General features: G+C 47.4%; 108 protein-coding genes and 4 tRNA genes (2 of these 112 running past the window's edge). 28 read left to right on the top strand and 84 right to left on the bottom strand.

The genetic code is table 11. The annotated features are described in order from the left end of the window. Positions 1 to 373: the start of a phenylacetic acid degradation protein PaaN gene (gene paaN / locus KO512_RS14385; RefSeq protein WP_215953043.1), read on the bottom strand. Its footprint begins 1,307 nt before the window's first position; only the first 373 of its 1,680 coding nucleotides appear in the window; the start codon lies at positions 371 to 373; its stop codon lies beyond the left edge, outside the window. Positions 374 to 839: 466 nt separating this feature from the next. Between paaN and paaF the strand changes: the two genes are divergently transcribed. The 4 genes from paaF to paaI are packed head-to-tail and all read left to right on the top strand — an operon-like array spanning position 840 to position 4,394. Next, on the top strand, positions 840 to 1,619 hold the full coding sequence (paaF, locus tag KO512_RS14380; protein WP_215953042.1) for a 2,3-dehydroadipyl-CoA hydratase PaaF: 780 nt from the start codon (positions 840 to 842) through the stop codon (positions 1,617 to 1,619). A 4-nt stretch (positions 1,620 to 1,623) separates the two neighbouring features. After that, positions 1,624 to 2,415 carry a 2-(1,2-epoxy-1,2-dihydrophenyl)acetyl-CoA isomerase PaaG gene (gene paaG / locus KO512_RS14375; protein ID WP_215953041.1) on the top strand — a complete coding sequence of 264 codons (792 nt, stop codon included), beginning with the start codon at positions 1,624 to 1,626 and terminating at the stop codon, positions 2,413 to 2,415. Between the two features lie 21 nt (positions 2,416 to 2,436). Beyond that, on the top strand, positions 2,437 to 3,954 hold the full coding sequence (gene paaH / locus KO512_RS14370) for a 3-hydroxyacyl-CoA dehydrogenase PaaH (RefSeq protein ID WP_215953040.1): 1,518 nt from the start codon (positions 2,437 to 2,439) through the stop codon (positions 3,952 to 3,954). Continuing rightward, positions 3,951 to 4,394 carry a hydroxyphenylacetyl-CoA thioesterase PaaI gene (gene paaI, locus KO512_RS14365; protein ID WP_215953039.1) on the top strand — a complete coding sequence of 148 codons (444 nt, stop codon included), beginning with the start codon at positions 3,951 to 3,953 and terminating at the stop codon, positions 4,392 to 4,394. Before paaH ends, paaI begins: the two co-directional genes overlap by 4 nt. Before the next feature lie 132 nt (positions 4,395 to 4,526). On the opposite strand, the gene rraA is transcribed toward paaI, so the two are convergent. Both rraA and KO512_RS14355 read right to left on the bottom strand, forming a co-directional pair. After that, entirely contained in the window at positions 4,527 to 5,024 is a 498-nt protein-coding gene (rraA, locus tag KO512_RS14360) for a ribonuclease E activity regulator RraA (protein ID WP_215953038.1), read from the bottom strand. Between the two features lie 102 nt (positions 5,025 to 5,126). Then, on the bottom strand, positions 5,127 to 5,687 hold the full coding sequence (locus tag KO512_RS14355) for a class I SAM-dependent methyltransferase (protein ID WP_215953037.1): 561 nt from the start codon (positions 5,685 to 5,687) through the stop codon (positions 5,127 to 5,129). A gap of 109 nt (positions 5,688 to 5,796) precedes the next feature. Between KO512_RS14355 and KO512_RS14350 the strand changes: the two genes are divergently transcribed. Further along, positions 5,797 to 6,027, top strand: coding sequence for a hypothetical protein (locus KO512_RS14350; RefSeq protein ID WP_252735028.1), 231 nt, complete (start codon positions 5,797 to 5,799; stop codon positions 6,025 to 6,027). 42 nt (positions 6,028 to 6,069) lie between these two features. On the opposite strand, the gene ydiJ is transcribed toward KO512_RS14350, so the two are convergent. After that, positions 6,070 to 9,129, bottom strand: a complete 3,060-nt coding sequence (gene ydiJ, locus KO512_RS14345; protein ID WP_215953036.1) for a D-2-hydroxyglutarate dehydrogenase YdiJ — start codon at positions 9,127 to 9,129, stop codon at positions 6,070 to 6,072. A gap of 106 nt (positions 9,130 to 9,235) precedes the next feature. On the opposite strand from ydiJ, the gene KO512_RS14340 reads away from it, so the two are divergent. Beyond that, on the top strand, positions 9,236 to 10,213 hold the full coding sequence (locus tag KO512_RS14340) for a LysR family transcriptional regulator (protein ID WP_215953035.1): 978 nt from the start codon (positions 9,236 to 9,238) through the stop codon (positions 10,211 to 10,213). Here KO512_RS14340 and KO512_RS14335 read toward each other — a convergent pair whose 3' ends face one another. The 7 genes from KO512_RS14335 to KO512_RS14305 all read right to left on the bottom strand — a co-directional run bounded on the left by KO512_RS14335 (position 10,214) and on the right by KO512_RS14305 (position 16,451). Beyond that, positions 10,214 to 10,774 carry an acyl-CoA thioesterase gene (locus KO512_RS14335; RefSeq protein WP_215953034.1) on the bottom strand — a complete coding sequence of 187 codons (561 nt, stop codon included), beginning with the start codon at positions 10,772 to 10,774 and terminating at the stop codon, positions 10,214 to 10,216. 71 nt (positions 10,775 to 10,845) lie between these two features. Then, positions 10,846 to 12,660: an SLC13 family permease gene (locus tag KO512_RS20515; protein ID WP_215953033.1), complete on the bottom strand. Its 1,815-nt coding sequence runs from the start codon at positions 12,658 to 12,660 to the stop codon at positions 10,846 to 10,848. A gap of 69 nt (positions 12,661 to 12,729) precedes the next feature. Further along, positions 12,730 to 13,617 (bottom strand): DMT family transporter, encoded by an 888-nt coding sequence (locus tag KO512_RS14325; RefSeq protein ID WP_215953032.1) that lies wholly within the window; start codon positions 13,615 to 13,617, stop codon positions 12,730 to 12,732. A gap of 86 nt (positions 13,618 to 13,703) precedes the next feature. After that, a complete protein-coding gene (locus KO512_RS14320; RefSeq protein ID WP_215953031.1) occupies positions 13,704 to 14,111 on the bottom strand; it encodes a GNAT family N-acetyltransferase in 408 nt (135 codons plus the stop codon). 29 nt (positions 14,112 to 14,140) lie between these two features. Continuing rightward, a complete protein-coding gene (locus tag KO512_RS14315; protein WP_215953030.1) occupies positions 14,141 to 15,010 on the bottom strand; it encodes an AraC family transcriptional regulator in 870 nt (289 codons plus the stop codon). A 174-nt stretch (positions 15,011 to 15,184) separates the two neighbouring features. Further along, on the bottom strand, positions 15,185 to 15,505 hold the full coding sequence (locus tag KO512_RS14310; RefSeq protein WP_215953029.1) for a chaperone modulator CbpM: 321 nt from the start codon (positions 15,503 to 15,505) through the stop codon (positions 15,185 to 15,187). Then, entirely contained in the window at positions 15,498 to 16,451 is a 954-nt protein-coding gene (locus KO512_RS14305; protein WP_215953028.1) for a DnaJ C-terminal domain-containing protein, read from the bottom strand. Before KO512_RS14305 ends, KO512_RS14310 begins: the two co-directional genes overlap by 8 nt. Before the next feature lie 547 nt (positions 16,452 to 16,998). Between KO512_RS14305 and KO512_RS14300 the strand changes: the two genes are divergently transcribed. Then, a complete protein-coding gene (locus tag KO512_RS14300) occupies positions 16,999 to 18,135 on the top strand; it encodes a PLP-dependent aminotransferase family protein (RefSeq protein ID WP_215953027.1) in 1,137 nt (378 codons plus the stop codon). A gap of 225 nt (positions 18,136 to 18,360) precedes the next feature. On the opposite strand, the gene KO512_RS14295 is transcribed toward KO512_RS14300, so the two are convergent. The 5 genes from KO512_RS14295 to KO512_RS14275 form a co-directional block, all read right to left on the bottom strand. Beyond that, on the bottom strand, positions 18,361 to 20,907 hold the full coding sequence (locus KO512_RS14295; protein ID WP_215953026.1) for an MFS transporter: 2,547 nt from the start codon (positions 20,905 to 20,907) through the stop codon (positions 18,361 to 18,363). Between the two features lie 157 nt (positions 20,908 to 21,064). Beyond that, a complete protein-coding gene (locus tag KO512_RS14290) occupies positions 21,065 to 21,484 on the bottom strand; it encodes a hotdog fold thioesterase (RefSeq protein WP_215953025.1) in 420 nt (139 codons plus the stop codon). A gap of 101 nt (positions 21,485 to 21,585) precedes the next feature. Then, on the bottom strand, positions 21,586 to 22,368 hold the full coding sequence (locus KO512_RS14285) for a TSUP family transporter (protein WP_215953024.1): 783 nt from the start codon (positions 22,366 to 22,368) through the stop codon (positions 21,586 to 21,588). A gap of 150 nt (positions 22,369 to 22,518) precedes the next feature. Then, positions 22,519 to 23,031 carry a M48 metallopeptidase family protein gene (locus KO512_RS14280; RefSeq protein ID WP_215953023.1) on the bottom strand — a complete coding sequence of 171 codons (513 nt, stop codon included), beginning with the start codon at positions 23,029 to 23,031 and terminating at the stop codon, positions 22,519 to 22,521. Then, complete coding sequence (locus KO512_RS14275) at positions 23,028 to 23,486, bottom strand: DUF1499 domain-containing protein (protein WP_215953022.1); 459 nt, start codon at positions 23,484 to 23,486, stop codon at positions 23,028 to 23,030. Before KO512_RS14275 ends, KO512_RS14280 begins: the two co-directional genes overlap by 4 nt. Positions 23,487 to 23,701: 215 nt before the next feature. Here KO512_RS14275 and KO512_RS20510 point away from each other — a divergent pair, with 215 nt between their 5' ends. Further along, positions 23,702 to 24,586 (top strand): DMT family transporter, encoded by an 885-nt coding sequence (locus KO512_RS20510; protein WP_303492327.1) that lies wholly within the window; start codon positions 23,702 to 23,704, stop codon positions 24,584 to 24,586. On the opposite strand, the gene KO512_RS14265 is transcribed toward KO512_RS20510, so the two are convergent. Then, positions 24,539 to 25,093, bottom strand: a complete 555-nt coding sequence (locus KO512_RS14265; protein WP_215953021.1) for a GNAT family N-acetyltransferase — start codon at positions 25,091 to 25,093, stop codon at positions 24,539 to 24,541. The two genes, KO512_RS20510 and KO512_RS14265, sit on opposite strands and share 48 nt — an antisense overlap. Positions 25,094 to 25,301: 208 nt before the next feature. On the opposite strand from KO512_RS14265, the gene KO512_RS14260 reads away from it, so the two are divergent. The 3 genes from KO512_RS14260 (at position 25,302) to rrtA (ending at position 28,981) form a co-directional block, all read left to right on the top strand. After that, positions 25,302 to 26,036 carry an XRE family transcriptional regulator gene (locus tag KO512_RS14260; RefSeq protein WP_215953020.1) on the top strand — a complete coding sequence of 245 codons (735 nt, stop codon included), beginning with the start codon at positions 25,302 to 25,304 and terminating at the stop codon, positions 26,034 to 26,036. Positions 26,037 to 26,208: 172 nt separating this feature from the next. Then, complete coding sequence (locus tag KO512_RS14255; protein WP_215953019.1) at positions 26,209 to 28,335, top strand: VIT and vWA domain-containing protein; 2,127 nt, start codon at positions 26,209 to 26,211, stop codon at positions 28,333 to 28,335. A 7-nt stretch (positions 28,336 to 28,342) separates the two neighbouring features. Next, positions 28,343 to 28,981: a rhombosortase gene (gene rrtA / locus KO512_RS14250; RefSeq protein WP_215953018.1), complete on the top strand. Its 639-nt coding sequence runs from the start codon at positions 28,343 to 28,345 to the stop codon at positions 28,979 to 28,981. A 179-nt stretch (positions 28,982 to 29,160) separates the two neighbouring features. On the opposite strand, the gene KO512_RS14245 is transcribed toward rrtA, so the two are convergent. Further along, positions 29,161 to 29,850, bottom strand: a complete 690-nt coding sequence (locus KO512_RS14245; RefSeq protein WP_215953017.1) for a 16S rRNA pseudouridine(516) synthase — start codon at positions 29,848 to 29,850, stop codon at positions 29,161 to 29,163. 54 nt (positions 29,851 to 29,904) lie between these two features. Then, entirely contained in the window at positions 29,905 to 32,280 is a 2,376-nt protein-coding gene (gene ppsA, locus KO512_RS14240; RefSeq protein ID WP_215953016.1) for a phosphoenolpyruvate synthase, read from the bottom strand. Between the two features lie 176 nt (positions 32,281 to 32,456). On the opposite strand from ppsA, the gene ppsR reads away from it, so the two are divergent. Continuing rightward, the gene (gene ppsR / locus KO512_RS14235) at positions 32,457 to 33,275 is read left to right on the top strand and encodes a posphoenolpyruvate synthetase regulatory kinase/phosphorylase PpsR (protein ID WP_215953015.1); all 819 of its coding nucleotides are present in this window, start codon (positions 32,457 to 32,459) and stop codon (positions 33,273 to 33,275) included. 56 nt (positions 33,276 to 33,331) lie between these two features. On the opposite strand, the gene KO512_RS14230 is transcribed toward ppsR, so the two are convergent. Continuing rightward, complete coding sequence (locus KO512_RS14230; RefSeq protein WP_215953014.1) at positions 33,332 to 34,759, bottom strand: MFS transporter; 1,428 nt, start codon at positions 34,757 to 34,759, stop codon at positions 33,332 to 33,334. 293 nt (positions 34,760 to 35,052) lie between these two features. Between KO512_RS14230 and KO512_RS14225 the strand changes: the two genes are divergently transcribed. Continuing rightward, positions 35,053 to 36,156, top strand: coding sequence for a phosphoribosylaminoimidazolesuccinocarboxamide synthase (locus KO512_RS14225; RefSeq protein ID WP_215953013.1), 1,104 nt, complete (start codon positions 35,053 to 35,055; stop codon positions 36,154 to 36,156). A 78-nt stretch (positions 36,157 to 36,234) separates the two neighbouring features. Here the strand turns inward: KO512_RS14225 and KO512_RS14220 are convergent, their stop codons facing one another. Beyond that, the gene (locus KO512_RS14220) at positions 36,235 to 36,426 is read right to left on the bottom strand and encodes a CPXCG motif-containing cysteine-rich protein (RefSeq protein WP_215953012.1); all 192 of its coding nucleotides are present in this window, start codon (positions 36,424 to 36,426) and stop codon (positions 36,235 to 36,237) included. Positions 36,427 to 36,636: 210 nt separating this feature from the next. On the opposite strand from KO512_RS14220, the gene KO512_RS14215 reads away from it, so the two are divergent. Continuing rightward, the gene (locus tag KO512_RS14215) at positions 36,637 to 37,248 is read left to right on the top strand and encodes a LysE family translocator (protein ID WP_215953011.1); all 612 of its coding nucleotides are present in this window, start codon (positions 36,637 to 36,639) and stop codon (positions 37,246 to 37,248) included. Between the two features lie 346 nt (positions 37,249 to 37,594). Here the strand turns inward: KO512_RS14215 and KO512_RS14210 are convergent, their stop codons facing one another. From KO512_RS14210 to KO512_RS14160, 11 genes are all read right to left on the bottom strand, one after another. Beyond that, positions 37,595 to 38,833, bottom strand: a complete 1,239-nt coding sequence (locus KO512_RS14210; RefSeq protein WP_215953010.1) for a DUF711 family protein — start codon at positions 38,831 to 38,833, stop codon at positions 37,595 to 37,597. Positions 38,834 to 38,943: 110 nt separating this feature from the next. Further along, positions 38,944 to 39,351: a GFA family protein gene (locus KO512_RS14205; protein WP_252735027.1), complete on the bottom strand. Its 408-nt coding sequence runs from the start codon at positions 39,349 to 39,351 to the stop codon at positions 38,944 to 38,946. Positions 39,352 to 39,409: 58 nt separating this feature from the next. Beyond that, positions 39,410 to 39,814 carry a GFA family protein gene (locus KO512_RS14200; protein WP_215953009.1) on the bottom strand — a complete coding sequence of 135 codons (405 nt, stop codon included), beginning with the start codon at positions 39,812 to 39,814 and terminating at the stop codon, positions 39,410 to 39,412. A 474-nt stretch (positions 39,815 to 40,288) separates the two neighbouring features. Next, the gene (locus KO512_RS14195; protein WP_215953008.1) at positions 40,289 to 41,014 is read right to left on the bottom strand and encodes a YebC/PmpR family DNA-binding transcriptional regulator; all 726 of its coding nucleotides are present in this window, start codon (positions 41,012 to 41,014) and stop codon (positions 40,289 to 40,291) included. Positions 41,015 to 41,181: 167 nt separating this feature from the next. Then, positions 41,182 to 42,477 (bottom strand): ATP-dependent protease ATP-binding subunit ClpX, encoded by a 1,296-nt coding sequence (gene clpX, locus KO512_RS14190; RefSeq protein WP_215953007.1) that lies wholly within the window; start codon positions 42,475 to 42,477, stop codon positions 41,182 to 41,184. Between the two features lie 142 nt (positions 42,478 to 42,619). Next, positions 42,620 to 43,240: an ATP-dependent Clp endopeptidase proteolytic subunit ClpP gene (gene clpP / locus KO512_RS14185; RefSeq protein WP_215953006.1), complete on the bottom strand. Its 621-nt coding sequence runs from the start codon at positions 43,238 to 43,240 to the stop codon at positions 42,620 to 42,622. 115 nt (positions 43,241 to 43,355) lie between these two features. After that, a complete protein-coding gene (gene tig, locus KO512_RS14180) occupies positions 43,356 to 44,693 on the bottom strand; it encodes a trigger factor (protein ID WP_215953005.1) in 1,338 nt (445 codons plus the stop codon). 244 nt (positions 44,694 to 44,937) lie between these two features. Then, positions 44,938 to 45,013 (bottom strand) — tRNA-His (locus KO512_RS14175). 29 nt (positions 45,014 to 45,042) lie between these two features. Continuing rightward, a tRNA-Leu gene (locus KO512_RS14170) sits at positions 45,043 to 45,127 on the bottom strand. Between the two features lie 68 nt (positions 45,128 to 45,195). Next, positions 45,196 to 45,271 (bottom strand) — tRNA-His (locus KO512_RS14165). A 36-nt stretch (positions 45,272 to 45,307) separates the two neighbouring features. Beyond that, positions 45,308 to 45,383: transfer RNA gene (locus tag KO512_RS14160), tRNA-Arg, on the bottom strand. A gap of 459 nt (positions 45,384 to 45,842) precedes the next feature. On the opposite strand from KO512_RS14160, the gene folD reads away from it, so the two are divergent. Both folD and KO512_RS14150 read left to right on the top strand, forming a co-directional pair. Beyond that, a complete protein-coding gene (folD, locus tag KO512_RS14155; protein WP_215953004.1) occupies positions 45,843 to 46,694 on the top strand; it encodes a bifunctional methylenetetrahydrofolate dehydrogenase/methenyltetrahydrofolate cyclohydrolase FolD in 852 nt (283 codons plus the stop codon). Positions 46,695 to 46,918: 224 nt separating this feature from the next. Continuing rightward, positions 46,919 to 49,054, top strand: coding sequence for an FAD-dependent oxidoreductase (locus KO512_RS14150; protein WP_215953003.1), 2,136 nt, complete (start codon positions 46,919 to 46,921; stop codon positions 49,052 to 49,054). Between the two features lie 304 nt (positions 49,055 to 49,358). Here KO512_RS14150 and KO512_RS14145 read toward each other — a convergent pair whose 3' ends face one another. Continuing rightward, complete coding sequence (locus KO512_RS14145; protein ID WP_215953002.1) at positions 49,359 to 50,204, bottom strand: mechanosensitive ion channel family protein; 846 nt, start codon at positions 50,202 to 50,204, stop codon at positions 49,359 to 49,361. Between the two features lie 365 nt (positions 50,205 to 50,569). Between KO512_RS14145 and KO512_RS14140 the strand changes: the two genes are divergently transcribed. Then, a complete protein-coding gene (locus KO512_RS14140) occupies positions 50,570 to 51,637 on the top strand; it encodes an FUSC family protein (protein ID WP_252735026.1) in 1,068 nt (355 codons plus the stop codon). A gap of 106 nt (positions 51,638 to 51,743) precedes the next feature. On the opposite strand, the gene KO512_RS14135 is transcribed toward KO512_RS14140, so the two are convergent. Further along, entirely contained in the window at positions 51,744 to 53,177 is a 1,434-nt protein-coding gene (locus KO512_RS14135) for an aldehyde dehydrogenase family protein (protein WP_215953001.1), read from the bottom strand. A gap of 367 nt (positions 53,178 to 53,544) precedes the next feature. Here KO512_RS14135 and nhaD point away from each other — a divergent pair, with 367 nt between their 5' ends. Beyond that, entirely contained in the window at positions 53,545 to 54,780 is a 1,236-nt protein-coding gene (gene nhaD, locus KO512_RS14130; RefSeq protein WP_215953000.1) for a sodium:proton antiporter NhaD, read from the top strand. A 120-nt stretch (positions 54,781 to 54,900) separates the two neighbouring features. Here nhaD and KO512_RS14125 read toward each other — a convergent pair whose 3' ends face one another. After that, complete coding sequence (locus KO512_RS14125; RefSeq protein WP_215952999.1) at positions 54,901 to 57,093, bottom strand: OsmC domain/YcaO domain-containing protein; 2,193 nt, start codon at positions 57,091 to 57,093, stop codon at positions 54,901 to 54,903. A 171-nt stretch (positions 57,094 to 57,264) separates the two neighbouring features. Then, on the bottom strand, positions 57,265 to 58,095 hold the full coding sequence (locus KO512_RS14120) for an AraC family transcriptional regulator (RefSeq protein WP_303492353.1): 831 nt from the start codon (positions 58,093 to 58,095) through the stop codon (positions 57,265 to 57,267). A 123-nt stretch (positions 58,096 to 58,218) separates the two neighbouring features. Here KO512_RS14120 and KO512_RS14115 point away from each other — a divergent pair, with 123 nt between their 5' ends. Next, positions 58,219 to 59,460, top strand: a complete 1,242-nt coding sequence (locus KO512_RS14115; RefSeq protein WP_215952998.1) for a YbfB/YjiJ family MFS transporter — start codon at positions 58,219 to 58,221, stop codon at positions 59,458 to 59,460. A gap of 74 nt (positions 59,461 to 59,534) precedes the next feature. On the opposite strand, the gene KO512_RS14110 is transcribed toward KO512_RS14115, so the two are convergent. The 5 genes from KO512_RS14110 to KO512_RS14090 all read right to left on the bottom strand — a co-directional run bounded on the left by KO512_RS14110 (position 59,535) and on the right by KO512_RS14090 (position 64,320). Continuing rightward, positions 59,535 to 60,632 carry a cobalamin-independent methionine synthase II family protein gene (locus KO512_RS14110; protein WP_215952997.1) on the bottom strand — a complete coding sequence of 366 codons (1,098 nt, stop codon included), beginning with the start codon at positions 60,630 to 60,632 and terminating at the stop codon, positions 59,535 to 59,537. Between the two features lie 702 nt (positions 60,633 to 61,334). Then, complete coding sequence (locus KO512_RS14105; protein ID WP_252735025.1) at positions 61,335 to 62,273, bottom strand: TRAP transporter substrate-binding protein; 939 nt, start codon at positions 62,271 to 62,273, stop codon at positions 61,335 to 61,337. A gap of 164 nt (positions 62,274 to 62,437) precedes the next feature. Then, on the bottom strand, positions 62,438 to 63,388 hold the full coding sequence (trxB, locus tag KO512_RS14100) for a thioredoxin-disulfide reductase (RefSeq protein WP_215952995.1): 951 nt from the start codon (positions 63,386 to 63,388) through the stop codon (positions 62,438 to 62,440). Then, positions 63,381 to 63,719, bottom strand: a complete 339-nt coding sequence (locus KO512_RS14095; protein WP_215952994.1) for a thioredoxin family protein — start codon at positions 63,717 to 63,719, stop codon at positions 63,381 to 63,383. The genes trxB and KO512_RS14095 overlap by 8 nt, the downstream gene beginning before the upstream one ends. A 10-nt stretch (positions 63,720 to 63,729) precedes the next feature. Further along, a complete protein-coding gene (locus tag KO512_RS14090) occupies positions 63,730 to 64,320 on the bottom strand; it encodes a carboxymuconolactone decarboxylase family protein (protein ID WP_215952993.1) in 591 nt (196 codons plus the stop codon). Between the two features lie 137 nt (positions 64,321 to 64,457). Between KO512_RS14090 and KO512_RS14085 the strand changes: the two genes are divergently transcribed. After that, positions 64,458 to 65,237, top strand: a complete 780-nt coding sequence (locus KO512_RS14085) for a helix-turn-helix transcriptional regulator (RefSeq protein ID WP_215952992.1) — start codon at positions 64,458 to 64,460, stop codon at positions 65,235 to 65,237. 139 nt (positions 65,238 to 65,376) lie between these two features. On the opposite strand, the gene KO512_RS14080 is transcribed toward KO512_RS14085, so the two are convergent. From KO512_RS14080 to ylqF, 18 genes are all read right to left on the bottom strand, one after another. Next, the gene (locus KO512_RS14080) at positions 65,377 to 66,402 is read right to left on the bottom strand and encodes a histone deacetylase family protein (protein ID WP_215952991.1); all 1,026 of its coding nucleotides are present in this window, start codon (positions 66,400 to 66,402) and stop codon (positions 65,377 to 65,379) included. Between the two features lie 34 nt (positions 66,403 to 66,436). Next, positions 66,437 to 67,693, bottom strand: coding sequence for a M20 family metallo-hydrolase (locus tag KO512_RS14075; RefSeq protein WP_215952990.1), 1,257 nt, complete (start codon positions 67,691 to 67,693; stop codon positions 66,437 to 66,439). Positions 67,694 to 67,706: 13 nt separating this feature from the next. Continuing rightward, positions 67,707 to 68,609 carry a 2-hydroxyacid dehydrogenase gene (locus KO512_RS14070; protein ID WP_215952989.1) on the bottom strand — a complete coding sequence of 301 codons (903 nt, stop codon included), beginning with the start codon at positions 68,607 to 68,609 and terminating at the stop codon, positions 67,707 to 67,709. Positions 68,610 to 68,644: 35 nt separating this feature from the next. Next, complete coding sequence (locus tag KO512_RS14065) at positions 68,645 to 70,297, bottom strand: ABC transporter ATP-binding protein (protein WP_215952988.1); 1,653 nt, start codon at positions 70,295 to 70,297, stop codon at positions 68,645 to 68,647. A gap of 1 nt (position 70,298) precedes the next feature. Then, the gene (locus KO512_RS14060; protein WP_215952987.1) at positions 70,299 to 71,138 is read right to left on the bottom strand and encodes an ABC transporter permease; all 840 of its coding nucleotides are present in this window, start codon (positions 71,136 to 71,138) and stop codon (positions 70,299 to 70,301) included. Further along, complete coding sequence (locus tag KO512_RS14055) at positions 71,135 to 72,118, bottom strand: ABC transporter permease (RefSeq protein WP_215952986.1); 984 nt, start codon at positions 72,116 to 72,118, stop codon at positions 71,135 to 71,137. The genes KO512_RS14060 and KO512_RS14055 overlap by 4 nt, the downstream gene beginning before the upstream one ends. A gap of 54 nt (positions 72,119 to 72,172) precedes the next feature. Further along, a complete protein-coding gene (locus tag KO512_RS14050; RefSeq protein WP_215952985.1) occupies positions 72,173 to 73,729 on the bottom strand; it encodes an ABC transporter substrate-binding protein in 1,557 nt (518 codons plus the stop codon). Between the two features lie 45 nt (positions 73,730 to 73,774). Next, on the bottom strand, positions 73,775 to 74,566 hold the full coding sequence (locus KO512_RS14045) for a class II aldolase/adducin family protein (protein ID WP_215952984.1): 792 nt from the start codon (positions 74,564 to 74,566) through the stop codon (positions 73,775 to 73,777). A 394-nt stretch (positions 74,567 to 74,960) separates the two neighbouring features. Then, positions 74,961 to 75,881 (bottom strand): LysR substrate-binding domain-containing protein, encoded by a 921-nt coding sequence (locus KO512_RS14040; protein ID WP_215952983.1) that lies wholly within the window; start codon positions 75,879 to 75,881, stop codon positions 74,961 to 74,963. Positions 75,882 to 76,184: 303 nt separating this feature from the next. Then, complete coding sequence (locus KO512_RS14035; RefSeq protein ID WP_215952982.1) at positions 76,185 to 76,682, bottom strand: hypothetical protein; 498 nt, start codon at positions 76,680 to 76,682, stop codon at positions 76,185 to 76,187. Between the two features lie 364 nt (positions 76,683 to 77,046). Beyond that, positions 77,047 to 77,487 carry a hypothetical protein gene (locus tag KO512_RS14030; protein ID WP_215952981.1) on the bottom strand — a complete coding sequence of 147 codons (441 nt, stop codon included), beginning with the start codon at positions 77,485 to 77,487 and terminating at the stop codon, positions 77,047 to 77,049. Between the two features lie 84 nt (positions 77,488 to 77,571). Beyond that, positions 77,572 to 78,333: a hypothetical protein gene (locus KO512_RS14025; RefSeq protein WP_215952980.1), complete on the bottom strand. Its 762-nt coding sequence runs from the start codon at positions 78,331 to 78,333 to the stop codon at positions 77,572 to 77,574. Between the two features lie 93 nt (positions 78,334 to 78,426). After that, positions 78,427 to 78,903 (bottom strand): GNAT family N-acetyltransferase, encoded by a 477-nt coding sequence (locus KO512_RS14020; protein WP_215952979.1) that lies wholly within the window; start codon positions 78,901 to 78,903, stop codon positions 78,427 to 78,429. Positions 78,904 to 79,303: 400 nt separating this feature from the next. Further along, the gene (locus tag KO512_RS14015) at positions 79,304 to 79,645 is read right to left on the bottom strand and encodes a hypothetical protein (protein ID WP_215952978.1); all 342 of its coding nucleotides are present in this window, start codon (positions 79,643 to 79,645) and stop codon (positions 79,304 to 79,306) included. A 396-nt stretch (positions 79,646 to 80,041) separates the two neighbouring features. Continuing rightward, positions 80,042 to 81,220 (bottom strand): NAD(P)/FAD-dependent oxidoreductase, encoded by a 1,179-nt coding sequence (locus KO512_RS14010; RefSeq protein ID WP_215952977.1) that lies wholly within the window; start codon positions 81,218 to 81,220, stop codon positions 80,042 to 80,044. 63 nt (positions 81,221 to 81,283) lie between these two features. Beyond that, positions 81,284 to 81,532 carry a CDGSH iron-sulfur domain-containing protein gene (locus KO512_RS14005; RefSeq protein WP_215952976.1) on the bottom strand — a complete coding sequence of 83 codons (249 nt, stop codon included), beginning with the start codon at positions 81,530 to 81,532 and terminating at the stop codon, positions 81,284 to 81,286. Between the two features lie 86 nt (positions 81,533 to 81,618). After that, positions 81,619 to 81,894, bottom strand: a complete 276-nt coding sequence (locus KO512_RS14000) for a hypothetical protein (protein ID WP_215952975.1) — start codon at positions 81,892 to 81,894, stop codon at positions 81,619 to 81,621. Between the two features lie 5 nt (positions 81,895 to 81,899). Continuing rightward, on the bottom strand, positions 81,900 to 82,853 hold the full coding sequence (ylqF, locus tag KO512_RS13995; protein ID WP_215952974.1) for a ribosome biogenesis GTPase YlqF: 954 nt from the start codon (positions 82,851 to 82,853) through the stop codon (positions 81,900 to 81,902). A gap of 176 nt (positions 82,854 to 83,029) precedes the next feature. Between ylqF and KO512_RS13990 the strand changes: the two genes are divergently transcribed. After that, positions 83,030 to 84,253, top strand: coding sequence for an EAL and HDOD domain-containing protein (locus KO512_RS13990; protein WP_215952973.1), 1,224 nt, complete (start codon positions 83,030 to 83,032; stop codon positions 84,251 to 84,253). Positions 84,254 to 84,345: 92 nt separating this feature from the next. Here KO512_RS13990 and maiA read toward each other — a convergent pair whose 3' ends face one another. The 6 genes from maiA to KO512_RS13960 all read right to left on the bottom strand — a co-directional run bounded on the left by maiA (position 84,346) and on the right by KO512_RS13960 (position 89,729). Next, the gene (gene maiA, locus KO512_RS13985; RefSeq protein ID WP_215952972.1) at positions 84,346 to 84,978 is read right to left on the bottom strand and encodes a maleylacetoacetate isomerase; all 633 of its coding nucleotides are present in this window, start codon (positions 84,976 to 84,978) and stop codon (positions 84,346 to 84,348) included. A 212-nt stretch (positions 84,979 to 85,190) separates the two neighbouring features. Further along, on the bottom strand, positions 85,191 to 86,102 hold the full coding sequence (locus tag KO512_RS13980; RefSeq protein WP_215952971.1) for a LysR family transcriptional regulator: 912 nt from the start codon (positions 86,100 to 86,102) through the stop codon (positions 85,191 to 85,193). A 161-nt stretch (positions 86,103 to 86,263) separates the two neighbouring features. Continuing rightward, positions 86,264 to 86,746, bottom strand: coding sequence for a universal stress protein (locus KO512_RS13975; protein WP_215952970.1), 483 nt, complete (start codon positions 86,744 to 86,746; stop codon positions 86,264 to 86,266). Positions 86,747 to 86,800: 54 nt separating this feature from the next. Further along, positions 86,801 to 88,129: a TRAP transporter large permease gene (locus KO512_RS13970; protein WP_215952969.1), complete on the bottom strand. Its 1,329-nt coding sequence runs from the start codon at positions 88,127 to 88,129 to the stop codon at positions 86,801 to 86,803. 51 nt (positions 88,130 to 88,180) lie between these two features. Further along, positions 88,181 to 88,696, bottom strand: coding sequence for a TRAP transporter small permease (locus KO512_RS13965; RefSeq protein WP_215952968.1), 516 nt, complete (start codon positions 88,694 to 88,696; stop codon positions 88,181 to 88,183). 10 nt (positions 88,697 to 88,706) lie between these two features. After that, on the bottom strand, positions 88,707 to 89,729 hold the full coding sequence (locus KO512_RS13960; protein WP_215952967.1) for a TRAP transporter substrate-binding protein: 1,023 nt from the start codon (positions 89,727 to 89,729) through the stop codon (positions 88,707 to 88,709). 799 nt (positions 89,730 to 90,528) lie between these two features. On the opposite strand from KO512_RS13960, the gene paaX reads away from it, so the two are divergent. Both paaX and KO512_RS13950 read left to right on the top strand, forming a co-directional pair. After that, positions 90,529 to 91,449 carry a phenylacetic acid degradation operon negative regulatory protein PaaX gene (paaX, locus tag KO512_RS13955; protein ID WP_215952966.1) on the top strand — a complete coding sequence of 307 codons (921 nt, stop codon included), beginning with the start codon at positions 90,529 to 90,531 and terminating at the stop codon, positions 91,447 to 91,449. Between the two features lie 114 nt (positions 91,450 to 91,563). Continuing rightward, the gene (locus tag KO512_RS13950) at positions 91,564 to 92,142 is read left to right on the top strand and encodes a DUF2889 domain-containing protein (RefSeq protein WP_215952965.1); all 579 of its coding nucleotides are present in this window, start codon (positions 91,564 to 91,566) and stop codon (positions 92,140 to 92,142) included. Here KO512_RS13950 and KO512_RS13945 read toward each other — a convergent pair. The 5 genes from KO512_RS13945 to rluC all read right to left on the bottom strand — a co-directional run bounded on the left by KO512_RS13945 (position 92,126) and on the right by rluC (position 96,716). Further along, a complete protein-coding gene (locus KO512_RS13945) occupies positions 92,126 to 92,302 on the bottom strand; it encodes a hypothetical protein (protein ID WP_303492455.1) in 177 nt (58 codons plus the stop codon). The two genes, KO512_RS13950 and KO512_RS13945, sit on opposite strands and share 17 nt — an antisense overlap. 165 nt (positions 92,303 to 92,467) lie before the next feature. Then, entirely contained in the window at positions 92,468 to 93,415 is a 948-nt protein-coding gene (locus KO512_RS13940) for an RluA family pseudouridine synthase (RefSeq protein ID WP_215952963.1), read from the bottom strand. Positions 93,416 to 93,484: 69 nt separating this feature from the next. Further along, complete coding sequence (cysB, locus tag KO512_RS13935; RefSeq protein ID WP_215952962.1) at positions 93,485 to 94,459, bottom strand: HTH-type transcriptional regulator CysB; 975 nt, start codon at positions 94,457 to 94,459, stop codon at positions 93,485 to 93,487. Between the two features lie 159 nt (positions 94,460 to 94,618). Next, positions 94,619 to 95,725, bottom strand: coding sequence for a hypothetical protein (locus KO512_RS13930; RefSeq protein ID WP_215952961.1), 1,107 nt, complete (start codon positions 95,723 to 95,725; stop codon positions 94,619 to 94,621). A gap of 22 nt (positions 95,726 to 95,747) precedes the next feature. Then, entirely contained in the window at positions 95,748 to 96,716 is a 969-nt protein-coding gene (rluC, locus tag KO512_RS13925; protein ID WP_215952960.1) for a 23S rRNA pseudouridine(955/2504/2580) synthase RluC, read from the bottom strand. 502 nt (positions 96,717 to 97,218) lie between these two features. Between rluC and rne the strand changes: the two genes are divergently transcribed. Continuing rightward, entirely contained in the window at positions 97,219 to 100,428 is a 3,210-nt protein-coding gene (gene rne, locus KO512_RS13920; RefSeq protein WP_215952959.1) for a ribonuclease E, read from the top strand. A gap of 308 nt (positions 100,429 to 100,736) precedes the next feature. Here the strand turns inward: rne and murB are convergent, their stop codons facing one another. Genes murB through KO512_RS13880 form a run of 8 tightly spaced genes read right to left on the bottom strand, consistent with a single transcriptional unit; the run spans position 100,737 to position 107,677 of the window. Beyond that, positions 100,737 to 101,762: a UDP-N-acetylmuramate dehydrogenase gene (gene murB, locus KO512_RS13915; protein WP_215952958.1), complete on the bottom strand. Its 1,026-nt coding sequence runs from the start codon at positions 101,760 to 101,762 to the stop codon at positions 100,737 to 100,739. Continuing rightward, on the bottom strand, positions 101,759 to 102,232 hold the full coding sequence (locus KO512_RS13910) for a low molecular weight protein-tyrosine-phosphatase (protein ID WP_215952957.1): 474 nt from the start codon (positions 102,230 to 102,232) through the stop codon (positions 101,759 to 101,761). Before KO512_RS13910 ends, murB begins: the two co-directional genes overlap by 4 nt. Before the next feature lie 25 nt (positions 102,233 to 102,257). Beyond that, entirely contained in the window at positions 102,258 to 103,016 is a 759-nt protein-coding gene (gene kdsB, locus KO512_RS13905) for a 3-deoxy-manno-octulosonate cytidylyltransferase (RefSeq protein WP_215952956.1), read from the bottom strand. 5 nt (positions 103,017 to 103,021) lie between these two features. Further along, the gene (locus tag KO512_RS13900; protein ID WP_215952955.1) at positions 103,022 to 103,207 is read right to left on the bottom strand and encodes a Trm112 family protein; all 186 of its coding nucleotides are present in this window, start codon (positions 103,205 to 103,207) and stop codon (positions 103,022 to 103,024) included. 25 nt (positions 103,208 to 103,232) lie between these two features. Further along, positions 103,233 to 104,267 carry a tetraacyldisaccharide 4'-kinase gene (gene lpxK, locus KO512_RS13895; RefSeq protein WP_215952954.1) on the bottom strand — a complete coding sequence of 345 codons (1,035 nt, stop codon included), beginning with the start codon at positions 104,265 to 104,267 and terminating at the stop codon, positions 103,233 to 103,235. Next, the gene (locus tag KO512_RS13890) at positions 104,267 to 104,686 is read right to left on the bottom strand and encodes an ExbD/TolR family protein (protein ID WP_215953131.1); all 420 of its coding nucleotides are present in this window, start codon (positions 104,684 to 104,686) and stop codon (positions 104,267 to 104,269) included. The genes lpxK and KO512_RS13890 overlap by 1 nt, the downstream gene beginning before the upstream one ends. Before the next feature lie 12 nt (positions 104,687 to 104,698). Continuing rightward, complete coding sequence (locus KO512_RS13885) at positions 104,699 to 105,319, bottom strand: MotA/TolQ/ExbB proton channel family protein (protein WP_215952953.1); 621 nt, start codon at positions 105,317 to 105,319, stop codon at positions 104,699 to 104,701. A gap of 60 nt (positions 105,320 to 105,379) precedes the next feature. Further along, a complete protein-coding gene (locus tag KO512_RS13880) occupies positions 105,380 to 107,677 on the bottom strand; it encodes a DNA internalization-related competence protein ComEC/Rec2 (RefSeq protein WP_215952952.1) in 2,298 nt (765 codons plus the stop codon). Positions 107,678 to 107,756: 79 nt separating this feature from the next. Between KO512_RS13880 and KO512_RS13875 the strand changes: the two genes are divergently transcribed. Further along, positions 107,757 to 108,404 carry a DUF2062 domain-containing protein gene (locus KO512_RS13875; RefSeq protein ID WP_215952951.1) on the top strand — a complete coding sequence of 216 codons (648 nt, stop codon included), beginning with the start codon at positions 107,757 to 107,759 and terminating at the stop codon, positions 108,402 to 108,404. A gap of 43 nt (positions 108,405 to 108,447) precedes the next feature. Here KO512_RS13875 and lolD read toward each other — a convergent pair whose 3' ends face one another. Together lolD and KO512_RS13865 are read right to left on the bottom strand one after the other, a co-directional pair. Next, positions 108,448 to 109,134, bottom strand: coding sequence for a lipoprotein-releasing ABC transporter ATP-binding protein LolD (gene lolD / locus KO512_RS13870; RefSeq protein WP_215952950.1), 687 nt, complete (start codon positions 109,132 to 109,134; stop codon positions 108,448 to 108,450). Then, the gene (locus KO512_RS13865; RefSeq protein WP_215952949.1) at positions 109,127 to 110,371 is read right to left on the bottom strand and encodes a lipoprotein-releasing ABC transporter permease subunit; all 1,245 of its coding nucleotides are present in this window, start codon (positions 110,369 to 110,371) and stop codon (positions 109,127 to 109,129) included. Before KO512_RS13865 ends, lolD begins: the two co-directional genes overlap by 8 nt. Before the next feature lie 99 nt (positions 110,372 to 110,470). Here KO512_RS13865 and KO512_RS13860 point away from each other — a divergent pair, with 99 nt between their 5' ends. Genes KO512_RS13860 through KO512_RS13850 form a run of 3 tightly spaced genes read left to right on the top strand, consistent with a single transcriptional unit; the run spans position 110,471 to position 112,225 of the window. Beyond that, positions 110,471 to 111,043: a PilZ domain-containing protein gene (locus KO512_RS13860; RefSeq protein WP_215952948.1), complete on the top strand. Its 573-nt coding sequence runs from the start codon at positions 110,471 to 110,473 to the stop codon at positions 111,041 to 111,043. Continuing rightward, positions 111,030 to 111,875: a DNA replication terminus site-binding protein gene (locus tag KO512_RS13855; RefSeq protein WP_215952947.1), complete on the top strand. Its 846-nt coding sequence runs from the start codon at positions 111,030 to 111,032 to the stop codon at positions 111,873 to 111,875. The genes KO512_RS13860 and KO512_RS13855 overlap by 14 nt, the downstream gene beginning before the upstream one ends. An 8-nt stretch (positions 111,876 to 111,883) precedes the next feature. Beyond that, a complete protein-coding gene (locus tag KO512_RS13850; RefSeq protein WP_215952946.1) occupies positions 111,884 to 112,225 on the top strand; it encodes a hypothetical protein in 342 nt (113 codons plus the stop codon). 72 nt (positions 112,226 to 112,297) lie between these two features. Here KO512_RS13850 and sthA read toward each other — a convergent pair whose 3' ends face one another. From sthA to nqrF, 4 genes are all read right to left on the bottom strand, one after another. After that, positions 112,298 to 113,698, bottom strand: a complete 1,401-nt coding sequence (gene sthA / locus KO512_RS13845) for a Si-specific NAD(P)(+) transhydrogenase (protein WP_215952945.1) — start codon at positions 113,696 to 113,698, stop codon at positions 112,298 to 112,300. A 144-nt stretch (positions 113,699 to 113,842) separates the two neighbouring features. Next, positions 113,843 to 114,082, bottom strand: coding sequence for a (Na+)-NQR maturation NqrM (nqrM, locus tag KO512_RS13840; RefSeq protein ID WP_215952944.1), 240 nt, complete (start codon positions 114,080 to 114,082; stop codon positions 113,843 to 113,845). Positions 114,083 to 114,091: 9 nt separating this feature from the next. Further along, positions 114,092 to 115,126, bottom strand: coding sequence for an FAD:protein FMN transferase (locus KO512_RS13835; protein WP_215952943.1), 1,035 nt, complete (start codon positions 115,124 to 115,126; stop codon positions 114,092 to 114,094). A gap of 7 nt (positions 115,127 to 115,133) precedes the next feature. Then, positions 115,134 to 115,343, bottom strand: partial view of an NADH:ubiquinone reductase (Na(+)-transporting) subunit F gene (gene nqrF, locus KO512_RS13830; protein ID WP_215952942.1) — the 3' portion only. 1,017 nt of this gene lie beyond the right edge of the window; 210 of the gene's 1,227 nt are visible here — the last part of the coding sequence; the start codon falls outside the window, past its right edge; the stop codon is at positions 115,134 to 115,136.

Raw genomic sequence — 115,343 nt, 5'->3', positions numbered from 1 at the left:
GCTGGTTAATGCGCTTAAGAATTTCAAGGCAGATGCCGGTACGTGCATCAACACCAATATCGCGCCAAGCTTTACGGGCTTCATTCATCGCCGGCAACAACACATCAATATCAACGGTGGGATACTTAATACCCAGATCAAAGCCATAAGGAGAGACTTCACTGCCCGCTTCGCCAGTGATTCCCGGCATATCCAATTTAAATGACGTATTTAGATGCGCTTTAAAGGCCCCTTGGCCATCTTTATCAGCCGTTTCCCCGTATTTACGTGGGCTAGGACTTTCTGGGTAAGCGCTATAATAATCGCGGGTACGGATAGCATTCAGTGCGGCATCAAGTTTCGCTTTGTGCAACTCAAACAGGGTATGGCTCATACAAGGTCTCTTTATTTTGTTCAGCCCGCAGGCGTTATCTCTGTGCAGAACGCTACATCCTAAGCACTACACTTATTCAGCAGCGTTCTGCCTGCTTACTGTGTTTCAAACAGTTTAGAATATAGGTTTCATTTAAGCATTATTTACTCAAACCTGATCTAAACTGCCTAACGAATATCGATTTAGGTTAAAAGATACACTAAAGAAAGTGATACGAAAAGATAATTTATTGATAATATATTTGTATCCCTTTGCGCTTTTACGGTAACCTTTGCTGATACTGATTTGAAGCAGACCGTCAGGCTGAATACTGAAGAGCACAACAATATAACGAGAATGGTCAGCCTTTACCGGTCACGCCTAAGCGGTAACCCTAAAGACTGATACAATTGAACAATAATAAACGGTAGCGAGTCTGTACTGGCTGTATTAGCCCATGTCGATACCAATAATGCTGAGATAAGCCATGTCCGATTATCAAGATATTCTGGTCAGCGAACCAGAGTCCGGTGTAATGACCATTACCCTCAACCGCCCTGCCGCGCGAAATGCGCTGTGCAATAATCTATTAAAAGAACTTGCCGATACACTCGATGCCTCTATTAGCGATGACCGTATTAAAGCGGTGGTCATTACCGGTGGCGAAAAAGTATTTGCCGCTGGCGCTGATATCAAAGAGATGGCCGAGCTGGACACCGTTGGCGTCATGAATGATATTCGCCCCACTTACTGGCGTCGTATTGCCCAATATCCCAAACCGATTATAGGCGCAGTGAACGGCTTTGCACTCGGTGGTGGCTGCGAACTGATGATGCATTGCGATATCGTTATTGCCGGTGACAATGCCCAGTTTGGCCAGCCTGAGATAAACCTCGGTATTATTCCTGGCGCCGGTGGCACCCAACGACTATTGCGCACGGTGGGTAAATCAATGGCGATGCAGTTGGTGCTGTCCGGGGAGTTTATCTCCGCCGAACAAGCTCGCGACTTTGGTTTAGTCAGCGAAGTTACCATTCCTGAAATGAGCTATAACCGAGCATTAAAACTCGCTAAAACGATCGCCAAAAAACCACCATTAGCGGTTCGTTTAGCAAAAGAATCACTGCTAAAAGCCTATGAAACGACATTAGAAACCGGTCTCAATTTGGAGCGCAAAGCATTCACTCTGCTTGCGGCCACAGATGACCGACGTGAAGGCATTGCTGCTTTCATGGAAAAACGCCGACCAGAATTTAAGGGGAAATAATCCAATGGCTTACCAACATATTGAATTTGAGATTACTGAAGGCGTTGCCGTTCTGACACTTAATCGTCCAGACAGTCTGAATAGTTTTAACGGTCAGATGCACACAGAAGTCCGTGATGCGCTAAAACAAACCAAAACTAATGCCGCTGTACGCTGCCTGCTGATTACCGGTAACGGGCGTGGTTTCTGTGCAGGACAAGACCTTAGCGATCGCGCAGTTGATCCTGATGCCGAGGTACCGAACCTAGGTGAGTCAATTGAAAAGAACTACAACCCGATGATTCGTACGCTAACATCATTGGAGATGCCCGTCATCTGTGCCGTCAACGGCGTGGCTGCTGGTGCAGGTGCGAATATCGCGCTGGCCTGCGACATTGTGTTGGCCTCGAAGAACGCCAGCTTTATTCAGGCGTTCTGTAAAATCGGCCTAATTCCGGATTCCGGCGGCACCTGGACACTTCCTCGCGCAGTAGGTTTACCCCGTGCGATGGCGCTTTCACTGTTGGGCGATAAGATCTCTGCCGAACAGGCTGAGCAATGGGGCATGATCTGGAAAACCTATGAAGCGGATGAGTTGAAAGACGCGGCACTTGCCATGGCAAAACAACTAGCCACCCAGCCAACTAAAGGTCTGGCATTGATCAAGCGCTCGCTACACGCCTCGGCCAACAACAGCTTTGATGAGCAGTTAGACCTTGAACGCGACCTGCAAACGCTGGCCGGACAAACAGAAGACTACCGTGAAGGTGTTAGTGCTTTTATGGCAAAACGAACACCCAGCTTTCAAGGTAAGTAAGCGAATATTGGAGATTTTCACATGAGTCGTTTTAATACGGATTCTATTATTGCCGTTATCGGTGCGGGTACCATGGGTGCCGGTATTGCACAGGTAGCAGCGAGTGCCGGTCATCCGGTGTTGCTCTTTGATACGGCAGAGGGTGCTTCACAACGGGGCATAGATAACACCGCCAAGGGACTCTCCCGCCAAGTTAGCCGCGGTAAGATGAGCCAGCAGGCAGCCGATGATTTAGTTGCGCGTATCACCCCGGTCACTGAATTAACCGCGCTTGCACCTGCAGCTTTAATCATCGAAGCGATTGTCGAACGCCTAGATATTAAACAACAAGTATTTGGTCAACTCGAAGAGATCTGCTCCACCGATACGGTGATAGCAACCAATACCTCGTCCATTTCGGTCACCGCCATCGGCGCCACCTTGAAGCGCCCACAAAATTTAGTGGGGATGCACTTTTTCAATCCCGCTCCGGTCATGAAACTGGTGGAAGTCATCAGTGGTTTGGACACCGATCCCAGCATTGCTAACGATATTTATCAGTTATCCGCCCGTTGGGGTAAGCAGCCGGTTATGGCAAAGTCGACTCCCGGCTTTATCGTTAACCGTGTTGCGCGTCCGTTCTATGCCGAAGGTCTACGTATCACACAGGAAGGTGCTGCCGATATCGCCACCATCGATGCGCTGATGCGTGAGTGTGGCGGTTTTCGCATGGGGCCTTTCGAACTGATGGACTTGATTGGTCACGATGTTAACTACGCCGTCACCTGCTCTGTGTTTGAAGCTTTTTATAATGACCAACGTTTTCTCCCCTCGCTGATTCAAAAAGAGTTGGTCGATGCCGGACACCTAGGGCGTAAAACAGGCCGTGGCTTTTACGATTACAGCGAAGGTGCGCTAAAGCCTGAAGCCAAAACCGCTGCGCCATGCCCCGCTCCCAAGTCAATCATCGTTGAAGGTGAACTAGGGGTCGCAGAACCCTTATTAGCACTGTTTGAACAAGCGGGCATTCAGGTTGAACGCACCGATAATGATGAAGTGGAAGGGATGATCACTATTGGGGATGCCACCCTGATGTTATCCAATGGTCAATTCACCACTATGCGGGCCAGTGAAACCATGCGCCCGAATCTGATCAATTTCGATCTCGCGCTGGATTACAGCCGTTCAACACGTATCGCCTTAGCACCGGCGGATCAAGCCTCGGACGAAGCCCTGCAAGCAGCTATTGGTTTATTCCAAGCGATTGGCAAGTCGGTTAGCGTTATTGACGATATTCCCGGCATGGTGGTCATGCGAACCGTTTGCATGTTGGCAAATGAAGGCTTTGATGCCGTGAATCAACAGGTATGCGATGAAGCTGCGGTTGATATCGCCATGAAGGGCGGCGTGAACTACCCCTGTGGCCCAATCGAGTGGGTTAACAACTTAGAGCTTAGCTATGCATTGGATGTACTCGATAATCTAATGGATGCTTATGGTGAAGATCGCTACCGCGCATCCCCACTCTTATTACGTAAAGTTGCAGGAGGCGCAGCATGAAGCCTAGCGAAATGACGCCACAACAGTTGGCAGAAGCCTCCAGTGCCGCCATGCACCTCAATGATCACACCGCTCAGGGAATGGGCATGAACATTGAAGAAGTCGGCCCTGGCTATGCCAAACTGACCATGGTCGTACGTAAAGATATGCTCAATGGTCATGCGACCTGTCATGGTGGAATGATGTTCGCGCTGTGCGATACCGCCTTTGCTCATGCTTGCAATAGCTATAATCGTGCAACCGTTGCTAGCGGTTGTAACATTGAGTTTATCGCCCCCGGGTTTGAAGGCAACACACTGACAGCGATAGCACAAGAACGCTCACGTAGCGGTCGAACCGGCGTATATGATGTAACACTCAGTAACCAAGACGGTGTAGAACTGGCCTTCTTCCTAGGCAAAGCTTATCAAATCAAAGGTACTTTGATTGCTGAAGAATAAAGCATCAAGCAAAACGCTTTAACCGGAAAGTACTAAAAGCAAGTCACAGGCCGTTTAGCGTCAGTAACAAGTAAAAAAGCCGCCGTTGAATAGTATTCGACCGCGGCTTTTTTGTATCTGTATTAACGCCTTTTAGCTATCAGTATCAGCCAATTCTAGCTTTTCAGGTGAAACCAGTACGCCATTATTATCCGCATAGACATAATGACCCGGCTTAAAGGTGACGCCTCCGAAGGTTAATGGAACGTTGAGTTCACCAAGGCCGTTTTTATCGGTTTTCATCGGATGAGTGGCTAACGCTTGCACCCCTAAATCAATATCCCCAATAGCATTCACATCGCGAATACAGCCGTAGATGATAATTCCCGCCCAACCGTTGAGGGAGGCTTTTTCAGCCAGCATATCGCCTAACATTGCACGTCGCAGAGAGCCGCCACTATCAACAACTAACACCCGCCCTTCACCGGGTAGCGCTACCTGCTCCCGCACGAGCGAATTATCTTCAAATGCTTTGAGCGTGACAATTTCGCCACCAAAATGCTCACGACCACCAAAGTTGCCGAACATTGGTTCTACCACCTGTACTAGGTCAGGAAACTGATCACACAGTTCGGGTAATAAATCTTCCACGGGGATACTCCTTAAATTAAACCGTCATTCGGCGGGTATAATCGCTCATTCTACGTTTTTTTGCACTTGCACTATAGGCGCAAAAACAGTGACCTAAAACCGCTATTTAGCGACAAAAAGGTAACGGTCAAAAACCGATCCCTGTAACTGTCCATTATCATAGGCCTGTAACGATAACTCAGGCAATGCCTGACTGAGCGCATCAGCCTGCAAACAAAACCGTTCAGGAAAGCCGGTTTGCCGATGGTGCTCAACATTAAAAGTTTGAATCAATAACCGAGCAGCGGGTTTCATACGCTCTGATAGCTGCTGTAACAGCGATGGCTCAGGCAGGTAACGTAGTATCACGATATTATCGAATTCGTCATCCAAAGGCTCTAAAGCCTCTGTCGCAGACAGGTCAATCTCCCGCGTTTCAATATCAAGATGCCGCTCAGCAGCAAATCCCTGTAAGCGCAGCAAACCTTCAACCGCAAAATCAACAGCGACTACCTGATGCCCTTTTTCAGCAAGATAGAGACTCGCGGCACCATCACCACAGGCCAGATCAAGCGTTCGACCCACCGGTAACAATGCCAGTGATGCTTGTAGTTCTTGAGGCAGGCTAGGAATAGCGCTGCTTTTATCCAGGTAACGATTGTTCCAGAGATCCGCTCTACTCATTGGTGTACAATCCTTAAATTCGTTTATTCAAAAGACCAACGCTTATCAAAGCAACTAACATCCTTGATGTTCGTGACTTTGCCCCAACCAAACACCGGATCGACACATAATGGAAAACTATCAATACATCATCGTAGTTCTGTTTATTGTTCTGGCGTTTGCCCCCGTCACCTGGCAAGCCATTCAGCGACGTAAACTCAATCCACCGCCGATGGCCAGTCATGACCGCAAACTTTATCGACTCTGGCGTTCGGATCCACAATCCTATGAGCGGCAATATGGCGCAATGGACAAACAATACCAGCTGGCTCAGAAGGAAAAAAAACGGACAACACACTAGTCATCCGGTTTCATTGTTAACTCATCAACTCATCAGTCCTGATTAGCCTTGTTTCACCAAGGCTAACAACGCCTGTATCGGATGTGGCAACTGCTTATCATCCAACCGCTTCACCTGACTACGGCAAGAATATCCACTGGCGACTAACTTACCCTCATTGGCAGGATCATTGACCACCTCATGCCAGCTCAGATCATAAATTTTACGCGAGGTTTCATAATTTTCGCTTTCGTGGCCATAGGTTCCTGCCATGCCGCAGCAACCAGTCGCCTGCAGTTCCAGCGATTGCCCCAGTGCCTGAAAGATCTGCTTCCAATCGGTCATTGAGGCCGCCGCAGAGGTTTTCTCAGAACAGTGAGCCATCAGCTTAAATTCATGGTTAGACAAGCGAGCGCCCGTTTCAGCTAACTGGTCTGTATGCCTAGCGAGCCACTCCTGAATCAACTCCACCTTAACTTGCTGGCGCGTACCATCATCGACGTATTCTTGGCGATAGGTCAGAGTCATCGAAGGATCGACCCCCACCATCGGAATGCCACTGGTGGCGAGCGTCTGCAACATCTGAGTATTCGCATCGGCGGCTTTATTAAAAGCGGCTTTAAAACCGTGTACGTGCAGTGGTTTGCCGTTCGGTTTAAAGGGTGCCACCAGTACATTGAAGCCGGTACGGTTAAGCAGATCGATCACATCCAGCACCAACTGGGTTTCAAAATAGCTCGTAAAGGCATCCTGAACAATGATCACCGACCGTTCACGCAGATCCGGCGTAATCGCCGAGAGGTTATCCGGTGTTGCAAATAACACACCTCGCTTATCCATGCCCTGCTTGAGACTATTAGTGCAGATTGGCGGGCTATCCATCATGCCGACCCAGCGACGAAAGACCGCTTTCATCAGCGTGTTATTCATCATCCAGTTATATGGCGCGGGAAAACGGGCCAAATAAGGGATCATAAACTCCAGCCCACCGACCATATAATCCTTCATCGGACGTAGGTAACGACTGTAATAAGCCTCGAGAAAACGGGAACGGAAATCCGGCACATTCACTTTGATCGGGCACTGGGCAACACAGGATTTACAGGCCAGACAACCCATCATCGCTTCATGGACTTCATTGTTGAAGTCGTATTCTCCCTGTTTCTTTTTCCAGCTATTCTTGATCCGCCCCGGCAAACTGCTCATAAAGGAGCCATAACGCGCTTTACGCCCTTCCGCTACAATATCGACGCCCTGCAGGGACATCAGCCGTAACCATTCACGAATCAGAGATGAGCGCCCTTTAGGGGAATGTTTACGTTCCCGAGTGGCTTTCCAAGAAGGACACATCGCATCCTTAGGGTCGTAGTTATAACAAGCGCCGTTACCGTTACAGAACATCGCCTGTTTATACTCATCGCGTGCTACCGCCGGAATCTGCCGATCATGCTGGCCGCGGGTCGGTACCGCATCGATTTTCAACAGCTCAGCGCCATCGATCAGCGGCGTACAGATCTTACCGGGGTTCAGCTGGTTAGCTGGGTCAAAAGCACCCTTAATGACCTGTAGTTGAGGGTACAGTTCACCAAAGAAGGCTGGCGCATATTCAGACCGCACTCCTTTACCGTGTTCGCCCCAGATCAAACCATGATATTTCTGTGTTAGGGCAACTACGCCATCGGAGATCACCCGAATGAGTTTCTCTTCCACCTCATCCTTCATATCGATCGCTGGACGTACATGCAACACCCCAGCATCCACATGACCAAACATACCGTAGGCCAAATTATGGCTATCTAACAACTCACGAAACTCTTTGATATAAGCGGCTAAGTTTTCTGGCGGTACAGCCGTATCTTCGACAAACGGAATCGGCCGCTGTTCGCCTTTACCATTACCCAGCAAGCCGACGGACTTCTTCCGCATACCCCAGATTTTGCTGACCTCAGCAGCGCCCATCACCACGGAGTAACCGAACGATTGACCAGGCTCGCCTGAAACACTGTCCAGATAGCTGGTCAGCTTGGCGATCTTCTGCTGCAGTTCATCCTCATCATCACCGGTATACTCGACGAGGTTGATCCCCTGAATCGTCGGCTCGCCTTCCGCTTGGGGGAAGTACGCTTTCACGCTATCCCAAACGATATCGTTCATCGCCAGATTGAGTACTTTGGAGTCAACCGTCTCAATAGAGGTGGGCCCCCACGCCATTAGCTTGGCAGCATCTTCGAGGGAGTCCTGAAAACCGGCATATTTCAGGTTCACCAAAGCGGAATATTTGGGAATGGGTAAAACATTGAGCTTCGCTTCCGCAATAAAGGCCAATGAGCCTTCGGCACCGCAAAGCACCGAATTCAAATTAAAACGCCCTTGTTCATCACGGATATGTGCCAGATCATAGCCCGTGAGACAGCGATTGAGTTTCGGAAACTTAGCATCGATCAGTTCACGGTGTTCAGTGAAGACCTGATCAACCACCCGATGCACCTCTCCCACTCGATCATCACGCTGCTTAATCTGTTCCAGGGTTGCATCATCTAATGGGGCTGAATGCCACAGAGTACCATCGAGAAACACCGAACTGAGTTCCAGCACATGATCTCGGGTTTTACCGTACATGCAGGAACCCTGACCACTCGCATCGGTATTAATCATGCCGCCAATGGTCGCTCGGTTGCTGGTGGATAGCTCCGGTGCAAAGAATAACCCGTAAGGTTTGAGTGCCGCGTTCAACTGGTCTTTTACCACGCCCCCCTGCACTCTCACCCAACGCTCTTCGGCGTTGATTTCAAGAATCTGATTCATATGCCGGGAAATATCGACAATCAGGCCATCGGTTAACGATTGACCGTTCGTACCCGTACCGCCGCCGCGAGCACTCAAGACAACTTCTTTGAACCTTGGCGTCTCAGCGAGACGGGCCAACACCACTAAATCATCAACGGTGCGCGGAAAAACAACGCCCTGAGGCAACACCTGATAGATACTGTTATCCGTCGACAACACCACTCTGCTTGCATAATCAGGATTAATTTCACCTTTAAAACCATTGATTTTTAAGACTTCTATAAAATCAAGATAGAGCTGTTCAGTAATGTGTACTTCGGCTATACGTGGAATCATCGATTCAACCTGTTACGTCTGGCATATAAATAGGTGGTCATAATGCAGAAATATCATTTATCATTCAAACGATAAAATATAATTAATTAATAGTTTAAAACGATAAATGAATACAAACCTATCGATTCGACACCTACGTGCCTTCGCCGAAGTGGCTTATTGTGGCAGCTTTACCCAAGCCGCCAGCCGGCTACATCTGACCCAATCGAGCCTCACAGCAACCATTAAACAGCTGGAGCAATCGGTCGGTTTAATCCTGTTCGATCGCACCACACGGCGGGTATTGTTAACGCTGCAAGGAGAGCAGTTTCGCCCCGTGGCCGAAAAACTGATTTCTGATTTCGATACCGCGATCGGCGACCTACAAGCCATTGCTGGGCAGCAACAGGGACAGGTGGCTATTGCCGCCTCACCTTCGACCATTAGCCGTCTGCTACCACCGGTGATCGACGATTATCGTCAACAATATCCCGACATTGCTATCTCATTGCGAGATGATAGTGCCGGACAGATAGAGCAGCGGGTACTCGATAATGATGTGGACTTTGGTATTGGTGCCAACCACTCGGGCCATCCGGAACTCAACTATCAGCCGGTACTGTCAGATCGTTATGGGGTAGTTGTGCCCGCCGCCCACCCTTTTATGGGTGAATCCAGCATTCAATGGCAACAGTTAATTCAAGAGGAGTTGTTATTTCTGTCGGCCGATACGGGAATTCGCGCACAGCTCAACCAATTCCGCCAAGCAGGTCAGTTACTGCTGTCAGATCAAAAAGCTATTTTAGAAGTATCTAATCCGGCGGGACTTGCAGCGCTTATTCGCCAAGGCATCGGCATTTCAGTGCTGCCCGCGCTGGCTGCCAGCACCGAATCATTTAAGGAGTTACGCTTTATTCCACTGATTGAACCGCTGATGCGACGAGAGGTCTGCTTAGTTAGCCGTAAGGGCCGTTCCCTCAGCCCCGCGGCATCGACCCTGCTAAGCTTGGCCCGAGAGCATTTTATTAGCATGCCATTACCGCCCTACTTAGAAAGCATTACGCCAGAGCATCCAGCTAACAGCAGCACAACACCTACGGCCTAATCAGGATTGATTAATACGGCAATGTTCTCCATCAAGGGACTTAATCTCGGTGGCTAGGTCGAGATTACGGCGGATCTTTTTCATCTCAGCACGGTGTGATGATTTAAGCTGCTTACGAATACGTCCCTCGATAAAACGCTTAATCTCCCGATCATCTTCGAGGATTAGACCGGGCACAGGAATCGGCGCACGGGTATCCTCATCCATTGCTACCATGGTGAAATAAGAGGTATTGGTATGCTTAACAATGCCCAGCCGAAAATCTTCTGAGATCACTTTAATACCGATCTCAAGGGATGAATTCCCAACATAGTTAACCGAAGCCGATAGGGTTAGCAGTTCGCCCACTTCCACCGGATTAAGAAAGTTAACCGAATCGACCGAAGCCGTGACGCAATAACCCTTAACGTGGGACGCCGCACAGGTATAAGCGATCTTATCCATCAGCGAAAGAATCACCCCGCCGTGAACTTTACCGCCAAAATTCGCATAAGAAGGCACCATCAGCTCTTTCAAAACCGTTTGCGATGCCTTAACGGTACGGTATTCACGTTCACTCATTATTCACTAGCCTATAAAATAGTTATCTGATCTCAGGGCAGATAATACAGACTTCATTTCAAAATACAGACCTAAAATGGAAAAATTATCGGCGTCATCACCAAGGTAATTATCATCGACATGAGCTGCAACGGTAAACCCACCTTAACAAAATCGATAAAACGGTAATGCCCTGGCACCAATACCAGGGTGTTAACGGGTGATGCGATAGGAGTAGAAAACGCCGTTGATGCCGCAATCGCGATGGTCATCATAAAAGGCTCAGGGCTTAGTCCGAGTCCCTGTGCAATCGCAATGGAGATGGGTGCGATCAACACCGTAGTCGCCGTATTGGAGATAAATTGGCTCAGCACTGAGGTCAGCACAAACAACGCCGCACAGATCAGAATAGGAGCACTTTCGCCCAATAGCGCCAGCAAAGCAGAGACTATTAAATCCAGCCCACCGCTTTTTTGCATTGCCAAGGCCAGTGGCAACATCCCGGCAATCAATACCAGACTACTAGCATTCAACGATTTATAGGCTTCGTCTATCGTAAGACAACCAGAGAGAATCATCGCCATGGCTGCCAACAGGATAGCCGCCAAGCTCGACAGAACGCCGCTTATCATTAGCCCCAACATCAGCAGCATAATGATCAAAGCAACCGGTGCGCGCCCCCAACGGGCTGAGGTTTCGGTCATCTCGGCTGGCGCTTCCAGCATGACAAAGTTATGCCGCTCCTCCAATGCCTCGATATAGCGCCAGCCTCCGGCCAAGAGCAAAGTATCACCAAACTGTAACGTCTCACCATCAAAGCGGGTCGCTAGCGGCTTGCCCGCACGTAACACCCCAATCACACTGAGATTATATTGTTCGCGAAAACGACCACCCTTAATGGTTTTACCGATCATCGGTGAGCGACCATGTAACAACACCTCAGCGACACCGAACTCTTTATCCATACGAGTACGCTCTTCTGCGGGGAAACCTAAAAACAAACAGCCGGTTTCAATACAGAGCTGTTCAATCCCTTCCGCTTGACCATAGGCTAGTAGCACATCACCACTTTCTATCAGGGTTTCGCTGAGTACCGGCATCAGCGATGAAACCAATTTGCCATCTCGCCGAATCGCAAACACGGTCACCTCAAAACGGGTTCGCAACAGTAGATCAGAAACTGAATGATGCACCAGCTCAGAATCTTTTCTGACCCGCAAACAGTGAAGACTATCTTCGATGCCATAGCGTTCAGCAAACTCTTTTAAACGAGGGTGCACCGTTGACCGCACAGCGGTATCGGGAAGTAATCGGGGGGCAATATAAACAAGATATAGGGTACCAAAAACAAGAATCACGGCACCGATAGGCGTGAAATCAAAAAAACCGAATGGCTCAAGTCCCGCGGCATGGAGTTGGGTACTGGCCACCATATTAGGGGGCGTGCCGATTAGCGTCATCATACCGCCAATCAATGAGGCAAAAGATAACGGCATCAACAGATGGGAGGGTTGAAGCTTGGCCGTCCGGCAGATACTGAGCACCACAGGGATAAACAAGGCCACCGCTCCCGTGGAGCTCATCACCGCCGACATACCCGCAACAACCGGAATAAGCACCAACAAGACGCGTTTCTCGCTCTGCCCACCCATACGCATAATCCAGCCACCCACCGCCGCGGCCACACCGGTACGAAACAACCCTTCCCCGACTATAAATAAACCGGCAATCATCACGACGAGTGATTGACCAAATCCAGACACGGTTTCGGCGGGTGTGATAATGCCGGACAAAGCCAAAACCACCACAACCATCATGGCAACCATATCCATGCGGATACGGTCCCAGATAAACAGGCCGATCGTGGTTAGCAGTAGCGCAAAAACAACAATAATATCAGTATTCACTTTGCCCCCATGTGCTTCGATATCCCTATTGAAGCCCTACCGCTACCCTGTCGCACTCATGGCGCCTCGTCAGGCTAGTTCTCGTCTACCGGGTTTCAACACTAAATAAACACCGAAAACCGTTACGAAAATGGCCCCCACTTGAATCCAACTTAATGCTTCACCAAAGAGCAACCAAGCTTCCACTGAGGTCACCGGCGGCACCAGATAAAAGTAACTGGCCACCCGTGCTGACTCACCTTCACGAATCATAAACATTAACAGTAATATCGCCGAGATCGACAAGCCAAACACTAGCCAGCCGAGAGACAACATCAGCGTCATATTCCACTCAACCTGACGCTCTTCAAACACAAAGGCCAATACTCCCATGAGCATCGCCGTTGACAGGTACTGCCAGATCGCGCCGGTCAGTAGATCAACCTGACCGCCAAACTTTTTCTGATAAAGCGTGCCGACTGAAATAGCCACCAAAGCAATCAGCACTGACACAATGGCTTCAGGATGTATCACCAACGCCTCGCTCTGTTGTCCATTTAAGAGAATTAGCGCCACCCCGACCAACCCTAGAAACAGGCCCGTCCACTGGACCATTCGCAATCGCTCTCCCAACCACTGCCAACCAATCAACGATGTTAACAAGGGCTGTAAGCCAACGATAATCGCCGTAATACCGGCCGGCATATCCCACTTAATAGCTGCGAAGACTCCTCCGAGGTAACAACCGTGCACCAACAGTCCGGTCACAGCTTGGTGCCCACCTTGCTTAAGCGATGGCCAGCGAGAGCGGTAGACTAAGGCCAGTGCAAAAAACACCACCAGGGTCATCAGCACACGAACGAATAACAAATAAAACGGTTCGATATAGGGCAACGCATACTTCGCACCGATAAAGCCAGTGCTCCACAGCAGCACAAACAACAGAGGGACTAAACGTGTTAAACGGGGATAGCTCAAGCATTTCACCTGTGAATCAAACCGCTCTATGACGGCTATGCAGAATAAAAAACTAGCCTTCAGAGAGCTAGTCGTTACATGAGGGACTAATGATCCGTTCCGCTGTAGATCCACATCGGTTCAGTGTCACCCGCACGGCAAAAGCCCAGCGCTTGATAAAAACCGACGGCGGCACCATCGGCAACCAGCATATGCTGATGAAATCCCTGATAGGGTTGTTGTAACACCCCCATCATTTGTTTAGCAACCCCTTGTCTCTGATATTCAGGCATCACTAGCAAGTGCGGATAATAAACTACCAGGTGACCATCGGAGATCGCATTACCCAAACCGATCAGTTGACCATTGAGTCGAGCCGTCACCAAGGTATGCGAACCCGCCAACGCCGCCATTAATTGTGTCGGCTTATCCGCGGCCGCCCAACCGTTAGCGCGATAAAGTCTAACGACTTCGGCCTGCTGCGGTAAATCAGTCCGACTGACCACTATATTCATGCTAAATTCCTTAAGTTAAACCCGTCTGTTTAATAGAATGAGACTGGCTGATAATAATACAACTCAAACTGTTCCAGTGGGTCGATAAACTGATTACGTTGATATTCGGTAAACGCAGGTGATGCGCCGATTTTCAAGCCCGAATTAGCCAACCATTCATCCTGCAACCGATTAATCCAAGGCAGCAGTTCGCCATATTGGCCGGTAAATTTAAAGCGTGCATGTAGCCCCCCTGGAATCAACATTGAGTTGACCATTCCGCGACGAGGAACAGCGCTATCAACCCCTAGGCAGGCAACGTAACGGCATGACTCTAAAGGCGTCCAAGCAGGATTGGAATGATGTAAACCGATCTGATGAGTGAAGGGCCGATGCTCAGCCGCAGCCCAAGCTTGAAGGATCTGCCAAGCCGAGCGGATTGAGCGGTCATAGCCTAGATGCCGAACATACGCGACCGGTTGATCTGATAACTCAATAAGATCCGGCTGAGGTAGCGGCAATGCAGCCACGCGTTTGGCTCCTGCCGCGATCTCAGGATCGCTTAGATAGGGCTCCCGTCTAAACCGCTCCTGTTGTCGCCAACGTCCAGGGGTAACACCAAATTGTTCAGTAAAAACACGGGTAAAGGATGCTAAGGAGTTATAGCCACACTTCAAAGCGATATCCCGTACTGTCGTTAATGGCTCAAACATCAAGAGATTGGCCGCATGCTCTAAACGGACGCGACGAATATAGCGATGCAGGGATTCGCCTGTTACTGTTTTAAATAACCGATGAAAATGCTGCTCTGAATAGGCAGCGACACGCGCTAATCCAGCACCCGTTAATGGCGCGCTCAGATCACGATGAATCCGATGTAAAACATCATTAATACGCGCTTTTTGCTGAATGCTGGGCATAGGCTATTTTTTTATATTCAAAAAGGTAGGGGCGGTAATGATCCTCCTTTTTTACACCGGCTAAGAGCAGAAGTAATGCCCCTTAAATGCAAGAAATCTTGCTATATCGCATTAAAGGGGCTGGCAGACAACGACGTCAATTTAGACGCGCAAAGACCTGCTCGTTAAATCTCATTAACGTAAATCAGTTACATCACTGACAAAGCGATCCAATTGATTTTTTAAACAGGCATTTTCTCTCAACAAAGCATCTTTTTGCTTCAGTAGGTCAATGACTATCGCGACCGATACCCAATCTATATCAAGGTCATGATATAGCCGTATCGCTTTCTTCATCCAATGAACGCTGTTTAACTCAAATATCCAGTCATTGACGTCTTGGCCAGCGAAGGGTTCGGCAATCCCGTGCTCAACGACCTCAAGCACCATGGTTTCGGTGATCCCTTCCTGCACGCATAACTCTTGTAATGACACTTTCAGCACGATATCAGACATTTGGTTTCTCCCATTCAGTTCTGGGATCAAAAGCTGAGATATCAGACAACGATTGCCACAACGCTTTTGATTCTTCATTAGTATGTTCGGGAATGACTATCTTAAAGATAACATACAGATCGCCAGTGCCATTTTTCATTGGCAAGCCTTTGCCTTTAATACGTAATTTTTGGCCCGATTGACTATTGGGTGGCACGCTTAAACTAATCTTGCCAGTCAGTGTAGGCAGTTTAACTTTCGCCCCTAATGCCGCTTCCCAAGGCGCAATAGGTACGGTTATTAGCAAGTTATGCCCTTCGACATCGAAGATAGGGTGAGGCACAATTCGAATATGCAGGTAAAGGTCACCGTTAGGCGCATCACCTTGCCCAGGTGCTCCCTGCCCTTTTAAGCGAACCCGACCACCATCTGAAACACCCTTGGGAATTTTCACTTTTAGTGATTTTTTAACTTCTGTTACCTGACCATTGACATAAGCAGGTATGCGATATTCGATGGTTTTTTGTACATCGGAGATAATATCTTCCAGAAACACCGGCATCTCAACCTCAACATCCTGCCCACGGGCAGCCGATTGCTGAAAGTCGCTATAACCTTGAAAACCGCTACTACGATTCCCTCTATTGCCAAAAGCAGAACTGAAAAAATCAGCAAAATCACCTTCAAAGTCAGCAGATGACTGACCCCGTTGCCGACCTCTTGGCTGTTCAAAGCCTTGATCTCGCTGCCCGCCATAGCGACGTAACTCATCATACTCAGCCCGACGTTCAGCATTCTTTAAGACTTCATAGGCCTCGGCGACTTCTTTAAATTTATCTTCCGCGCCCGCTTCTGGATTCACATCAGGGTGATATTTACGCGCTAGCTTACGATAGGCGGCTTTTATGGTTTTGCCATCCGCATCAGGCTCAACCCCGAGTAATTTGTAATAATCTTTAAATTCCATAATACCTTCCAGGTATACCATTGCGTCATGCAACACTATTCTGACGCTATTATTGTCAACACTATAAACCTATTGTAAAAACGATAGCAGGTTAAAATAGCTGGCTGATAGGCCAATAATCCTTTTAACACCGACGGGTGCCGACATCATGCTCCTAAAACACGTTATGTTCTCTATTCATCATTAGGAGCTTCTATCATTGTAAAACCATAGCGCACCGGTTGCATAGGCTTGCACGCTTAGGGTATCTCATAAATAGTGGCTAATTTCGTACAACTTGAGCCGAATCAATGTGTCGCGCTATCGCGATTCATTTCAGCCACCAACCCCACTCATTAACAACATCTGTATCGCTTAGAAATCCAACAAAAAGCATAAACAGATAAATATTAAAGCATAAATAGATAACTCTGATTTTCTCCTCAAGCATACACTCAGATAAGCGCTCAACAGCTCATTCCAAACGATACCCTCTTATCGCTCAGAATTAACGCTCACGACCACTCAACCCATTTATTCAATAGCACTACCCCACCAGGAAAGGATCATGAAGTTTGCAAGATACGCAGAATCCCTAGATGTTTCTTATATAAGGGAGATTCTCTGCACCGCCGGACAACCGGGAATGATATCAATGGCAGGTGGCCTACCCGCCTCCTCTTTACTACCCGTTGAACTGGTCCGCGCGACTTGCGACTCTCTGGCGGACAACCCTCAGCTGTTTCAATACGGTAATAGTCAAGGCTATGGACCACTCATTGAAACCCTAAATCAAGCGTCGCCCACCACTAAACCCTGGTTAATCTGTAACGGCAGTCAACAAGCACTCGACCTGATCGCTCGCGCACTGCTAGAGCCCGGTGATAAGGTTATTGCAGAAGTACCCGCCTATCTTGGCGCACTGCAAGCTTTTCAATTAACCGGTGCGGTGGTCTGCCCCTTAACCAGTCACACCACTGGACCAGATCTGAATCAGCTAGAAGACTACTTTAAAGCGGGAAATATTAAGCTGTTTTATAGCGTACCTGATTTCCACAACCCGACCGGACGGGTATGGTCAACAGAGACTCGAATCGCCGTCGCCAACTTATGTCGTCACTATGGTGTAACCCTCGTTGAAGACGCCCCATATCGGGAGTTGCGCTTTGCGGGTGAGCAGTTGGGATCACTCAGTGATCTTTGCCCCGAGCAGAGCATCAGCCTTAAGTCATTTTCTAAGATCGGCTTTCCGGGCCTAAGAGTCGGTGCGATGAGCGGCCCTGCAGAATTTATTGCGATCGCAGAAAGAATTAAACAAGCCACTGATTTACATACCGGGATACCGCAGCAGGCCATCATCAATGCGTTACTGAATCATCCAGAGTTCCCTGACCACCTAACTCGCCTGCGTCGTGGTTATCAAGATCGCTATCAACATCTAAGTTCGGAATTAACTCAGCAACTGGGTGACCGAATATCGTTCGATACCGTCGAGGGTGGGATGTTTATTTGGATTACGCTAACCGAGGGAAATGGCAGCGAAGTCGCTGCGCGAGCACTGCAGCAGAAGGTGGCCGTGGTACCGGGTGCTGCATTTTATCCTGCCGGCAGCAATCAAGAAGACCATTCCTTGAGGCTCAATTTTAGCAATACCGATCCAGAGCTGTTTCCTGAAGCGGTCGCCCGCTTGGCGCGTGCACTCTAAACGCGATATTTCACGATCTATGTAAATCAAACATAAAAAAAGAGGATCAACCTAAGGGTTATTTACCCGCCGGTTGATCCTCTTTCTGTTCAACAGCCTACCGCTACCTGCTAGCGTTCAACTCTCGATTAAGCCTACAAATAAGCTCTACTAATAAGCCCTACTAATGAGCCCTATTGTTCAGTCATCTAATTAACCGTCTTCAGTTAATAGCCAATCCTCATATTAGGGACTGGGACTCGGACTATCACTATGTTTATCGATCGAATTAACCCATTCTCCTTCACGGGATTCATCACCCGAACTAATAGCATCCACCACATCGGACGCCGCTTCAGGAATCGTTTCAAGCACAGCAACGGCTACTTCTTCGGCATTTTCCGGCGCGACTTCACTCAGTCGGTTCACCAGTTCGACCGCATCATCAACCTCACTGGTTGAATCATCACTGACACTGGTATCCTCTTCCTGATAACTCTCATGTAGCAATCGAGCAACTTCTGCGGCGACATACTGCGCACTTTCCGGCACGGCCTCGACAATTTTCACCGCCAGATTTAATGATGTCTCAGGTGATAGCTCAGACATCCGCGTTAACCATTCAATCGCTTTCTGATGCGCTTCTTCGTCACTATCAACATCGGCATCAGGCTCATCTTCAGTCGGTGCTTCGCTCTGCTCAGTATCGTCCGTGTTGTCGGTTTCATCGGTATCGTCTGCCGCTGAGAGGTACTCCTCAGTGACCTCATACATCGATTCAGGCACCGCTTCAACAACAGTTGCCGCCACATCCATGGCTTGTTCAGGTGCCGCTTCTGATATCCGAGACACCCACTCAATCGCATCCTGATATTCACTTTCATCACCATCATCACTTGTATCGCTGGTTGATGATTGCGCTGATGTTTCCCCAGTATCATTGGCCGACTCAGGCTCATATCCCGCCATATATTCTTCAGTCATCGCGACCGCCGTTTCAGGAACAGATTCGGCCATGGTCACCGCGATATCCAGCGCCTGATCAGGATTAGCTTCCCAGAGTTCGGTCGCCATATTCAGAGCATCTGACTCACTGGTGTCGTCTTCCCTATCCGCCGGACGAATCGATTCACGCTCTTCGGCAATCAAACGGGCATAATATTCTGCCACCTGAGTCGCCGACTCCGGCGCCGAGTCCACCGCAATCCGCGCCATCTCGATACGTTTATCCGGAAACACCCGACCCACTTCGATCGCCACCGGAACCACCTGCTGGGGATACCATTCAGCCAACCGAGCCACAAGATCTGCCGCCAGTTCTGGCTTCGCTTTAACAATCGCTTGAGTGATGTCCAAAATATCAGAAGGCGCAGCCTCCTTCATCACCTCATACAGGCGTATTACGTCAATACCCGGAACCTTCGCCACGGCTGCGGCCACTTCGGTACCTTTTTCAGGGTTCTTCTTGGTTAATGCTTGGGCCATTCTTACCGCGGCGGCAGGATCAGATTCTGCGATAACCATCGCCAGTTCCGCCTCAGAACTTAACTTCGCTTCAGGCTCACTGTATTCCATCCGTGGATCAAGATGAACCGTGGTTGACAGCGCTTCACTTTGCATAACAAAGTCTTCCTGATCCGCCACCGGCAATGCCTTTCTGACGGTCATACGGTACAGAGTGAACCCCGCCAAGAGCGTCTGCGTCAGCGCAATACAGTAAAAAAGACTCGCACTACCATAGGCTTCCATCACTAACGAAGCGCTATAGGGACCGATAGCGCCGCCAAGACCAAACGCTAAGATCATACTACCCATGGCCGCGACCATTTCAGTTTTTTTCAGCTTATCGAAGGCTTCCGCCACACTCAGCGGGTAGTAACAGGCAACAATACCCGAGGTCACACCGCAGATAATAAAGAGTGCCAATCTCATTTCCATCGCGGCCAAAGGCACAATCGCAATTGCCAGCAAGGAAGAGACCAGTAACAATCCTAGTAAAACTGATCGACGGTCTAACCGATCCGATAACATTCCTACGGGGAACTGCAACAAAAACGCCCCCAAGACGGCGCAACCCATGAATAGCGATAGTTGAAAACCCGTGATGTGGTATTCAGCAGCAAATACTGGCAACAGGTTAAACAACGCCGAATACACCGCGCCAGATGTTAAGCAGGTCACCACACCCAGGGGTGAAATCCGAAATAAAGAGATGATCGACATCGACGCGACGGTTTCAATAATGGGCCCTTTGGAACTACTAAATAAGACCGGCAGCGTCGCTAGACAGAAAAGAATACCCACCAAAACAAACAGCGTGCTATCAGAAGGATCAGCCACCCCCATCAAGAACTGCCCACAAAACAAACCGGTCATAATACAGGCGTTGTAGACGGCCAGCATTTTACCACGGGTCTCTTCGGTTGCCGTGTCACTGAGCCAGCTTTCCATGGCGGTTAATAGACTCGCATGACTAAAGCCAAGCACAACCCTTAACACCCCCCAAAGCATCGCATTGGTATCCAGCGTAAAACTCAAAATACAGATCGCTTCGATAGCAAGGCAACCGGCAAATACCCGAATATGGCCAACCCGTTTAACTAACTGCTTACTGTAAATGGCACCCGCGAACATCCCCACAAAATACATGGAGAGCACTAGACCTATAGTGTCTGTCGATATGCCTTCGAGTCCCATCCTTGATGGCACCAGAATATTCATTAGACCAACACCCAAGTAAAGAATAATGCAGCTACTAAACAAGGCGATTAATGATAATAGGGTTTTACGCACGAAGCTTCTCTCTTCAACTGGCTTATTAAACAGCTGAAATTTAGGTTAAAAAAAATAAAAAAAACCGGCAAATAAGCCGGTTTGTTAGTTCGCCAGTCTATCACCCAAAATAGACCACTTATACCCTTTTAAAGACAATTTAAGGTTAAATTTTGTACTAGTTTTGTAAAACGGCCATCGTTAACCGAGAGGCGCAGACACCCTTGCCATTTTCATCAACAATACGGATATCCCAAACCTGTGTCGAGCGGCCAATATGGATGGGAGACGCGGTGCCATAAACAAAACCTGAACGAATGCCTGATAGGTGATTGGCATTGATTTCAAGCCCCACACAATGATGTCCCGGCTCAGCTGCTAATTGAGCCGCCATGCTGCCAAGGGTTTCTGCTAACACCACCGACGCGCCACCGTGAAGCAGCCCCATCGGTTGATGGGTACGACTATCGACCGGCATCGATGCGCAAATAAAATCATCGCCGATCTCAGTAATTTCAATGCCAAGATGATCAACCAAGGTGTTCTTCATAAAGGACTGTAACGCCTCAATGCTCATCTCTGTTTTCCAAATGCCCATATTACCCCCTCTAAATTGACCACTCTACCCCGTCGCCTCACTGGGAAAAATGGCATATCCCCGCAATTTAATGACAACAGCGCGCAATGCCTATCGCGCCCTTACATCATGATACGCACGAGTCCTAAGCTACTGACTAGGATGAGTACCGTACCCAACACCCGGTAAAAAACCCGAGTATCAGCACTCATCAGCTTATTATGTACCTGCTGTCCAAAAAGATGGCCAATATAGGCACAGGGTAATAACCAGATATGGTGAATCAGTTGTAAATCCACCCCTGCAATCACAAAAGAGCCTAGCTTGATCAGTACCAGAATAAACCAGAGGACAAACAGCGTATCCCTTAGTTTTTCACGACTAACGTGGGCGGCAAAAACCGCCGCAATTAAAGGCGCACCAATCAGTGATGTCCCGCTAACATAACCACCGAGCACTAAAAACAGGATATCCAGCCCCCTGCTATTACTCTTAAAAGGCCGATTGAATGCATAACTTATGGCATAGGCGATAACAATCAAATAGATGATGCCACTCATCAGTGGACCCGGCAGTGTCAACAAACCAAGAATGCCGATCATTTTAGGGATAATCATGATCATCATGGCATAGCGTAAATACCGCCAATCGATGGTAGAAGCACTTTGTTGTTGCTCAATCGCCGCCCGTTGCGTACGCCGCTGACTTTGCCAAGTGATCAATAATGAAAAAACCATCAGATGAACACCAATAAGCGGCAGAAAAATCAGTGGGTCATCAATGATCAATAAGAGAAAGGGTAAGGTTAGCACCGAGCCGCCAAAGCCTAGTCCCGAACGAATAAAACCGCTCCAGATAAACAGCAAACCAATCAGTACATATTGATAGAGTTGTAAGTCAGCCATGGTGGACCTTTAGTCGGCGATTAAAATAGACCTGTTTCTTCATTAAAGATGATCATTAAATAGAACTATTAAATAGATCGTCGGCTGACACTGTCTCTATCATTGATAGCAGATATAGGATGATAAGAGCCGGCAACGCGGATATAAACCTTAATAAACCGGCCCAAACAGCTCAAGGCAGGTCAGATAGAGCCGCAGATCCAGTTCCAATTGATGATAGTCCGGCTCCATATACTGACAGAGGTTATAAAAAGCGCGGTTATGTTCTTTCTCACGAATATGCGCCAACTCGTGCACCACGATCATGCGCAAAAAAGGCTCAGGAGTCTGTTTAAATAACGAGGCGATACGTATCTCTTTTTTAGCCCGCAGCTTATTGCCCTGAACCCGTGAAATATGAGTATGCAGACCCAGTGCATTGTGTATCACATCGATACGGTCGTCATACTCTACTTTGCTGATAGGGGCTGATTTTTTCAGGTGGGTGTTTTTCAACGCGAGCGTGTATTGATACAGTGCTTTAGAGGATGCCACCGAATGCTTACCCTGATAACGCTTGCGGAGATAATCCGGCAATTTACCGGTATCGATCAATTGACCTGCTTGCTGTTGCAGTTCAGGCGAATAACCCGCGAGGTAGTCGATTTTGTTGCTCCGGCTCATTGCTGCTGCTCCAAGCGTTGGCGTAACATTTCAACCCGCTGCCGGTTCACGCCCATATCTGAATAGCCCACCCGAGATGCCGCGCGCACATGAATCACCGCCGCAGAACGATCCAATAATAGCTCAAGATCATCGACAAAGCCGAACAGTGACGAGCTAAATTCTGCCGCCAGATAATCGCTATCCTGGCTGATAATCCGCCCACCTAAGCGCTCAATAATAATAGCGACAGAGGTTAAATCCGCCCCGTGGAGCGGCGCAATGTAATGTGCCTTATCCGTTTGTGCTGAACTACACACGGCATTGGGCTTTACTGGGCAAACCGTTAGTGCACCATTCACCAAACCGGGTGGCGTTTGCTCACGAGATTTCATGCCTTGCAGGGCAAAATATCCCGTTACAATAGCCATCGCTACCAGCACTATTACGCCGCTAATCATCATATACTGCTTCATAAATATCCTTACGCTTTAGCGCTTAATCGATAAAAGCGACATGCGCCTGAGCTTAACAAAGTTGAGCCTCACCGAGCGAACAAAAATCCTATTTTTTACTCATCAACATACTATCAAGCAGCCCAGCAAGCATCGCTAATGGCCGGCTAGCAGCTTTAGCCTTGAGAGTAGTATAAACTAGCGCGCTTTCCCGTTAGCAACGACAGACAAATATAGTGCTTACTCCACAACTCATTAACTGGCTTCTACTTGGCTTTCTCGTCATCACCTGGGGCACCTCCTTTATGGTGACCTCCATCGCCCTACAAGGCGGACTTTCCGCACTGGCCATCACCATCGCGCGGATCGGCCTAGGGGCGATCGTGATTGTTCTATTTGCCTATTCTCGAGGCCTACGACTGCCGCGAGATGCAAAGAGTTGGGGCAGTTTTATGCTACTTGGCTTATTTGGCAGTGCCCTGCCCTTTATACTGATTACTTGGGGACAGCGTTCAGTCACCTCGGCCAGCACCGGTGTATTAATGTCAGTGATGCCATTCGTGACCATGCTGATCGCTCATTACTTTGTCGCCGGTGAACAGCTAAACCGCTATAAACTCTTGGGGTTTCTAGTCGCCTTTAGTTGCGTAACCATACTGCTTAACCCCTTTGGCGCGGGTAGCATCGATTTATTAGGCGCGTTGGCAATTCTCGCCGCGGCCAGTTGCTATGCCATCAATACCGTGTTGATCAGATTGCTGCCCACCTTTAATCCGTTAATTGGCGGTGCGGGGATGATGATCTGTGCATCGGTGTTGGTACTGCCCTTTGTGATCTACAATGGCCAAAGTATTATTCATGAGATCTTATTGCTAGCGACACCCAGCGCGATCTTTTCGTTGCTGTGGCTCGGTTTAATGCCGGCCGGGATTGCCTCGATCGTCTACTTCATCGTCGTTAACCGAGCTGGGCCGAGCTTTTTATCCAACTGTAACTTCTTAATCCCCGTGGTAGCCTATTTCGCCGGCACACTGATTCTGGGTGATACGGTGCCACCGAGTAGCTTATTTGCCTTAATCGGCATTTTGACCGGTATCGTATTGACCCGCATTCAGCGGTAAAGGGTGCCGATAGATCAACGCCTCTTTATCGCGAAAGATAAACTTACGTTCGAGTGTGGCACCCACCGCTAACGCAAGTTTGCGCGAGGCGAAGTTTTGCTCGTAAATCAGACTGATCAGGTGCAGCTCGGGTAGATAAGTCGCTGCCAAGGCGCGCACGGCTAAAGCGGCTTCCGCAGCATACCCCTGACCGCTAAATCCGGGAATTAACGACCACATAATTTCCGGCTCAGGCCAGTCACCGGGATACCAAAGACCCACCAGCCCAATAACCGTTTCGTTGTCTTTAAGCTTTACCGTATAAGGGCCATAACCGTGAATCTCCCAATGGCCAATCAACGCAGCCACGATACGCCAGCTCTCCCCTTCGCTTAAAGGGCGACCGGTGGTATAGCGAGTAGATTCTTCATCTTTGTAAAAGTGATGCAGCGCGGGCCAATCTTCAATGGTCGTTTTAGTCAGTGTTAAGCGCTCGCTAGTCAATGAGGTTGGGATTTTATAGGGCATGTGCATCCTTATTTTTATCAGTAAATGACGAGGTATCACCTGTGTAACAGGGTTAATTTAATCTATTTCAGTCATTAATAAAACCAACAATAGATAACGGTATAAATATCATTATCTAATACTTAAAGAATTTCAAAGGGCAGATTTCAGCATTTTTTTATGCTAAAACACCACCATATCCGACATTTATGGAATGAAAGGCAGCTTTATGGCGCAGGCAGCAGCATTGGTTCAAACTCTTAAAAAGCAGTTAAAGGCTCAGGGGAAAACGTATATTGATGTGGCCGATGCGTTGCAACTCAGTGAGGCCTCGGTGAAACGGCTATTCTCAGAGCAGAACTTCACCCTGCAACGACTCGAGATTATTGCCGACCTTGCTGGGCTAGAACTCACCGGCCTATTTAAACTAATGGCACAGGAACAGCAGCGGCTGACACAGCTCACCCGAGAACAAGAACAAGAGATCGCCTCCGATCTTGAACTACTACTCATCGCGGTCAGTGTGATTAATGGTTTTGGTTTTAAGGATATCATTGACCATTACGATATCAGTGAACACGACTGTATCCGCAAACTCGCACAGCTCGACCGCCTACGGTTTATCGAACTACAGCCCAACAACCGTATTAAGCTGTTAATCGATCCCAATTTTACTTGGCTGCCCAATGGGCCGATTCAACAATTTTTCCAGCAAAAGGTCGAGCAGGATTTCTTTCAGTCTCGGTTTGATAAAAAGCACGAAAAGTTAATCGTGCTCAACGGTGTACTCACCCCTGAGGCTAATCTGGCCATGCAGAAAAAAATGGAGCGGATCGCCGAAGAGTTTAATAGCCTGATTCGGGATGACTATCCCCTGCCGATGGATCAGAAACACGGCAACACCATGGTAATCGCGATACGGCAGTGGCAGTACAGCTTGTTTAAACACTATCGCAAAGCATAAACCCCACCGCGCCTGTTCCCCATACAACACGCCTAACTCAACCCAAGGTATCATTATGTGATACCTCAAGCCTTTTGCTACTTATAAAATGCTACTCACGACATGATCGCTCTGACTTCAACGCACTGACATCCGCCGTTTAGATTCAGTCAAAAGGATTAAGAGGATCGATATGAACAGTAAACTATTTTCCAGCGCCCTAGCCCTGAGTGCCGCACTCACCCTGGGTGTCACCCCATCCATCGAGGCCGCCGGACTACTCAAGCCCATTCAATCAAATCTGCCCGACCTGACGATTAAAGAACACCACGTCAATGTGGTACTGGAACACAGCTATGCCGTCACCAGCATTGAACAGGTTTTTCATAATCCCTCCAACCAAGCCTTAGAAGCGATCTATAGCTTCCCTGTACCGGATCACGCTGCCGTAGGTGAGTTTACCTATTGGATTGATGGTAAACCGATCTCTGGTGAAGTCATTAAAAAACAACAAGCCCGTGAGATCTATGAACAGGAAAAGCAAGCCGGACGGGAAGCGGCTCTTGTCGAACAAGACAGCTATAAGACCTTTGATATTAATGTCACACCGGTACAACCCAACGGTGATGTGCGCATCAAGCTCGTCTATATTCAACCTGCCCATGTCGATTCCGGTGTTGGTCGTTATGTCTACCCTCTCGAAGATGGCGGTGTCGATGAACAAAAAAATGCATTCTGGAGCCGTAACGAAACCGTCGATGAAAAATTCAGTTTTAACATGACGCTCGCATCGGGTTATCCGATCGATTCGATACGTCTACCCCAACACTCACAAGCAGGGATACAGCAGCTTAACCCGCAACAATGGCAAATCAGCCTAGCCAATCAATCTAACCAATCGGTACAAACGAAAACAAGCTCTACGGCAACAATCGAAAGCCCAATCATTGAGCAAAACCAAACCGCAAGTATCATCCCAGCAGCCAGTTTAGATAAAGATATCGTGGTTTATTGGCGTCACAGTGAAAACCTGCCCGGAAGTCTCGACCTGATGGGTTATAAAGCATCCGCTGACGCCCCCGGCACCTTCATGATGACGCTGACACCCGGCGATGATCTAGGCACGCTACAAGGCGGTCGTGATTGGGTGTTTGTCTTAGACGTATCGGGCTCTATGCAGGGAAAATACAGCACGCTGATCGACGGTGTGCGCCAAGGCCTCGCTAAACTTCGCCCTGAAGACCGTTTTAAAATCGTCCTGTTTAACAACGCCGCCAACGATTTTTCTCAAGGCTTCCAACTGGCCAAACCGGAGATTATCAACCCGCTACTGGATCAATTGGCACAATACCAACCGACCAACGGCACCAACCTCTATTCTGGCTTATCCTTAGGTTTAAAGAACATTGATACGGATCGCAGTACCGCCATGATTCTGGTTACCGATGGGGTCGCCAATTTAGGTGTAACCGAGAAGAAACGCTTTCTGGATCTAATGGAAAAAGCCGATCTCCGACTCTTCACCTTTGTCATGGGCAACAGCGCTAACCGCCCATTACTCAACAGTATGACCGAGGTCTCTAACGGATTTGCCATCAGCGTATCCAACGCAGACGATATTGTCGGCCAGCTCATGTTAGCCACCAGCAAAATGACTCATCAGGCTCTACGCAATGTGAAATTGACCATTGATGGCGGCCGAGTGACCGACCTAACACCGGATCAGATCGGCTCTCTCTATCGTGGGGAGCAATTGACGGTGCTGGGACATTACCGTACCCCAGGACCCGTTAAAGTCACACTCACTGCAGACGTGGGCAGTGAAACACGAAAATACAGCACTGAAGTCACACTGCCGCAACATGATGCTGAAAGCAGTATACACCCAGAACTTGAGCGAATCTGGGCGTTTGCTAGTATCGAAAATATTCAGGCCAACATGGATTATCTCGGTGATAGCGAAGATGCTAATGCCGATAGTATTCAGGCGATTACCGATCTCGCGATCCAGTATGATCTAGTCACCAATTACACCTCTATGCTGGTTGTCAGAGATGAAGTATTTAAACAACTCAACATAGAGCGTAATAATCAGCAGCGCACCCAAAACGAACAACAGGCCCGTCAGCAACGCTTACAACAACCGGTCGTTAGCCAGCGTGCAGACACTCAAAAACCGATGTTTAACCCATCTCAGTCAAGGGCATCTCTGGGGGGATCTAGTTCAGGTTCAGGTGCTATCGGTCACTGGATACTGTTGTTAATCGGTACACTCTTGCTAGTTCACTATCGTAACCGTCAAAATCGCAGACAATCTTGAGACGACCATGAACGACTTCCGCGTCAACCCAAACCTTAATCGAATAAAGTCTCCCGCCTTTGCGGGAGGCTTTAGGCTTCCCTTCATTACGCTCGTTATTATTCTAATCTCGCTCCCTTTAAGCTTGAGCCTACCCCTATTTGAACTCAGCTACTTTGATCAACAACTCATTCAACAGGGACAGCTCTGGCGTCTAGTTAGTGGACACCTCAGCCACACGTCCTTGAGTCATCTCCAGTGGGATCTCTTGGCATTTGCGCTCGCCGCCGGTTACTTAGAATTACATTCTCGTAAACTGTTATTGGCAGCACTGCTAACAGCCTTGGTCTTGCTAGACACCCATCTAATGTCACCTAGTACGAGCATCAGTCGCTATGCCGGATTATCAGGTATGTTATTTACGCCACTAACGATCAGCCTTGTGATCTTTGCCCGCAAACAGCCTTCTGTTAACGGTTGGATACCGCTCATTATCTGTCTAGGTAAACTTATCTGGGAACAGTTCAGTCAACATGCACTGCTGAGTCAAAGCACTTGGCCAACTTATCCAGCGGCGCATATAGTGGGATCGTTGGCAGGATTACTTGTCATACTGATGATCTGGAGTCATAGCCAAATAAAATCAAATAGCAGCACGCATATGTAAATCAAATAAGAACAGCAAATAAGAACATCCAACAAGCGCAACTATAATCGCAACTATAAGTGCAACTAGTAAGCCGGCATTATCTTGAGGTTTAATTTTGATATTTAGCCTTGATGATTAAAAAGATTAACCAAGGTTTCAGATCAAAAGGCATCCGTATGTGTGCTTAAGCTTAATACTTAGAAAAGTGCTATTTCGTCATCAGTGAGTGGCCGAAATGCACCCGGCGGCAGTTGCGCATCAAGGGTTAGTCCACCGATCTGCTCTCGGTGTAATTCAGTCACCTCATTGTTGAAATAACCAAACATTCGTTTTACCTGATGATAGCGCCCTTCGTAGAGGGTCAAGCGGGAGTGGTGACTGTCTATGCGCTCAAGTTCAGCGGGTTGAGTGGTAATGTCCTCATAACCAAAGTAGATTCCCTGCCGAAACACCTCAGCGGTATTCGCGGCCACTGCATCTTGGGTCGTCACTCGATACACTTTGGCTATTTTCGAAGTCGGCTGAGTAATGCGCCGCGACCAATGGCCATCATTGGTTAGCAGCAACAATCCTGTCGTTTTTAAGTCGAGCCGACCCGCTAGGTGCAGCCCCTGTCGCAATGTAGGCGGTATTAAGTCAATCACCGTTTGATGTTCTGTATGCTCCGTGGCACTCACAACACCGGCAGGCTTATGCAACATCAGATAACAGCTTTTAGACTCCTGTAATAGCTGGTCATCGAGCTCTATCCGAACAAAGCGATCCACTTCTAGGTTAGCATCCGTTGCAATATGGCCTGCCACTCTCACCCGCCCCTCCGCCAGCAAGCATTTCACATGCCGCCGACTAAAGGGGGTGTTGATCTGTATAAAACGATTGAGCTGCATCAGTGTTCAGTCAGTGGGAGCATGTACGGCAACCGCGAAGATAACGGTATAAAATCAAAGTGATTTATTATCTTCATTCGCAAGGAAAAACCACGTTTCCAGTACCGTATCGGGGTTTAAGGAAACCGAGTTAATCCCCTGTTCCATTAGCCAGTTAGCTAAATCAGGATGATCCGATGGCCCCTGACCACAGATACCGACGTATTTTCCCTGTGCTCGACACGCTTGAATCGCCATTTCCAGCAACTTACGTACTGCGTCATTACGTTCATCAAACAGATGCGCAATCACACCGGAATCCCTATCCAACCCAAGTGTCAGTTGAGTTAGATCGTTTGATCCAATAGAGAAACCATCAAAGTATTCGAGGAATTGATCAGCCAACAGTGCATTCGACGGGATCTCACACATCATGATCACCCGCAAACCATTCTCGCCTCGCACTAAGCCATTTTCAGCCAGCAATTCAACCACCTGACGGGCTTCACCAACGGTGCGCACAAAGGGAATCATCACTTCAATATTGGTGAGTTTCATCACATCACGCACATATTTCAGTGCCCGACATTCCAACTCAAAGCACTGCCGGAAGGATTCAGAGATATAACGACTAGCCCCCCGAAAACCAAGCATGGGGTTCTCTTCGTGAGCCTCATAAGCGTCACCACCAATCAGGTGACCATATTCATTGGACTTAAAATCCGACATCCGCACAATGACTTTCTTCGGATAGAAAGCGGCGGCGAGTGTTGAAATTCCCTCCACCAGCTTTGCTACATAAAATTCGATTGGGCTTTCATAGCCGGCAATACGCCGCGCAATCGTTTTCTTAATCCCTTCATCCTGTTGATCAAACTCAATCAATGCTTTCGGGTGAATACCAATCATGCGGTTAATAATAAATTCGAGCCGCGCTAAGCCTACACCGGCGTTCGGTAACGCCTGAAAATCAAAGGCGCGGTCTGGGTTGCCGACGTTCATCATAATATCGAGTGGCAGTGGCGGCATTGAGTCGACTTTGTTGGTCTGATGTTCAAAATCCAGATGCCCTTCATAGGCACGCCCAGTATCCCCTTCTGCACAGGAAACGGTCACCTCCTGACCATCATGTAACCGTTCTGTCGCATCACCACAGCCGACAATCGCCGGAATACCCAGTTCACGAGCGATAATTGCCGCATGGCATGTGCGCCCGCCTCGGTTGGTAATAATGGCTGAGGAACGTTTCATCACCGGCTCCCAATCTGGGTCGGTCATATCGGTGACCAGCACATCTCCCGGTTGAATCTTATCCATATCACTCAGACTTTCGACAATTCTCACCGGCCCACTACCAATACGGTGGCCAATAGAACGCCCTTCGAGCAACACCTTGCCTGTTTCTTTCAGTAAGTAACGTTCAATAACGGCCGTCTTATCTCGGCTTTTGACTGTTTCAGGGCGCGCTTGAACAATATAAAGCTCGCCATCATCGCCATCTTTAGCCCACTCAATATCCATAGGACGGCCATAATGCTGCTCAATCGTCATGGCGATCTCGGCCAATTTCTGCACATCATCATCGTTGATGGAGAACTGCAAACGCTGCGCAACAGGGACAGCAACCGTTTCCACCGCACTCGCAGTCGTCCCCTCTTTGCCGTACACCATTTTGATCGCTTTGGTGCCTAAGTTACGACGTAAAATCGCCGGGGCCCCCTGTCGTAAGGTGGGTTTATAGACATAGAACTCATCCGGATTCACAGCGCCCTGTACAACGGTTTCGCCCAAGCCATAAGCTGAGGTGATAAACACCACATGCTTAAAGCCTGATTCCGTGTCTAGGGTAAACATCACACCACTGGCGCCGGTTTCACTGCGCACCATGCGCTGAATAGCGGCTGACAGGGCAACATCATGATGTTCAAACCCGTGATGCACACGGTAAGAGATCGCGCGATCGTTATATAACGAGGCAAACACCTCATGGATAGCGCCTTTGATATTGTCTAATCCACGGATATTAAGAAAGGTTTCCTGCTGACCCGCAAATGAAGCGTCAGGTAGATCTTCAGCGGTGGCCGATGAACGAATCGCCACCGCCTGATCGTCATCCCCACCCATCTCGACAAACGCTTGTTCGATCGCTTTATCCAGCGTCTCAGGAAAGGGCGTATCGAGTATCCACTGACGTACCTGTTTGCCGGTGACCGCTAAGGCATTAACGTCTTCAGGATCAAGCTGAGCCAACAGATCACTGATCCGTTGATCCAGCTGGTTATGCTTTAAGAAATCTCGGAATGCAGTCGCCGTGGTAGCAAAGCCACCGGGCACTTTAACGCCAACGCCGGATAGCTCGGTGATCATCTCGCCCAGTGAAGCGTTTTTGCCACCTACTTGGTCAATGTCATCCATACCCACTTGATCTAGACGAACGATATATTCCTGCAAAACCGTACACTCCTTAATATTCTTTTATGGGCCTAATCATACTGTAATTCTGCACGTAAGTTCAGTGTGTTGAGCAACTTCCTGATTTAGACAATAGTTTGCTATACAGTACGCGCCAATGCCGTAATAATAACCCTCCGACGATACAATTCGATGACACAGGACAGTTTAAACATATGAAACGAACCGCTTTTTTTATCTCGGATGGCACAGGCATCACTGCCGAAGCTCTCGGTAATAGCCTACTGGCGCAGTTTGGTTCAATTCAGTTTAATAAAGTGACGCTGCCCTATATCGACAGTATTGATAAGGCCGTAGACGCGGTAGTTACCATCGACCAAGCAGGTAAAGACGATGGTTATCGGCCAATTGTGTTCGATACGGTAGTCGATGAAGCTATTCGCGACGTGATCTCAACCAGTACTGCCTACAAGATCGATGTATTCTCGGCCTTTCTTAAACCACTCGAACTCGAACTCGGCAGCCCCTCCTCTTATAGCGTCGGCAAGTCTCATTCGATCAACGAAGTAAATACCTACATGGATCGTATTGAGTCGGTCAACTTTGCGATGGCAAATGATGATGGTGGCAAAACACAGCACTACGATAAAGCAGACATTATCTTAATCGGCGTCTCCCGTTGCGGAAAAACCCCTTCTTGTCTCTACATGGCACTGCAATTTGGTATTCGGGCGGCCAACTATCCATTAACCGATGATGACCTAAACCGCACCACCTTACCTGACGCCTTGGAGCCCTTTAAAGATAAGCTCTTCGGCTTAACCATCGATCCCTTTCAACTGGCCTCGATTCGCCATGAACGCCGCGCCAACAGTCGCTACGCCTCTCTCGATCAATGTGAAGATGAAGTGCGCAATGTCGAGCGGATGTTTCGACAACAACAGATCCCCTTTATCAACACCACACATTTCTCTATCGAAGAGATTGCTACCCGCATTATTGCCCAGAAAGGCTTACAACGGCGGATCAAATAAAAGCGTTAACAAACCTTAGCCCGTTAACTCTCTTATCCTTATACACGTAGACTAAGCTAACGGGTTACCTTACCCCGGCTATAGGAAAACCATGCCGCCAAAACGCTATAGAGACAGGCACTGGCAAAGCCTAATTTCACTACCACAAGGAGATCTGGATAACGCTCTGGACGTATCTGATCACTATCCAAGAGCTGGCTCATTAACAACATAATAATTGCCATGCTGAACATATTGCCGCTAGTACGCGAGAGATTGAGCAAGGCCGAGGCAATACTTAAACGCTCTTTCGGTACCGAGCCAAGAGCCGCATTGTTATTAGGGGTTGAGAACAGGCCAAACCCGATCCCCAATAATGAAAGAGATACAATCACATGGTTAAGGGAGCTGTCTGATTCAAGAAATATTAATACAGCAAAGCCCGACGCAAAGAATAGACAACCTACCGTGGCGATCAAGCGCGGCTCGTAGTGATCAGAGAGACGCCCAGCAATCGGCGCCAGTACCGCCATAATCAGTGCCTGCAATAGGATCAACTGGCCAGCTTCACTGGGTGAAAGCCCCTGCAGATATTGCAAATAGAGGCTCAATAGAAACAGTACCGGATAGTGTGCCGCATACATCATAAAGCTGGCCATCAACGAACGACTCATCACCCGATTACTCGCCAGTAAACTAAAGCGCACCAACGGAAATTTGCAGCGATTCTCATAACGCACAAACACAAAGAGCAACATAACGCCCGCAATCAGCATCAACAGGTTATACAGATCTGGTAAACCCGATAGACCAAAGAGCAACAGTGTTGACAGAGCAACAAAGAGTAACGAACCGACCCAATCAAGTGGCTGAGCCGCCTTACCTGACTGGACATCATTCCTGATATAGATGATCGCCAACACAATAGCGACCAGGGCTAGTATCACAGGCCCCCAAAAAACACTCTGCCAGCCGAGATGTTCAGTCAACCAACCACCGATCAGAGGCCCACAGGTAAGGCCCAGATAAACCGAAGTGGCGGTCAACCCCAGCGCCGAGCCGCGGTTATTATCACTAAACACCGTAGCGATAATGGCCATCGCTGTAGCGAAAACAAGGCTACTGAACAGCCCCTGCAACACGCGCACAACCAGTAATATTTCAATCGACTGCACCACAAACACCAATAACGATGCCAACGAAAAACCTAACAGTCCTAACAGGAAGATCGGCTTACGGCCAACCGTATCAGCGACCCTACCTGCAGGTAGTAATAAAACAATGCTGCCCCACAGTGTTGCCGTCGGAATCCAACTCAACCAGACTGCATCAGCATGCAATGCATCAGCAATAGCGGGCAATGCCATATTCACGCCGGACATCGACAACGGCACAATAAACAACGTGATACAGATACTCGCTAGCACAAACCAGCGCGCACTAGGGTTCACTTGATAGAACGTAGCCTCAGCAGAGGCAAAAGCATCAGATGTAGAATCAGTCACGGCATTACCCTGTCAATTTAAGCGAAGCAGTATAACAGGAGATACTTCACACATTCATTAAATTAGCGTTCCTCTGCAAAAGCCAATGGCTAGTCATAAGAGCAGAAAATCCGCTCGGCTAAATGTAGCGGGATATTACAAATCTGTGTAATATCCTTGTTCCAGAATCTGGCAGAAAAAATAAGCGTTCGGCGCTGTTATGATGCCAGCTCTGCACTGCCACCCTTTCAGGCTTACGCTGTGGTTCTGGAACGTTATTATTAACCTATTTTTGAGATACAGGACAAAGTGCAATGAGTCTTGCTGATAAGGTTTTGGCAGTAAATAATGATCTGCCGATTCGTACCGACCTACCGGTACACAGTGGAAAAGTACGTTCCGTTTACTGGTTGACCGAAGCCGATAGTCGCCGTCTGATTCAAGAGAAAGGCTACGATGTGGCCGCCGATGCGCCATTGGCCATTATGGTTATCAGCGATCGTATCTCAGCCTTCGAATGCATCTGGCATGGTGAAGGCGGTATGAATGGGGTGCCCGGTAAAGGTGCGGCGCTGAATGCCATCTCCAATCACTGGTTCAAACTGTTCCGTGAGAACGATTTAGCTGACAGCCACATTCTGGATATCCCACACCCGTTTGTTTGGATTGTACAGAAAGCCAAACCGGTCATGATTGAAGCGATCTGCCGTCAGTATATTACCGGTTCTATGTGGCGCTCATACGCCAAAGGTGAACGGGAGTTCTGCGGTATTCAAATTGCCGATGATCTACAGAAAGATCAAAAACTGCCTGAACTGCTGATTACCCCATCGACCAAAGGTATTCTCAGCGGTATTCCTGGCGTGCCTGAAGTGGATGATGTCAATATCACCCGCGACGACATCAGCAATAACTATGAAGCCTTCCACTTCCGTTCTAAAGATGACATCGCGGTTTACGAAAAACTGCTGAAAGAAGGTTTTGATGTTATCAGTGCCGAACTAGAAAAAATCGATCAAGTATTTGTTGATACGAAATTTGAGTTTGGCTATGTCACCGATGCTGCCGGCAACGAAAAGCTGATCTATATGGATGAAGTCGGTACACCGGACTCTTCCCGTATCTGGGACGGCCCGTCTTACCGTGAAGGCAAGGTCGTTGAGAACTCAAAAGAGGTGTTCCGTCAGGAGCTACTGAATTTCTTCCCTGACCCCGATATCCTGATCAACAAGGATCGTATGGAAGAGCGTTATGCGCTGGCAAAGGATAACGCCCTACCCGCTGCACTACTGCAAAAAGTCTCTGACACCTATGTGGGTATTGCTGAAAAAATTATCGGCGAAAAGCTACCCCTGTCGGAGAATCCAAAAGCGGAAATCATCGAGATCCTGCGTAATGATTACGGCCTGATCGACTAAAAGCCGACAGACGAAGCAAGGGCGCTATCAACCTGCCCTTGCAACCAACAACGCCGCATGATCTCAAGCGGCGTTTTTTTATACCTCATTTTCGGTTTTAAGACATACCTCAGCCTCACTACCCTCGAGTCTCAGCTCTACGGTTATCGGTTTACAGCAGACCTGACAGTCTTCTATATACTGCTGATCACCGGCACTACAATCCACCAATAACACGATCGGCTCACCACAGTAGGGACAAGATTGGGAAACTGTTTCGATACTTTGCATAATTGAAACCTCTCGATTGAAGTGTACAACACAGCTAAACACTTAATAGCGTGGTGAAAGCCCCCACATGAATTGTCACAGCCCAGCCCGCCCTCTGGTTCCTGCCGTATCGCTGTAATATAATTCACTTATCAGCTTAGGCGCATTTTACCAATCGTGCCGAATTCATAAGCAACTGTCATTTTCACACATCCTTTTTAGAGACACCCCATGACCTTAACTGCTTGGTTCTCATTACTTGCTATCTGCTGCCTTGGCGCGATGTCGCCCGGCCCTAGCCTCGCCGTCGTCCTTAAACAAACCGTCAGCAACAGTCGTAGCCACGGCTTAGCCGCTAGCTGGTTCCATGCAGCCGGTGTAGGCTTATGGGCCTTTGCCACCATCTCTGGACTGGCCATTCTGGTGGCCGAATCACAACTGGCATTTCAAGTGATTACTTGGCTGGGAGCCGCCTATCTGGCTTGGATCGGCGTAAAAGCGATTCGTGCCGGTAAAAACTCGGCCTTTGGTGTGAATAAAGGCCAAAAAGTATCCGTGCTTACCGCGGGCATTGAAGGCGCGACCATTTCATTGCTCAACCCAAAACTAGCAATCTTCTTTATCGCCCTGTTCTCGCAATTTGTCAGCCCCGATGCCAGCGCCACTGATCATCTGATCATGACCGCTACGGCTGCACTGGTCGACGGCCTCTGGTACACCTTGATGGTGCTCTTGCTCTCCCACGGCCCAGTCTTAAAAACCCTACAGAAACGCAGCCGACTGGTTAACCGCCTCACCGGTGGCGTTCTAATCGCACTGGCCGCTCGGGTTGTCACGCTGTAAGGTGCTGGTGAGCCTGCGAACCGCACCTATATTGGCACGGCAGTTGTAATGAAAGCTGTAATGAGAGTTCTGGTGAATAATGGATACCCATGGTGCGGTTCATTCTTCACCGCACCCTACTCATCGACAATCCATGCACCCAACCGCGCCAAAAACGCGCCAATCCGTAGGGTGCCCGGTGAGGAACGAACCGCACCGCTCACCGCATACCAAAAGCAACATTTGTCACGCCATAATCGCAAGGCGCTCGGTGAGGAACGAACCGCACCGCTCACTGCATACCAAAAGCAACATTTGTCACGCCATAATCGTAAGGTGCTGGTGAGGAACGAACCGCACCGCCCTCCTAAGGAACAGCAAGTACAGCACAGTTACATAAATCATCGCTTTCGAAAACAGTTAAATCACCGGCATTTAGTTTAGGGGCTGGAAATAAACGAACAGTCAACGGCTTATCTAGACGAAAGGCCATTGTTCCTGTATCCCGCATAAGCGCACTTATTTTTTCTATTGATGTATCCCCAGGAATAGGAACAGTGTCCAGACCAATGCCACAAACTGCACTATAGGTTAATAGAGAACGAATATCATAATTTGATTTAAGTGTACCAGCCGCGAGCCCAGTATCTTCTGTTAATGCAAGCATGAGCCCTGAAAAACCAACTAAATCAACACCCTGCAATGACTTAAATACTTTTGTTAATAACGACGACGCTTCAACTGTCCCAGATGCGCCAAAATACTCAACCCCCATTTTTTCATAAACAGTCGTCATACTCTCGCAGTCTTTTGATGGAGCGGCGGAACTATCAAACCCCGAAAATTTAAAATGGTTACCTAAATCTGCCAGATCAATAATGCTATTGATGGCAGAAACATGATATTGAAGTGCTTCACTCATTACAGTGTAGTAATGATTATATTGTTCATTATGATTAGTAAAATGAGTAATTTTATTGGTTTCAGATAAGACGTTAACAAGTAAATCCGGTGTTTCTAAGCCAATAACAAAACGATTCCCTAACTCTGTTTTGTGGTAGCTTGCAGGAAAATATGGGATAAGCGGATCGCAGTTAAAGTTCACAGTGAAATTAAAATTACCTTCCCCTCTTGGGGTTATTTCACTGATTCTCTTTACAGCTTCAGCAGATTTTGTGATTTTTTCATTATCAAGTATTCCATTTTTGTCGAGACCTACATTTACACAGACATTACATAGATCACCAAACTCTTTGATTAATTCGGGGACAAGTGATATTTCATGGTTTGTTTGAGCCTCTCCAATAGCGAACCTTATACGTATATCAGAAGACTTTAAGTTATGAATAATATTGTTAAGGTAACTTAAATCATCTCTTGCACTTTCTATACTCTCTGTATTTAAATATTCACCAAAAGGGTTTGTTACGATTCTATTTGTTTGAACCTTATAACCATACTTTTGAAAGATAGATGTCAATTTACCACAGAAAAAGGCGGCACTTTCAATTTGTTCTTTCCAACAATGACGATCACCACTCAGTGATATAAAAGTGGTTATCGTTCTTATTTTACAAAGATTTTTATCTTCAAAAGCTTTGGACATAATTGATACTCAATTCATATTTACCTAACATACACTAAGCATACAAAACAGAGGATTAAAATTTTTAGTAAAATCTAACCCACTGTTTTTCCTGTAAGTGTTTGTTATATTTACGCTGGAAAGCCTGGTACTTTAGTTACTTGCAACCCCTGTTGATGCCACTCAGTCTGCTCCGAGCAAAATATTTGAGCATCCAATGCTATTGATGGCTCTCCATTTAAACTGCCTGCCGGCACAATTAATGATTTGCCACTTTGCGATATAAACGGTAACCCAGAGCCACAATTCTCACAGAAAGCTTTAGAAAAAGTACGCTCCTGATGATCATAGCGTTTTACTTTTTCAGCACCCTTAACCCAATTGATATTATCAGGTGATGTAAATAAATTAGAGGCATGTGCAGAACCCGTTAATTTTCTACATTGTTCACAGTGACAAAAGTAAAAATTACTAAAGTTATCTGCCAGCGTAAATTCTACGTCCCCACAGCAACAACTACCTGAAATCATATTAGCCATAGTGGCCTCCGGTGAATAATTGATGGTAAACATAACGCCTTGCTATGCAACGTTAAGCCTATTTGCGCCCTTGTTTGAACTTGAGTAAATCATCTTGTAAATTACACCAATTGGCTTTGTCATCAGTAAAGATATGCGCATCGATTACAACAGGAATATCGCTATCAAACGTTGAAATTGCCAATTCAATGTCTTTTAAAAAAGTCCCCTTCACACGAAAACCTAAACTTGAACCACACTCAGAACAAAAAGTACGAACAGTGCCATTTCGCGCGATAAACTCTTTTAGGTAACCTTTACCCGAAATCCATTTCAACCCTGATACGCCTACTAATGTTCCATATGCAGCACCATGAAACTTACGGCACATTGTGCAATGGCAATTCGCAGCTTGCTCGCTAAAACCCTCAACGGCGAAAGTAACAGCGCCACACAAACAACTACCTTTATATAGATCACTCATAGAAACTATCACTCGTTGCAAAACACCCACGATAAACGATGGTTTTGTTATAGCTTTGGATATGCCCAAATCTTCATGCTGTCCATTACCGCTTTGCCAGTAAGGATATATGGTAGCGCCAGTGAAACCGGCTTTTACACATAATCACAACCTAAAACCTTGCTTTACTGGCAAGCTCACTTTAAAAGCGATCTGTTTGGCAGAGCTCTTAACTCTTCTTCAAGTCAGCATACTTCAAATTCACCTCTTGAACCATTGTAAGGATGCACTGTAAAAAGTCCGCGTTGAGAGAAAAGATGAGGGTAACCTCAGGGGCAGCCGCTTTCATTAACCATGAACCTGCTAAATATCAAATGAAAGAGCGCAAAGCTAGAACCCGTAACCGAGATCAACGCTGCTGATAACGGCCGTTAATACAAAAAAAGGCCGATGTTTACACACCAGCCCTTTTTATTCAGCTAACCTGCGCAGTAATTACTCGTCGGGCATCTCAACGTTATGGTAAACCTCCTGAACGTCTTCTACATCGTTCAGCATCTCTAAAAAGGTCTCGAACTGTTCAAGGTCTTCACCGGCCAGCTCAACATAAGTTTGAGGGATAAAGGTAATCTCTTCTACCTCGACCACAAGATCGGGATAGGCTTCATGCAAGGCGGTCTTGGTTTTAAAAAACTCGGTGTGCGGGGCGTAAACAGTGATGTTGCCATCTTCGCTTTCGACTTCCGTTACATCAACATCCGCTTCCATCAATGTTTCGAGAATTTCATCTTCATCATCATGAGGAAAAACAAAGACGGCCTGATGGTCAAACATATGGGCAACCGTACCCTGACCACCGAGCTTCGCTTTACCCTTGTTGAAAGCAACCCGAACATCACCGAATGTACGGTTATTGTTATCGGTCAGGCAATCGGCGATGACCATGCAACCACCGGGACCAAAGCCTTCATAACGTGTTGGCAGGAAATCTTCACCACCGCCGCCAGCAGCCTTGTCGACCGCTTTCTCAATAACGTGAGCCGGCACTTGGTCTTTTTTGGCTTTCTCGATGAGGCGACGTAGAGATAGGTTGCCTTCGGGGTCGATGCCACCATTTTTGGCAACGACATAGATCTCTTTGCCATACTTGGCATATACCTTGGATTTAGCTCCCTGAGTCTTAGCCATGGAAGCCTTACGTACTTCAAACTTTCTTCCCATTGGAAAATCTCTTTCTTACATTAAGGCAGGGGCTCATTCTAAACGCTCACCCGCCTAAGCTCTAGTGTGTCACCCTATTTATTCGCCCAACAGAACGCTTACATAGGGTTATTGGTGCAGCATACAAAAAACGCGCCGGGGGCGCGTTTTCATAATGATGACTGGTTTCAGTCTTCTGAGGCCGCTTTTGGCGCGTCCTGATTTTCGTAGATAAGGAGAGGATCAGAGTCGCCAGTGATCACTCCCTCATCAATGACAACCTTGGAGATGCCTTTCTCAGATGGCAGGCTGTACATAATATCCAGCAGATGCTCCTCGAGGATAGAACGCAAACCACGGGCACCGGTTTTACGCTCCAATGCCTTCTTGGCAACCGCCTTCAGTGCATCTTCACGGAAATCTAGTTCAGCGCCTTCCATACCAAACAAAGCAGCATACTGCTTAGTCAGTGAGTTTTTAGGCTCAGTCAGGATCTGAATCAAGGCATCTTCATCCAGCTCTGTCAGCGTTGCGATCATCGGCAAACGACCCACAAACTCAGGAATCAGACCGTATTTAACCAGATCTTCAGATTCCAAATCAGCCAGAACATCGGTGATCTTCTTGGTTTCTTCTTTGCTGACAACCGCCGCATTGAAACCAATCGAACTCTTTTCACTACGATGTTTGATGACTTGATCAAGCCCAGCAAAAGCACCGCCACAGATAAACAGAATATTCGAGGTATCAACCTGTAAAAATTCCTGCTGGGGATGCTTACGACCACCCTGCGGTGGCACAGAAGCAACCGTACCTTCAATCAGTTTCAACAGCGCTTGCTGTACACCTTCACCACTGACATCACGGGTGATCGATGGATTGTCTGATTTACGGGAGATCTTATCGATCTCATCGATGTAGACAATACCCAGCTGGGCCTTCTCAACATCATAATCGCACTTCTGCAGCAGTTTCTGGATGATGTTTTCAACATCCTCACCCACATAACCGGCTTCGGTCAAGGTAGTAGCATCTGCAATCGTGAAGGGCACATTCAACATGCGCGCCAATGTCTGAGCCAATAGAGTTTTACCACTACCGGTTGGGCCGATTAAGAGAATGTTACTCTTACCCAGCTCGACATCGGTGTCGCCTGCGGTTTGTTGAAAGCGCAGGCGCTTGTAGTGGTTATAAACCGCTACGGACAGCACTTTCTTGGCCCGTTCTTGACCAATAACGTAGGCATCTAGATTATCTTTGATCTCAGCCGGAGTCGGCAGGTGATCCCCATCTTCTTGGGGCTCTTCCGCATCTTGGATCTCTTCTTTGATGATGTCGTTACACAGATCGACACATTCATCACAGATAAAAACAGACGGACCTGCAATCAGTTTTTTAACTTCGTCCTGGCTTTTACCGCAGAAAGAGCAATACAGCAGCTTGCTGTCATCGCCTCCCTCTTTACCGTTGATATCGTCGGACATTCAACTTCCTCTATTTGTCCCAACCATGCCTGGCTAGGCCCTTTAATTTCTTTATCGCGTTAGCCATATTATAGCGAACAATGTGCACCGCTTTACAGAAAACTTCAAGGGCGGCGCAGTATTCCAACAGCCAAACCAGCGATTAACGGCTGCTCATTACCTTATCAATCAAACCATATTCGACCGCTTGCTCGGGTGACATAAAGTTATCACGATCGGTATCTCGGCTGATGGTTTCCAGATCTTGGCCGGTATGGTGAGACATGATGCTATTCAACTTATCACGAATACTCAGAATTTCCTGAGTATGAATCTCAATATCAGTCGCCTGACCTTGATAACCCCCCAACGGCTGGTGAATCATCATCCGTGAATGTGGCAGACAGAAACGCTTACCGGCAGCACCACCTGTCAGCAGCAGTGCGCCCATGCTTGCCGCCTGACCGATACACATAGTACTCACGTCTGGCTTGATGAACTGCATGGTGTCATAGATCGACAAACCAGCCGTGACTGAGCCACCCGGAGAGTTAATATACAGATGAATATCTTTATCAGGGTTTTCAGACTCAAGAAATAGCAACTGAGCAACCACCAGATTAGCCATATGATCTTCAACCTGGCCAATCATGAAAATAACCCGCTCTTTCAGTAATCGAGAGTAGATGTCGTAAGAACGCTCACCACGTGCTGTTTGCTCAACAACCATGGGTACCAGACCACTGCTAGTAATTACGGTAGGGCCATTATAAAAATCCGACATTGAATTCTCTCCTAAATCCTTAACAACGTGTTTGCCACACGTCCAGAAAAAAAAACGGCGGCCGACCTTAAGCCGACAACCGTTCTTTTATAAACGCAATTAAGGCGAAGGGCAATTACGCCTCTTCTTCTGCTTCTTCAGCAACAGGTGCTGCGGCAGGCTTGATTGCATCTTCGTAGCTTAGTTCGGTTTCGGTAACCTTAGCAGAATCAAGCAGCAGGTCCAAAACTTGATCTTCCAGAACGAGGTTCTGAATCTGGTTTAGCATATCTTGATTGCTGTAGTACCAGTCGATCACTTCTTGTGGCTCTTGGTAAGTCGCCGCCAGCTCTTCTACAGTAGTGCGAACACGGTCGTCGTCTACTTTCAGTTCGTTAGCTTTAACAACTTCAGACACCAACAGGCCGACTTTAACACGCTTTTCAGCTTGCTCAGAGAACATCTCTTTAGGCAGCATGTTAGGGTCGATATTGGCATCAGCACCACCAAACTGCTGAATAGCTTGACGACGCATCGCATCAATCTCACCATCAATCAGCGCAGTAGGTACGTCAATCGCGTTAACTTCAACCAGTTGACCAAAGACAGCTTCTTTCAGCTTAGACTTCAGCGCTTGGTTCAGTTCACGCTCCATGTTTTTACGTACTTCAACTTTAAAGCTGTCAACGCTCTTCTCTTCGATACCGAATTTAGCGAAGAACTCTTCGTTCAATTCTGGCAATACTTGAGCCGATACTTTGTTGACCTTAACGTTGAACTTAGCCGCTTTACCTTTCAGGTTTTCAGCGTGGTATTCCTCAGGGAAAGTGACGTTAACCTCTTTCTCTTCACCCGCTTTAGCACCTTCAAGCGCAGTTTCGAAACCAGGGATCATGGTGTTAGAACCCAATACCAGATCCATACCCGCTGCTGTGCCACCGTCAAATGCTTCACCATCGATGAAACCTTCAAAATCGATGTTCAGCTGGTCGCCTTCGGCAGCGGCCTTGTCAGCTTCTTCGTAAGCAGCTTGCTGCTTCTGCAAAGTATCAATCATCTGATCAAGATCAGCATCTTTCACTTCAGCGGAATTCTTTTCGATCTCAACACCAGAAAAATCAGCCAGTGTGATTTCTGGATACACTTCAAAAGTAGCAGTGTAAGAGAAATCTTCACCCTCTTTGTCGGTTTTGAACTCAACATTCGGGCCACCAGCAGGTGTTAGGCTTTCTTGCTGTATCGCTTCATAGAAGCTCTGCTGCACAACCTCACCGATTACTTCCTGGCGGATGCCTTGGCCGTAGCGCTTTTTAACCACTTTAACTGGCACTTTACCAGGACGGAAACCGTCCAGACGAACGGTACGAGCCGTCTCTTGAACACGCTTGGCTACATCGCTATCAACGCGATCAGCAGGTACAACAACAGTCAGTTGACGCTCAAGACCAGTAGTGGTTTCTACGGATACTTGCATGGAATTCCTCACAAAATTATTTGTATCGTAACAAATCTGAAAATTGACCTGTCGTTCACCCTCTTACAATAAGCAGAGGCCTGTCACAACAGGTACCAGAATTTCTAAAGGCGGAAATTGTCCGGTAAGCAGTGCTATTAGTCAAGCAAAAGCGTTGAATAACAATGTATAGAGTATAAATGCACGGATCACTGACAAAGGGATTAAATATAAGATAAGTATGAGATAAAAAAGATAGAAGATATGGGGTGGACGATGGGGTTTGAACCCACGACCGCCGGAATCACAATCCGGAGCTCTACCAACTGAGCTACGCCCACCAAAGGCGTACTTCCTAGGAAGTAAATAATGGTGCGAGTGGGGAGACTCGAACTCCCACACCGTAAGATACTGGTACCTAAAACCAGCGCGTCTACCAATTCCGCCACACTCGCATAAAACAGGGCTCGTTATCATTAAAGCGGCGCTATAATACCACATTTAAATAAGATAACAATGTATCTGGGGTGGACGATGGGGTTTGAACCCACGACCGCCGGAATCACAATCCGGAGCTCTACCAACTGAGCTACGCCCACCACATCAATACATTTTGACTCTTTGTCAGACCTTACTGGCGCGCCCGGCAGGGGTCGAACCTGCAACCGCTCGCTTAGAAGGCGAGTGCTCTATCCATTGAGCTACGGGCGCCTGACACTGCCCGATCTCGTTGAAGTTCAATCTGCACCTAGGTGCTTCGTGCCCCTCTTCAAGATGGAGCGCATAATATATATCGCTTTATATTCCGTCAACACCCTTTTTAAAATTTAAGCAAAATAAACCACTTAGGCATCGATAACCGCCCCAACCGATCACTTTTTATACATAACCAAGGAGATCTGCCTTATATAGTCGACGCCCTGACGTTAATCCTGACCTAACGCTCGTCTATTTATTAGTTTATACAAAGCTACATAGCTACCCTCTCCTCTTTCTTCTTTACGCTAATAGTCAAAACCATCGAATAAGAGATTCATTAGGCTTTATGGCTCCCTACGTATCATAAAGTGCTCTCATCCCGCGCCGAGCCGCGATTCCCCTTGGAGGAAGACGGTAACCATGAGACAATCCGCGCCATCAAAATTAATGACTGAGGAATACATTCGTAAGATGAGCGCTCAGATAATTGACGGCAAGCAGATTGCCCAAAATGTTCGCGAACAGGTAGCGGTGGGGGTCAAAGCCCGCCTTGATGCGGGTAAACGCGCCCCATGCTTGGCTGTTATCCTAGTAGGCTTCGATCCCGCCTCGCAGGTATATGTCCGAAACAAGAAAAATGCCTGCAAAGAGGTCGGCATTGAATCGGTTTCCTACGACCTACCCGCCGAAACCGGCCAACAGCAACTACTAGATCTGGTAGATAAACTGAATGATGATGCCCAGATTGACGGCATACTGGTTCAACTACCGCTTCCTTCTCACCTTGAAGCGAATGAAATCCTCGAACGTATCCGCCCAGAAAAAGATGTTGATGGGTTTCACCCCTTCAACCTAGGCCGTCTGGCACAACGTTTACCCGCACTGCGCCCTTGCACCCCGAAAGGTGTAATGACATTGCTGGAGTCGACCGGTGAAGCTATTCGCGGCAAAGATGCAGTTATTGTCGGCGCTTCCAACATTGTTGGCCGGCCGATGACACTCGAACTCCTACTCGCCGGCTGCACAACAACGACAACTCACCGCTTCACAAAAGATCTCGCCGCCCACGTACAGCGCGCCGATATCGTTGTGGTCGGCGTTGGCAGACCCGGACTGGTTAAAGGTGAATGGATTAAACCCGGCGCTATCGTAATTGATGTGGGTATTAACCGCCTTGAAGATGGCCGCTTGGTCGGTGATGTGGATTACGCAGTCGCCGCTGAACGGGCCGGCTGGATCACACCGGTACCCGGAGGTGTTGGCCCAATGACGGTTGCAACGCTGATGGAGAACACGCTGGAAGCAGCCAACAACCATAATTGATCGGCTCCTCCCATTGAGAAGCCTTTTTCTTCGCAACCAGTGGATGAAAAAGGCTTTTTTTATGACTGCCTACTCAGCACCACACCCACCTACTCAAAACGACCACTCGACTGAAAATCCAACCGAATCAACCTCAGCTGAAACAATCATTCTTTCAGGATATTTTCAGTTTACTGTGCGATTATCCCTAGCACTTACCCCACTCTTGCCAAGCAGAGCTGTTTATGAATAGTAAAAAAATCATCTTGATCGTTGTTATTGCCGCATTAATAGGCGCTTTTTTCCTGTTAGACCTCGGTAGTTATCTCAATCTTGAATATATAAAAACACAACAAGACAACCTGCAAAGCTGGGTCGCGGACAATAAAGTATTAGCCATTGCAGCCTTTGTCGTACTCTACGTACTGGTTACCGCACTGTCACTCCCTGGCGCTGTCATTATGACGCTGGTCGGCGGCGCTATCTTTGGCCTCGTAACGGGCTTCATACTGGTCTCTTTTGCCAGCGCTACCGGTGCTACACTTGCCTTCCTAATGGCTCGTTACCTATTACGGGCACCCCTGACGAATAAATTCTCTAATTACATTGACCCGATTAACCGCGGTATTGAGAAAGATGGTATTTCCTATCTCTTTACCCTGCGTTTAGTACCGCTGTTTCCGTTCTTTGTGATCAACGCGGTCATGGGCCTGACCCGTATGAAGGCAACCACCTTCTACTGGGTAAGCCAACTGGGCATGTTGCCGGGCACAGCGATCTTCGTAAACGCCGGTACACAGCTGGCCTTGATCGAGCAGCCTAGCGATATCCTCTCCCCTGGTATGATCCTGTCATTCTGCCTACTCGGAATCTTCCCTTGGATCGCCAAAGCTATTGTCGATCAAGTTAAACAACGCAAGGTTTACAGCGGTTATACCAAACCGAAAAAATTTGATACCAACATGGTGGTTATTGGTGCCGGCGCCGGCGGTTTAGTTACCTCTTATATCGCGGCAGCCACCAAGGCTAAAGTAACACTGATCGAACGCCATAAAATGGGTGGCGATTGCCTCAACACCGGCTGCGTTCCTTCTAAGGCCCTGATTCGTACCACCCACTTCCTTGCCGATGTACGTGATGCGAAAGATCTAGGTATTCGCAACGCCGCTGTCGAGTATGAATTTTCAGAAGTGATGGATCGAGTTCAACGGGTCATCGAAACGATTGAGCCACACGATTCCATTGCCCGTTATGAATCCCTCGGGGTCGATTGCGTCACCGGTGATGCCTTTATTCGTAGCCCGTGGGAGGTTGAGGTCAATGGCAAAACCATTACCACACAAAACATCGTCATCGCCACCGGTGCACGTCCTACGCTGCCGAGTATCCCCGGCATAGAACTGGTCGAGCCACTAACGTCCGATACTATTTGGGGGCTGCGTCAACGTCCCGAGCGTTTACTGGTACTGGGAGCCGGCGCTATCGGCTGTGAACTGGGTCAATGCTTTGCCCGTCTCGGCAGCCAAGTCTCTATCCTCTTCCGTGGCACTCAGGTGCTGACTAAGGAAGACCAAGATGCCGCAGCGGTGGTTGAGAAACGCTTACAACAAGATGGCATTCAGATCTGCGCCAGCCATACCCCGGTGCGCTTTGAAGTCACCGACGCAGGTTTTGAGCTTGTCTGTCGCCATAACGATCAGGAAAAACGTATCGGCTTCGACAAACTACTGGTTGCCACGGGCCGTACCGCCAACGTGACCGGCTTCGGTCTCGAAGCGATGGGCATCACGGCTAAACCAGGCAGTACAATTCAAGTCGATCCTTACCTGCGCACTCGCATTCCAAACATCTTAGCCTGCGGTGATGTGATTGGGCCTTTCCAATTCACCCATGCCGCGGCTCATCAGGCTTGGTTTGCTTCGGTGAACGCTCTGTTCGGCCAATTTAAGAAGTTTAAGGTCGACTACTCTCTCATTCCTTTTACCACTTATACCAGCCCAGAGGTTGCGCGTATTGGTCTGAATGAGAAGCAAGCGATTGATGAGGGTATCGCCTATGAAGCAGTGCGCTACAACCTCGAAGAGCTGGATCGCGCCATCACCGATGAAGCCGCCTATGGTTTTGTTAAAGTCTTGCTTAAACCCGGCAGCGATAAAATTATCGGTGTCACCCTCGTCGGCGAACATGCCGCAGAGATGTTGCCAGAGTTCGCCTTAGCGATGAAAAACAAACTGGGCTTAAATAAGATCCTCGGTACTATTCACGCCTATCCAACCATCAACGAAGCCAACCGTTTTGTTGCGGGTGAATGGAAGAAAAAACATGCACCACAAAAGGTGCTCGCGTGGTTAGAAATCTTCCATCGCTGGAAGCGAGGCTAACGTAGAGTCCACAACATAAGCACTGTCGGCGTCTATCAACGACGTCTTACAAAGGGCTTATACAAGGGCTTATAGAAAGGCTTATAGAAGGGCTTAGATGAAAGCTTAAAAGGGATGCAGATCGGCACGATAAAGCAGGTGTATTAAATTTTGTATTAAAAATACACTCATATCGAACCTGATTGCTGACCAAAGAAACAGCATAAAAAAAGCCCTGCCGTAACGACAGGGCTTTTTAACTTTCAAGAATTTAATTATTTCTAATCAAAAGGTTATCTACACAACCTAATATTAAAGATTAATATTAAGGTTGGACTTTTTCGTTGGTTTCATTCACCAAAATCACTTTACGGTGCGGGAATGGAATCTCAATATCATGCTCGTCCAAGGCTTTCTTAATCTGCTCTGGCACTGAGTACAGCACATCAAAATAGTGCTCGCCCTGACAGAAAGGTCGCACTAGAAAATCAACCGAACTGTTATTCAATGTCTCTACTTCAACAAAGGGAGCTGGCGTTTTCAGTACATGAGGATGGTTGGCTAATACCGTTTCAATCACTGCTCTAGCGGCATCGATACTTTCGGCATACGCCACACCAAAATGCATATCCACACCGCGCACATCATAGTGTGAATGATTGATAATCTGATCACCCCAGATCTGTGAATTAGGTACAATAATTTGCTGGTTGTCGAATGTTTGCAACACGGTGGTGAACATATCGATCTCAGTCACTTTACCAAACCGCCCTGCCGCTTCGATAAAATCATTTACCTTGTAAGGCCGAAAAATTAGCAACATCACACCGGCAGCTAGATTGGACATCGCCCCCTGAAGCGCTAAACCGATCGCTAAACCGGCGGCACCGAGCAAGGCAACAATCGACGCTGTTTGTACGCCAAATCGATTAAGCACCGCAATAATGACAAAGGCGATGATAATATAGCGCGCCATGCTGCCCAGAAAGCGAAACAGCGTATCATCGAGATGCTGATTTTTCTGGCTACCCGCAACAATTATTTTGTTAACCTTGCCAGCAAACCATAACCCCAACAGCAAAATCAGGATGGCCAGCAGAACATTGCTAGCCCAATCCAGCGCCACAGGGAAATATTGGTTAATATCTAATTCATCAAGCATTTTTGACATCTTGTTGTTGCCTCTAGTTATAAGTATGTACAGATAAGGCTATCTTTAGTGATAAAGTCATCTGCTCGCATCAAAATAGCGAATAACCCTCGCAATAGCGAGCCGAGCTAACAAAACCGCAGCCTTTCGTCTTTTATTGCAAAAATAGCTAAGGGTATAATTGTGTCACAACGGTTTGGCTCAACCGTGACTATGCCGCGTCACACAGGCAGGCGTTTATCGATAACACCGCTGTGTCATCTTGATCCAAAGGATCAGTCGTCACTATCGGCAGGGTTTTGACCAACGTCTATACGACGACACCTTGAATACAGACGATCACCAAACGGTGACTTAACTTTCTTCTCTTGCCTTCAGGACAGCCATTGAACAACAACACCTCGCGACCGACACGACTTTATAACAGTATTAAGCCACTATTTGAGCTGAGCGATCATAAGCGACCGATTGGCTTTATACTGATCTCGGCACTGGCGGTGGGGCTACCGGGTTTATTCGGCGCCTGGATCGGCGATTTTCCGACCTCTATACTGGCCTGCATGGGCGGTCTATCGGTTCTGTATATGCGCCAGACAAATATTCCCCGGCGGATGATGACCCTCGCCACCTGCGTATTTGGCTTTGCAGTGAGTTTTGCATTGGGTGTGTTAACCAGTTTCGACCCTTATCTATCCGCGATAACGCTCACACTAAACGTTTTTATGGTCACGGTTATATGCCGTTTCTACTCAGTGCCACCACCCGGCACACTGTTTTTCGTGGTCGTCGCCTGTCTAGCCAGAACCCTCCCCTACGACCTCTCCCTCGCGGCAGAGCGGGTCGGCATACTGATGTTCGGCGCGATGGGCGGCTGCTTTCTCGCACTCATCTACAGTGTCTATCAAGTTTACTTGTCAAAAACCTATGTAGACCGTCCCACCGAAGCGATTGACCACCATATTCTAGCCATCATTATTGAATCGGCGGTGATTAGTCTGTTTGTTGGCGGCGGTTATTGCCTTGCCCTATTCCTCGAGTTGGATAATCCCTATTGGGTGCCCATATCCACCACCGCGATTATGCAGGGCGCGACGTTCCGGGCGATCTGGCACCGTAACGTACACCGTATTTTCGGAACTACGCTCGGCATGGGGATTGCGTGGGTGATTTTTTCACTGTCTCCGGGCCCATGGGAAACCGCTTTTTTGATTTTACTATTGAGCTTCTTTATTGAGGTGCTGATTACCCGCAACTACGGCCTAGCCGTGATGTTTATTACGCCGCTAACGGTGATCCTTGCCGATATCAATATCCCCGCCAGTGAAACTGATCAACTGATGCTCGCTCGGCTATTCGATATTATTCTTGGTTGCCTTATAGGCTATCTTGGCGGCTGGGTGATACATCACCCTAAGTTTGTCGCCGCCGTACAAAAACGCCTGTTAAAAAAATAACCCTTTTTACACTCGCATAGGCATAAAAAAAGGGCCTTATTCGTAGGCCCCTTTTAAAACGATTTTAAGCTTCACACGGCTTAAACTTTAGCGCAACGCAGTTAGCTCAGCTCCAACCACTGACGGCTTTAACTTCGAGAAAATCTTCAAGCCCCCAGACACCACCTTCACGACCGTTACCGGACTGCTTATAGCCGCCGAACGGGGAGCCAGCACCCAAATAAGTTCCATTAATCTGCACCATCCCTGCACGCAGACGACGCGCCACACGGTTAGCTTTTTCACTGTCCTGAGTTTGCACGTAATGGGTCAAACCATAAGGGCTGTCATTAGCAATGCGGACGGCTTCGTCCTCGGTATCAAACGGGATAATCACTAATACCGGACCAAAAACCTCTTCTCGAGCAATACTCATCTGGTTATTGATATCGGCAAACACGGTTGGACGGACATAGAAACCCTTTTTAAGCCCTTCCGGCTTACCCAAACCACCCGCCACCACACGGCCACCCTCATCGATACCCTTCTGAATCAAGCCCTGAATTTTATCAAACTGCATCTGCGATACCACCGGACCAATATGATGTCCTTCGAGATCCGCTGAGTTAACCGCCGTTTTATTGGCGACATCGCTAGCCACTTGAACCACTTGATCATAGATCGAGCGCTCAACGAGCATACGGGTCGGCGCATTACAGGATTGACCACTATTATTAAAGCAGTGACGTACACCGCGAATCACCGCTTTATCATCGGCATCGGCGAAAATAATATTAGCGCCCTTACCACCTAGCTCTAACGCCACACGCTTAACGGTATCGGCCGCGTTTTTAGTAATGGCGATGCCCGCACGGGTAGAACCCGTAAAGGACACCATATCCACTTCCGGATGACCAGAAAGCTGAGAACCGACACCTAGACCATCACCATTCACCAGATTAAAAACGCCCGCTGGGAAACCAGCCTGATCGATCATCTCGGCAAACAAAAGCGATGACAAGGGTGCAATTTCAGAAGGTTTTAACACCATGGTGCAGCCGGCAGCGAGTGCAGCCACCACCTTCAATGTCACCTGATTCATGGGCCAGTTCCACGGCGTAATCAAGGCACAAACACCGATCGCTTCGTGCAAGATACGGTTATCCGGCGCGTGATCGCCCAACGGCTGATCAAATTCATACTCTTTCAGCGCACGAATCAGGTTTTTGATATGAGAAGAACCAGCACCACACTGAGAAGTACGGGCCAGTGCAATCGGTGCGCCCATCTCCGTAGAGATCGCCTCAGCCATCTCATCCGCTCGCTCATTATAAATTGCCAACAGTTTTTCAAGCAGCGCAACACGAGACGCTTTAGAGGTCTGGCTCCAGAGATCAAACGCTCTGCGCGCAGCAGCAACAGCATTGTCTGTGTCCGCCTTACCACCCAACGAAATAACGGCACACACCGCTTCTGTGGATGGATCAATCACATCAAAATCACAAGCTTCAACCGGCGCAACCCAACGACCATTAATATAAAACTGACGTTTATCTAACATCTTCGTTCTTCCTTATCTGTAGACCACCTATGTTAACGCCTATGACGTTACAATGAGTAGACATATCATCATCTCGATATCTGACCACTTACATCCGTTGTGGCCCTTTGTCACCGCCTGCGTAAAGACAACAGGCGTTTTACTTAACTCAACAATTGTTGCTAGTCTACTGCTAACAAACGACCCCGTACGATTTAAAGGATATCGTTGTGACCTTTAACCATTAAAAAAGTTTTTAGTCGAGGCTAAATTAGGTCATAAAGGCGTAATCCTGACTTTCTTCCTCTTTAGAACCTTTTATCTATTGTATTGACCTGATACAAAAGTACAAAATAGCCGCCTATAAAATTTTAAAGTGGGACTAACAATGCATTATTTGCTATTGGGCCTGATTATCCTCGCCTTTGTTCTGATTGTTTTTGAAGATGTTGTTCATCTGAATAAAGCTAAATCAACACTCTTTATTGGCACCCTGGTCTGGATTCTTGCCTTTGTCTTCCCTGAAAAGTCACCTCAGGCAATTCAGGAAGCACTCAACGAACAACTTCTCGATATCGCCATTCTTTGGCTATTTTTAATGGCCGCAATGACTTTCGTCGCCTACCTTAACGAAAAAGGCCTGATAACCCAGCTGGTTTACCGACTGTTACCGAGCGAGCTCAAACTCAGCACATTGATGATTCTCATCGCCCTACTTGGCCTGATGTTTTCATCCCTGGCGGACAACATCACCGCCTCACTGATTATGCTGTCATTATTAGCATCGCTAAAACTCGAAACCAAAGACACGCTGAAATTTGCCGCACTGATCGTCTTTGCCGTGAACTCCGGCGGTGTGTCACTGATTACCGGCGACGTCACCACCTTGATGATCTTCTTGAATGGTAAGGTATCGATTCTCAACTTATTACTGTTGATCCTTCCGGCTATGACCGGCGTCGCGATTCTCGCGTTAATCTTGATGCGCGGCTGTAATGAAATGATCACCCTACCGAAATTCAAACGGCCGATCTCAGCCGGAGACAAACTGATTGCCGCATTGTTTCTACTGACGATTATCAGCACACTGGCCTTTAGCGTGCTGTTTTCAGTGCCCCCAGTGCTGACCTTCCTGTTTGGTCTGGCGCTGATGTTTATCGTGCACCAGATTATCTTCCGTAAAGAGCAAAATCCGAACGTATTGGAATATGTTCGCGAGATCGAGTTTGATACCCTGTTGTTCTTCCTCGGTGTACTGCTACTCGTTGGTATGCTTAAAGAGCTATCGGTGCTAGAGCTGTTGCCAGAACTCTACACGATGATGCCGGCGGTCTATGCCAACTACGTGATCGGTATTCTATCGGCCTTCGTTGATAACGTGCCGCTAACCGCTGCTATTCTGCAATCAGATATCCCGATGACTAAAGGCGAATGGCTAGGATTAACCTATGCAGTGGGTGTCGGTGGTTCGATTCTTATCGTCGGTTCTGCTGCCGGTGTTATTGCGCTGAGCAAACTGCAGGAACTCTCATTTATTAGCTACCTACGCTTTATTCACTGGTTACTGATTGCTTATACCTGTGGCTATCTGGCGGTGATGGGGCTAACAAAACTGGTGCTCTGATCAGCCTTCTACTTAAACCAAAAAACCAGCGGCCTTCACCGCTGGTTTTTTTTCGTTTAGCCTATCCTTGAATGCGCTGACCGATCGATCAGCGCACTAATAGCAACATAGCGCCCCTTATTAGGATGCCAAACCCGCCTTAGCAGCACGAACGGCATGTAGCTTCTGATAGCTCTCAATCAGTCGTAGGTGACGCTCCAGCCCTTCCAGCTTCATGCTAGTGGGCGTTAAACCGAAGAACTTAACCTCACCCGTCACCGAACCGACCACATTATCCATCACCTCAGCACCAAACATCCGACGCAGGTTATGCAGATAGTCATCCAGCGCGAGATCCTCATCCAGCACAATCACTAACACCGCATTCATCGCCTGATAAAATAAGCCCCGCTCAACGGTGTTGTCGTTATATTGTAGGAAGCTTTCCACCAGCTCTAATGCGGCTTCATGCTCACCCAGTGCCAGATAGATCAGAATCTTCAATTCAAGAATGGTCAACTGGCCCCACACCGTGTTCTCATCAAACTCGATGCCGATCAGGGTTTTAATATCGGTGTAGTTATCTTCTTCACTGTCTTCTAGGCGTTCGACCAAATCAGCCAGTTGGTCATCACTCAATGTATGTATATTGAGAATGTCCTCACGAAATTGAATCGCTTTATTGGTGTTATCCCAGACTAAGTCTTCAACCGGATAGACCTCAGAGTAGCCCGGCACCAGAATCCGACAAGCAGAGGCGCCAAGATCATCAAAGGTAGCGATATAGACCTCTTTTTCGAGTTCTTCTAGAATCGCCATCAAGCGGCTGCTTTCCTCTTCATTAGTGCCCGAGAAATCCCACTCGCAAAACTCATAATCGTGGCAGGCACTGAAGAAACGCCAAGACACCACGCCGGTCGAATCGATAAAGTGTTCGACAAAGTTATTCGGTTCAGTCACCGCTAGACTGTTAAAGGTCGGTGGCGGCACATCATTCAGCCCTTCAAAGCTGCGCCCTTGTAACAATTCGGTCAAGCTTCGCTCCAGCGCCACTTCAAAGCTTGGGTGGGCACCAAAAGAAGCAAAGACGCCGCCGGTGCGGGGATTCATCAAGGTAACGCACATCACTGGGAACTGACCGCCTAGAGACGCATCTTTAACCAACACAGGGAACCCCTGCTCTTCCAGCCCTTTAATACCCGCGACAATCTGAGGGTACTGTGCCAAGACAGCTTCAGGCACATCGGGAAGTACAATCTCTTCCTCAATAATCTGCCGCTTAACCGCCCGTTCAAAAATCTCAGACAGGCACTGCACCTTAGCTTCATGAATATTATTGCCCGCACTCATGCCATTACTGAGGAACAGGTTTTCTAACAGATTCGACGGAAAATAAACGGTTTGCTGATCAGACTGACGCACATAGGGCAAGGCACAGATGCCGCGCTCAATATTACCCGAGTTGGTATCGATCAAATTAGAGCCATGCAGCTCATCATCGGGGTTATAAATCGCCAAACAGTGGTCATCCAACAGGCCTTCGGGAATGCTGTCATCCTCAGTCAGCTTGAACCATTTTTCATTCGGATAATGGACAAACTCACTGTTAGCGATCTCTTCACCGAAATACTGATCGTTATAGAAGAAGTTACAACTGGCCCGCTCGATAAACTCACCTAGGGCAGAACAGAGTGCGCTCTCTTTAGTCGCGCCTTTACCATTGGTAAAACACATCGGCGACGAGGCATCACGTATATGTAATGACCAGACATTAGGCACGATATTACGCCATGAAGAGATCTCAATCTTCATCCCAAGCTGTGCAAGAATACCGGTCATATTGGCGATGGTTTTTTCTAACGGCAGGTCTTTACCCAAAATCATGGTATTGGCGGCATCATCGGCAACACCCATCGCCATGATGGAAGCATCAGCATCGAGATTTTCGACCGTTTCGATTCTAAATTCCGGCCCCTGCTGCACCACCTTCTTAACCGTACAACGATCGATCGAGCGGATAATACCGGTACGATCCCGTTCAGAAATGGTATCCGGTAGCTCTACCTGAATCTGAAAAATCTGGTTATAGCGGTTTTCAGGATCAACAATATTATTCTGCGACAGACGGATGTCGTCCGTGGGAATATCCCGAGACTGGCAGTAAACTTTGACGAAGTACGCCGCACACAGGGCCGACGATGCCAGAAAATAATCAAATGGACCGGGCGCAGAGCCATCCCCTTTATAACGAATCGGCTGATCGGCGGTCACGGTAAAATCATCAAACTTCGCTTCAAGCCTGAGATTGTCTAAAAAATTAACTTTGATTTCCATCTGAATACTATTTCCGGGATCGTTTAAGCAAAATGGTAGGTTTGTCGATGTTTAAACACAGCGTTAAAACAAAAACAGTTCAGCCCGGCAGGCTGCCTCTAATTGGCGGGCATTTTAACACTAATTAAGAAGTGAAAACGAAGACAATCTGAACACTTGAAGCGCAGCATTCTAAGCCGTTGATGCAGAACGTGCTATATGGTTGCGATACTGGGCCGGCGCCATACCAAACTGCTCTCTAAACATATAGATAAAGGGTGAAGCCGAGCTGTAACCGAGTTCCAGCGCGATCTGGGTCACACTATGCCCCGCATTCAACAACTCAATCGCCTGCATCAAGCGCAATTGCAAGCGCCACTGTTTCAATGACATGCCGGTTTCACGGCGAAAACGACGGTCTAAGGTGCGTAATGACACCGCCATTGAATCCGCCAACTGTTCTGAAGTAACAATCTGATCGGGCTGCTGGTAAAGCCGGTGACATAATGCCGTCAATTCAGGGCTGACCGGCCAAGGCAGGTAGCGATCTTCCCGCTCAAGACGACTCAAAGATTTTAACAACAGTTGCACCAGATCGTTTTCATAGGAGTCTAAATCGTATTCAACCTCAAATTCCGCGGCCGTCAGAATTAATTCTCGAATCAGCGGTGTAATATGCAGCACCGTCGCCCGCTCAGTCCCTAAGGCTTGATACTGTTTATCTAAATATAGGCTTTTCAAATCTGCACCGTACTCGGTATACACTCGGTGCTGACAACCACTGGGCAACCAGATCGCCTGCTCCGGCGGAATAAAATATCGCTCGCCGATTAGATCCACCACCAGCACCCCTGATACCGCATAGAGTAGCTGATGCCAATCATGTTGATGTGCGGGGAAATAGTGTCCCGCCGGCATCTTCTCCTGTCGGACATAAAGTTCCCGCGGTAAGGCCGGCATTGTTAACGGGCGCAGTTCGGGGGAGAGTTCAGAAGATAGTTCGGGTGATGATTGTCCTTTCACTGCCGATTGTCCTGTTTTATAGATATTCTGTCATTTTATAGAAAGTTTACTGATACAACATCCTCTAATCTAACCACAGTGCTACGACACCCTTTTCCATCATCACCCATAGGAAAACAGAACATGGTTGAGATTAGTAAAAACCGCATGCTATTAACCTGCGTTTTAGCCGTGGTGGCCACCATCGGCATCGCTCGTTTTGCTTACACGCCGATGATTCCCGAAATGGCCAGCGAGGTTGGTTTGACCGAGTCCGTGGCCGGTTATCTCGCCGCAGCCAATTATGCAGGTTATCTCAGTGGTGCACTGCTGATCTCATTTATCCATAGCTTGGCACTCAAAGCACGCTTATTTAAAGTGGGTTTATTGGTTTCCGTTATCACCAGCTTAGCCATGGGCCTCACCACACTCGAACCTTTATGGTATCTCTTGCGCTACCTATCTGGCTTAAGCAGTTCCGCAGGTATGCTCTTGGGCGGAGGCTTGTTAATGCACTGGCTAATGAAGCGTAACCATAAAGCAGAGCTGGGCATCTTCTTTTCTGGATTAGGTATTGGCATTGTCATTACCGCCCTGCTTTCAAACTTAATTAACGATTATTTCAGTTGGGATCAGCAGTGGTTTATCTATGCGCTGGTAACACTCTTACTCATCGCACCGGTATGGCAGTGGCTACCCGATTTCAGCACCGAGAAAGCGCTAGAAAAACACCCTCATCATCATATTTCGCTACCCCGCAGTTTTATGCCGGTGTTACAACTCGCTTACTTTTGTGCGGGCTTTGGTTATGTTATTTCAGCTACCTTTTTAATCACCATTGCCGAAAGCATTGACGCCTTAGCCGGAAAAGGTTGGATCATATGGTTGATAGCCGGTTTAAGCTGCGCGCCGGCCAGCGCACTCTGGGATAAAGTTGTCGCCACTACGGGTTCTTGGCATGCACTAATAGCGGCCTATCTACTTAACGCCCTCAGCATTTTAATATTACTGTTAAGCCACCAGCTATGGGCCGTGATCCTGAGTGCCATTATTTACGGCGCTAGCTTTATCGGCATTGTCAGCATGGTACTTTCCATGGTCGGCCGTCTATTTCCAGACAACCCATCTAAACCGATGAGCCGTCTTACCTTCAGCTATGGCACATCACAGATGATCGCCCCAGCGTTAGTGGGCTATATGGCTGAATACTATGGTAATTTCAATAACGGACTGATCATAACGCTCGCGGTTATGCTAGCAGGTTGCGTTGCGATATTGGTTGCCCAACGGATTGAGCGGAATAAAGATGCACTGATCGCCGCGCATCAGAGTGCTATGGAAGCACAGACAGCGAATCTTATTTTAGAGGGTAACCAAGAAGCGTAGTATAGCGAATGCCACTATGCCCAAATCAACTAGCGCCAGCCGGCTTTATTAACGCCGGCTGGCGGGTTCTCACTTTATGTCAGCTGTTCATACGCCAACTGGGTGCCTTGAATTCGCGCTGCAATTTTCGCGAACGCGGTATCTCGGCTGGTGGCGATATCATCACTGAACGGTGAAAAACCACAATCGTCCGTGGTACCAAGCTGCTTCAACGGAATATATTTCGCCGCTTGCAAGACACGATCACGGACGGTTTCAGCCGATTCAACCGCTTCGTTAATCACATCAATGACGCCAATATAAACGCGCTGGTTAGCGCCTAAGTTCTCAGCAATGATTTTCAGCGATCTCTCAGGATCTTTTTCGCTCGCCATCTGCATATAGAAATTACCCGCATTCAGTGTCAACAACATAGGGATGAGGTCGACATAATCGACATCCGCACTATGGCATGAATCATGATCTCCACCTGGGCAGGTATGAAAGCCGATCCGCTGGCGCTCTTCTTCGGTAAAATGAGCTAAAACCTCATTATTGATATCGATAAACTGCTGTAATAGCTGTTTGGAAGGATCGAGCTTCAGCGCGAGGCGACCTTCGGTAAAATCAACTTGAACCTGATACGCCCCATTATCGAAACAGCTACGAATATCAGCGACCGCTTCCTGAACGAGATCAACCAAAAACTGCTCCCGCGAATAGCCGACTATCTCTTGCGCGGGGTATAGCAAACTCATCGCTGAAGCAGAAATAACGGCCTGCTTTACCGGCCGTGTTGCAAATTTCTTAGCACGAGGCAAGTAAGAGCCAGCATAGGTCGCATACTTGAATGGCCCTTGAGTTAAACAAGGTAATTGCCGCGTATGACCATCATCAAAGGGTATAACCACACCCTCGGCTGAAATATTTTCTAGACCATCGAGAGGATAGGTAGCAAAACTAGACTTCGTTTGCTCACCATCACTCACAACAGAAGAACCTGTCGCTTCGAACTTAGCGATAGTTTCACCGACAACCTCATCGAACAAAGCATCCATCGCTTCAGCCGTTATATCACCCTGTGAGTATGCTTTCATGGCCTCCTGTAACTTGAGCGGTCGTGGAACACTGCCTACGGGTTCAGAAGGGATACCGGCCAAAGGCTGGCCGTTGACAATAGATTGATTACTCATCAAAGAGAGTTCCTAAATAGATAAAATTCTGCGCATCGTCGACAGATGATGAAACGGTTAACACAACGGATCGACGAACATCAATACACTCAACCCATGCGATAAGCGCTTATGCTTAGTTTAAAATCCTTAACAATAAAGACCTTAACAAAATTTAAGCGAGCGTTGAGGAGAGGCAGTGTATCAATTATCATTTTACATGTTTAGGCATCACATTGATTCAGAGGCACAAGAATACTAAGCCTGAACCTATCAAAGTGCTCGTTGAGTACGGCATTGATCATTGAATCACGTATTTGACAAAACGATGATAATTGCGATCATTACGCCACCAGCCTATACGACAACGCTGCATTTTCTGTGTTCCTGTTCCGCTCTAGGCAAGAGATGCGTTGCCCTCACATAAATGAGTACACCTGCAGACACGGTCAACAAAGCACCTAACATGTGATCATCAATGTCACTGATTAGAGGGTCTGAGATAAGGTACCGTCAAGGCCGCTTAGGGGGAAAATAACACCAGGGAGATGTACAGGAAGATTGGAGTTTAAACTGGGTTTATTTAGATGGCTAACCCCCAGCAAATGACTCTAGGAGGTTAACCTTTCAGTGTTAATATTACTGGGTTCTAAAGAACCCTTTGATAACAGCCATCGCAGGACCATCTTTGCAAGATAGCTTATGTAACTACGATAATAAGTATTAGAGGTTGCTCTGCGCTATCTGTCGTAGCTCCTGCAGTGCCGCGGTACCGTCAACGTCTTGTTGATTGGCCATCTCGATAAACTCATCATCCATCCCCTTGATCGCCTGCTCAAACTCTTTATACATAGCATCACTGGTCGTCACACGCTGGATGTTCACCCCATATTCTTGCGCAGCGTTTAAACCAGCAATATCACTTTGATCCCACGCCCTTCCCGCCATCGCGGACAGCTTTTCTCCAGAGACACTGAGTATGGCTTGCTGATCTTTAGCCGATAAAGATGCGAGAAAATCAGGGTTTATAAATAAAGAGAAACTGCCTAAATACATCCCGCCTGGAAATAACGTGAGATTTGGCGCGACCTCTTTTAAGCGCAATGATTTTTGCACATCGGTCGACATAAATACGCCATCAATCACACCCTGCTGCATCATTTCATACACTTTTGTTGCCGGAGCCCCTACCGCCGTAATCCCAAGACGATCACCAATGATGCCTTGAATACCGCCGCCAATGCGAATCTTCTGCCCTTCTAAATCACCCAGAGATAGAATCGGCTTCGCTGTATGAATCTGGCCAGGGCCATGGGTAAACAAACCAATGACCTTTAGCCCCTCATGCTCATTGGCTTGGGCCAAATATTTCTGATGTATTCGCCAATGAGCCACCGATGCCGCTTCGGCGTTAGCCCCTAATAACGGAAGTTCAGCAATCTGGGTTAATTTAAAGCGTCCAGGCACGTAACCATGGTAACTCCAACCCGCATCCGCCACACCATCTTCAACCAAATCAAACATCGTTTTAGGGTGGCCTAATCCATATTCAATTTCTACTTTAACACGCCCTTGCGTGACGTCTTCGACCCACTTCCCCCATGTTGGGATGACTACTCTATTTTGCACATGCGAAGGCGGTGCCCAACTCGCAAACTTCATAACGGTGTCTGCTGACACTGATGTCATAAGCGCTAACGATATAGCACTACCTTTGATCATTGTTGATAACATTGTATTGATACCTAAATTTATTATTGTTTGTAAATCACGTTAGGTTGAATAACTTTTTAATGCATACGGTTGGATAAATTTTGAGCAGGCCCTTAGCGACTGAGAAAACGCTCGGTATCTAACGCTGCCATACAACCCATGCCTGCTGACGTAATCGCTTGCCGATACGCGTGATCGGCTACATCTCCTGCAGCAAAGATCCCCTCTTTACTCGTTTGGGTTGCGTTACCTTCCAGCCCCGAATGAACGATCAGATAGCCAGCTTGCATATCCAATTGATTTTGAAACAACTCAGTATTTGGTTTATGTCCAATAGCGATAAAAACAGCATCAACAGGAAGCTCTTTTTCACCACCATTCAATACATCGGTTAAGCGTAAGCCTTCTACCTTTTTGCCATTCCCTAAAACCTCCTCGACCTGATGATGCCAGAGAATAGTGATATTGCCGGTAGTCGCTTTAGTGAACAGCTTTTCTTGCAAAATTTTCTCTGCACGCAACTCTCCACGGCGATGGATTAAGGTGACTTCACTGGCAATATTAGATAAATAAAGCGCCTCCTCAACCGCAGTATTGCCGCCTCCCACCACCGCTACTTTGCCACCTTTATAGAAAAAACCATCGCAGGTCGCGCAACCACTCACCCCTTTGTTCATATAATCCATTTCGGAGGGCAAGCCTAAATACTGAGCCGATGCGCCCGTAGCAATGATTAAGGCATCAGCGCTATAGCGCAGGCCACTATCACCGGTTAAAGTAAAAGGCCGGCTAGACAACTCTGCGTTTGTGATATGGTCATACAGGATTTCCGTATCGAAACGTTCCGCATGCTGTTGCATACGCGCCATCAGCTCAGGACCTTGTACGCCGTCGACATCTCCCGGCCAATTATCGACCTCTGTGGTCCCCGTTAACTGTCCACCTACTGCGGCACCAGTGATGATCACGGGTGTTAACCCTGCTCGTGCAGCATAGACGGCCGCCGTGTAACCGGCGGGGCCTGAGCCGAGAATAATCAATGGCGAATGCTTAACTTCACTCATCACTCGCCCCATCGATATGCTGATCTAGCCATTGACTAATCTGGCTTTCCATTAGCGCACCACTGCGCCGAGCGACCTCCTTACCCTTGATAAATAGGAGCAAGGTGGGTGTAGTTTTAATATCATATTGCGCCGCTGTGCCTTCACACGTTTCCATATTCGCCATGGCTATCTGAAAGCGTCCGGGCTGTTTTGCTAATAGGCGTTTTATCGCTGGCCCCACCATTTTGCAGGGGCCACACCAAGGTGCCCACACATCCACTAAAACGGGTCTTTCTGCGGCATCAATGACATCCATAAAGGATCTATCCGTTACATCTTGAATATTCATGATCCGTTCCTTAGCTGTGTTTGCCCGCATTCCAGCCAGTATGCCCTACCGCACGTTCGGTGACCGTGGATGGCAACTCTTCCAATTCAGTTGCCATCGTGTCATTCCAACGATTGAGATAGCCAAACAACGCCACTGTCGCGACAATCTCAACTATCTCGCTTTCATCAAAATATTTTTTGAGATTATCAAAATCTTCCGATGCGACATCGTTCGGCAATGTGCCACCTTTAATACCAATAGTGATAGCAGCACGTTCGGCATCACTAAACAGTTCACTGGTTTCAAACTCCCAGATCGCGGCAATTTTTTCATCCGGTGCGTTATAAATACTAGATAGGTTACTCATATGAGACTGACAATAACGACAACCTGATGCCAAGCTGGATGCCAGTGCCACCAGCATTTTCAACTCTTCAGGTACTGTTCCTTCATACAAAATCGCCTGATTTAACTTGCCGAACACTTTGGATATATTAGGCCGACGCGCCATGGTTTTAACGCTATTAGGGCAGAAGCCACGGGTGTTTTCATAGTGTTCAAACATATCCCGCAATTCTTGATCAACTTCACTATTTTCTAACGGTCGTAGATGAGCCATAACGATTCCTAATATTTATTATTTTGGTTGATTGATACTGCATGACGTTATATTAATAGCGACGCGTTAGACTGTCTGTCCCTCTAAACAGGGACAGACTCTTAAGATATTAAGTAAAATAAAAACAGGAGCACATTTTGGATGAGATAACTGACCCAGCACTGCTAGACTCAATTGCAGAAGTGATCATTGCGCTGGGGAGTGCTGGATTTCCTGCAAAATTGCTCAAACAGATAAACCATGCCGTCAAAGTGAATCACCTATCACTAGTGCACCTCGAAGCAAACAGTAAGGTAACCTACGTTTTTTCTGCCAGTGATACGCAAGTAAATATCACCAAGACCATGCAGCAACTGTATCTTTCGATTTACTACCGCCTAGACCCGAACAAAGACTTCTTAGATCATTTTGAGAACGACCATCAGATATTAATTCGGCGACTGCAACCTCAAGATATTAAAGATCTTGATTACCGTCAGCTGTGGTATGAACGTATGGGCATAGTGGATCGTTTATCAATATTAACCAGAGCCGATAATGGTCTGTACTGCCTGAATCTTTTTCGTACCGATAAAGGCTTTCATGATCATGACGTGACCGTTATTAAAACGTTAAGCTCGGTACTCTCAGCGTTAAGCGTCAGACAAACACGTCTTAGCGGTTCACTGTCTAGTTTTATGACCCGTGACACACAGATAGCCACACTGATTGAACGGCTCGAAACGATTGACAATAGCCTAACTAAACGGGAAAAAGAGGTGTGCTCACGTATTCTGTTGGGGATGAGTTCAGAGGGAATCGCTCTGGATTTAGCGATTAAGATGCAAAGCGTACAAACCTACCGTAAACGCGCCTATGCTCGACTAAGCATTACCAGCCAAAACGAACTGTTCTCACTCTGCTTAACCAATATTTAGACGACGGTTGACTGCCTTCGCACTGCCCCTTCTCAAGCATCAGCTTATGCTTGAGAAAAACGCTATCAACTAAAAGTGCACTAGGGCACTTCTAGTTGAATACGAGGCTCACTGTATGCTGCGTTCTATTAACAAAAAATTAAGACTGACAAAAAGGTATCAACACCGCTGCTAAGTTATTACCCAAAATAGGTGAAATATACCCTCCCTCTTGAATAATAACCGTTGGCTTATTCAACGCTTTGATACGTTTGCCGATATCAGCAAAGCCTTCAGTGGTTAGCTTTAACACCGCAAATGGATCTTGCTCTGATGCATCTAACCCGAGTCCGAGGATGATCGCATCGGGCGCATAGGCCTCTAATTGCTCAAGTGCCTGATCGAATACTTTAAGATATTCAACATCACTCGTTCCTTCAGGAATAGGGAAGTTTAGGTTATAGCCAAAGCCGTTGCCTTCACCCTTTTCATGGGCATAACCCCAATAGTGCGGATAGCAGTAAGCAGGATCGGCATGAAGGGAGATCGTCATCACATCTTTGCGCTGCCAAAAGACAGCCTGTGTGCCATTACCATGATGCAGATCCACATCGATAATCGCGACTCGGTTAAAGTCTTTTAATAATCGCTGGGCGGCAATGGCCGAGTTATTTAAAAAACAGAAACCGGCCGCACCATCAGGATAGGCATGATGGCCCGGTGGACGACAAACCGCATATACCGCATCACACTCTTTATTAGCCACCGCATCTGCTGCACTGGTCGCCGTTTGAGCGGATGCATACACGCCGGTCCAAGTCCCAGCGCCTAGCGGACAAGAGGTATCAACCAGATGCCAACCCACTTGACCAATAATATCGCTCGGGTAAGTGGCAGCATAACGACCAGGATTACTTTTAGGAATAATTTCATCGCTGGCATCCGGTAACGCGGCCCATTTCCCGTACGCTGAGCGTAAAAAATTAACGTAATCCGGTGAGTGCACTTGTGAGATATACGACAGTCCAAAGTCCGATGTTGGGCTGATCGTAATATTTAAATCCTTTAGCACATTACGGAAAATATCACCCCGCTCAGGGACTTCTCGAGCCGGTGTTGATTTACCATTTTTCATATAAAATTTAGGATCATGCTGACACTGATCCTCATGATAAAAAGCTTTCACTTAAACACACTCCTTATTCAAGGTAGGCAAATAACTAGTTTGAATTGGCGGATAGAATGATGGTGTTCAACAGGACACCACACCCTTTTTCCAACTGTTCTGGACTGGTGTATTCGCGTTCGTTGTGACTCAAACCATCTTCAGATGGCACAAAAATCATTGCGGTCGGGGTCACTCGGCTAACATAAACCGCATCATGCCCTGCGCCACTGATTAATCGATGAGGAGCTATATCGGGATAACTCATAGCGCAGGCTTGTTGAATATTGTCGAGACATTTTTCATCGAAAGGACAAGGCGGTAACGACCAGGTTTCTTTGATATCTATCTCTAATTTATGATGAAAAGCGATCCGGTGGATGGCTTCAAATGATTTAGTTTGCAGTTCATCCAAATCCTCCACTCGGCCCTCACGCAGATCTAGCGAAAAGGTGACGTTTCCGGGTGATACATTGGTTGATGAACTTGGGATGCTTAATTCACCAATCGTGCAACGGCTGTCTTTACTCTGTGATTCCGCTATACGTGTTAACTCCGTAATCATCTCTGCAACGCCAACCAACGCGTCATTACGAAGATCCATAGGGCTCGGACCTGCATGACAAGAGCGCCCTGTCACTTTCACGCTATACCAACGCATGCCTAAGACACCCGCGACTACGCCTAAATCAATATCTAAAGCTTCTAATACGGGGCCTTGTTCGATATGTAACTCATAATACTGATAGCCCATAGGTGCATCATTATTGGCAATAGCTTGATAACCTAAACGTGTTAGCTCTGCGCCTAGGCTGATACCAGCCTCGTCTTTTGTAGACAGGACATCCTCAAGCTTAAACACCTTTGCATACACCCCAGAACCCAGCATGGCAGGTTTAAAGCGCGCACCTTCTTCATTCGTCCAAACCACCACATCGATCGGACGTAAGGTCTGAATATTTTTTTCGTGCAAACAGCGCAATACTTCCAAGCCTGCCAAACAGCCGTATACCCCATCAAATTTACCGCCGGTAGGCTGCGTATCTAAATGGCTACCGGTCATCACCGGCGGTAAACTATTATCTATACCCGGTCGGCGTAAAAACAGATTACCAACCGCATCGACTCTTAACGTACAGCCAATCTCTTCAGCCCAAGCAACGAACAGATCCCTCGCTTGCTTATCTTTGTCCGTCAATGCTAGTCGATGACACCCTCCGACCTTACTACCCTGGACCTCGGCATGACCAATTTGGCCGATCTCCATAATAGAGTTCCACAATCGATCACGATTACATTTTTCAACAGTCATAATAAATCTCTAATTAATAGCCGATAGAGGCTTCAACTTTATTTTTTGGCATCTCACCCATCGAAAACCGTTGTACTTCCTCAATCAAGTTAAGGACAGCTACTTGCGGTCGAACATCACTGGCATCATGAGGGGTCACTAAAATTCGAGGATGCTGCCAAAACAAACTACTTTTAGGCAGTGGTTCTTGATCAAATACATCTAACGACGCACCGATTAACGAGCCATCATCGAGTGCGGCCAAAAGGTCTTCACCGATAAGATGGCCGCCGCGTCCCAAATGGATTAAGTAGGCGTTAGGTTTTAAATGAGAAAATAAATCAGCCGATAAAATACCTTGGGTTTGCGGTGTCAGTGGCAAAACACAAACAAGTACTTCGGTGCGTTGTAAAAAGGCGGATAATTGCGCATCACCACTAAAAACAGTGATATCTTGATTCTCCAGTACCGTGTCGCTTTTACGCCAACCCGCCACATCAAACCCCAAGGCATAGAGGTCATTAACCATTTTTTCGCCCATAAATCCGAGCCCCAGCACACCAACACTAACCTCACTCGGGGCTCTCATAGGCAAACGCTGCCATACTTTTTCCGCTTGTTGCTGGCGATACTGAGCAAAATTACGCTGATGATTAATCACATTCCAAATCGCAAAGGTGCTCATAATCGACGCCTGCTCTGGATCACGATTACGACACACGATGACATCGTCATGAAGGCTTGGGCAGGACAGAATACTGTCTACCCCTGCCGCAATCGAGGCCACGACACGCACGTTGGGATAGCGCTCAAAGAAGTCATCATCGGGAAACCAAAGCAAGGCAAAGGTCACTAATGAAGCATCATGAACTTGATCACAGGTCACCACAGTGACTTCATCCGCATAGTGTTCAAATTCAGTAAGATAAGCAGACATATCTAAAAAACTGCTATGTGCAACGCCATAAAGCATTAGACCTGAGCCTCCATGACGGGAGCCAATTCATTATCAGCAACACCTGACCGCCAATTGGCGCCGGGTATTGAGGCGATTAAACTTTTTGTGTAGTCATGATTAGGGGCTTCAAACACTTGACGGGTTTCACCCATCTCTACAATTTTTCCCTTTTCCATAACGATCACCCTATCGCATACTTGGGCAGCCACTCGCAGATCATGAACCACAAATAAAACGGCTAAATTAAGGCGCTTTTTCAAAGCCTCAATCAGATCAAGAATTTGCGCTTGCACTGACACATCCAACGCCGAAATAGCCTCATCCGCCACAAGCACTTCTGGGTCATGGGCTAACGCACGGGCTATACCTATACGTTGTCGCTGCCCTCCCGAAAACTCATGGGGGTATCGATCCAATGCGGTTTTAGGCAATTCAACTAACTCTAATAACTCAGCCGCTTTTGCCAGCGCATCCTTGGCTGCCATCCCTTGTGCGATTGGCCCATCAGCAATAATTTGGCCAATCGTTTTACGAGGGTTAAGAGAAGCATAGGGATCTTGAAAAACCATTTGTATGCGTTTTCTGAACGGCTTCAGTTGTTTGCTATTTAATGACTGAATTTCGCTGCCACCCAATAATATTTGGCCGCTATCCGCCTCAAGTAAACGCACGACACATCGACTCACGGTTGATTTCCCTGAACCCGATTCGCCGACTAGACCAAGGGTTTCACCCCGATGAAGTTCAAAATTAACGTTATCCGCCGCTTTGACGATGCGGGCTTTAGTAAACCAGCTGCCACCGGTGCTATAGGTTTTACATAGGTTTTTCACATGTAAAATAGGCAGTTCTTGATGTACACGAACGTCACGGTGAGGAGAGACCAGCGGAGGCACCGCGGCAATCAGCTTTTTGGTATACGCATGTTGCGGGTGATTCAGCACCTCATCACGCTTACCTAGCTCAACCATTTCGCCCTTTTCCATCACGACAACTCGGTCCGCAATCTCCGCCACTACGCCAAAGTCATGGGTAATAAACATCACTGCAGTATTGTGTTTACGTTGCAGCTCTTTAATCAGCTTAAGAATCTGAGCTTGTGTCGTCACATCCAATGCCGTTGTCGGCTCATCGGCGATCAGAATAGAAGGCTCTAGTGCAAGCGCCATTGCGATCATCACCCGCTGACGCTGACCACCGGACAATTGATGGGGGTAAGCCCGCAGCATCTTCTTCGGATCAGGCAAACCAACATCTTCTAATAAGGCTAATGTACGATCATGTCGCTCTGAAGCGCTCATCGACGTATGGATCAAAAACACTTCTGAAATTTGATCCTCCACTCTCATCAAAGGATTGAGTGCTGTCATCGGTTCTTGGAAAATCATACTGATACGATTACCACGCAATGCACGAGCTCTGCGCTCTTCCAACGAGGTTAAGTCATAACCATCGAAGGTCACCGCCCCACTGTCGACTTCAATGACCTTAGGTAACAGCCCCATCACCGCGTTGGCTGTCATCGACTTACCCGACCCTGACTCACCTACCACACACAACAACTCGCCCGGCATCAAGTCATAACTCACATCTCTAATCGCGAACTCACGATCACTGCCTTTGGGTAAACGAATGCTTAAATTTTCAACTTTGAGTAAAGGTTGCATATTAGCTCTCCCGATTACCTGATAGTTTAGGGTTTAAGGCTTCATTTAAGCCTTCGCCTAGTAAGTTAAGGGAAAGTACTGTAATCGCGATGGCCACGCCTGGAATAAAACTTAACCACCATGCTTGGCGTATAACGGTTTTAGCCGCACCAATCATATATCCCCAAGACATAATCTCTGGATCGCCTAAGCCGAGGAAAGATAATGAAGATTCCAGCAAAATAGCACTGGCAACCATCAGTGAGGCCAAGACGATAATCGGCGAAAGACTGTTCGGTAAAATCTCTCGCATAATGATGTTGCGATTACTTTGGCCATTCAGTTTGGCCGCTAAAACATACTCTTGGCCGCGTAGCGATAAAAACTCGCCACGTACCAATCGCGCTACGGGGGGCCAGCTAACGATGGCGATCGCACCGGTGATGGAATAGACAGAAGGTTCAAAAATCGCCACTAATACCACTGCCAGCGCAAAGCTCGGTACGGTCTGAAATATCTCAGTAAAACGCATTAAGAGTTCATCAACCCAGCCACCGTAATAACCCGCATACGCCCCTAATGGGATACCGATTAATAGCGCAATCGTGGTAGAAACTAAGCCCACCAGCAATGAGATACGCGCACCGTAGATCAAGCCCGCCAATACATCTCGACCTAACGTATCCGTACCCAAGATGTAATTACTGTTTTGAAAGGGAGGTAAAAAAGGCCGCTGCACCATGCGCCAAGGGCTTCCGTCATAGAGGTAAGGCCCAAATAAAGCGATGACAACGAACATAAACAGTATGCCAAAACCAACCATCGCCACTTTGTTTTGTGTTAAGGATTTAATTACATTCATTTTGACAACTCGATTCGTGGATCAACGACGCAATAGATAACATCAGTGATCAAGTTGAAGAGAACGACCATTGCGGATGATACAAAGAACACCCCTAATAGCAGGTTATAGTCTCGCTGGAATAAGGCCTCAAACATTAACCGTCCAATACCCGGCCAAGCGAATACGGTTTCCGTTAAAACCGCCCCTCCAATCAACTGCCCTGCTTGTAAGCCGGCGAGTGTTACAACCGGTAACAACGCATTCCGTAATACATGATGAGTCGTCACGCGTGAGGGTTTCATGCCTTTTGCTTTTGCTGTTTTAACAAAATCTAAACGACTGGTTTCGATCATCGATGTACGCGTCATGCGTGCATACACCGCGGTAAAAAATAGCCCGAGCGTGCTGGCAGGTAAGATCAAATGCAGCCCAATATCGCTGATTTTTTGCCAACCCGTGAGGTTTTCACCCACCGTTTGCATGCCAAAACTAGGCAACCACTCTAAGTACACAGAAAAGAACAACGCCGCCATCATCGCTAACCAAAAAAGAGGTGTTGCATAAAAAATCAGCGCCGCCACGGTGATCACAGAATCAGGCCATCGGCGATGCTTCGCTGCGGCAACCACGCCCGCTAAAATACCTAATAAGAGAGAGAGAAAGAACGCTGCTCCCGTTAGTAACAAAGTGGCAGGCATGCGCTCCATAATCAGATCAAACACCGGCATTTGCTGGCGATAGGTTATGCCCATATCGAACTGCATCAAATTACTGACATAGATCCATAGCTGATAATAAAGCGGTTGATCAAGGCCAAACTGCTCGCGTAACTGCTGTAAAAAGATAGCATCGGTCGCCCCAGCTTCACCCGCCAATACTTGCGCAGGATCTCCTGGTGCCATACGAATTAAGAAGAAGTTAAAGATTGCGATAACTAATAACACCGCTGCCCCTTTAACTAAACGACCACCGATATAAAGTAAGGTTTGCACACTCATAGACGTTACTACTCTCGTTACAGGAGCAAGCCAGAAAGGCTTGCTCCATACTGACTACTGTTTAATCCAAGCGGTACCAAAGGCGTCATTAACACCGATGGCTGAGTCAACAAGGTTTTGTACTTTACAGTTATAAATAGTTGGAAATTCCAGTTCCATTAACCAAGCAACCGGTACATCTTCAACAATTTGATGCTGAATTTTGCTGTACAGATCCGCCCGTTTACTATCTGGGAAAGCCACTGCGGCTTCATTGAACCATTCATCAACCTGCTTATTGACATACCCTTCGGCATTATTCCAAGGAGAGCCTTTGGCGATATTGCTCGATAGGTAAGTCCGAGAGACACCCAAAGCAGGGTCGCCGTACTGGTATAGGTAGGTGAAGGAAATATCGTAATCCCAATCAGCAATCTTCTGGTTCCAACCCGCCACATCGGTTGAAACAATCTGGGTTTTAATGCCGACCTCTTCGAGGTTCTGTTTGATTACTTCGGTCCAACGCTGCCATGTTTCGCCATAAGGCATCGCCATCAAACGTACTGGCGTACCGTCATAACTCATCTCCTTCAACAAGGCTTTAGCTTTTTCCGGGTTATATTCGTAGTCAGGTAACGCTTTGTCGAAGAAAGTCGTTTTAGAACCGATTGGGCCTTTAGCGATTTTTCCGTAATCATTCCACAATACCGATTTGGCAAACTCACGATCCATTGCATACATAACGGCTTGACGGAAACGCTTATCAGCAGTTGGTCCTTGGCGGTTGTTCAACCATAACCAAGCATGTGGGGAGAAAAACTCCCAACCATCGGTTGTTACACAGGTGTTGTCTAATTCAGTTAGACGAGGCACATCAAAGTTTTCCACGGAGCCACCGGGTAACACATCGATTTTGCCTGTTTCAAAGGCAACAGAGCGAGAAGCCGCATCGGGAATCACATGCCAATAAAGTTCGTCAATATGCGGCAAACCTTTCACGTGGTAGTTTTCGTTTTTGGCCAAATGGATGAATGAACCTTTTTTCCACTCTTTAAAAACGAAGGGTCCTGTACCGATTGGGTGGTGGTTAGCGGGGTTTAGCTTGTAGTCTGTGCCTTCATAAATATGTTTAGGCAACATCGGTGTTGTACCCACTTCGAATAAACGAATGAAGGGGCCAAACGGCTGTTTCAGCTGAAATACAACCGTGTAATCATCCGGTGCGGTGATGCTGTCGACAAACGCTAACGATCCTCTTAACCGAGCATTGGTTTCACGCAAAAGTTTATCAATAGAAAAGACAACATCGGCCGATGTAAAAGGCTGTCCATCATGCCAAAGAACACCCTCTTTTAAATGGAATGTCCACGTCTTACCATCTTCTGAATTCTCCCAAGCAGTAGCCAAAAGAGGATGAGGATTTAGATCTTTATCATAGCGCATCAAACCCTCAAAAATATTACCGCCCACTTGCTGTGTCGTAGCATTTGAATACATGCCAATCATTAAGCTGGGGGGCTCAGGCTGAACAACAACATTGATCGTCCCACCATCTTGAGGTTGAGATTGTGCATAAATACTCGATGTAAAAGGTAAACATGCGATTACTGCACCTAAAATTATTTTTTTCATCTATCTCTCCAAAGTTTTAAACAATCGGTTTTATATTGATGAGCATTAGTCTCGATAAGAAGGTGACACTTTTTCTAACAATCTTAGATAAGCTAGCCATTCCACATGAAAACCATCACGCAGACTCATTTCGGCAAATTGCTTATACTGCTGATAAGTTAAATCACAGACAGAGGAATCGATTTGATTAACCGCTTGACCACTCGCTAGAACAGCCATTTGAACCTTACAAACACGCTCTAAATTAAACATTAGGGTAAAGGCTTCCCCAACATCATTACCCATGGTCATCAGGCCGTGATTATCTAAAATAAGAATTTTATTCTCAGGGCCTAAATCTTTAACAAGGCGCTCTCGTTCTTCCAAGTTTAAGGCGATACCTTCATAAGCATGGCGAGAGACACCATGATAAAACTGTAAAGCCCACTGATTAATCGGCAAGATTCCCGTTTGCGTGGAAGCAATAGAGACACCTGCCACCGTGTGTGTATGCAACGCACATTTCAAATCTGAACGGGCACCATGTATCGCAGAGTGAATCGTAAAACCGGCTGGATTCGCGCCCATATTGCATGGGTCATCAATAATATTTCCGTCTAAATCAATCATCACCAGTTGACTGGCTTTTACTTCACTAAAACGGGTGCCGTATGGGTTGATTAAGAAGTATTCATTATCACCAGGAACTCGCGCTGAGATATGTGTGTAGATACTATCGCTCATTTGAAAATGCTCAATCAGATGATAGGCCGCCGCTAAGTCGACTCTGACGCGCGCTTCCTCTGAAAGGCTTGGGTATATATCCGTTACAAAATCACTTTCTGGTTGATGACTCATAATGCTGCCTTCAATAAATCTTATTTCATTAATAGGAATGAGGTGTAATCGAAGAGAACCGACCAAATACCTTGAACTCGATTTTTGACCAGAAAGAAATCAATAACAATCGAATAAAATTGACTTAAATGGTCAATATTATTTGACAATTACCTAGAGAAGCCGAAGTTATGATGAGAAAAATTGAATTGACAGAATTGGCCGCACCAAAAAGATGCGTTTTCTAGATAACAAAAGCAAAGTATATGGAAATTATTTTGCAATGCAAAACCTTACCAAGACTTGATAAATAAGCGTTAAAGCGTGTTTTGTAACAGGTATGGAGCAAAGCGAAAAATAAGCATTACCTTAAAATAGTGCATCGCAACAATGACACGCACAAAAGCAGTGCTGTCTAAAGAGCCCCTCTATTGGGGCGATCATAGCGAGATTGAGCGTCGGAAATAAGACCTTCTAACCAATCAATAAATGCAGCAACATCGTTCCTTTCTACATTTTTAGGGGAAGTAACCAAATAATATGCCCTAGGCGATTCGATACTTTTCTCGAAAGGACGGATTAACAAACCTTTCTCTAAAGCATCACCACTGACCATATTATCACCGATAGCAATCCCCTGACCGGCAATAGCTGCCGATTGCACGAGATTAGCATCAGAAAAAACGACGCCACCCTCTAGCTCCGTATGGCTCACACCATTCGCCGCCAACCAGACCCGCCAATCAGTATGATTCATAAGATGAAAGAGCGGCATTTTCACCAAATTAGAAGGATGGCCTAACCCCCCCTGCTTATGAAAAAAATGGGGACTGCAAACAGGGAATAACTGAATGGTAATCAATTGTTTTACATATTTTCCAGACCAAGAGCCATTACCGTAAGTAATAAATAGATCAACGTCGTTGTTTGAAATATCACCAGGAAAGCTCGGTGTTAATATGTGTAGAGACAGCTTTGGATATTTTTTAATGAAGCCCGATAATTTGCGCGATAACCAATAATTAGCCAACCCTGGCGCACAACTGATGGTTAACTTACCCACCATCTCTTCTTCATCCCTTACACGGGAGGCTTCCAATAGAATTGTTAGTGCTTTTTTAACTTCCAAGGCATAACTTTCACCTTTTCGAGTCAGCGTTAACCCTCGGCCCTCTTTTTGAGTCAAGGCAAACCCAACCACATCCTCCAATACATTCAATTGATGGCTGACAGCACTGCGAGTTAAATTAAGCTCTTCAGCGGCAGCAGAAACACTGCCTAACCGCGAAATAGCCTCAAATGCCCGTAACGCTGTAGTAGAAGGATAACGTTTCATAACACTCCATCAGAATAAACTAAAACACACTAAATCAACTGCCATGTGATAATACTTAAAACCTAGCCCCATTGGGCGTTATACCTGCCGATATAGTTAACGACATCCCCATACTCAGTTGAGCCTGACCATTGATTGCTATTAAAACACGACCCAACCATTGGTGCAGATAGAAGCTTCGCCTGTACCGTTTAAACGGCTTTCGTTAGCCCTGTGAATCGGGCGCATGTTAAACCCGTTATGCAATATACCGATAGGATATGCAAAATACGACAACGCAACGAGGTTATTGATGATCCATCTTCAGGCCCCATCATCAAGCGGCAACAACGACGTTTTAACATCAGTATCAAAGGCTTCGATCAAACGATCTGCGGTGCCGTCTTGGCGATAACGCTCGAGTACAAACATCTCGACAGTGAACAGCAAACGGTTATTGCCGTCCAACTGATTAAACAAAACCTCATCGATCAAAACCCGCACATATACCTTAGTTGGCGGGCCTTGTTCAGCCTGTAACGCAATACAAGAAAACCCAGCTTGAGTACGCTTTGTCACATCAAGCACATCATCAAAACACGGCGTGTACCTGGTCGCAAAATCATGTTCAACCAAGTATGCATGGACATACCCCAGAGCCAAGACGTAATGCTTCTCCGTCGCGCTAAATTGTTGGTGATAGACCTGCACAAGTGCTTTTGGCGGCTCACCATTAACCCCAATTTCCTGATCAACGGCCGGATATTTTTCAGAACAGCCAGCTAACACGCCGATCAGCAGCAGTATAACAACACGCTTCATCAACACTCGACTCTCACCCTGCTAACCAATAACGGCATAACAATAAAACAAAGGTACAAAGGTACAAAGGTACAAAGGGCAACAAACAACGCCGCCTATAGTTTATATAGAATACGCGGATTAAGACGGTGTGCGGTGATTAAATAAACATAAACACACTTAACACTCGCTAAACGAAGCTAAATATTCTAGTACCGTATCTCTCACTCTTCGCGGCAGGATGACGCTTCTACACCAAACACCACCTGCTGTCATACAGTCTCACATGCCGAAGATTAACATCCATTAGGAACGCGAGGCATTGTCTTCTCAAGAAGACCATTGTTATCAGCAAGAAGTATCCGAGAAAAGGGTTTTGACCCCTTTAATTTTCACCACGGTATGACAACACGCCTTTGAGGCCTGTCGGATCTACGCCGGCAGCGCTAAACGCTTTCCTCAAAATGGCAAGCCCTATAGCCGGAGTACGTGGAGCCACACCTGTTGTGTAGTACTCATCCCTGAAGGTATAGCCATCCTCTACGGTTTTCTCCTTGATCTTTATTGACCCTGGTGATTCCTCGTAGTCTCGCTTGTATGTCCAATCTCCCTTGGGCTTGACCTCGACCTGATCAGGGAGGTTTTCGAGCACGGCCTCGACCAACTCAAAGTTAAGGTGCGGACAGAACCGAAATTTGTATAGGTTTGTTTCAAGCTCATGGCGAATACGCTTCTTATCAAACACGAACACATGGCCACCCTTGAGCAATCCGCCTTTCTGGAAGCTCCCGTATGAGAACCACTCACTCCAGGTAGACCAATCCATCCGCGCATTCTTGCACCCCCAAATATTGAGGCGCTTCTCGTCTACCCCGAAACAATATTCGAGAGGGCGGTAGGCTGAATTCCGCTACTCACTACACCAAGTGAAACCGAATACCTCATCCCAGCGCGATTCCTTTGCATCGACCCAGACTTTCCGATTTCGCATGCCCTTGAGATCTTCAACGAGCTTTGCCGCTTCTAAGATCTGCTCCTTAGGCCATACCGCCATATACCAAGTCTTTGTGCCCTTTACGCACTCCGCATTCTCTGGAGCATCTTTGGCCTTGCGAACTGCGTCAATGAAACCACTAGCGGTGGACTCAGCAAATTCAATAGCAATTCCAGCGCTCGGGATGGTGTACTCAACCGCGACAGCTGCTGCCTTATCAGAGATGTCCAGTGAGCCACCACACTCTGGACAAAACTTTGCCTCTCGTGAAACTTTAGCCAAACAGCTCGGGCAGGCGCGTGTTGCTTCTGCAGAACGCAACGCTGTGCGCACTTCGGTCAGAATGAGCTGAAGTTGTTCGTTCGAGATGCCAACTTTCTTCGCAAATGAAAGCACAACGGGTTTCTCAGCTTGATCCAGAACGCCATCCGCCAGAGAGACAGAAATCATGTCCTCAAGGTTACCAATTCTTGTTGAGAACGGACCTACTACTTCAGGTATGTATCCATCACTCTGTGCCAGCGCATCAGCTTTACGTAATGCCGTTTTCTTTGCGCCGATCCGCTTCTGCGCAGCTTCTATGGCAAGCGATTCATTTGGAGACACGCTCCCATCGGCACGCGAAACGGCTACCAAGTTTGCTAGGTACGCGATCTTTTCTTCGTCGCTTAAACTCATCTCCTCTCCTCCAAAATGGGCCTAATGCCTTGCTAAGCGGTTAAAAATGGTTGGTTAAAATCGTGAATCATAAACCAGCTGTTTTTATTTCGTTTAAGCAGCTTGTATGGTTAATTCGATGTACATAGAATAATTACACAAAACAATTTCATTTCTTATTATTCTATTTTCTTTTTTTACTACAAAACCAAATTTTTCAAAAAGAGATTTCGCTGCAATTGATGCTTCGGCATACAACTGCTGTAATTCTAATTTCTGAGTTCGCACAATTACATATTTAAGTAAAGTAGCTGCAACCCCTTTTCTTTGAAACTCCGGGGATACATATACACAATCTATATGCCCATCAGACTCTAACTCAATGAAACCAGAAAATTGCTGACTGATTAAAAGCAAGTATGGTCTTTTTTTCTCAAGTCTTCTGCACCAAGCCACATAATCAATGGGAGATTGAGCCCAAGTATTTTTCTGTTCTTCAGAATAAATGGACGAGTCAATAGCATGAACAGAGCTATAAAATAGATCCGCAACGTCTTTAGCGTAGCCTGATGAATACTCGATAATTTCCACAGAGCCCTAACAACCAAATATACGACAACCGTTTTGGAGAAATGCGACAGCGTGTCATATATCTGCAGAAGTGCGTCAAAATGAGCCTTAATAAGAATCATTTTTATTATCCCTAAATCGACTGGTTCTGAATCCTTAGTTACTCAATACTTACACAGATTTATTGCTCATGGAATACTGTTTCTACACATAATAAGGGGCAGGTCTTGCATTCTGCGCAATACCTCTGGAAGTTAAGCGCTATAACGCACCTAAATATTTAATTCTTAGTCGTCGTGACACGGTTCACACTCCTTGTGAAAGTCTGTCAAAAATAACAACCGTCAACTTAAAAGAATACAGCTTAGCTAAGTATCAGTAACCAACATGCACGATGCTAGACCTAACCCCGTTGTGCTCGCTATTTAGGATTCCTAAATCCACATTCACTGGAACCTTTAGTACAAGCAGACCATCTATAGTCACCTGTGGCATGGCATGTGTAGAAACCTGTGTTAGTTTCACCTGGGTCGAGCGTTCCGTCACTCCCACAGTTCCATTTTCTATCTTTTTTTTCTAAACAAATTTTCACATAAACCCTTTGTGAACATCTGTTTTTTACTTTAATGTGCAATGAGTCGGGAGAACCACAACGACTGCCCCATTTGGGGTCAAGCGATACACAATTTTGCGCGTCCGCTGCGAACACACTGTTTGATAGGAGGAAGCCCACAATCGAAATAATGCCAACTAGTTTTTTCATATCGATTCCTTTTATCTGCCCAAGTTTTGGAGGTGCTAACATAATATAATAAGGGCCATAATAAAGGTCAACTCTTGCATAGCGCGCATTATCTTTGAAAGTTAAGCGCTATAACGCACCTAAAAATTTAATTCTTAGTAGTCGTGACATTATCTTTCTTAAAGTTACTTCAAATCGCAGGATATACGATACGCAAGCTAGTCGATGTACTTATCCGCTGGGTTAATCGTTCAAAGCATGAAGGCTACAAACATTTCATCCATGCTAAATAAACAACAAACTTGAATAGAGCGTCTGGTAATCGGCATTTTAATAACGCTTTTATCACCCCTTTAGAATTTCAGACAAACAGCCGTTTGCCTAACTTTCTAATACCCTAACACTCTTTACACAGCACTACACCGCCTGCCCCGCAGCCACACCTGAGGCCCAGGCCCATTGGAAATTATGGCCCCCAAGATGGCCAGTCACATCAAGACATTCACCGATAAAATAGAGTCCCTCTACCTTTTTCGCCTGCATTGTTTTCTGGTTGATCTCATCGGTGTCGAGACCACCTAATGTGACTTCCGCAGTACGGTAACCTTCGGTGCCTGATGGTTTAATACGCCAATGACGAAAAGCCGTATTGATCGCTTCTAGCTGCTTATTGGATAGATTACCCAGTGCGCCGCTGAGCTCGAATTGACCACAGAGAACTTGCGCCATCCGCTTGCTCATCTGCTGCGCCATGATGGTGGTGATATCGGCTTTGGGTCGGCTATCACGCTGCTCTTTTAACCATTCGAGTAGGTCGAAGTGAGGAAACAGATCGATCTCGACCTCTTCACCCGGTTGCCAATAGTTAGATATCTGTAGGATAGCGGGACCACTCAGGCCGCGATGGGTAAACAGCATCATCTCAACGAAGCGAGTGTTACCGATACTCACGCGCACCTCATGGGATACGCCGGATAACTCGCTGAGCACCTCTTTGTCTTTCGGCTGCAAGGTAAATGGCACTAAGGAAGCACTGCGGGGTAAAACCGTTAGTCCATAGTCGGCGGCGATATCATAGGCAAAACTGCTCGCCCCGCCATTAGGAATCGATAAGCCGCCGGTGGCGATAACCACCGAGGTCGCACTGATATTGCCATGACTGGTTTGCAGCTGAAATCCGCTTGGGGTTTGTTTGAGCTGATGCACTTCGGTATTGGTTTTAACCTCAACCCCAGCCCATTCACATTCAGTCATCAATACCCGCAATATCTCTTTGCTGGAGTCGTTACAGAACAGCTGACCGAGTGTTTTCTCGTGGTATTCAACCCCGTGTCGATCGACTAGGTCGATGAAATCCTGCGCCGAGTAACGACTTAACGCTGATTTACAGAAGTGAGGATTTTGCGAGATAAAATTCGCCGGAGAGTTGTGCATATTGGTGAAGTTACAGCGTCCACCACCGGACATCAGAATCTTGCGTCCGATCTTCGCGGTATGCTCAAGTACCAATACGGATCGACCGCGATAGCCCGCCGTCGCTGCGCACATCAGTCCGGACGCACCGGCACCCACTATTACCACATCAACCTGTTGCAAGGGACTCGTTTCCTGCTAAAAAAAGAGAAGCATTGTACCCAGTCAGGCCTATTCTAGCGAGTGCTATTGAGGCTTATTATGGCTGCCATCACACAACGGAGGAGTAAGAGTTTGTTTGCAGTTACACAGAAAGACGGTTTCACTTTTACTAGCGACAAAGACGACAGGGTCGATACCAGTGCCTTTATGAGAACCATCACAGAAGGGTTGTGTGGCAGAACGACCACAGGCGCACCAAACATAGGTGTCACCCTCTTTTAGATCAACTTTGGCTGGCAGATCACCAGCACGCAGAACAGCAGCATGGGTCATATCAAGTCTCCTTTTTAGCCCCCGTTTATCGGCAGCTACCGATAAACGTAGATGAGACCGCTCAGGAGATCAAATAATAACCGGTATTATTCTGCCTCCGATTTCGCTTTACGGGCTTCTTCCGCACGTTTCAGTCGGCGAATTTTATCAGCCAAAGGCGTGTTTCTCTGAGACTGACCAGACTCTTCTGCCTGTTCGGCTTCACGAGCTTTTTCATACACCGATTTATGTTTCTTTTTCTGTTCTAGATTACGGCGTTTGCGACTCTCATAACTATCAGGATCGGCCAGCTTTTCACTCCGGCGAGGAATATCCAGAAAGATCGGTTTAGGTGAGGTGCGCTTTTTCTTTATACGTGACATTTCAATTACCTTTTATGGCGGTGAGCCGAGCGATCACTCTGTGACTCTGCGTCTAACCGTTCCTGTTCTATACGTTCAAGCTCAAGACGTTCGGCCTCAAGCTTCTGTTGTTCCCACTTTTCCAGCCACTCGGCGACGGTTTCGTAGGTAATCTGTCCTACTTGACCTCCGCGCAGCTCATTCAGCAATATCTCTGAGGCTTTATGGATATCAATAACGCCACCGGGTCGTAAACCACCCCGCTTGCGGCCAATCGCTTCGAGCACTAAATCACCACGCTCAGGTAGTTCTTTTAGTTTATAGCGCGCCATCAGTAACGCTGGATAATCCTTCCGCAGAAATTCTGCGGCATACAGCGCAATATCTTCATATTCAATCGCGGTATTCTTAATGGCACCGCTGGCCGCCAAGCGATAGCCGGAATCAATATCTTCTATCTTAGGCCAAAGCATTCCCGGCGTATCCGATAATGCCATCCCGTTTTTGAGGGTAAACCGAGTTTGCCCTTTAGTGACCGCCGGTTCATTCCCCACTTTAGCGATACGCTTACCCATCAAGGCATTAATCATGGTGGATTTTCCGACGTTAGGAATCCCCATAATCATGGCTCGCACCTGACGGTTATTATTACTGCGAGCCGGTACCAGCTTATGACACAGATCTGGAATAGTGCTGATCAGCTTTTTTTGCTGATAATCGATGATCAGCGCCTGAGTATCCGGCAAACTATTGTAATAATCAGCCCACTCCTGGGTGCGCTGAGGATCCGCAAGATCACTTTTATTCAGCAGTTTAATCACCGGTGTCCCTTTGCGCAGCTGAGAAACCATCGGATTTTCGCTGGATACGGGCAAACGGGCATCGAGCACTTCGATAACCACATCAATCTCATCCATCACCTTGGCGATCTCTTTACGGGCCTTATGCATATGGCCAGGAAACCAGTTAATATTACTCATATTCTCAGTCTGCTAAATCAGGGAGGCACATTATACCTGTCGCATAGAAAACAGCGACTTCTTTCGCCCATTATCATGATATCGGATTACCTGTAATGGTTAGTTAGCTTGCTGACAATCAACACAACGCTATATATGCTTTAATTATATGCAGTTTACGAAGGAAAGAGGCAACCATGGATATGACATCAGATCCACAAGTACTGATGGCCCGACAACCGATCTTCGATCGTCATCAGCGCGTTGTTGCCTATCAACTGCTGTGCCGAGACGAGCAAAACACAGACAGCCCTCTCTTCAATCACTCAGTGGCCAGTAGCGAAATGCTACTCAACTCCTACACCAGCATTTCCGATCAGGGTGAGCTTAAGCGTGTTCCGGCGTTTATCAACCTTAATCGTTCTCTACTACTCGCTGATGTTTTTCCTGAGCTGCCACGTAAAAATATTATTCTCGAGATTCACAAAAACATTAATCCCGACCGTGAAGTCATTGTCGCGGTCTATCGCTTAGTTAAAGCGGGTTATCGTATCGCACTCGATCATTTCACCTATAAACCCGAGTATGAGCCGTTATTCAAGATGGCTCAGATTATCAAACTCGATGTGAAAGATTTGAACGCTGAAGAGATGGCCGAACAGGCTCGCCTGCTTAAGCCCTTTAAAGTAACACTGCTGGCAGAAAATATTCAAACGGTCGAGATGTTGGAAGCATGTACCAAACTTGGTTTTAAGCTGTTTCAGGGGCACTTTCTCAGCAAACCCAAAGCGGTTAAAGGCAAGAAAGTTGACCCCAATCGGGCGGCATTATTTGAGCTGGTACAGGAATTACAAAACCCCAACACCACCCCCGAACGTCTTGAGAGTCTGATCATTCGTGATCCGGTGATCACCTACAAGCTACTCCGCATTATCAACTCGGCCGCCTACTCACTCGTGCGCAAAGTTGAATCTCTCACAGAAGCCATCGTTATGCTTGGCATGGCGCAAATCAGAAAATGGGCTACCTTAATCGCGCTGAATAACCAAAGCGGCAGGCCGGAAGAGATCTGTCGCGCACTGCTGGTCCGCGGCCGGATGTGTGAAGAGATTGCTATGGCACAGAAACGATCCAACCCCGGGAGTTACTTTATGACTGGGATGATGTCGAACCTGCATCTGCTATTGGATACCGATCGTGAATCGATGCTAAGCGAAGTCCCCCTCAGCGATGAAATTAAGAATGCCATCTTGCTCAATGAAGGCGATATGGGCGAAACACTGTTGTATGTCAGCAACTACGAAGCGGGTGATTGGGATTTATTACCCACGAGTTTCGATTCCAACCTCTATGAAAGCTGTTATCGCAAAGCGCTCGACTGGAGTAAAGAGGCGATGCAGGCACTCAATGAACTGGGGTAAGCAGATAACCTTTGGTGCTTTGTGTCAGCCGATCGATACAGTCATAGGCCCATGCGCTAAAACCCTACTCGACCGGCTGAAAGTCTACGTTACTATTCAGTTACTTGTTGATCGGGGTGAGCCATCATAAAGGGCTTCAGCTGAATGCAGTTTTCATTCACCCGATTGATATTCGGATAACGACTCATATCGCACTCAAATCGATGGGCATTGTAAACCTGAGGCACAAGGGAGATATCCGCCAAGGAGACCTGATCACCAAAACAAAAATCTCCAGCATTAGCATCCAGCATCTGCTCAAGTGCATCAAAACCCTGGTAGACCCAATGCTGATACCAATCGGTTTTCTGCTCATGGCTCGCCCCCAATTCGGATACAAGATACTTCAACATTCGCAGATTATTGAGCGGATGAATATCACAGGCCACCAGCAAAGCCATCGCCCTAACCTTTGCTCGATCAGCGATTGAGGAGGGCAAAAACGAACGGGTCTCTGGGTAGCGTTCATCCAGATATTCACAGATCGCCATCGACTGGGTTAACAGTAATTCGCCATCTTGTAAGGCTGGTACGAACCCTTGAGGATTCCGCGCGAGATGCTCAGCAGAACGCTGTTCACCTGCCACCAGACTCACCGTCTGCTGCTGATAATCAAGCTCTTTTAGATTAAGAGCGATACGAACGCGGTAAGCCGCAGAGGAACGATAATAGTCATACAAAATCATTTAATCAGCACTCTATAAAAAATTAATTATTATTTAACAAAAAGATACAGCATTTAGTTAATGTATAAAAACAACATGAGAAAAATTAATACAGCCCATCACCCCGCTATAATCACTAACGAGTCGGCGACAACCGATAAACGATGATCGGCGAGAAACAACTCGATAGCTCTAACATTGACGGCAGCAAAAGAACCGAGATCGCGCTCTTTTTAGCCTAAAGTCTGCTGCAGATTTTCATCTAACCAACGTTGAAAAAACTCAATAAATAGACTCACCTTTGGCGGCATATATTTACGATCTGGGTACACGGCATATAAGCTTAATCGCTCAGCTTCATAGTCCGGCAACAACAGCTCAATGCGCCCAGCTTCAACATAGGGCTGGATAACAAAGGAGGCCAAGTTTGCCACCCCTCTATCCGCTAAAACAGACTGTAGCACCAACAAACTATTATTGGCTTTTAGGTCACCACTGACCTGAACAACCTGACTTCCGGCTGCGTTGCTGAGCGTCCAGATATTAGTATTAGTGGCCAACATAAAGACCAAGCAGTTGTGCTGCTTAAGCTCTTCCGGTGTTTGTGGCTCACCATGCTCTGCTAGGTAACGTGGACTAGCACAAAGGAACAGCGGGATTGAGGCTATCTCACGGGCAATTAGGCTGGAATCTGGCAGCTTGGGGTTGGTGATCCTTAATGCAAGATCAAACCCCTCTTTGAGCAACTCAACATCACCATCATCTAGGGCCACTTCAAACTGTATATCCGGATAAAGCTTCATGAATTCTGGAATGGCTTTTGACAGTAATAGCTGGCCAAAGGTCATATTACAGTTGATCTTCAAGATCCCCTGCGGCTTGCCTTGAAGCTGAGACACTAAGTTCTCCGCCTCCCCTACCTCCGCCAGAATCAACTGACACTTTTCATGGTAGGCTGACCCCACCTCTGTCACGCTCAGACGGCGGGTCGTGCGCTGTAACAGCCGAGCACCTACATGTTGCTCTAGGTGTGCAATCTGCTTGCTTACCGACGAGCTAGAGATCCCGAGTTCGGCGGCTGCCAGCGAAAAACTCTTTAAATCCACCACCCGGACAAATACGCCCATTGCTGACAACACATCCATTACTCAGCCTCTCCATTATAATGATCAAACCTAAAGCTATCAGGGCTTAGCAGAAGAAACAATATTAATTCCACTCCGTCAATCAAGATAAAATAAGCAAAAAAAAGCGGCCTTTTCAGCCGCTTATACACTATTGCTATCACAAGATAACGATTACCCGCTTAAAGCGGCACAATCAATACTGGTCGCTTCGAGTGATGCATCACTTTGTTAGCCGTAGAGCCCATCAGAAACTGCCCCATCGCCGAATGAGTACGGGTACCCATAACAATGACATCAGCATCTATTTCATCGGCTACGCGCAGAATGGTCCGCCAAGGCGTGCCCTCTTCTACCCGCGAGGTAAGCGAACCATCAGCCAGAAGCTCACCTTCTTCAAGTTCCGCTTTACAAAAACGATCAATACGTTCTTCAATCTTAACTTTAAGATTTTTCAAGCTTTGATCATGTAACTCGTTTAAATCATGTTCGTTGATCATCGTTTCGACAATACTCTGAGCCGATGCGCTGAGCGGCTCTATCACATGCAAATAGGTGATTTCTGAACGGTAGTGCCCACAGAGACTGATAGCCGCCCGAAATGCTGGGCGTGAACCTTTATCAATATCAGAGGCGTAGAGAATTTTTTTTACATCAGGGAGCATAGGTAAACCCTCAGACTAAAAAGGCCCTGAAGGGCCTTAGTTGTTTATAACTTGTTAACGATACAACAGTTCGGGTAGGAAAAGCGATATTGACGAGAACAGTGTAATCAAAACAAGACGTACAATATCAGCACACCAGAACGGGGTAACCCCTTTGAAAATAGTACTGGCCTTCACATCTTTCAAGACCGCGCTCAAGACAAAGACGTTCATACCCACCGGCGGGGTTATCAGACTTATCTCTGTTACAACCACCACTACGATACCAAACCACACTAGGTCAAAGCCCATGCTCTGTACTAAGGGGAAGAAAATCGGCACCGTCAGTAGCAACATCGATAAACTTTCAAACACCATACCCAGGACAATATAGATCGCCAAAATCACCAAGATAACGACCATTGGTGCAACATCAAGGCTATTAACGAGCTCTAGTAGATCGCCGGGTAGACCTGCACGGTTGATAAAGTTAGAAAAGATCAACGCGCCGATCAATACCGAGAACAGCATCGCTGATGTCCGTGCAGTATCGGTCAGAATATCAAATAAACCACCCAAACTCAGAGAGCGTCGGTAAAGCGCAATCAGGAAGGCACCACCCGCACCAATACCCGCTGCTTCTGTTGGTGTAAAGATACCGAGATAGATACCGCCCATGACGATGGAGAACAGGATCAAGACACCCCAAACACCATTCAGGGCTTGCAGACGTTCAGGCCATTCCATCTTATCACCACAAGGGCCTGCCTCAGGTGTACGCCATACGACATAACGCACCGCGGCTAGATACAACAGAATGCCGATAAAACCAGGTATAAAACCTGCGGCAAATAATTCACGAATACTGGTTTCCGTTAGCAAACCATAGATAACCAAAATAACCGATGGCGGTATCAAAATACCCAGGGTGCCGCCGGCGGCGATAGATGCTGTCGCCAATGAGTCAGCATAGCCATACTTACGCATCGGTGGCATGGCTACTTTTGCCATCGTTGCTGAAGTCGCAAGACTAGAACCACAAATAGCGGAGAAACCACCACAAGCAACAACCGTAGCCATCGACAAGCCACCCTTACGGTGCCCTAAAAAGGCATAGGAAGCGCGGTACAACTCATGGGACAGACCGGACTTGGTCACCAGATTTCCCATCAGTATAAACAACGGGATAACGGACAAGCCGTATTCCTGCGAGGTATCAATTACACGCTTGGCGGCCATCGATAAAGCACCATTCCAGCGAAATTCCATAAAATTGTCAAAACCGAGACCCTGCATATATGCAAAGCCAAAAAAGCCTACCAGCCCCATTGCGAAAGCAATCGGTACCCGGATGACCACGATAATCAGCAGCAATATTGCAAAGCCAGTTAATGCAGTAATCATTCTGAGAACACCTGTAACGTTATCAGCGTATTAATAGGGAAGTTACTGAGATCAGTCCCGCGACAAGAAGAGCAGACGGTAAACACCGTAGCTGATCATCAGGGCGGCCGTAATCCAGCTCATAATAGCGATATATTCGACCACATAGCCGATCGGAAACTGTAGAAACTCAGTTACCTCTTCGCGACGTAAAGAACGTTCAGCTAGTTCAAAAATTCGGACGGCCAAAAAATATAGCGATGTTGACATTAAAAAGGCTGCGACGAGCCCCAAAACCTTAATCAGCGAGCTTCCCATCATGCGATCAAGAATATCAACAACAACATGTCCACCACGCCACGTAATCACCGGCATTTCAGCAAAGACTAAAATAGCTATCGCCATCTCCGTCAGCTCGGTGGTGCCATCAACAGAGTTACTCAAAAAGTAACGTCCAAAGACATCAGCGCAGGTCAACATCATCAGTAAAAACAGTGTTACGGCAGCAATCAACTCAAGGAAAAAGGCCAGCCAAATGACTGGCCCCTTTTCCTCGTAGTGCGCTGTTAGCCAGGCACTAAAGGTCATAGCGCGCTCCTTACTTATAGCTACGGGCAATCTCACGCAGTTCAGTCAATGCTGCTTTTGCATCAACACCGCGATCGGCAACCGATTCATAGAATGCTTCATCCATACCCTTAGTCAGCTCATTAAACTCTACGTCCAGCGGCTCACCTTTTTTAACCATGGTGATCTGTACACCCGCTTCTTCAGCTGCTTTAAGACCTGCAATATCTCCTTGGTCCCATGCACGACCTGCCATTGCTGACAGTTTTTCACCCGATACACTCAGAATCGCCTCGCGATCTTTAGGATCAAGATCCGCTAGCACATCAGGGTTCATAAAGATGGCAAAACTACCCATGTACATACCACCTGGCAGCACAACAACATTACGGGCAACTTCTTTCAGACGCAGTGATTTTTGCTCACCCATCGGAATGAAAACACCGTCGATAACACCTTGCTGCATCATCTCGTATACTTTTGGTGCAGGTGCGCCAACCGACGTTACACCAAGACGCTCGCCAATCTCACCTTGAACACCGCCACCTAAGCGAATTTTCTTACCTTCTAGATCAGCCAAAGAGGTAATCGGTTCAGCCATATGAATCTGACCAGGTCCATGGGTAAACAGACCAATCACTTCAAGACCTTCATGCTCATTTGCTTTAGCAAAGTACTTCTGATGAACGCGCCAATGAGCGACAGAAGCGGCTTCTGCACTTGCACCTAGCAATGGCTGCTCGACTGCTTGAGTTAGCTTAAACCGACCAGGTACATAACCATGGTAGCTCCAAGACACATCGACAACGTTATCTTCGACGAGTTCGAACATGGTTTTAGGGTGGCCCAGACCGTATTCGATCTCAACTTTAACGCGACCGTCAGTTGCATCTTCAACCCATTTAGACCAAGTAGGCCAAACAATTGCGTTTTGAGGATGGGTAGGCGGCAACCAGCTAGCGACACGCAGTGTAGTTTCAGCCATAGCACCCGCAGAAAGGGATAGACCTAGACTGACTGCCGCGGCCGTTTTGAAAAATTTAGTATTTGTCATTCGTTAATCTCCTGGCTTTCTCTTGCATACTCATACGTATGCCATTTTATTGTTATAGAGAACAAAGTAGGGCTAAGCCCCTTTATTATTATCTAACCGCTTCAACATATCGGATCAAAGCTGAACAAAAGCATAACCGACAAAGTGATACATTACTATATATAGAATAGATATAGACTGTATCAGAATGATTTTCTACGATTTAACCTCTTAGAACCGCGATTCAAACACATGTGTTGAATATTGCCGCGACCAAGAATGCAATCAAACCATCGAACCCCATCCCCTTGGACAGCACCTCAATAGGCTGCACCATTGTTCTAGACTATTACGTTTAGCAGTATGATTTGCTATTTAGTTAACATGTTAATCGAATAACCACTACCCGTAAACAAGTTCCTAGCCTTTTCTCGGATAATTGCCTACGACTTTCGCCCAAGGCACTAACACAAAGTAGCCTAACAGCGAGACCTGCTTCAATTAACAGCCCCTAAAAACCGCACATTAAAGAACCTCCTTAAAAAGAGTAGCACCTTGGCCGTCATCACGCTCTTCACCCCAGCGGCGGTTAACACAATAGACCGTTATTCATTCATTAAAGTGATTTAAGGCGACTCAACGACTATTAACATAGCCGTTGAAGCAAGCCCCCTACTCGGCGACCGCAGGCCAATTTTCAACTCATTTCTTAGACCTTTAGTTGATGGGATCTGTTTTTGCACATAGAATCAGTGCTTTATCCAAAACGAACAATAGCGAGTCGCGGATAATCCTTCCTACCCGATGTTATGAGAACTCAATGAACAGACTTCGTTGTATTGAAGAGCTGGTTGATGATTTTAAGAACCAACGACCGATCCGTGGTGGCTCACTAATTATCACCATCTATGGCGATGCCATATCCACCAGAGGCGGCACTGTCTGGCTCGGCAGTCTGATCAAACTCCTTGAACCCCTCGGTCTGAACCAACGACTCGTCAGAACATCCATTTTCCGCCTAACCAAAGATGGCTGGCTCAGCTCATCACAGGTAGGACGAAAAAGCTTTTATAGTCTCACCGACACGGGACGCAGACGATTTGAAAGCGCCTTTCGACGTATTTACGCCGAGCTCTACCCAGAATGGGATGGCCAGTGGGATATGATCGTCACCACGCAGCTCGATATTGAATTACGTAAAGTCGTCAAAAAAGAGCTCGAATGGCTCGGTTTTGGTAACATTGCCCCCAGTGTCATGGCCCACCCCATGGCCGACATGACCGAAGTTAATGGCACTCTGCAAGAGCTTTGCGTACAGAATGATGTAATTCATATGAAATCAGAGTTGGTGGGCGGGCAAACCTCTGCCCCACTGAAAGAACTGGTTAATGAGTGCTGGAACCTCAACCAACTCGCTGAGGATTATCAAGAATTTCTCGAACGCTTCCGGCCCATCTTAAGAGCGGTCGAAAGCCAGCCAACACTCGACCCAGAGCAGTGCTTTCAACTGCGTATTCTCCTGATTCACCACTACCGACGAATTCTTCTCAAAGACCCGCAACTACCGGAAAAACTGTTGCCGGCTGATTGGTCTGGCACCTCAGCGAGAGTGTTGTGTCGCAATATTTACCGGTTAATTTATCAGGCCGCCGAAAACTTTCTCTCGGATACCCAAGAAACCGCCGATGGGCGATTACCGGAACCCGGCCCTCGCTTTTATAAACGCTTCGGTGGCTTATGAGCCACCGCTCGGTCCAAGCATTCATTGTTGCACTGCGGAACCGTTTGTGGGATAAATGAAACGCTAATAAGCCACTGTTGGCTATATCATAATTTATTATAAAGTAACGATTCTATGCCATTACCTTCCCCGACTGAACGCAACTTACAACACACCCGCACCGTCACGTGCCAAGGTTTTAAACGCGCTGACGGACTCTGGGATATAGAAGGCCACCTCAGCGATATCAAAACCGTGCCCATCGAGATTAAGGAACGCAACAACGGTGTTGTAGAAGCAGGAGAGCCGATTCATCTGCTGGCTATTCGTCTAACCATTGATTTAGAGCTGAACATTCACGCGGCCATTGCCAGCATGGATAACACCCCATTTCGCCTATGCCCCTCGATCGCCGACCGTTATTCACTGTTAACAGGGCTTCAGATTGCACCGGGCTTTACCAAAAAGTGCAAAGCACTCTTTAGCGGCATCAACGGCTGCACTCACCTACTTGAATTGCTCGGCCCTATTGCCACCACCGCCTATCAGGCAACCCATCAGGAACGGCTCGAAAAAGCCCGCCAGGATGAAAACCATAAGCCATTTAACCTCAACACCTGCCACACCTTTGATAGCGCCGGTGAAGTGGTTAAGAAATACTGGCCCAATGCGTACGAACCCGCCGAGCTGATTGATGTCAGCGAGATCGGTTAACCGGCATTTCGGCAATCCGCGCTAAGGAAAATTCGATAAACAGCCTCACTTTACCCGGAATATATTGACGCTCTGGATAAAGCATATTCACTTCCCGCGAGTGGGGCTGCCAACGGGGCATCAGCCTTTTTAACCGCCCTGTAGTCAAAGAGTTTTGCACCACATAATCGGGCAAATTAACGATCCCTAGCCATTTTCAGCCGCCCGAGCCGCGAGACTTAACTCATCGACTTTCAATCGTGCCTCCCCTTCTATGGTCACCTGCCCCTCACCGGTGTGGTGCGACATACGAATTTACGTACTCTATAAGCTTTGTACCCTATCGCTAAGGCAACCTCAGTCGTCGTGATTCAGGGACGCTAATTTGTACTTCTTCGCCATTGATGTTGAGCGTAAGGGCAAACGCCTGCAACAGATGATGCTGGGATCCAAGTACGGCAAAATCAGCCTGATTAAGCCCCTTCTCTATACGTTTAAGATAAAACCGTCCTTGATGACCGTAGATTTTATCACCAACCAATGGATAACCAAGATGACTCAATTGCGCCCGAATTTGATGTTTACGGCCGGTCAATAACTGACACTCAAGTAACGTCTTACCTGCTTGGCTATCTAGCACCCGAAATATCGTTTTACTTAACCGAGGCTTGAGATAACCATCGTGATCAGACAGCGCAGTCTCATCAATCACATAAACTTGACTACGGATAGCACTGCCGAGCCGCTCCGACAAACGACACTCCATCTGCTTTGACCGCCATAGAGGAACCCCTTCAACCCAAGCATGGTAGCGTTTCTTTTGAATCAACTCATTCAAACGGGGCTTCCAGCGTCGATCAGCACTTTCCTCTTTGGCCAACAGAATAACCCCCGCCGTTTCACTATCCAGCCGGTGTAATAAGCGAGCATCAGAGAAAGGTGTTTGTCGTCTCACTAGCGAGATCAGCGTATTATATAGATTACGTGTCGTGCGACTCACAGGCAGATGATGTGGTTTAAATACCGCCATCAGCTCTGTGTTTTGCCACAATAACTGCCAATCCGTGTTGACCGGTTCCTCTTGATGCCCTGGCAAGCAAACGGTCAACTGTTCGGTCTTTGCCAAACTATCATCTAAACTTAGCCTAAGCTGATCACCGCGGATAAAACCTTCAGCACAGAGCTTGGGCAGCCGAGCAATATCCGCAATCGCTAAACGAGATTGCAAAAACTCAGCCACCGATAAGTGATGACTACCGGTTACATTAAAGGAGAGTTCGAAGGGTTTTAACACCAGCGGTCGTCCTGATTAACACACACAAAAAAAAAGCCTCATAAGAGGCTCTGTCGTAATAAAAAAAGCTTACATATCGGGTAGAACCTGATGGGCAAAAAGTTCTTCAATCTCTGCTCGATTACTACAGGCTTGCACTTGCTTCACCACATCGGGCGTCAGATGCGGCGCAAAATGCTGAATAAAGTCGTACATATAACCTCGCAAAAAAGTCCCTTTGCGAAAGCCAATTTTAGTTGTGCTGTATTCAAACAGATGGCTCGCGTCCAAGCAGACCAGATCAGGATCTTTCTGCTCCTCGAAAGCCATTGTCGCAATAATCCCTACCCCAAGACCTAAGCGCACATAGGTTTTGATGACATCGGAATCCACCGCCGTAAACACGACCTTCGGTTCCAACCCCTCCTGACTAAAGGCGTCATCCAACTTAGACCGCCCAGTAAAGCCAAACACATAGGTGACTATCGGATACTGTGCAACGTCCTGTAGCGTCAGCTTCGACACCTGAGCCAAGGGATGATCTTTAGGGACAACGACCGAACGATTCCAGCGATAACAAGGCATCATAATCAAATCATTGAAATGTGACATCGCCTCAGTCGCGATGGCAAAATCAACCGTGCCGTTAGCGGCCATTTCAGCAATCTGCATCGGAGTGCCCTGATGCATATGCAAAGAGACATCGGGATAGCTTTGCATAAAACGATGAATCGTTACCGGTAAGGCATAACGCGCCTGAGTATGGGTGGTCGCCACCTCAAGACTACCCATTTTTTCATCACTGAACTCTTGTGCAACCTGCTTAATGCTTTCAACTTTACGCAGAATATCGCCCGCCACCTCGAGAATAGCCTCACCTGCCGGTGTCACGCGCGTCAAATGTTTACCGCTGCGAGCAAACACTTCGACTCCCAGCTCATCTTCCAACAACCGTATCTGCTTACTAATACCTGGTTGCGATGTATAAAGACTCTGCGCTGTTGCTGAAACATTCAAATCATGTCGGGCCACTTCCCATATGTAACGCAACTGCTGCAACTTCATTTATATCTCCAGGAACGATAAAACTTAATTCTAATAACTAATAATTATAACACTGATATTTGTTTCGCAAAGCACTGTTTAATCAGTAACAGCGATCAAATACCCGATTAAAAGAGTCGTCTATAAAAAGATACCCTGCGGACAGAATCAGTGCTCAAATCAAGATAGACGACTACGCAACTTACGAATCTCTTCCTCATAACTGCTAATCTTTTTATCTATCGTCGTTAGCCTAGCATTTGCACGCATCGCTTCTTCTGTTTTGTCTTTCACCTGGCCACGCAGCATATTTTCCCGACGAGAAGCATCGTTCAGCGCCAAAATATGCTTTTGGTTCGTGCGCTTAAGCTCGTCCTTGATCTCATCGACTTTACTCTCCAACCGCTTGCAGCGATTTTGCTCTGATAGCAGCGCCGCACTCAACTGGCTTTTCTCTCGATCCCGCTGACTTTCCTGACTTTTATAGCGTTTCAGTTCAGTTTCAAGCGTTTTAATTTGGGTATTAGTGGTATCCAGTTTGACATCTTTCTTCGCGAGCAACCCCTGAAGGTTGTGAATATCCTTCGTCAAAGTTGACTCTTTACGGCCACACTCATCTCTAAATTTTTCCAGCGCACTGCGATAATAGCGAGTATCTGCCTCAGCTTTAGCCACCTGATCCAGCCCATGCCGTTGCTCTTCAATGATACGTTGATCAAAGGTACGCTTAGCGTCATCCATCTTTTTCTGTAACAGATTGAGTTCCTGCTCCACATTAAGACGGCGCTGTTCCTCGGTCTTCTGTCCTGCTGTCGCCGATACCAAGTTGATTTTCAGTACCGCAATTTCAGCATCTAACGCCTGTATTTGATGCTTCTCTTGCTCTAATTGCTGTTTCAGGTCGCGAAAATGCTGATCCATCTCCGCTTGTTGGCTCTGAACTTTAAATAACTCTGTTTCAGAATGGCGTCGCGCATCTTCACTGGCCAGTTGTTGAAACTGCTTGTCAGTCGACATCGCCGACTGCGCTTCCTGTATAGCGTGCTGCCACAACGATTCAAAACTTTGCACTAAAGATTCAGGCAAGCCCGGCATCTTAACGCTGGTATCACCTAACATCCGCATACGATCCGGTAAAACACTCCACCACTGCTCCAGCAACACCGCTACTTGATCGGCATCTACAGCAAAGATGTTCGCCAGCTCAGTAACATTAGGCGCTTTACCACTTTTAAGCATGGCGTCGGCTTCTTTATTAAACTCTTCAGTATTGATCTGTTGACTCATTAATCACGCCTTTCCGGGCTGTTCACTGCCCGTCAATGTTTTTCAATTTTTTCAAACTTTTTTCCAACTCATCACCCAGCGGTGCATGGAAAATTTTACGCCCACCCGACGGCATCGGTACACGAAGCTCCGCGGCATGGAGAAATAAACGGCGAATACCGTAACTTTTCATCTCTCGGTTAACGGGATCCGTACCATACTTATCATCACCAATGATCGGATGACCCGCAAACTGACAATGCACCCGAATTTGGTGGGTACGACCGGTTATCGGCCGCGCTTCAACGAGAGTGACAAAGTTTCCAAATCGCTGCAGCACTTTAAACTCAGTCAACGAAGGCTTACCTAACGGATGCGCTTTTACGACGCGCTCACCTGACTTAAGTTCATTCTTTTGCAACGGAGCATCCACTTTGGTTTTACGCGCCGACCATTTACCTTCAACCAAAGCATGATAGATCTTAGTAATCTGCTTAGCCTGCAACGCAGCATGCAAAAAGCGTAATGCGCTGCGCTTCTTAGCCACCATAATGCAGCCAGAGGTATCACGGTCAAGTCGGTGAACCAATTCTAGAAATTTGGCATCTGGGCGCATTTGACGAATCGTTTCAATCAACCCAAGGCTGATACCACTCCCACCATGCACAGCCAATCCTGATGGTTTGTTGATGACAATCAGATCATTATCTTCAAACAGGATAGAACGCTCGACCAACTCTCGGAGGTTTTCACTCACCTCAGCCTGAGGCTTCTCTGCGCTCAGTCTAATCGGTGGTACACGCACCAAATCACCATCCTGTAAACGGTAATCAGGTTTGATTCTCTTTTTGTTAACCCGCACTTCGCCTTTACGTAAAATACGATAAATCAGTGTTTTAGGCGCACCTTTTAAACGTGTGCGAAGGAAGTTATCTATCCGTTGGCCAGCAAGCTCTGAATCAATTTCAAACCATTGAACGGCAGGGGCGGATCTTGTTGTTTCTTGTGACATATTAATGGGATATCGGACCTTTCGATTGATGCTATCTATTTAAGCTGCTATATTCTAACGCTGCTGCGGGCAGTTGGCTTTAGCTAATTTGAAATTCCCTGTTATTTTGCCATTTAGTACATAAAATCAAGCAAATAACCGGTATGAATCCCTCGTACAGCATCAATTTAAAAAGAATTACTACGTATTTCACCCGGTTGGCAATGCCCTGATATGGCAAAACCAGTTGGAGGTGTAGATGTCAGTTGCCCGGAACCTGCCAATATATAACTGGCAGCACCAGCCCGATCAGACTCGAGACAAACAGTCGATACGAGGCAACTGTTTCCTTCACCGTCGATAAGACCGGGTTACATAACGATGTAGCCCGGCATTAAGTTAAACACAAAAGTCGTTACGAAGACTTTGTTTTGCGTGCCTGTAATGTTAACGACAGGCACCTCTCTGTGTGGCTTGCGGCTGGATGAAGTGCGTTAGTGTTATAAGAGAACGCTAACAAACAATGAAAAGAATGCTAATTAATGCAACTCAACAAGAAGAGTTGCGCGTTGCGCTGGTAGACGGCCAACGCCTTTATGATCTGGACATCGAATCCAGCTCCCGCGAGCAGAAAAAAGCTAACATCTACAAGGGTAAAATTACCCGTGTCGAGCCCAGCCTAGAAGCTGCTTTTGTCGAATACGGCTCAGAACGCCACGGCTTCCTCCCCCTCAAAGAGATCTCCCGCGAATACTTTAAAAAAGGTTCCGATAAAGGCGGCCGACCTAATATCCGCGAGGTTATCGCCGAAGGCACCGAAGTTATTGTTCAGGTTGACAAGGAAGAGCGCGGCAACAAAGGCGCAGCACTGACAACCTTTATCAGCCTAGCCGGTCGTTATTTGGTATTGATGCCAAATAATCCCCGCGCAGGTGGCATCTCTCGCCGCATCGAAGGCGAAGATCGCAAACAACTGAAAGAAGCTCTTGATGGGGTCACTATCCCACCTAAAACAGGCGCTATCGTACGCACGGCAGGTATTGGCCGCACCTCGGAAGAACTGCAATGGGATCTCGATTATCTCATGACGCTGTGGGATGCAATCACCAGCGCCGCCGAAGAGCGCCGCTCCCCTTTCCTGATCTATCAAGAAAGCAACGTGGTTATCCGTGCTATTCGTGACTATCTGCGCCAAGATATCGGCGAAGTCTTGATCGATAAACCTGAGGTTTATCAGGAAGCGATCAACTTCGTTCAGCAGGTTATGCCTAGCTACCTGAACAAAATTAAGCTTTATGATGAGGCTATCCCGCTGTTTAATCGCTTTCAGATTGAGAGCCAGATTGAAACCGCCTTTCAACGCGAAGTTCACCTACCCTCCGGCGGCTCTATCGTTATAGATCCCACCGAAGCTCTGGTATCTATCGATATCAACTCCGCACGGGCAACCCGCGGTAGCGATATCGAAGAAACCGCCTTGCAGACCAACCTTGAAGCGGCGGATGAGATCTCTCGTCAAGTACGCCTACGGGATATTGGCGGGCTAATCGTTATCGACTTTATCGATATGACCCCGATCAAGAACCAGCGGGAAGTTGAGAATCGGATGCGCGATGCGCTCAAAGTCGATCGCGCCCGCGTTCAACTCGGTCGCATCTCCCGCTTCGGCTTAATGGAGATGTCCCGTCAGCGACTACGTCCATCACTGATCGAAAGCCGTGGTGCCGTCTGCCCTCGTTGTAATGGTCAGGGTACTGTCCGTGATACTGAATCACTCGCACTTTCCATCTTGCGCCTTATTGAAGAGGAATCTTCAAAAGACCGTACCGCTCAGATCCGTGCGATCCTGCCGGTGTCTGTCGCGACCTTCCTGCTTAATGAAAAACGCAGCGAAGTACATGAAGTTGAAGTCCGTCACCACGTTCGCGTGGTGATTGTTCCCAACCCAAACATGGAGACACCTCACTACGAAGTGGTGCGTCTGCGTGATGATCACACCGTTATCAATACGAATGACGCTAGCTATACCCTTCAGCCAGAAACTGAAGAGGAACTGATAGTTGAAACGACACCTCAAGCGCCGCCTGTTAGAGAACGTGCAGCTGTCAGCACGGTTGCACCAGCAACCCCTGCGCCAGCATCTGCTCCGGCTCAGGCCCCTCAAGCAGCACCTGCGCCGACGACTCAACCCGCTGCAACCGTTTCGCTGACCAGTCGCATCTTCAGCGCCTTAGGTAGCCTATTTGGTAGCTCAGACGACTCTCAAGAAAAAGCGCGTATCGAGCAAGAACAAGCTAAACTCGAGCAAGAACGGGAAGAGCGCAACAAGAAACAACGCGGCCGTAAACGCACCAATAATCGTCGTGACCGAGATCGTGATCGCAACCGCAATCAACGTCGTGACAGCGATAAAATTATCGACAATCTGTCTGACACATCAGAACCTGTTGTGCAGAAAGAGCGCGATAACACCGCTGAAGATTCTGGCCGCGGCCGTTCACGCAACCGTCGCCGCAACGAACGCGATAAGTCTGCACCCAAAGAGCAGAACGAAGAGCAGAACAATGCTCAGCAAGCTCGCCCTGAGAAAAGCAGCGAGCAAAACAAACCTGCCGAGAAAAACGAAGATGGTCGCCCCCGCGGTGAACGTCGTCGTGGACGTCGCCGTCGCGGTGAACGCAGCGGTAAACGTACGGCCGATAGCAATAATACTGAAAACACTGAATTGCTGGCCCCGGCTGAAGCAAAAGTTGACGCAGTAGATACCGCCGTTCAACTTCCAAGTGACAGCGAGACCGCTCCAGCTGAAAATTCAGCACCTAAAAAAGCTGAAAAAACGGCTGAAGAAGCCCCTCGTAAACGTCGCCAACGTCGCCGTGGTCCGAAAACAGATAATACCGCAGCCAAACCTGCTGCAGCAGAATCTGAAGCAGCACCAACGGAAGAAGTTTTCGCAAACGAAGCCGTTCAAAGCAAGCCTGCTGCAACACCCGTTGCTAAAAAAGAGGTCGACGCAGCACCGCAAGCATCAATGGCTGAAGCAACAGTTGAAACATCAATCCCTGATGCCCCAGCCGCTTCTGTAGCGCCTGCGGTTGAGATAGAGGTTTCTAGCCCAGCGGCAGAGCAAACAAACGCTCAGGCTAACAAGGCAAAAACGGCTGAGAAAGCAAGTAGCGATACGGCTAAAGATACTGTTAATGAAACAGCCAATGAAACAAAGAGTCCTGATCAGCCAACTAAAGTGGCGATCTCTGACACTCTCGAGCTCGAAACTGAATTAACCCCCGAGCCTGACACTACACCTGAAACGGCGCCCAAAGCTGAGGCAATAGAAACACCTGCTCCTGTTGTAGCAGCCGCTGAACCCGTCAAGGCTGAGCCGATCGAAGCAGTGACCGAAGTGCCGACTGAAGTGCCGACTGAAGCGCCAGAAGAAACGAATACCGTTGAAATCGAGATCGAAATCGAACAACCGGTTGCCGAAGAACCTGCCCGCCCGACCGGTCGCCGCGTCCGTAAGCGCCCAGATTTAACCGCGCCAACCGTTGCGCCTGAGGAAGTGATGACTGCCCGCCCAAAACGGGAAACACCACCACCTGCAGCCACGGAAGAAACAGCGCCTCGCAAACGTCGTCAGCGTCGTGCACCCAACGATCCTCGACTACAAAACAATGAAACCGTGACACCAACGGCTTCAGAAGACGAGACTCAGGGAAACAACGCCAACTGATAGGCGCTAAGGCTCTATAAGCTCGAACGTATTAAAGCACCCAACACGGGTGCTTTTTTTTGCCTATCACGTTGCTTTGCATAAATCTTAGCACCTGGCCAATCACAATATTACGCATCGTGTATTTAATATAAGATCAAACACCTAGCGTGACTTAATAACCGCTCACAATCAGAAATAGCGCATAGATTTAACGTTCAGCACCCTTGCACAAACACCCCTTCCGGCTAAAAACATAACAGCAGGACATAAAAAAACCGCGAATCATTTCGCGGTTTTATATCATGCCATACTAAATAATTAAGTCATCAAGGATAACAACGAGGTTCAATCTCTAGCATGACACCAAACTGTTGATACACATCCGCCTGTATTGCACCCGCAATCTCAAGAATATCAACGCCACTCGCAGCGCCATAATTAACCAACACCAACGCTTGCTTAGCATAGACTCCTGCATCCCCTTGCCGATGGCCTTTCCAGCCCTGCTGATCGATTAACCAACCAGCAGCCAACTTACAATAACCAGACTTATCCGCAAAAAGCACTAAATTGGGGTACTCATGCTTCAGCTTCTCAGCTTGATCTACCGGTATAACAGGGTTTTTAAAAAAGCTCCCAGCGTTGCCGATCTGAGCGGGCTGGGGCAGCTTAGTATTGCGAATATCGCTAATGAGGTCACTTAGTTGCAATGGCTCAGGGAAATCAATGTTGCGCTGCCTAAGCTGCTCATCAATGCCGCCATAATGCAGCACAGGCTTAAACTCTCGACTCAGGGTAAAGGTAACCGCGGTAATCAAGTAACGTCCAGGAAAACGACTCTTAAAGAGACTATCGCGATAACCAAACTGACACTCATCTGCGGTAAAAACAACCGACTCCCCCGTTTCAAGATCAAAGGCATCGAGAAAACTCAATCGATCTTTGATTTCGACACCATAGGCGCCGATATTTTGAATCGGTGCCGCGCCCACAGTACCCGGTATTAATGAGAGATTCTCAAGGCCATAGGCCCCCTGCTGCAAGGTCCAACGAACAAAAGGATGCCATTCCTCCCCTGCTCCCGCAGTGACGCTAACACTACCGTCAGGGTTATCCTGCATCTGCAATCCCTGAATCTGGTTAACCACCACCAGTTGATCTAGGTCAGCCGTGAGCACCAAATTGCTGCCGCCACCGATAAATAATACCGACACTCTGTTTTGCTGGCTAAAATCACGAATAGCCGGAAGCTGTCCGGCATTATCCAGCACCGCAAAATAGCGGGCAGACACATCGAAGCCAAAGCTGTTATAAGGTTTTAGAGAGATATTTTCTTGAAACTCAATGGTCATTTATTCAGCTCTGCGGCGATATGATCTAACAGCGCCTCAGAAGCAGACTCAACAAGATCAAGCACATGATCAAAACCAGCAGGACCGCCATAATAAGGATCAGGCACTTCTCGTTCAGATAAGCTAGCAAGCTCAAGAAACAGGCCCAGATGCCCTTGAAAATCAGCCGGACAGATCGCCTTAAGCTCACTTAAATTCTCTTTATCCATCGCCATGATGAAATCATAATGATGAAAATCAGCCGGCACTGCTTGCCTAGCACGGAGGTCACTCAGATCAATACCCCGCTTCAATGCCGCAGCCGCTGCACGATGATCCGGAGGGTTCCCAACATGATAAGCAGCCGTTCCTGCTGAATCGATTTCAATCAAGTGCGCCATACCGCGACGCTCTACCATTGATCGAAAGACACCATGCGCAGTCGGGGAGCGACAAATATTACCCAAACAAATAAAAAGAACGCGTTTCATGCTCTCACCTCCGGTTAATCAAAGCCTAAAAAAGATGACGTATCCGCTCAAGATCTTCAGGGGTATCCACCCCTGCTGGGGGCAGCTCGTCAGCCACATCAACATGAATGATGGCACCGTTCCACATCGCCCGTAATTGCTCGAGACACTCCGTCTCCTCAAGCGGCGCGGCTGGCCACAGGACAAAATCATTCAACAATTTAACACGATAAGCATAAATACCAATATGGCGCTGAAAATCAACACCAACAGGCATGACACACCGACCGGACTCACTATTAAATGCATCTCTAGGCCAAGGAATAGGGGCTCGACTAAAATACATTGCCCGACCGTTTTGGTCCGCCACCACCTTGACTACATTTGGATTGAGCAAAGCATCAATATCGTTAATCGGCTCACATAGGGTTGCGATACTCGCGTCAGATACTGCACTGAGGTTATGCGCCACCTGATTGATAATCCGAGGCGGAATCAGCGGCTCATCACCCTGTACATTGACCACAATATCATCGGCATAGAACCCCAAAGAGTGGACCACTTCCTGTAATCGGTCAGTGCCTGACAGATGCTCCGCCGAGGTCATACAAACCTCAGCACCAAAACCTTGAGCTACATCTGCGATACGCTGATCATCGGTGGCAATAATAACCCGCTGAGCTTCACTCTGAATGGCCCGCTCATAAACATGCTGAATCATCGGCTTACCTGCAATATCGGCCAAAGGCTTACCAGGGAAGCGGGAAGATCCAAAGCGCGCAGGAATAACAACAGAAAAGGCCATATCCGCTATTTCTCCAGACGTTCATCGGTACTCAATGTGCGTGCTTCTGTTTCCAGCATCACCGGAATATCATCACGAATAGGATATGCCAGCCCGGAGCTTCGGCAGATCAATTCGTTTGTCTCTTTATTCCATTCAACCGGTGCTTTAGATACCGGACAAACCAGGATATCGAGTAATTTCTTATCCATCGTTAGTGCCTCTGTGTAAAATGCTTTAGTAAGCGCTATTCTGTTCCATATCGGCAGATAACGCAGTATTTAGTATAGCCTCGAGTGAGACAGAAAACCTCTTATCCATTGCCGCATCAACCTGAAGATACCAGGCATTATCAAGCCCTAGATGATCACACTTAACGGCATCTTTCTCAGTCATGATCAACGGTAACGATGGCGTAAAGGTTAAATCAGAGAGGTTATATTGATGATGATCCGCAAAAGGATGAAGCTGGGGGTCAAATCCCAGGCGCTCCAAGGTCTGCGCAAAACGAACTGGATTACCAATGGCCGCTACGGCATTTACCTGACGGGAACCGCGCCAACCACTTGGGTCGCTTGATTGCTGGGTACTTAAGGAGACTAACTGACCTGGCTGCAAGGTCATCTGAAATGCCTTGCTAGCATACGCAGGTTTGAGTAATGCTGGCGATGACTCACCATTAACAACGATAAGATCAACCTCATTAAGGCGCTCTATCGGCTCTCTTAAAGGCCCTTCAGGCAAACAGCGCCCATTTCCGAAGCCCCTTGCGCCATCAATTACAGCAATTTCAATCGTGCGATTAAGTGCATAATGCTGCAAGCCATCATCACTGATAATTAGGTCGCAAGACGCCATCGATAACAAATGTTTTGCAGCGGCCACGCGGTCAGCAGAGATGACGAGCGGAACCCCCGTGCGGCGCACAATCATTAACGGCTCATCACCCGCTTCGGACGCTTTAGCTGTCTCCGTCACCAAATAAGGCAGTGTTGGCGGTGAAGCGCCATAACCACGACTAATGACGCCCGGCGTATAGCCTTGCTTTCGCAAGTATTCGACTAGCCAGATAACTAATGGCGATTTGCCAGTACCACCAACGGAGATATTACCGACCACAATCACCGGTACTGGAGCCGTCCAACACTCTTTCACACCGTCACGATATTGCTGTCGACGGCGATATGCCAAGCGGCGGAATACTTGCTCCAGTGGTCGCAGCAGTTTTGGCCAACGGCTACCGTTATACCAGGCCCGTTCCAGCCCTATCATTACTTCTCAGCCGGCTGCTGAGTCGTGATACTAAGCCCAGCAAAACCGAGTTTTCCAGCTACATCCATCACAGTAACAACCGCCTGATGTGCTGCTTTGCCATCAGCAGAGATAATAAAGGGTAGTTTGCGGTCATCACCGACCTGATCAATAATGGCACGACGCAGTGTTTCTGGCTGACTATTTAGCAAGTTCTGCCCGTTAACTGTATAGCCACCATCAACACTAATCAGCACTTCCAACGTGTCGGCCTTAGCTTCAACCGCTGCACCATCTGCCTCAGGCAAGCTGATCTGTAGATGAGTTTCCTTGGTAAAGGTCGTTGACACCATAAAAAATATCAGCAACAGGAAAACCACATCAATCAAAGGCGTTAGATTGACGGTAACCTCTTCTTTTTGCTTTCGTCTGAATTTCAATCGGCTCATCGGTTACTCGAAATCTACTTCACGGTCGCCATGAACAACTTCAACCAGTTTCTGACACTCTTGTTCCATCTCAATTAGCAGTGTCTCGATGCGACGCTGAAAATAGCGGTGAAAGACTAGCGCAGGAATTGCGATCGACAAGCCTGCTGCTGTCGTAATCAGCGCTTCAGAGATACCACCGGCCAACACATTAGCGTTACCCGTGCCCTGTAACATGATTTCAGCAAAGACTTTAATCATACCGATAACGGTACCGAGCAACCCCAATAATGGTGATATAGCAGCAATCGTGCCTAATGAATTAAGAAACCGCTCCATCTGATGCATCACATGCTGGGCGGCTTCCTGAATACTTTCTTTCATGATCTCACGACCATGGGTCGAGTTATTTAAACCCGCCACCATAATCTGACCCAAAAAGCTCTCACTGCGAATCTGTTGCAGACGCTCAGGTGTCATTTCACCATTACGCACCATCGCCCATACCTCTGATAAGAGGTGTGCGGGAGCCACTCGTTTTTTCTGTAATACCCAAAAACGCTCTAGACAGATAGCCAGAGACAAAATAGAACAGGCGATAATTGGCAGCATTAGCCAACCACCGGATTGTATCAATTCAAACACCAGAATTCCTCCTTCGGACCGGCCCATACTCTAGCATAGAGTCCGACGCCAGTGTAGTGATTAACCTGCTGTCCAATAACGCTTTTTCTGATCTCTATAGGTTTTAGTTAAACAACCGTTGGCCGTGCTCTGCAGCATTAGCGCGCCTTGCTCGGCGGTATTCAACCAGCGCAGTTGTAATTCACTCAACCGATCGATAACCGCCTTGGCTGGATGACCATAGGGATTATCAAATCCCGCACTAAACAACACCCAATCGGGATTCAACGCCCGCAACCATGACAGCGAACTTGAATAACGACTGCCATGGTGCGCCGCGACTAACCAGTCAGCCGTTAAATCAGGATATTTTGTCAATATCTGTTGCTCAATACTGCTCTCAATATCACCCGGAATAACGAGCGAACAATGATCTGATTGCACCAGTAGCACACAAGAACGATTATTCTCATTAACAGCCGCTAACCGAGAAGGCTGAAGATAACGAAAATGAATACCATCCCACTCCCAAGCATCACCCGATACACAGGGCTGTGCCGATAGTTTTCGATACAACGTCGGACTGCCGGAAAACACCTGTTTAATCTTCAACTGAGCATTCAGCTCAGAATACCCGCCCGCATGATCATTATCTTTATGGCTTAACACGAGCCGATCAATCTGTTCGATATGGCGACTTTCTAATAATGGTATCAGTGTAAATCGGGCAATACTGCGCCCTTTAAAAGCGGCTCCGGTGTCAAAGACTAAGGTTTTGTTTTCCGTTTCAATCACCACCGCTAAGCCCTGCCCGACATCAACAACGGTGGCTCGAAAGTCACCCGAATCGACGCTATCTTTAGCTGGAAATACTAGCGCCAGTAAAAGTAATGAACCGAAAAAACCGACACCGGTCCAGCGTGGCAAAATCAACAAAACCGCTGCCAACAAACCGAGCACAACCGTTAAAACGGTCGGGTGCGCCGTCAATATCCCCGCCTCGTCAGCAGGCGAACAAAACTGCAATATCTGCCAGAAATAATCCGCCAAGCCATTCAGCAGCGCTACACCGGTACTCGGCTCGATCAAACAGAGCAATAACCCCAACAGAACCCCAGGCAATACAACAAAGGTCAATAAGGGAATAGCCAATAGATTAACTAATGGAGCGATCAAGGCAACCTGCCCTAGCCACAGTAACAACAGCGGCATCAACCCCAAAAAGACAGCCCACTGAGTTGACAGTATTGTGATTAGCCGCCCTCTATCAGTCTCAGCTTTCACGATCAGAAGTAACGCCGCAACGGCGGCAAAAGATAACCAAAACCCAGGCTGATAAAAACTCAACGGCTGTAGCAATAAAACGGAGACCAGCGCTAACTGATAACGTTGCCACACACCGATACTACGATTAAAAAGTAGCGGCAATAACATAGCCAAGGACATGATTAAAGCACGTTGAGTCGGGATGCTAAAACCAGCCAACAGAGCATAGCCTGTGGCCAGCATTAACGCGGGGATAATTCGACACGCCCGTAAATCAGCCACACCAACAACAAACCGCCTTAGTCCTCGCTGAAGCAACCAACCGATGCCATAGCCAAAAAGACAAGCGATACCAATATGCAGACCACTAATAACAATCAGGTGTACCGTTCCTGTCTGCCTTAAAACCTGCCACTGAGAATCTTGCAGCCCCTGCTTATCGCCCAGCACCAACGCCCGAATCGTAGCTTCCGCTGTCTCGTCTAACGACAGCCCGGCTAACCATCGCAACAGCTGATAACGGAAATACGCTATCCGACTTCGGCCAGTCTCGCCAGATTCAGCCAGCAGCTGAGCACTTCGCACATAACCTCTAGCATTGATCTGATCCGCAAATAGACGGGTTTCATAATCAAGACTACCGGGATTCATCAAACCTCTAGACGGTTTAATACGTACGACAAACTGCCATTTTTGACCCGGCACAACCGTCTCATCGGTTTGATACCAGCTCAGCAATAGATGCTGCAAATCAGCATCAGCCACGGCAGGAGAAACTTGATCAACGTCAAATCGAAATCGACGCATGCCTGGAAAAGATTCTGGCAAGTCACTCACGACCCCAACAACCGTTAAGGTTTGGGGCGGCATCGACAACGGCATTCGCTGACTAAGATTCAGATACCCCCAGCCAGATGCATACAGTATACCGAGCACTAACCCCGCTAACTGCGATCGTAAACCTGCAGTACCTATATGTCTCAAGCCTAACCACCGCCTAAAGAGAGGCAGGCTCTCAACCAACAAAAACATCAGCAGTACAGCAAGAATCCAAGGTGGAAGTAGCTGCGGAAGCCAAGCAACCAACAGCATCCCAAACACTATACCAATCATCCTTGATTACCGGTTGGCTTAATCGATTGAAGGAGGCATAATTAGCACCCCACATCAGCTAACTATAAGTTCCTCCCTGATGCCGCGCAAACTTATTAAAAAATTTATGCCAGATGAGCGAAAGCTCAAAGCCAACCGCTACCTAAGCTGGTTGGGAAGTCATATACATGATCCAAACCTCTGGCATCTGACCCGAAAATCAGTCAGCCGGGCGTTTTTCGTGGGACTATTCTGTGCGTTCATACCCCTACCCTCGCAGATGTTAATTGCTGCGGTGGCCTCTCTGTTCATGCGTAGCAACCTGCCGATATCCGTCAGTCTCGTATGGCTGACAAACCCGCTAACGATCCCACCGATGTTCTATTTCGCCTACTGGGTCGGCACATTAATTATTGGCGTTGACGTGGTTGCCATCGATTTCGAACTAAGCTTTCATTGGCTTAAAGCGGAGCTAGATCATATCTGGTTACCACTCATAGTCGGCTCATTGGTTTGCAGCATTGTCAGCGGCACCCTCGGCTATCTGTTGATGCAGCGTTTTTGGGTATGGCATGTCAATAAAAGTTGGCGTAATCGTAAAGGCCGGAAATTTTCACTGCTGAAATCGAAAGCAGTAAAATCCTCGCCAAGCGATACTGATGACATTGAAGCGAATCAAACAGAGCCGCCTAAGCCGCCAAACCCTACCTCAGACGAACATAATGCAGACAGCAAAAAGCCGGAATAATATTCCGGCTTTTTAATATCAACAACGAAACCTACAAACTTTATTAAAGCGTTATCGGCTGTAATAACCCATCTTTCAACTCGACGACACGCCCCTGCTTTTTCGCCAACTCAAGGTCATGGGTCACCACGACGAAGGAGATGCCAAACTCACTGTTAAGCCGATTCATCAAGGACTGCACGTCCTGTCCCGTATGACGATCAAGGTTACCGGTCGGCTCATCCATCAACACACAGGCAGGATTAGTGACCAATGCCCGAGCAATCGCCACCCGCTGACGCTCACCACCACTGAGCATCGATGGCTTATGCTCAAGACGATGAGATAATCCCACCGAGTCTAATATCGCTGCAGACTGCTCCCGCACGGCACTAATGGCCTCGCCACGAATCAACAACGGCATAGCAACGTTTTCCAGTGCCGAAAACTCAGGTAGCAGGTGATGAAACTGATAAACAAAACCGAGGGAACGGTTACGCAGCTTTGCGCGAGCCTGTTCGTTAATCTCAAACAATGACCGATCATCAACGCGTACGTCACCTGAACTAGGTAGATCCAGACCACCGAGCATATTCAACAAGGTACTTTTGCCGGAGCCTGAACTGCCCACAATAGCGAGCGTTTCACCACGCTTGACCTGAAGTTGAACCCCCTGCAAAACCTCAACGGTAATGTCGCCCTCACCATAGTGCTTTTTCAGATCGATACACTGCAACACCAGATCATTCATAACGCAATGCCTCTGCTGGTTGCGTACGGGAAGCCCGCCAAGCGGGATAAATGGTAGCCAAAAAGCTAATACTCAAAGCCACACAGATAATCACCATGACATCGTCTAACTGCAATTGAGATGGCAGATAACTGATAAAGTAGACATCCGCACTGAGAAACTGAATACCAAAGGTTTGCTCAATCCACGCAATCAGATCAGTCACCGTCAACGCCAGAACAATCCCTAAGATAGAACCGAGCAGCGTCCCCATCACACCGATCACCGTTCCCTGCACCATAAAGATCCGCATGATACAGCCCGGTGTCGCGCCTAAGGTGCGCAGAATGGCGATATCGCCTTTTTTATCCGTGACAACCATTACCAAGGTTGAAACGATATTAAAGGCGGCAACAAAGACGATCAGAAACAGCAATAAGCCGATCATTTTCTTTTCTAGCTGGATCGCTTGAAACAGGTTCCCATGGGTACGTGTCCAATCACTGGCGCGGTAAAACCCGCCTAAATCAGCAACAATCTGTTTAATGTGAGACGGTGCGTCAAACAGATCATTAAACTGCAAACGGATACCATCGACGCCACTATCCATCCGTTTAATTCGGGCGGCATCGGCAATATGAATATAAGCTAAGTTAGCATCTAACTCCGCGCCAACTTCAAATAAGCCAACCACCGTAAAACGCTTCAATCGAGGTATTACCCCCGCCACACTGATCGATGCCTCAGGTAACACCAAGGTAATTTTGTCGCCAATATTAACCCCCATAGAGCGAGCTAACAGAGAGCCTAGCAAAATACCATAAGACTTAGGCTGCAGCGCACTGAGGCTGCCAGACTTAATATGATCCCCCAGTATGGATACTTTAGTTTCCAACTCAGGATCAATACCATTGATCAGCACACCCCGCACGACACCACGATTGGTCAGCATACCCTGTGCTTGAATATAGGGTGCGGTGCCGATGATACCCGCCTGCTGATTCACTTTTTCAGCGACAGCCTGCCAATCGTCAAGGGGCTTACCGTAATCAGAAATCGTACCGTGGGGCACCATACCTAAAATCCGATCTTTCAGTTCACGGTCGAAACCGTTCATAACCGAAAGTACGACAATCAGTGCGGCGACTCCCAGCATCAGCCCCAGCATTGAGACTAGCGAGATAAACGAGATGAAGTTATTGTTCCGTTTAGCGGCGGTATAACGCAAGCCAACGTACAGAGAGAATGGTCTAAACATGGCTGAGGATTAAATCACAGACGGATAAATTTCTCTAACAAAATCATAATAATATTCGTTATACTCAATGAAAGAGCTAAAATCTCGAGGGTAGTAATTTTGAATCAGGAACGACGTCAATATTTCCGCATCAATGGAAAGGTAGCGGTAGACTATAAAGTCATCACTAAAGATGAAATGCAGCACGGTCGTCTTCCGAGCCAATTTCAAGTATCACCGTTCTTCTTACTCCTCAATCAACTTCAGGATTATAATCGCGATAGCAGTTACCACCTGCGCAAAATTGCTCAGAAAGAGCCAATGATCGCCACCTACCTCGAACTAATGAATGATAAAATTGATGCCATTGCGCATGCCATTGCCAAGAGTGATGTCGATTTTGAACACCTTTCCGCACAAGAGATCAATCTCAGCGAAGGTGGTATGTCATTTAACAGCCCCGAGCCCGTAGAACTTAAGAGCTACCTCGCTCTTAAAGTTGTCTTTGAAGAGACCCATAGCGGCTTACTACTCTATGGACAGACACTCTATTGCAGCAAACAAAATAAAGATGGCCAATACAAAGTCGGTATAGAATTTACAGAGATGCCGGAAAGTAGCCGCATGATTGTCGCCCGCTACATTCTTAACTGCCAGACCCGTGACCGCCAGAAGATTGATGAGCAATACTAGCGCCGTTGAATTAATTGACAGCCTGAATCAACTCAATCAGGCACTCGTTAACTTTTCGCAGCAGCTACAACAGAGCACCTTGCCTTTTTGGCTGCCGGGGCCCGCTCAAAACTTACAACAGGCAGCGGCTCTTTACACTGATATCTGGTACCAGGATGGCCAAGATGGGCGGACGACGCTAAGCCAACATGGGATTATTGGGGCCGATGCTCAGCTCATCAGTGCAACCCTCCAACTCAACCAAGCGAAAGCCAACTTTCAAACACTCGCGCTTCGCTATCGTCTAAGCCAATCAACAGAGACTCTTCAAGAACTCCATCAGCGCAGCGAAAAGATAGCTGAAATACTACAACGACATGGCGCCGCGAGAATTCATCTCAAACAGTGTTATCGGCAAATTCCACTACTGCAGCAATGTCCATCTAAGATAGGCTTCAGCTGGTATACCAGTGGTCGAAGCATTCGCAAACTAACACCCGCTGAAGCAGAAGAAAAGCTTCTTAAAATGGATACCAGCCAACCACATATACAGCAACAGCTCCAAGCGGTTGGCAACTTACGTCCTGGCGATATGCTGGCACAGATTCAACCTCAGGTGCCTGTCATGCGGGCTAATATGACGTGGAAAGAAAAAGACTGCGTGATGCGTAAAGCGCAAAATACATCACTACCGATGATTATCGCACTGGACAGTGAAAATCCCCGACTACCTGCGTATAATGAGCCTCCGCTGACACCACCTGAGGCGCGCAGCAGACTGGAGCGCAGTGATCTTAAAATAGATCCACACCCTTTTTTGCCTAGCCTCAGAGCCCACCGCTATCTGGGATAACCCATTGTATGTCTGACCATTCTAATCAAAGCAATCAAGTTAACTCGCACAACAAAACACTCCACCATATTGCCACCGGTATTGGGTTACTTTTTTTACTCGGATATTACCTGCTGATGGATAAAACCGGCTTCTATGATTGGGTGACCGCGCTACTTCCACAGGAGTACGCCGGTTCAGGCTTAATGCTCGGCATTATAATCGCCATGACACCCGGCTTTTTTATTTGGAAGCATTACAACCGCTGGATAGAAAAGAAACTCGGTGTAACCGGCAAATATTACGAAGATGGTTTTTACAAAGCACCAGAAAACAAAAAAAATACCGATAAAACGAACACCCCTGATTAGACTCAACGGGTCCATCAAGGCTAAAAACCAAAAAACCGCCCAACGAGGCGGTTTTTTAATAGGCAAAACTATTCAGAGATTAGAAATACGATTCAAACCCGCAATAGCGGCTACCCGATAGGCTTCTGCCATCGTCGGATAGTTAAAGGTTGTATTGACGAAATAATTGATCGTATTCGCCTCACCCTTCTGGTTCATAATCGCCTGACCGATATGTACAATCTCAGATGCTTGGTCGCCGAAACAGTGAATCCCTAAAATCGCCAAGGTATCTCGATTAAAGAGAATTTTCAGCATCCCAACGGGCTCGCCGGAAATTTGCGCCCGCGCCGTGTCTTTGAAAAATGCTTGGCCAACTTCATAAGGCACACACTCTTCAGTTAACTGCTCTTCCGTCTTACCAATTGAGCTGATCTCAGGAATAGTATAAATCCCTGTAGGAACATCATTGATATAGCGAAAATCATCAGCCTTTAACATATCAGACGATGCTGCCCGCCCTTGGTCAAGAGCCGCTGATGCCAATGCCGGCCAACCGATCACATCACCGCAAGCATAAATGCCGTCAGCTTTAGTTCGGTAATGCTCATCCACTTCGATCTGCCCACGACCGTTTGCCTCAAGCCCAATTTTATCGAGCTTCAGCATATCGGTATTACCGCTACGGCCGTTACACCAGAGAAAGGCATCCGCACGGATCATTTTACCGGACTTCAGCGTTAACGTTACTCCACGCTCATCCGCTACAACTTTTTCGTAAACTTCATTGTGACGAATTTTCACCGCATTATTACGCAGGTGATAACTGAGTGAGTCAGATATTTCGGCGTCCAAGAAAGACAGCAAACGATCCATAGAATCAATCAGATCGACCTTAACACCTAAACCACTAAAGATAGAGGCATATTCAGATCCGATAACGCCAGCACCATAGATAATCAGCGTCCTGGGCGTATGGCTCAACGTCAGGATAGTATCACTGTTGTAAATACGGGGATGAGTGAAGTCGATATTATCCGGCTTATAGGGACGGGAACCCGTGGCAATAATGATATTCTTAGCACGCAGGGTTTCATCACCTTTCACAGTACCGGTAACCAATACTGTCGTCTTATCAACAAATTCAGCCTGCCCAAAGAATAGATCGATACGGTTACGAGCATAAAAGTTAGTACGCATCATCACCTGATTCGAGATCACTTTTTCAGCACGCTTAAGCACTTTAGGAAACGAAAACCAGCGTGGCTCGCCGATATCCCGGAACATAGGGTTAGTGTTGAATTCTATGATTTGCTTAACGGAGTGACGCAGCGCCTTGGATGGGATAGTCCCTTTATGAGTGCAGTTGCCTCCGACAGAGTTCTGCGTCTCGATAACGGCCACACGGCGTCCTTTTTTGGCAGCATTCATTGCTGCGCCTTCGCCGGCCGGACCCGATCCAATTACAATGACATCATAGTCATATACAGCCATCACTTTCCCCTGTTATCTGATAAATTTCTATATTGTTTTAAGATGGAAGACGAAAACATTAACATCTATATCGACACATTAAAGTCAGAGTACCGATACATAAACAGGATACCTGCCAAACGCGCTTAATGGCTCATGGGTCGATTAACGTCCAGATTTAGCGTCATACGCCAGCGCTGCAAGCTCTTCCTTACGGCCTTGCTTATCCTGCTCTTCTTCGCACTTACTGGGATTGCCACCACAGATGGCGCACTCTTCATCGATACCCACCGCAGCAAGACCACCGCAGGAACCCGCTATCGGCTTACGCCCCATCATCACGCCAACGGACATGCCCGCTACCACTAGTAACAACACTACAAAAGTTAAAATCATCGTACTCATAATATTTCCTCACTCCACCAAGTAATTAGCAAAACCTGGTGTCATTATTTCTACAAAGCCCTCATCGGACTTTATAATCATTAACGCTTCAACGCCCTGCTCTTCAGCATAGGCTTCTGCCTTATCAGGCCCCAGCACCATCATCGCAGTTGCGAGTGCATCAGCAGTGGCACAATCTTTAGCCAATACCGTTACAGACGCTAACTTATGGTCTATTGGTTTGCCCGTTACTGGGTTAATCGTATGGGAAAAACGAATACCGTCTTCCTCAAAATAATTGCGGTAATCGCCCGATGTGGCGATACCAATATTGTTAACTTTGATTATACGCTGAACTTGACGCTCTCCGGAAACCGGCGCTTCGATCGCAATCTTCCAATGACTGCCGTCAGGCTTAGTTCCTCGGGCACGTAGTTCACCACCGATCTCAACTAAGTAGGCGGTAATTCCTGCCGTTTCGAGTAGTTCAGCAACTTTGTCGACTCCATAGCCTTTAGCGATAGCCGATAGATCGATATAAACATTACGCTCTCGAGTCAACTTCTGTCCAGACAGATTAATATAGTGATAACCAACCCGCTGACGTAATGCTTGAATATCAGCATCAGCGGGCGCCCGAATGATCCGCCCATCTGGGCCAAAGCCCCACAGATTAACCAATGGCCCTACAGTGACATCAAATGCGCCGCCAGAGGAGTGGCTAATCTCTAAAGCTTGCTTTAAAACCTGCGTCAAACCTTTGGATAACATAACAGACTCACCGGCCGGCATCTGATTGATGCGACTTAGCTCTGAATCATCCTGATAGGTAGACATACTGTGATTGATATCGACCAATAACTGATCGATTTGTGCGGGTAATGTGGCATCGACTGAGGCGTCAGAAGAGACCCACTTTACCGAGAAGGATGTACCCATTGTCGGCCCCTGATGGGCAACAATTTCGGGTTCATTGCTACACCCAGATAGAGCAAGCAACATAAACAAAGCGGCCAGCAGCAAAGCTGCCGGCCGTTTAATACTACGCCTGGTGATATCAGACATCTTTTAATCAGCCACCAAAATCATCAAGGAAGATGTTTTCACGCTCAACACCCAGATCAACCAACATCTGGATAACCGCCGCGTTCATCATCGGTGGTCCACACATGTAGTACTCACAATCTTCAGGCGCTTCGTGATCCTTCAGATAGTTATCATACAACACATTGTGAATGAAGCCTGTTTTACCTTCCCAGTTATCTTCAGGTTGTGGATCAGA

Source organism: Amphritea atlantica (genome assembly GCF_018860855.1).
In the GTDB taxonomy this organism is placed as follows: domain Bacteria; phylum Pseudomonadota; class Gammaproteobacteria; order Pseudomonadales; family Balneatricaceae; genus Amphritea; species Amphritea atlantica_A.
Note: the sequence above shows the minus strand (reverse complement) of the source record. Positions and strands in the feature narration are given on the sequence as shown.

Excerpts from the sequence above, each read along its gene's own strand:
- paaF (WP_215953042.1), top strand. The coding sequence starts at position 840 with ATGTCCGATTATCAAGATATTCTGGTCAGCGAACCAGAGTCCGGTGTA.
- paaG (WP_215953041.1), top strand. The coding sequence starts at position 1,624 with ATGGCTTACCAACATATTGAATTTGAGATTACTGAAGGCGTTGCCGTT.
- paaH (WP_215953040.1), top strand. The coding sequence starts at position 2,437 with ATGAGTCGTTTTAATACGGATTCTATTATTGCCGTTATCGGTGCGGGT.
- paaI (WP_215953039.1), top strand. The coding sequence starts at position 3,951 with ATGAAGCCTAGCGAAATGACGCCACAACAGTTGGCAGAAGCCTCCAGT.
- KO512_RS14355 (WP_215953037.1), bottom strand. The coding sequence starts at position 5,687 with ATGAGTAGAGCGGATCTCTGGAACAATCGTTACCTGGATAAAAGCAGC.
- KO512_RS14350 (WP_252735028.1), top strand. The coding sequence starts at position 5,797 with ATGGAAAACTATCAATACATCATCGTAGTTCTGTTTATTGTTCTGGCG.
- ydiJ (WP_215953036.1), bottom strand. The coding sequence starts at position 9,129 with ATGATTCCACGTATAGCCGAAGTACACATTACTGAACAGCTCTATCTT.
- KO512_RS14340 (WP_215953035.1), top strand. The coding sequence starts at position 9,236 with ATGAATACAAACCTATCGATTCGACACCTACGTGCCTTCGCCGAAGTG.
- KO512_RS14335 (WP_215953034.1), bottom strand. The coding sequence starts at position 10,774 with ATGAGTGAACGTGAATACCGTACCGTTAAGGCATCGCAAACGGTTTTG.
- KO512_RS14320 (WP_215953031.1), bottom strand. The coding sequence starts at position 14,111 with ATGAATATAGTGGTCAGTCGGACTGATTTACCGCAGCAGGCCGAAGTC.
- KO512_RS14315 (WP_215953030.1), bottom strand. The coding sequence starts at position 15,010 with ATGCCCAGCATTCAGCAAAAAGCGCGTATTAATGATGTTTTACATCGG.
- KO512_RS14310 (WP_215953029.1), bottom strand. The coding sequence starts at position 15,505 with ATGTCTGATATCGTGCTGAAAGTGTCATTACAAGAGTTATGCGTGCAG.
- KO512_RS14305 (WP_215953028.1), bottom strand. The coding sequence starts at position 16,451 with ATGGAATTTAAAGATTATTACAAATTACTCGGGGTTGAGCCTGATGCG.
- KO512_RS14300 (WP_215953027.1), top strand. The coding sequence starts at position 16,999 with ATGAAGTTTGCAAGATACGCAGAATCCCTAGATGTTTCTTATATAAGG.
- KO512_RS14290 (WP_215953025.1), bottom strand. The coding sequence starts at position 21,484 with ATGGGCATTTGGAAAACAGAGATGAGCATTGAGGCGTTACAGTCCTTT.
- KO512_RS14285 (WP_215953024.1), bottom strand. The coding sequence starts at position 22,368 with ATGGCTGACTTACAACTCTATCAATATGTACTGATTGGTTTGCTGTTT.
- KO512_RS14280 (WP_215953023.1), bottom strand. The coding sequence starts at position 23,031 with ATGAGCCGGAGCAACAAAATCGACTACCTCGCGGGTTATTCGCCTGAA.
- KO512_RS14275 (WP_215953022.1), bottom strand. The coding sequence starts at position 23,486 with ATGAAGCAGTATATGATGATTAGCGGCGTAATAGTGCTGGTAGCGATG.
- KO512_RS14265 (WP_215953021.1), bottom strand. The coding sequence starts at position 25,093 with ATGCCCTATAAAATCCCAACCTCATTGACTAGCGAGCGCTTAACACTG.
- KO512_RS14260 (WP_215953020.1), top strand. The coding sequence starts at position 25,302 with ATGGCGCAGGCAGCAGCATTGGTTCAAACTCTTAAAAAGCAGTTAAAG.
- KO512_RS14255 (WP_215953019.1), top strand. The coding sequence starts at position 26,209 with ATGAACAGTAAACTATTTTCCAGCGCCCTAGCCCTGAGTGCCGCACTC.
- rrtA (WP_215953018.1), top strand. The coding sequence starts at position 28,343 with ATGAACGACTTCCGCGTCAACCCAAACCTTAATCGAATAAAGTCTCCC.
- KO512_RS14245 (WP_215953017.1), bottom strand. The coding sequence starts at position 29,850 with ATGCAGCTCAATCGTTTTATACAGATCAACACCCCCTTTAGTCGGCGG.
- ppsR (WP_215953015.1), top strand. The coding sequence starts at position 32,457 with ATGAAACGAACCGCTTTTTTTATCTCGGATGGCACAGGCATCACTGCC.
- KO512_RS14225 (WP_215953013.1), top strand. The coding sequence starts at position 35,053 with ATGAGTCTTGCTGATAAGGTTTTGGCAGTAAATAATGATCTGCCGATT.
- KO512_RS14220 (WP_215953012.1), bottom strand. The coding sequence starts at position 36,426 with ATGCAAAGTATCGAAACAGTTTCCCAATCTTGTCCCTACTGTGGTGAG.
- KO512_RS14215 (WP_215953011.1), top strand. The coding sequence starts at position 36,637 with ATGACCTTAACTGCTTGGTTCTCATTACTTGCTATCTGCTGCCTTGGC.
- KO512_RS14210 (WP_215953010.1), bottom strand. The coding sequence starts at position 38,833 with ATGTCCAAAGCTTTTGAAGATAAAAATCTTTGTAAAATAAGAACGATA.
- KO512_RS14205 (WP_252735027.1), bottom strand. The coding sequence starts at position 39,351 with ATGGCTAATATGATTTCAGGTAGTTGTTGCTGTGGGGACGTAGAATTT.
- KO512_RS14200 (WP_215953009.1), bottom strand. The coding sequence starts at position 39,814 with ATGAGTGATCTATATAAAGGTAGTTGTTTGTGTGGCGCTGTTACTTTC.
- KO512_RS14195 (WP_215953008.1), bottom strand. The coding sequence starts at position 41,014 with ATGGGAAGAAAGTTTGAAGTACGTAAGGCTTCCATGGCTAAGACTCAG.
- clpX (WP_215953007.1), bottom strand. The coding sequence starts at position 42,477 with ATGTCCGACGATATCAACGGTAAAGAGGGAGGCGATGACAGCAAGCTG.
- clpP (WP_215953006.1), bottom strand. The coding sequence starts at position 43,240 with ATGTCGGATTTTTATAATGGCCCTACCGTAATTACTAGCAGTGGTCTG.
- tig (WP_215953005.1), bottom strand. The coding sequence starts at position 44,693 with ATGCAAGTATCCGTAGAAACCACTACTGGTCTTGAGCGTCAACTGACT.
- folD (WP_215953004.1), top strand. The coding sequence starts at position 45,843 with ATGAGCGCTCAGATAATTGACGGCAAGCAGATTGCCCAAAATGTTCGC.
- KO512_RS14150 (WP_215953003.1), top strand. The coding sequence starts at position 46,919 with ATGAATAGTAAAAAAATCATCTTGATCGTTGTTATTGCCGCATTAATA.
- KO512_RS14145 (WP_215953002.1), bottom strand. The coding sequence starts at position 50,204 with ATGTCAAAAATGCTTGATGAATTAGATATTAACCAATATTTCCCTGTG.
- KO512_RS14135 (WP_215953001.1), bottom strand. The coding sequence starts at position 53,177 with ATGTTAGATAAACGTCAGTTTTATATTAATGGTCGTTGGGTTGCGCCG.
- nhaD (WP_215953000.1), top strand. The coding sequence starts at position 53,545 with ATGCATTATTTGCTATTGGGCCTGATTATCCTCGCCTTTGTTCTGATT.
- KO512_RS14125 (WP_215952999.1), bottom strand. The coding sequence starts at position 57,093 with ATGGAAATCAAAGTTAATTTTTTAGACAATCTCAGGCTTGAAGCGAAG.
- KO512_RS14115 (WP_215952998.1), top strand. The coding sequence starts at position 58,219 with ATGGTTGAGATTAGTAAAAACCGCATGCTATTAACCTGCGTTTTAGCC.
- KO512_RS14110 (WP_215952997.1), bottom strand. The coding sequence starts at position 60,632 with ATGAGTAATCAATCTATTGTCAACGGCCAGCCTTTGGCCGGTATCCCT.
- KO512_RS14105 (WP_252735025.1), bottom strand. The coding sequence starts at position 62,273 with ATGAAGTTTGCGAGTTGGGCACCGCCTTCGCATGTGCAAAATAGAGTA.
- trxB (WP_215952995.1), bottom strand. The coding sequence starts at position 63,388 with ATGAGTGAAGTTAAGCATTCGCCATTGATTATTCTCGGCTCAGGCCCC.
- KO512_RS14095 (WP_215952994.1), bottom strand. The coding sequence starts at position 63,719 with ATGAATATTCAAGATGTAACGGATAGATCCTTTATGGATGTCATTGAT.
- KO512_RS14090 (WP_215952993.1), bottom strand. The coding sequence starts at position 64,320 with ATGGCTCATCTACGACCGTTAGAAAATAGTGAAGTTGATCAAGAATTG.
- KO512_RS14075 (WP_215952990.1), bottom strand. The coding sequence starts at position 67,693 with ATGACTGTTGAAAAATGTAATCGTGATCGATTGTGGAACTCTATTATG.
- KO512_RS14070 (WP_215952989.1), bottom strand. The coding sequence starts at position 68,609 with ATGTCTGCTTATCTTACTGAATTTGAACACTATGCGGATGAAGTCACT.
- KO512_RS14065 (WP_215952988.1), bottom strand. The coding sequence starts at position 70,297 with ATGCAACCTTTACTCAAAGTTGAAAATTTAAGCATTCGTTTACCCAAA.
- KO512_RS14060 (WP_215952987.1), bottom strand. The coding sequence starts at position 71,138 with ATGAATGTAATTAAATCCTTAACACAAAACAAAGTGGCGATGGTTGGT.
- KO512_RS14055 (WP_215952986.1), bottom strand. The coding sequence starts at position 72,118 with ATGAGTGTGCAAACCTTACTTTATATCGGTGGTCGTTTAGTTAAAGGG.
- KO512_RS14050 (WP_215952985.1), bottom strand. The coding sequence starts at position 73,729 with ATGAAAAAAATAATTTTAGGTGCAGTAATCGCATGTTTACCTTTTACA.
- KO512_RS14045 (WP_215952984.1), bottom strand. The coding sequence starts at position 74,566 with ATGAGTCATCAACCAGAAAGTGATTTTGTAACGGATATATACCCAAGC.
- KO512_RS14040 (WP_215952983.1), bottom strand. The coding sequence starts at position 75,881 with ATGAAACGTTATCCTTCTACTACAGCGTTACGGGCATTTGAGGCTATT.
- KO512_RS14035 (WP_215952982.1), bottom strand. The coding sequence starts at position 76,682 with ATGAAGCGTGTTGTTATACTGCTGCTGATCGGCGTGTTAGCTGGCTGT.
- KO512_RS14030 (WP_215952981.1), bottom strand. The coding sequence starts at position 77,487 with ATGGATTGGTCTACCTGGAGTGAGTGGTTCTCATACGGGAGCTTCCAG.
- KO512_RS14025 (WP_215952980.1), bottom strand. The coding sequence starts at position 78,333 with ATGAGTTTAAGCGACGAAGAAAAGATCGCGTACCTAGCAAACTTGGTA.
- KO512_RS14015 (WP_215952978.1), bottom strand. The coding sequence starts at position 79,645 with ATGAAAAAACTAGTTGGCATTATTTCGATTGTGGGCTTCCTCCTATCA.
- KO512_RS14005 (WP_215952976.1), bottom strand. The coding sequence starts at position 81,532 with ATGACCCATGCTGCTGTTCTGCGTGCTGGTGATCTGCCAGCCAAAGTT.
- KO512_RS14000 (WP_215952975.1), bottom strand. The coding sequence starts at position 81,894 with ATGTCACGTATAAAGAAAAAGCGCACCTCACCTAAACCGATCTTTCTG.
- ylqF (WP_215952974.1), bottom strand. The coding sequence starts at position 82,853 with ATGAGTAATATTAACTGGTTTCCTGGCCATATGCATAAGGCCCGTAAA.
- KO512_RS13990 (WP_215952973.1), top strand. The coding sequence starts at position 83,030 with ATGGATATGACATCAGATCCACAAGTACTGATGGCCCGACAACCGATC.
- maiA (WP_215952972.1), bottom strand. The coding sequence starts at position 84,978 with ATGATTTTGTATGACTATTATCGTTCCTCTGCGGCTTACCGCGTTCGT.
- KO512_RS13980 (WP_215952971.1), bottom strand. The coding sequence starts at position 86,102 with ATGGATGTGTTGTCAGCAATGGGCGTATTTGTCCGGGTGGTGGATTTA.
- KO512_RS13975 (WP_215952970.1), bottom strand. The coding sequence starts at position 86,746 with ATGCTCCCTGATGTAAAAAAAATTCTCTACGCCTCTGATATTGATAAA.
- KO512_RS13970 (WP_215952969.1), bottom strand. The coding sequence starts at position 88,129 with ATGATTACTGCATTAACTGGCTTTGCAATATTGCTGCTGATTATCGTG.
- KO512_RS13965 (WP_215952968.1), bottom strand. The coding sequence starts at position 88,696 with ATGACCTTTAGTGCCTGGCTAACAGCGCACTACGAGGAAAAGGGGCCA.
- KO512_RS13960 (WP_215952967.1), bottom strand. The coding sequence starts at position 89,729 with ATGACAAATACTAAATTTTTCAAAACGGCCGCGGCAGTCAGTCTAGGT.
- paaX (WP_215952966.1), top strand. The coding sequence starts at position 90,529 with ATGAACAGACTTCGTTGTATTGAAGAGCTGGTTGATGATTTTAAGAAC.
- KO512_RS13950 (WP_215952965.1), top strand. The coding sequence starts at position 91,564 with ATGCCATTACCTTCCCCGACTGAACGCAACTTACAACACACCCGCACC.
- cysB (WP_215952962.1), bottom strand. The coding sequence starts at position 94,459 with ATGAAGTTGCAGCAGTTGCGTTACATATGGGAAGTGGCCCGACATGAT.
- KO512_RS13930 (WP_215952961.1), bottom strand. The coding sequence starts at position 95,725 with ATGAGTCAACAGATCAATACTGAAGAGTTTAATAAAGAAGCCGACGCC.
- rluC (WP_215952960.1), bottom strand. The coding sequence starts at position 96,716 with ATGTCACAAGAAACAACAAGATCCGCCCCTGCCGTTCAATGGTTTGAA.
- rne (WP_215952959.1), top strand. The coding sequence starts at position 97,219 with ATGAAAAGAATGCTAATTAATGCAACTCAACAAGAAGAGTTGCGCGTT.
- murB (WP_215952958.1), bottom strand. The coding sequence starts at position 101,762 with ATGACCATTGAGTTTCAAGAAAATATCTCTCTAAAACCTTATAACAGC.
- KO512_RS13910 (WP_215952957.1), bottom strand. The coding sequence starts at position 102,232 with ATGAAACGCGTTCTTTTTATTTGTTTGGGTAATATTTGTCGCTCCCCG.
- kdsB (WP_215952956.1), bottom strand. The coding sequence starts at position 103,016 with ATGGCCTTTTCTGTTGTTATTCCTGCGCGCTTTGGATCTTCCCGCTTC.
- KO512_RS13900 (WP_215952955.1), bottom strand. The coding sequence starts at position 103,207 with ATGGATAAGAAATTACTCGATATCCTGGTTTGTCCGGTATCTAAAGCA.
- lpxK (WP_215952954.1), bottom strand. The coding sequence starts at position 104,267 with ATGATAGGGCTGGAACGGGCCTGGTATAACGGTAGCCGTTGGCCAAAA.
- KO512_RS13880 (WP_215952952.1), bottom strand. The coding sequence starts at position 107,677 with ATGATTGGTATAGTGTTTGGGATGCTGTTGGTTGCTTGGCTTCCGCAG.
- KO512_RS13875 (WP_215952951.1), top strand. The coding sequence starts at position 107,757 with ATGCCGCGCAAACTTATTAAAAAATTTATGCCAGATGAGCGAAAGCTC.
- lolD (WP_215952950.1), bottom strand. The coding sequence starts at position 109,134 with ATGAATGATCTGGTGTTGCAGTGTATCGATCTGAAAAAGCACTATGGT.
- KO512_RS13865 (WP_215952949.1), bottom strand. The coding sequence starts at position 110,371 with ATGTTTAGACCATTCTCTCTGTACGTTGGCTTGCGTTATACCGCCGCT.
- KO512_RS13855 (WP_215952947.1), top strand. The coding sequence starts at position 111,030 with ATGAGCAATACTAGCGCCGTTGAATTAATTGACAGCCTGAATCAACTC.
- KO512_RS13850 (WP_215952946.1), top strand. The coding sequence starts at position 111,884 with ATGTCTGACCATTCTAATCAAAGCAATCAAGTTAACTCGCACAACAAA.
- sthA (WP_215952945.1), bottom strand. The coding sequence starts at position 113,698 with ATGGCTGTATATGACTATGATGTCATTGTAATTGGATCGGGTCCGGCC.
- nqrM (WP_215952944.1), bottom strand. The coding sequence starts at position 114,082 with ATGAGTACGATGATTTTAACTTTTGTAGTGTTGTTACTAGTGGTAGCG.
- KO512_RS13835 (WP_215952943.1), bottom strand. The coding sequence starts at position 115,126 with ATGTCTGATATCACCAGGCGTAGTATTAAACGGCCGGCAGCTTTGCTG.